We start from the raw sequence: 113,802 nt of genomic DNA, 5'->3' as shown, positions 1-113,802 counted from the left end.
AGCTGAGCATTGCCACCCGTGGCGTGATGCCGAACGCGGCAGCCGAGTCGGCGCTTTGCAGGGCAATCTCCGCCAGCTCCGCGGCACTGGGATGCGGGTTCATCACGCAGTCGCCATAGACCAGCACTTCTTCGGGGAACAGCATGAAAAACACCGAAGACACCAGCGAGCATCCCGGGGCGGTTTTGATCAGTTGCAAGGCCGGGCGGATGGTGTTGGCGGTAGAGTGGATAACACCGGACACCAGCCCGTCGACCTCATCGAGCGCCAGCATCATGGTGCCGATCACCACGGTGTCTTCCAGTTGCTGTTCGGCCATCGGCGCGTTCAGGCTTTTGCTCTTGCGCAGCCGCACCATCGGTTCGACGTAACGCTCACGAATCGAATCCGGGTCGAGGATCTCCAGCCCCGGCGGCAGTTCGATGCCCTGGGCTCGAGCCACTGCCTCGACGTCCGCCGGTTTGGCCAGTAGCACGCAGCGAGCGATGCCTCGGGCCTGGCAAATGGCGGCGGCCTGGACTGTCAGCGGTTCACTGCCCTCAGGCAGCACAATGCGTTTGTCGGCGGCCTGGGCGCGCTGGATCAATTGGTAGCGGAACACGGCCGGCGACAAGCGCATTTCCCGTGGCGTACCGCAACGCTGATGCAGCCATTTGGCATCCAGGTGGCTGGCGACAAAATCGGTGATGATCTCCGCACGTTCGCGGTCGTCGATCGGAATTTCCTTGTTCAAGCCATTGAGCAGGTTGGCGGTGTCGTAAGACCCGGTACTGACCGACAGCACCGGAAGCCCCGCCTGCAAGGCGCCTCGACAAAGGTCCATGATGCGCGGGTCGGGCAGGGTGTCGCTGGTCAGCAGCAGGCCGGCCAACGGTACGCCGTTGAGCGCTGCCAGGCTCACGGCCAGGATGATGTCGTCGCGATCACCCGGGGTCACCACCAGCACGCCGGGCTTGAGCAGCTCCACGGTGTTGCGCATGGTGCGGGCGCAAATAATGATGTTGCTCATGCGCCGGGTTTCGTAATCGCCGGCATTGAGCACCTGCGCGCCCATCAGGTCGGCCACGTCACGGGTGCGTGGGGCGTTGAGTTCGGGGCGGAACGGGATGCAACCCAGCAGGCGGAAATCGCCGCTGCGCAACAGCGGCGAGTGCTCCTTGAGCCGCGCGGAGAAGGCCTCCATGCTTTCCTCGGTATGGACTTTGTTCAGGATCACGCCGAGGACTTTCGGGTCTTTGGGCCCGCCGAACAACTGCGCCTGCAGCTCGACGCGACCGGAAAGCTCGGTCAGCACTTCGTTCTCCGGCGCCGACACCAGGATGACCTCGGCGTCCAGGCTCTTGGCCAGGTGCAGGTTGACCCGCGCGGCATAGCTGGCGTTGCGGGTCGGGACCATACCCTCGACGACCAGCACGTCCTTGCCGATGGCAGCCTGCTGGTAGAGGGTGATGATTTCTTCCAGCAACTCATCGAGCTGGCCGTCGCCCAGCATGCGTTCGACGTGCGCCAGGCCCAGCGGCTGCGGCGGCTTGAGGCCGTGGGTGCGGGCCACCAGTTCGGTGGAGCGTTCCGGTCCGGTATCGCCGGGATGGGGCTGGGCGATAGGTTTGAAAAAACCGACTTTCAGCCCGGCCCGTTCGAGTGTGCGCACCAGCCCGAGGCTGATGGAGGTCAGACCCACACCAAAATCGGTGGGCGCGATAAAAAAAGTTTGCATGCGGATTCTCTAAAGGTGCATGGCAAAGGCGAGGCTATAACTGCCGTCTACCGTCAATTCAGGCGCCAAGGTTATCGCTAACCGGGGCCTGTGCGCACCAGCCGCAGTCAAAGGACTGGCCTATTTTTTCAATACGTTGCGCCGGGTCCAGCACCCAGGCCCGGGACTGCCACGGCGGCAGGTGGCGCAGATGCTGGGTGTGGCCACAGGACAGCTCGGCCACCCAGTGCCCGTCCTCATCCTGATGAAAACCGGTGACCGTCGGTCTGTTCGAACAAGCCCGTTTGTCCGGGTTCCGTTCGCTTTCGGGCAAATCCTTGTTTAGACTTGTCCGTTCTTCATTCTTATGCAAAAGGTCTCGCCCCATGCTGATCGCCGCCAATAAGGCTGTCTCCATCGACTATACCCTGACCAACGACGCTGGTGAGGTCATCGACAGCTCTGCCGGCGGCGCTCCGCTGGTCTACCTGCATGGCGCAGGCAACATCATCCAGGGTCTGGAAAAAGCCCTGGAAGGTAAAACTTCCGGTGACGAGCTGAACGTTACCGTTGAGCCGGAAGATGCTTATGGCGAATACTCCGCCGAGCTGGTCAGCACCCTGAGCCGCAGCATGTTCGAGGGCGTGGATGAGCTGGAAGTAGGCATGCAGTTCCACGCTTCGGCCCCCGATGGCCAGATGCAGATCGTCACCATCCGCGACCTGGAAGGCGATGACGTCACCGTTGACGGCAACCACCCGTTGGCCGGTCAGCGCTTGAACTTCCAGGTCAAGATCGTCGACATTCGTGATGCCAGCCAGGAAGAAATCGCCCATGGTCACGTCCATGGCGAAGGTGGCCATCACCACTGATTTGTGCGCTACGCTCAAGTGAACCGGAAAGGCGCCTTACGGCGCCTTTTTAGTCTGTTGCTGTTAGCATCGTCCATGGCTGTTCGAAAAGATCCGCAAACCTGGAGTTCGTCATGAGTGCTTTCCACGACCTTAAACTTAAAGCCCTGGATGGTCAGGAACTTGATCTGGCGCCGTTCAAGGGGCAAGTCGTGCTGGTGGTCAATGTCGCCTCCAAATGTGGCCTGACACCTCAGTACGCTGCGTTGGAAAACCTCTATCAGCAATACAAGGCCAAGGGGTTCTGTGTGCTGGGCCTGCCTTGCAACCAGTTCGCCGGACAAGAGCCGGGGACGGAACAGGAAATCCAGGATTTCTGCAGCCTCAATTATGGTGTGACGTTCCCGTTGTCCAGCAAACTGGAAGTGAACGGGCACGACCGTCATCAGTTGTACCGTCTGCTGGCAGGCGAGGGGGCCGAGTTTCCGGGGGACATCACCTGGAACTTCGAGAAGTTCCTGCTGGGCAAGGACGGTCGGGTGCTGGCGCGTTTCTCACCGCGCACGGCGCCGGATGATCCGGCCGTGATCCAGGCTATCGAAAAAGCCTTGAGCTGAACCTCTGGAGCAACCATCACCCTGTTGTGTGCGGGCACACTCCTCTCGGCTTCCTTTTGATCCACAATCATTCAAATCAATAGTGCTACCCATTGCTTTCCACGGTCCATATTATCGCTGTCATATTCGACCTGCGACCCTGTTTCCGTGGAGTGTCCCATGCCTGTAAAAGCCTTGTTCAAACCCTTCCATCTCGGTGCGCTGGAGCTGCCGACCCGGGTAGTTATGGCGCCGATGACTCGCTCCTTTTCCCCAGGCGGCGTGCCGAACGCCAAGGTCGTGGAATATTACCGCCGTCGCGCGGCGGCCGGCGTCGGTCTGATCATTACCGAAGGCACGACCGTCGGGCACAAGGCCTCCAACGGTTATCCGAACGTACCGCATTTTTACGGCGAGGCCGCGCTGGCCGGCTGGAAACAAGTGGTTGATGCCGTGCATGCCGAAGGCGGCAAGATCGTTCCGCAGCTCTGGCACGTAGGTAACGTGCGGCGCTTGGGGACCGAGCCGGACGCGAGCGTGCCGGGCTATGGTCCTTCGGAAAAACTCAAGGACGGCCAGGTCGTGGTTCACGGCATGACCCAGGCGGATATCGACGAAGTCATCGCAGCGTTCGCCCAGGCGGCGAAAGACGCCCAGAGCATCGGCATGGACGGCGTGGAGATCCACGGCGCCCATGGTTACCTGGTGGACCAATTCTTCTGGGAGGGCAGCAACCAGCGCACCGACGGTTATGGTGGAAGTCTGGCCAACCGATCGCGCTTCGCCATCGAACTGATCCGCGCCGTGCGTGCTGCGGTAGGTGAAGGGTTCCCGATCATCTTCCGTTTCTCCCAATGGAAGCAGCAGGACTACACCGCGCGTCTGGTGCAAACGCCAGAGGCCTTGGGCGAATTCCTCCAGCCTTTGGCAGAGGCCGGTGTGGATATTTTCCATTGCTCGACACGTCGCTTCTGGGAGCCTGAATTCGAAGGCTCCGAGCTGAATCTGGCGGGCTGGACCCGCAAGCTGACCGGCAAGCCAACCATCACCGTCGGCAGCGTTGGCCTGGATGGCGAGTTCCTGCAGTTTATGGTCAACACCGACAAAGTCGCGCAGCCGGCCAGCCTGGAGAAACTGCTGGAGCGCCTGAACAATGATGAGTTCGACCTGGTGGCGGTGGGGCGAGCCCTGCTGGTAGACCCGGATTGGGCGCAAAAAGTGCGTGAAGGCCGGGAGCAGGAGATCTTGCCGTTCAGCCGTGAGGCGTTGATGACACTGGTTTAAGCGGCGCCTGCCATCGCGAGCAGGCTCGCTCCCACACCGGATTTGGGTTGTTCACCGAACGTGTGATCAACACAACACCCTGTGGGAGCGAGCCTGCTCGCGATGGCGGCCCCAGCATCACTGAAAAAATCAGCGCACCGTCGGCGCAGCCGGCATCACCTGTTCACCGACACAAACCCCGCGCAACTGCGTCTCGAACTGCTCGATCACCGATGGCCAGCCCTGGCGACTGGCATGCTGGCGCGCATTGAGCCGCACACAACGCAAGGTTTCACGCTCCTCCAGCAGCCACCGGGCCGCGTCGCAGAACGCCTCTTCATCCCCCGGCATGGCCAGCACGCCGTTGTGACCGTGACGGATGTGTTGCGCCGCCGCGGCCTGATCATAGGCCACCACACCCAACCCGGACGCCAGCGCCTCCAGCACGACATTGCCGAAGGTTTCGGTCAGGCTCGGAAAGACGAATACATCCCCGGACGCATAGTGGCAGGCCAGCGATTCGCCACGCTGGGCCCCACAAAAGATCGCGTCGGGCAGTTCCTGTTGCAGCGCGGCCCGTTGTGGACCGTCGCCTACTACCACCAGTTTCAGCCGCCGCTCCGGGAAAGCGCTGCACAGTGTGTTGAAACTGCGTTTGAGCAGACCCAGGTTCTTCTCCGACGCCAGACGCCCGACGTGGATCAGCGCAATATCGTCATCGCCCAAGCCCCAGGCCTCACGCAGGGTTGTCGAGCGTTTGATCGGATGGAACAGTTGGCTGTCCACACCGCGGGACAACAGCGCCACGCGCTCGAAATGCCGGCGTTCCAGCTCCATGCGCTGGCTGAGGCTCGGCACCAGGGTCAGGCTGGAGCTGTTGTGGAACCAGCGCAGGTAATGGGTTAGGACACGACTCAACAACCCGAGGCCATACTGCTGGGTGTATTGCTGGAAATTGGTGTGGAAGCCACTGACCACCGAGATGCCCAGGCGCCGGGCCGCCCGCAATGCCGATAAACCCAGCGGCCCTTCCGTGGCGATATACAGCACGTCCGGGCGATGACGTTTCCAGCGCCGCAGCAGCTTGTGCATCGAAGCCTGGCCCCACTGCAAGCCCGGATACCCCGGTAGCGGCCAGCCTCGGCACAGCAACAACTGCTCGTCGCTGGCCTGGCGTTGGTCGCCAGCCTGACGGGGCCGTATCAATTCCACCTGATGCCCGCGAGCGCGCAAGCCGTCGCACAGACGGCCCAGGGTATTGGCCACGCCATTGATTTCCGGCGGGAAGGTTTCGGTGATGAGGGTGATATGCAGGTGTGTGCTCATGACCCCAGTGTCGACCGGGGCCATTTCGCCATTGTGACGCTTGAATGATGGATTTGTGACGGGTCAGCCTTGGCGGGCCAACGCGGTCTCGGCGCCTTGCTCGCGCACCCAGAACAAGGTCGCGCCGGCTACCGCTGCCGGCATCATCAGGATGTTGACCACCGGGATCAGCAGCACCAGGTACACGCTGCCGCCAAAACCCAGGCTCTGCCAGCGTTTTTCCCGCAGCCAGGCGAGCATTTCGTTCCAGCCCAGCTTGTGGTTGTCCGCCGGGTAGTCGATGTACTGGATCGCCATCATCCACACCCCGAACAGCAGCCATAACGGCGCGGCGACGATATTGATCACCGGAATGAAGGACAGCACCAGCAGGCCCAGGGCGCGGGGCAGGAAGTAGCCGAGCTTGCGTGCCTCCCGGGCCAAGGTGCGAGGGATCATGGCGATCAACTCGCCCCAGCTGAAGGCCGGGAAGTCGTCGGTGCCACGGATCACCACTTCGACTTTCTCCGCGAGAAAACCGTTGAACGGCGCGGCGATGACATTGGCGAGCATAGTGAAGGTGAAAAACACCATCAGCACCACAAGCACCACGAACAGCGGCCACAGGACATAGTTGAGAAAGCTCAGCCAATCCGGTAACGACGGCATCAGCGTGTCGACCCATAGGCTGAACTGATGGCCGGCCAGGTAGATCAATCCGACGAACAGCACCAGGTTGATCACCAATGGCAACAGCACAAACAAGCGCAGACCCGGGCTTAAGACCAGTTTGAGTCCTTCTCGCAAATATTGCGGGCCGGACAGGACGGGGGCGGGCATAAGAGGCTCCGAGCGAAGATGAACGCGCCGACCATACCGGCTTTGCCGGGCTCGGGAAAGCATCGACATGGCGTGTAACAACGTTTGCCGAGTTTATTGAACTGACGGATCTGGATAGAGCTCACCTATGAGCTGGATTGTTAAACCGTATTTCCTTAATCTTCGCTCCCTCGATACGCTGCACCCATTCTTTTCAGGACTGTCGAACCCAAGCCTTCCCCAAGTGCGTCAACAGTCCCTTTTATTCGCGCCGCTCACCCGGCGTTCCGGCCCGCGAGGGCCGGTCAACAGGAGCAGGTCATGTCTGAAGTGCGTCATTCGCGAGTGATTATTCTCGGTTCCGGCCCTGCCGGTTACAGCGCTGCGGTGTATGCCGCCCGTGCCAACCTCAAGCCGTTGCTGATTACCGGCATGCAAGCCGGCGGTCAATTGACCACCACCACCGAAGTCGACAACTGGCCGGGCGACGTCCACGGTCTGACCGGCCCGGTGTTGATGGAGCGTATGAAAGAGCACGCCGAGCGCTTCGAGACCGAGATTGTTTTCGACCACATCAATGCCGTGGACTTCGCCGCCAAGCCGTACACCCTGACCGGTGACAGCGCGACCTACACCTGTGATGCCCTGATCATTGCAACCGGTGCCAGCGCTCGTTACCTGGGCCTGCCATCGGAAGAAGCCTTCATGGGCAAAGGCGTTTCCGCCTGTGCCACTTGCGACGGCTTCTTCTACCGCAACAAGCCCGTGGCTGTGGTGGGTGGCGGTAACACCGCCGTCGAGGAAGCCCTGTACCTGGCCAACATCGCCAGCACGGTCACCCTGATCCACCGTCGCGAAACCTTCCGCGCCGAGAAGATCCTGATCGACAAGCTCAATGCCCGTGTGGCTGAAGGCAAGATCATCCTCAAGCTCAACGCCACCCTGGATGAAGTGCTGGGCGACAACATGGGCGTGACCGGTGCCCGGCTGAAGAACAACGACGGCAGCTTTGACGAGATCAAAGTCGACGGTGTGTTCATCGCCATCGGCCACACTCCGAACACCTCGTTGTTCGAAGGCCAACTGGAACTCAAGGACGGCTACCTGGTGGTCAAGGGCGGCCGCGACGGCAACGCCACTGCCACCAGCGTCGAAGGTATCTTCGCGGCCGGCGACGTGGCGGACCACGTCTACCGTCAGGCGATTACCTCGGCGGGTGCCGGTTGCATGGCAGCCCTGGACACCGAGCGTTACCTGGATGGTCTGCAGAACGCTTCGTTCTGATTCAACAGGTACAAAAAAACCGGCTTCGGCCGGTTTTTTTATGCGCGGGATTTTTCTGTTCAGTGGACAAGATGTTTTGTTCACCACAACCCCCCTGTGGGAGCGAGCCTGCTCGCGATGGCGCCGGGTCAGCTTGCATCAGTGTTGGATGTGCCACCGAATCGCGAGCAGGCTCGCTCCCACAGTTTTTTGTGTGGTCAGGGGAATCTGTATTTCAAGACAGCTTCGCCAAGCACGTCTCCAGAATATCCAACCCTTCCTCCAACACCGCCGCCTCGGTCGTCAACGGCGCCAGCAGCCGAATGATGTGCCGCGATTTACCGCTGGGCATCAGCAACAAACCAGACTCGCGCGCCAAGGCCAGCAATTGCGTCAATTGTGCCGAAGCCGGGCTGCCGTCGGCATGGGCCAGTTCGATGCCGCGCATTGCCCCGACGCCAGTCAGGCGGCCCAGGTAAGGGGACAGCCCGCGACTGCGCCATGACGCGTAGCGGCTGACTATCGCCTCTTCCTGTTGCGTGCCCCAGGCTTGCAGGTTTGCGTCGGTCATTTCCTCCAGGGTTGCCAATGCGGCGGCGCAGGCGATGGGATTGCCTGAGTAAGTGCCGCCCAAGCCACCTTTGGGCAGATTGTCCAGCAGCGCCTTGCGCCCCACCACGGCGCCCAGGGGGACGCCGCCGGCAATGCTTTTACCCAGCAGGATCAGGTCCGGCTCGATGCCCAGTCGCGAGAACGCAAAGCGCTGGCCGGTGCGACCGAAGCCGGACTGGATTTCATCGATGATCAGCACGATGCCTTTCTCGTCGCAGAACTGCCGCAGGGCCTGGGCAAAGGCAATATCCATCGGCAGGAAACCGGCTTCGCCCTGCACCGGTTCGACGATGAAACACGCCACGTCATTTACGTCGATCTCGACGCTGAACAACCGCTCCATGGCCTTCAACGCTTCTTCGCAGGTGACGCCGTTGTCCTTGCTGGGGTAGGGCAGGTGATAGACCGGTCCGGGTAGTACGCCGACTTTCTGTTTGTAGGGCGCGACCTTGCCGTTGAGATTGAGAGTGGCCAGGGTTCTGCCGTGGAAGCCGCCATCAAAGGCGATGACGGCCGTGCGCCCCGTGGCGCCGCGCACGATCTTCAAGGCGTTTTCCGCGGCTTCGGCGCCGCTGTTGGTGAGCATGCCGCTGACCGGGTAATCCACCGGGATAAATGCTGCCAGACGCTCCATCAATTCGATGTAGGGTGCGTGCGGGGCGGCGTTGAAGGCGTAGTGCGTCAGCCGGGTTGCCTGTTCGCGGATGGCTTCGACGACACGGGGATGGCAGTGGCCAAGGTTCAACACGCCGATGCCGCCCACGAAATCGATGTAGCGTTTGCCGTCGGTGTCCCAGACCTCGGCATTTTTGCCGTGGCTGAGGCTGACAGGGTGCACGGTGGAAATCGATTGGCTGATGGTTTCACTGCTCATGGATGACGGCTCGGAGGAAGGAAAGATTCCCTTTATCTAAGCCGCGAGCAGAGGTGGCCGGCAAACGAAATAAAGTTGCCGGGTCAATCTTAAAAGTCGGGATGTGAGATCAGTGAGTCTGGCGAGAACTGTTTCTGTGGCGAGGGAGCTTGCTCCCGCTGGACTGCGCAGCAGTCCCAAATCAGCACGCCTGGTGCATCAGTTCACATGCCGGGGCCGTCTGGGGGCTACTTCGCAGCCCAGCGGGAGCAAGCTCCCTCGCCACAGAAAAGCGGACCTCGGCACAGAGGGGAGGCGCGTTGGGTCAGCGCCGCCGCAACGGCTGAGTCTCGAACTTCACACCCGCCAAGCCATGGGCCATCAGCGCCCGGATATTGCCGTGGTCGCTGCCCTCAGGCGTGGCCAGTACCGACCGGTAATGTTCGCCGAACGCCAGCAGCGCTTCTTGATCGCTCAAGCCTTCGAGCAGCGCCAGGCCCAGGGTCTTGCAGGAACCTTCGTTCTGCCCGGCGGCGTTGTCGACGTCACCGTTTTTAAAAGGCTGAGGCTGGTAGTCGTAGCCATTGGCGATAAACGCCAGGGTGTCGGCAAAAATGTGTTCGCCGCTCTTGAGGCTGGCGCGCAGGGTGTTCAGGTCAGGCATCGGGTTTTCCTTTGGCGAACGCCGCTTGCTGTTCGGCGCTGGCTTCTTGCTGGTATTGGGCTTTCCACTCGGCGTAGGGCATGCCGTAAACCACTTCGCGGGCGTCATCGAGGCTGACCTCGATCTGGCGTTCATCGGCAGCTGCCTTGTACCACTTGGACAGGCAGTTACGGCAGAAGCCGGCGAGGTTCATCAGGTCGATATTCTGCACATCCTTGCGGCTGTCCAGGTGGGCAACCAGCCGACGGAAAGCGGCGGCTTCAAGTTCGAGGCGTTGTTGGTCGTTCATGGTGGTCTCTGCGAGACAGCTTCAAGTGGCAAGCTTCAAGCTGCAAGTGGGTTTGCGGTCATCAGGCTTGAAGCTTACAGCTTGTAGCTTTTAGCGGCTACGAAGTAGCCCGGCTGGCGGCGAGCGTAATCGATACCGACTCGGCAAATCGCAAGGCGTGGGGCTTGTCGACTTCGACTTCGGCATACAGCACCGATTCGTTGGCCATGACCAGATCGAGCAGTTCCTGGGTCAGGCGTTCGAGCAGGGCGAAACGGTTGCCTTCCACGTGGGCGATGATCGCCTTGGTGATGGTGCGGTAGTTCAGAGCGTGGTCGATGTCGTTGTCGCGCACCGCATCCTGGGCCGCGTAGAGGATGGTCAGGTTGATCAACACATCCTGTTTGTTGAGGATTTCGTCCTCGTTGATGCCAATGAACGTGCGCAAGCGCAAGTCCTTGACCTTGATGCGCGCCATGGCGGGTTGAAGTTGTGGCATTTACTTGCTCCGTCGAATCAATTGCAGGAACTCCTGGCGGGTGGTGCTGGATTCGCGAAAGACGCCGAGCATCACCGAGGTGTTCATGGTCGAGTTCTGTTTTTCGACACCGCGCATCATCATGCACATGTGCTGGGCTTCGATCACCACGGCAACGCCGGCGGCCTGGGTGACCTGCTGCACCGCGTCGGCAATTTGCCGGGTGAGGTTTTCCTGGATTTGCAGGCGGCGGGCGAACATGTCCACCAGCCGGGCGATCTTCGACAGCCCCAGGACCTTGCCCGTAGGAATATAAGCCACATGAGCCTTGCCAATGAAGGGCAGCAGATGATGTTCGCACAGGGAATAGAGTTCGATGTCGGCGACGATCACCATTTCATCGCTGTCGGAGGCGAACAGGGCGCCGTTGACGATCTGTTCGACGCTTTGTTCATAGCCGTGACAAAGGTACTGCATGGCCTTGGCCGCGCGCACCGGAGTATCCAACAGGCCTTCGCGTTCCGGGTCTTCACCCAGGCCGATGAGGATCTCGCGATAGTTCTGGGGCGATAGCGCCATGGTGCATCCTCGAAGCAAGGCTATTTGACGTGCCGGCCGCCGTTGACGGTCAGGGTCGTGCCGGTGACGTAGGGGTTGTCCAGCAGATAACGCAGGCTCTGATAGATCACTTCGCTGCCGGGCTCGATGCCCAGCGCGGACTTGGCCAGGGCCTTGGCACGGTAGGCCGCGTCGTCTTCGGGATTGAACAGTAGCAGGGCCGGGGCAATTGCGTTGACCTTGATGTGTGGCGCGTATTTCGCCGCGAACGACAGGGTCAGGCTTTCGAGCCCGGCCTTGGTGGCGCAATAGGCGATATGCCGGCTGCTGCCCTTGCGCGTGACGTCATCGCTGATGTGCACGATATCCGCCGGGGTTGAGCGTTGCAGCAGCTCGGCACACTGCAGGTTGATCAGGTAGGGGGCGAGCATGTGCACGGCGAACATGGCGTTGAACGCAGCGGCTTCGTGGCCGGGCGTCTCGGTCAGCCATGCCGAGGCGTTGTGGACAATGGCGCGCAATCGGTCGGTGTGCTGCTTGAGCTGATCAATGAAGGCCGAAATCCCGGTTTCATTGGAAAAGTCAGCGAACAGCACGATCGCCCCCAGATCCCGCAACGCCTGCACGCCCGGGCGCTCGGTGCGGAAAGTGGCGATTACCGGATGACCGTCTTCGAGCAATCGACGGGCGCAGTGCAAACCGACGCGCTGGGCTGCGCCAGTGATCAGGATCGGAGCGGTGGCGCTGGACATAGGAAGGCTCGTTTCACGGCAATCGCAAAACTATAACAGCGACGCAAGGTGGCGACGACTCTGTGGGAGCAAGCCCGCTCCCACAGTGACCCTTGTTGAACGCGAACGCTGCGGCCGACGAGAACGGCCCGGCATCACTGATTCTGCGTAGCCGGCTTGGCTGGCAGTGCTTTGGGCGCTGCACCGTTCAACCAACCCGCCAGCAGGTGAGTCGACATCGGAATAAACAGATAGACCATCAATGGCGTCAGAATGAGTGTGCTGATCAGCACGCGGCTCATCATTCCCAGCTCACTGAGCAATGGCCCCAGCAGAAAGTTGAACAGAAGCGACACCGGAAAGAACGCGAGCCAGATGGCCACGGCCTGTTTCCAGCGTGGTGGCCGTTGATCGCCGGCGCCAAACCAACCGTCTATACCGCGCACCCTGTGTTCCGAAGGGTGGGCAAACAGCTCGCTGCCTCGCGCCAGCCACGCCGTGCGCGAGGCCGAGTGCTCCCAGGCATGCAGGGTCTGCTCGTCGGCAAAGCGGAAAATAATCTGGAATTCATCGCTCTGAGGCGGTGGCGCGAGTACACCGGAACCCAGGTAGCCGGGAAAGTCGGTGGCCAATTGTTCGCCTTCGCGCAACCAGACGATCAGGTCCTGATAGCGCCCATTGGCGACACGACGGGCAACCATCAAGGTGACGGGTGAGGTAGACATTATGTATCTCCGTAAAACAGGTGCGGTACTCCGGGTAGGAGATTCGCGGGAACGCCCCAGGGTGGTGGGGCGCGTCCGTTCGCCAAAAAGCACGCAAGGTTTATTCCTTCTTGAGTGAAAAGCAACAAAATCGCGCATCAGTGGCGTTTGTTCTTGTCATCCTATGACTCAGAGGGAGTACACTGGGATCCAATTTGCCAGCCGGAATTGTCTGCCAAAATGAGCGTAATCACTGAGGATAACTTCGTTTTCCAGGCAACCACTGCCTTGAGGCAGGAGGAACTGTTCCCCATCCGCGAAGTAGCGCGGTTGACCGGCGTGAACCCCGTGACCTTGCGCGCGTGGGAGCGTCGCTACGGTCTGATTCAGCCCACGCGCACCGAAAGCGGGCATCGCTTGTACTCCGTCGGCGATATCGAAAAGGTGCGCAGCATCCTCGCCTGGATTGAGCGCGGGGTGGCCGTGAGCAAAGTGGGAAAGATCCTGACCAAGACCGAATCGGTGCAACCGGTTTCCGCGCTTATTTCCTCGGATCTGGTGAGAGCCGATTATGCCCAGTGGCAACAACAGGTGGCTGGGGCGGTTGGCAACTTCGACGACATAGAGCTGGACCGTCTCTACGGGCAGATATTTTCCACCTACGCCGTGCCGATCGTATTTCAGGACATCCTGATGCCGGTCTGGCGGCAGTTGCAGCAACGCCAGCAGGAGTTCGGACAAACCAGCGAATGGGTGTTTTTCGATGGGTTCCTGCGCTCACGCATTATCCAGCGACTCCTCCTCAAGCGCGAAGCCCAGTCGCGACGGGTGTTGGTCGTGGGCATTGTCGGTCAATGTCGAGAGCTGGAGTTGCTGGTCACGGCGCTGTTCGTCTCCAAGGCGGAAGTCGGCGTCAGGGTGTTGACCATTGGGCTGCCATTCGACGAACTGACCCTGGTGTGCCAAAAGGTCCAGCCGTTGGCGTTGGTGCTGGTTTCCAACCATGCACCGCCTGCCGAGTTACCTAAGCGCCTGAACAAGTTGGCGATGGGCCTGGACTGCCCGCTGATGCTGGCCGGTGATGCGTCCGATCTGCTTCAGGACAGCCTCGCCGGGTCGTCGATCGGTTGCCTGGGCAGTGAAGGGACCTTGATACATCAGCGGTTGCGACAGCTATTGGCGGGAAATCTGGATACCTGATAACCGGCAGGTCAAGCCGTGCACTAGATGTGCATGGCCGGATGGGTCAGACGGTGTTGCTGAAGGATGTATTGGCGCAGGCGCTCGGTCTCATCCTCGTCATTCTGGCTCAGGTGGTAGGCGTACAGGCCCTGATCGGTTTCCCGTTCCAGTGTGCCGCGCAAGGAAATCCTTTCATAACCTGATGGGCTGAACCACAAGGCAAATTGCTTTGGCGGCTTGGTCCGACTGCGGTTTTGCAACAGGATTCCTTTGCAGGACACCTCATGGGCCCAGAGCGGCCCGGGCAGGCCTTTGGCATTTTCCAGCGCCACCGGCTCGTCAAGCGTGAGGCGCCATGGCCGAATTTTTGGCCCATCTTCGTAGATGCTGGGCACACCCAGACGCAGGTGCATTGCGTGGAATTCGTCTTCCACCAGGTGCAACGGAAAAGTCATTTGCTGGTTTTCGAAGTTGGCTTGCAGCGTCACCTGTTCGTTGGCCGCCAGACGCGTCAGCAAGTCACGAATCTGCGACCCGCCGTTTACCAGCAAGCTCGACGTTACATCCCGCTCGTTGAGTTGCGGGTTGTGCTGCATGGTCCGGATGAAATCCAATTCATCCTGCGTCAGTAGGGCGTCGCGCTGCATGATGTGCTCGAAAAGAGGATTTACACTTTCACTGGTGATTGTAGTGACTGACCGCTAATTCGCCGGTTTGTTTGCGCCGTTCGTCGCTTCGAGTCGGGCAATGGTTGCTCGTGCTTCGGCCAGCTCCTTTTCCAGCTGGGCGACGCGTTGCTGAGCCTTGACCTGAGCGGTCACGTCTTTTTGCACGCCCACGAAATAAGTGCGTCCGTCAGCCTCGTTTTTCACCGTCGACAGAGACAACTCATTCCAGAAAGGGCTGCCGTCCTTGCGGTAGTTGCGCAGAATCTCCCGGCAGGCACCGTTCTGCTTGAGGGCCGTGCGAATCTGCTCCAGGGCCGGCTGGTCGCGATCACCTGACTGCAGGAATCGGCAATCCTGATAAAGAATCTCTTCACTGCTGTAGCCGGTCAGCCGTTCGAAAGCCGGGTTTACATAGATCAGGATATTGTCTTCATCGCCTTCTTTTTCAGCGATGACAATGCCGTCGTTCGAGGCGTTGATGACCAGTTGCATCAGTTGAGCATTAATCATGGGCGACATCCCTTGAACATCCCTGTGTGCGCTGCATTTTAGAAGAACCTACCGCGATGTCTACTGGCCATTATTGGATGTTGAGAGTCAATCGCAGCGTTGCGTCTGAGCCTGCTACTATCGCCGCTCTTTTTATTCAGGTTCAGGATCAGATTGATGAAAGTCGCCATCCTTTCGGGTTCCGTCTACGGGACCGCCGAAGAAGTCGCTCGGCACGCCGCCAAACTGCTCGGTGAAGCGGGTTTTGAAACGCTGCACAACCCGCGCGCAAGCCTTGCGGACATTCAGGCGTTTGGCCCGGCGGCCTTGCTGGCCGTGACTTCCACGACGGGCATGGGAGAGTTGCCGGACAACTTGATGCCCTTATATTCGACGATTCGCGACCAATTGCCAGCCTTTTTTCGTGACCTGCCGGGTGCCGTGATAGGCCTGGGCGACGCCAGTTATGGCGATACCTTCTGCGGCGGTGGCGAGCAGATGCGCGAGTTGTTCGCCGAGCTGGGCGTGCGCGAGGTATTGCCCATGTTGCGTCTGGATGCCAGCGAAAGCGTCACCCCGGAAACCGATGCCGAACCTTGGCTGGAGGCGTTGATCGACGCGCTGCGTCGCTAACGTAATGTGAGGTGAACGGCCACCCCCGGATGACTCGCTCGGCCAGTAAGCTGGCTGCCAATGCAACTACCGACCTCGCGGGAGCTGACTAGACTGGTTAGCTTGTTCATGACTGTTTCAGAACAAGCACCTATAACTAGAAAGCAGAGGTCAGAGCCGTGAGCGTAGCGCCCGTCCCATCGACACTCAGCATCAAGGATCAGGTCAGTGCCGCCGAATGGCAAACTCGCGTCGATCTGGCCGCCTGTTACCGGCTAGTCGCCCTGTATGGCTGGGATGACCTGATTTTCACGCATATATCCGCCAAGGTGCCCGGGACCGATGATTTTTTGATCAACCCGTTCGGGTTGATGTTTCATGAGGTCACCGCCTCGAGCCTGGTCAAGGTCGATCAGGCCGGCAACAAGCTGATGGACAGCCCCTACGAGATCAATCCGGCCGGTTATACCATCCACAGTGCGGTGCATGAGGTGCGGCACGATGTGGTGTGTGTGCTGCATACCCACACGGCGGCCGGCGTTGCTGTGTCGGCACAGAAGCAGGGTGTGTTGCCTATCAGCCAGCAATCGTTGTTCGTATTGTCGAGTCTGGCGTATCACGCCTATGAAGGCGTGGCCCTCAATCACGAAGAGAAGGCCCGCCTGCAGGCGGATCTGGGCGCCAATAATTTCCTGATGCTGCACAATCACGGTCTGCTGACCTGCGGCGGCACCATTGCCGACACCTTCCTGATGATGTTCACCTTCCAGCGAGCCTGTGACATCCAGGTCCTGGCGCTCAACGGTGGGGCTGAACTGATCGCCATCGAGCCGCAGATACTGGCCGGCGCCCGGGCGATGATTGCCGGGGTGACCAAAAGCGCCCAAGGCATGGGAGGCGCGCTGGCATGGCCGGCGTTGCTGCGCAAGCTGGATCAACAAGATTCGGGTTATAGATGCTGATGCCTCTGGTCCAGATTCCCCTGCGTATTTGGCGCCAGCGCGGCCAGACATTGATGTTCCGTGGCCACGCTATCCGGTATTGGGTGGCGGGGCACGGCGAGCCGTTGTTGCTGATCCATGGTTTCCCCACCGCCAGTTGGGACTGGCATTACCTGTGGCAGCCGCTGGCACAGCGTTATCGGGTGATCGCCTGCGACATGCTCGGTTTTGGCGACTCGGCCAAGCCGACGGATCATGCCTACAGCCTGTTGGAGCAGGCTGACCTGCAGCAGGCTTTGCTGGCACATTTGAATGTGAAGCAAGCCGTGCATGTACTGGCCCATGATTATGGTGACAGCGTGGCCCAGGAACTGATCGCCCGTCACTACGAGGCGCGCACCGAACTCGCCAGTTGTGTCTTTCTCAACGGCGGTCTGTTTCCCGAAACCCATCGTCCGGTGCTGATGCAAAAACTGTTGCTCAGCCCCTTGGGCTGGCTACTGGGCCGAGCTTTTTCCCGAGAAGGCCTGGTCAAGAGTTTTCGCCAGATATTCGGCCCCAGGACTGGCCCGACCGAAAGCGAGCTGGACGATTACTGGAGCCTGGTCGAAACCCATAACGGACCGCGGATCATGCACAAACTCATTGCCTACATTCCCGAACGGCGTGTGCAGCGTGACCGCTGGGTGCAGGCCATGCAGCGCGGCGAGGTGGCGCTGCGGGTGATCGACGGCGCGGTCGATCCGATTTCCGGTGAACACATGGTGGCGCGCTACGAGGCGCTGATCCCCAACCCTGACACCGTACTGCTGCCCGACATCGGCCACTACCCGCACACCGAAGCCCCGGTGCAGGTACTCAAGCATTACCTGGAGTTTCGCGAAAACATGGCCGCACCGGTCAGGCAGGTGGTCTGCTCATAACTGTTGAAGGTTGGAGCACTATCGCGAGCAGGCTCGCTCCCACGGAGAGGCGAGTCTACGCAGGCCTGTGTGGGAGCGAGCCTGCTCGCGATGGCAGCGACTCGGTCCCGCCTCTGGTGAGGGTCACGGAGCCCACAGCAGATCCGGCTCGTATCATCCCCTCACCTTATTGGCCACCATTCACTTGCAACCCTGTTGATTGTGACCAACCGCCCTGTGCCCGACACTCGGGGCATTGTCCTATTGCCTGCTGGAGTTCTGCCCATGAGTGAATCTGTGCGCTTCGAAGATAAAGTCGTGATCGTCACGGGAGCTGGCGGTGGCCTGGGGCGAGCCCATGCCCTGTTGTTCGCCAGGCAGGGGGCCAAAGTGCTGGTCAACGACCTCGGCGGCTCTGCCCAGGGAGAAGGGGCCAACGCCTCGGCGGCGGATCGGGTGGTCGCTGAAATTCGCCAAGCCGGCGGCATTGCCGAAGCGAACCACGACTCCGTCACCGATGGCGACAAGCTTGTTCAAAACGCGCTCGACGTGTTTGGCCGGGTCGATGTAGTGGTCAACAACGCCGGGATCCTGCGGGACAAGACCTTCCACAAAATGGAGGACGCCGACTGGGACCTGGTCTACCGCGTCCATGTCGAGGGCGCCTACAAAGTCACCCGCGCCGCCTGGCCACACCTGCGTGAGCAGAATTACGGGCGGGTGATCTTTACGGCCTCCACGTCCGGCATCTACGGCAACTTCGGTCAATCCAACTACGGCATGGCCAAGCTCGGCCTTTATGGCCTGACGCGCACTCTGGCCATCGAAGGTCGCAAGAACAATATTCTGGTCAATGCCATCGCGCCCACCGGTGGCACCCGCATGACCGAAGGCCTGATCCCGCCGCAGGTGTTCGAACAGCTCAAGCCTGAACTCGTCAGCCCGTTGGTGGTGTACCTGGCCAGCGAGACCTGCCAGGAAACCTCCGGGTTGTTCGAAGTGGGCGGCGGCTGGATGGGCAAGGTGCGTTGGGAGCGCAGCCTGGGTGCCGGCTTCGATCCAAACAAAGGTTTCTCGCCCGAAGACGTCGCGGCCCACTGGCAGCAAATCTGTGATTTCGAGGGTGCGGTACACCCCAATGACAACCTTGAAGCGTTGAAGGAAATGATGGCGAACTTGCAGCGCTACACCGTTTGACCTTGCGGCCTCGACCCGTTGCCGTCACGCGCGGCAACGGTGGTCAGGGGACGTATTTCTTCACCAGCGCCGCCAGATTCGCGGCAGTCTCGATGTCCATCACACCGTCGTATTTCGCTGGACGAAAGTGCAGCTGAAAGGCTCGCACCAAACGCTGAAAACCCGCACTTGTGGCGGCTGCCGACGTGTCATACCCATATTTGCGGAACAAGCCGAGCAGTTGCTCGCGAGTCGGCAGGCCGTTGCATTGGTAGGCGCGGGTGTAAGCTTTCTGCGTGGGTTCATCGAACCATGCGCCGATGCCCTTCAGATACAGCGTATGCCAAGGGAACATCGGGCCGGGATCGCTTTTCCTGCCAGCAGCAATATCCGAGTGTCCCACCACATTGACCGGGCTGATGTCCGGATAGCGCTTGAGGATGTTCAACGCCAGGTATTCGATCGCCTCGACTTGCTGAGGTTGATAAGGCGGGAAAGTGAATTGCCCGTGGTTATCGGTGGCCAGGTTGACGATTTCAACACCGATCGAGGTGTCGTTCAGATTCGTGCGACCGCCCCAACTGCTCACCCCCGCGTGCCAGGCTCGTTGGTTCTCGTCGACCAGATTGAAAATCTGCGGTTCCTGGAAACCTGCTTTCAAGTAACTCGGGTCGCTGAAGTCCGGGATGAGGTAGTGGGCGCTGACAGAGGAACCGGTCAGTGCGTTGATGGAGGATGAAAAGTTCGCGGCGGTGTAATGAAAGACTAGAAAACGAATTCTGTTGTTGAAGCCTTTTACCGAGCGATAGCTGTTGTAGTTGATAAGTGTCATAAAAACTCACTGAGGTTTAAAGTCAAAACAGAATGCTGTGACTGACATTCAGCCTAACAGTGAGTTTTTGATGGGGCCGTAGTGGGATTCTTGCTTTGTTGTAGGAACAGGCGTTTGGATGTCCGGGAATTGATCGTTAATGGGAGTAGGGTTTGTTCGCTATTTCTTATGGCGGGCTCTGGCAGTATTGTAGGAATCGAGAAGCTTTAGTTGAGGGTGAGCCTAAATATTAAAAAGTAGCAGTTTAAGTGTGGCGCTGTTTTCGCTGATTAAATGATTCTTCCCGTCTATCTCGCGCAACTCAACATCCAGGCAAAGCGCTCGGCGGACCACTCCTTGCGGTCTGACACTTGGCCATCGCCCAGTTCGATCACCCGCATTACACCGTCTGACCTGAGCGCTATGTCGATCGAGAAAAAAGGACTGTCGATCAGCTGTGCGCATTCGGTCACTAATTCGGGCACTTCATCGGTGGCGCCATAAGCCTGGCCGTGGAGCACAAAGTAGCGACGCTCGGTTTCTTCGAGGTATTCCTCTCGTCGTCTGACACATATACCGCCTTCAATCTGCCCGCGATACTGACGCATGGCCCCAACCAGCGGCGCTATGTCTTCGGGAGTGTCCACCAGGCTGCCTCCACTGGTGTTAAGTGACTTTACGTAGTCCTTGATGAAGTAGCCCGGCCATTGCAACCCTTGGAGGGCCTGATTGAAGTTTGCATCACTGGCCAGTACCACGGTTTCGCTCGTACAGGCAGCCAGCAACGGATACCACTGCGGCAAGTGATGACAATTTTGGTATTGCGTGGCGTTGGTCACCTCAATGGCACCTTTGTCGCGCATGTGCATAGCCAACGCAGCATAAGCATCAGGCGTCAGCATCCACCCCCGGTACAAAATGCAGTCGCCGGGCGTGAGGGGTACAGAAGTCTTGAAAGTCCCTGCTTCGAAATCTTCAAAAGAGAACAGCGCGGTCTGTAGTCCGGTGGTCACTACTGCGTCGTACTCTTCCATGTACTGTTCATCGGGGCGTTTTTTATCAAACGGATCGCTAGGGTAGAGAAGATACATATCGCTTTCTCGATTTACTCAGTGTCGCGTTTTCGGTGGTTTTTGATGTGTCGCTTAGACATCATTGCGTTGATGTTATTGATGTTGTAAATCTCACTGCCCAGGTTTATGTATTGTTTGTGGTGTGTTGATTTTCTTTTCGATACGTGCATTTCAAATGTCCCTGCCAGTACTCACTGTTTTCAGCCGTGCATGTTCATTTATTCGTCACCATCAAGGCGGCGAAAAAGACTATAAGTTCGATTGCATTGGCTGGGCAGGTGAGAGATTCCGACCATGTTGTAGGAATCGAGAAGTTTCACGCAGGAAATCAACCCACATAAAAAAAGGCCGCTGCAAAAAGCAGCGGCCTGAAAATGACGTTGCAAAGGAGCAGAAAACCAACGTCAGTGAACACGGGAGGTGATGGACCGATGCGCCAATCCATCCGAATGACGGTGCGCCGGTCGCGAGGGACGCGATGGCGGCTTGTGCCTGCAGGCCCGTTGCCCTGAAAGCCCGGCCAGCATAGGGATTGGCCATCGTCGGAAACAGCCCGGATCCGGACATGCACCGTTGCAGGGCGCGCAACAGTTAACAGGCCCGATGAATATGCGCGGCGCTGATGACCCATCATCCAGTGCGTCCATGCGCGGCGCAAAGCCCCGTATTCCATGACCTGTAATCCTTTCGGGGTACAGCGCGAATACCTCCTTGGTGCGCTTATCGCCCATGTCGTGCGGCAGTAGGGTGAAGGCTCTGTCACTCACCGGGGAAGACGCATGACAACAATAACAATGCGCGCCATCTTCAAACCGCAGGCGCTGGCCGTCGCGGTGGCCTTGGGTTGCTCTGCCCAGGCGCAGGCCGTTTCATTCAATATTGGCGAGATCGAGGGGCAGTTCGACTCCTCGTTGTCCGTGGGCGCGAGCTGGGGCATGCGCGACGCCGACCGGGACTTGGTTGGCAGCGTCAACGGCGGTACGGGGCAGTCATCCACCGGTGACGATGGGCGGCTGAACTTCAAGAAGGGCGAGACCTTTTCCAAGATATTCAAAGGCCTGCACGATCTAGAACTCAAGTACGGTGATACTGGCGTGTTCGTGCGCGGTAAGTATTGGTATGACTTCGAACTCAAGGACGAAAGCCGCCCGTTCAAGGACATCAGCGACAGCAACCGCAAGGAAGGCTCCAAGTCGTCAGGGGCGCAGCTTCTCGATGCGTTTGTCTATCACAATTACTCCATCGCCGACTTGCCGGGTACGGTGCGTGCGGGCAAGCAGGTGGTCAGTTGGGGTGAAAGTACCTTCATCGGCAACTCCATCAACAGCATCAACCCGGTGGACGTCTCCGCGTTCCGCCGGCCGGGTGCCGAGATCAAGGAAGGCCTGATCCCGGTGAACATGCTGTTCGCCTCCCAGGGCTTGACCGACAAGCTCACCATCGAAGGTTTCTACCAACTGGAATGGGATCAGACGGTCGTCGATAACTGCGGCACTTTCTTTGGCAACGACGTGGTAGCCGATGGCTGCACCAGCGGCTACACCGTGGGCAGCCCGGCGATTGCGCCATTCGTACCATTGACTCAGGCCTTTGGCCAAGGCATCCAGGTGAATGACGAAGGCGTTGTCATTGCTCGCAGCGGTGACCGTGACGCCCGTGATTCCGGCCAGTGGGGCACGGCGTTGCGCTGGCTCGGTGACGACACCGAGTACGGCCTGTACTTCATGAACTACCACAGCCGCACGCCAACCGTGGGCACCACCACCGCCGGCCTGTCTACATTGTCGGCATTGCCGGGAATGGTCGCGATTGCAGAAGGGCTTGCCCCTGGCAGCGGTTCGGGGCTGGCGCAAAGCGTGATGCTGGGGCGCGGTCAGTATTACCTTGAATACCCCGAGGACATCCGTCTGTACGGTGCCAGCTTCGCCACCACGCTGCCTACCGGCACCGCGTGGACCGGGGAAATCAGCTACCGCCCCAACGCACCTGTGCAGCTCAACACCAACGATCTGACCCTGGCCTTGCTCAACCCGATCGCAGGCGGTGCAGCTTCGCCCATCGCGACCTCGCCCGGGGCCGATAACACCGGTTATCGTCGTAAGGAATTGACCCAGATCCAGAGCACCCTGACGCACTTCTTCGACCAGGTGCTGGGCGCTGATCGCCTGACCGTGGTGGGCGAGGCGGCGGTGGTGCACGTCGGTGGCCTGGAATCCAAGGACAAGCTGCGTTATGGCCGTGACTCGGTCTACGGCCAGTACGGGTTTGGCGGTGACACCGACGGCTTCGTCACCTCGACCTCGTGGGGCTATCGCGCCCGGGCAATTCTTGACTACTCCAACGTCGTTGCCGGTATCAACTTCAAGCCCAACGTCTCCTGGTCCCATGACGTAGCCGGCTACGGTCCCAACGGCTTGTTCAACGAAGGCGCCAAGGCCATCAGCCTGGGTGTCGATGCCGACTACCGCAACACCTATACCGCCAGCCTGAGTTACACCGACTTTTTCGGCGGCGACTACAACGTCCTCGAAGACCGCGACTTCCTCGCGTTGAGCTTTGGCGTGAACTTCTGATCTGGCTGACAAGGAAAAACCAATGCGCAAGATGATTCTGCAATGCGGCGCCCTGGCCCTGAGCCTGCTGGCCGCGAACGTGATGGCGGCAGTTTCGCCGGATGAAGCAAACAAATTGGGCACCAGCCTTACGCCGCTGGGCGCGGAAAAGGCAGGCAATGCCGATGGTTCGATTCCGGCCTGGACCGGCGGCATCGCCAAAAACGCCGGGGCGGTGGACAGCAAAGGCTTTCTGGCCGATCCCTTTGCCGGGGAAAAACCGCTGTTCACCATCACCGCCGAGACCGTGGACAAGTACAAGGACAAGCTTTCCGAAGGCCAGATAGCGATGTTCAAGCGCTATCCGCAAACCTACAAGATTCCGGTCTATCCGACCCATCGCAGCGTCTCGCTACCGCCCGAGATCTACGAGTCGGCCAAGCGCAGCGCCCTCAACGTCACCACCATCAATGACGGCAACGGCCTGGCCAACTTCACCGGTAACCGTTACTACGCATTCCCGATCCCCAAGAACGGCGTGGAAGTGCTGTGGAACCACGTCACCCGCTATCACGGCGGCAACGTGCGGCGCATCATCACCCAGGCCACCCCACAAACCAACGGCAGCTTCACCCCGATCCGCTTTGAAGAAGAGATCGCCGTGCCGTTTCTGATCAAAGACGCCGATCCGGAAAAGGCCAGCAATGTGCTGACCTATTTCAAACAGTCGGTCACCGCGCCGGCACGTCTGGCCGGTAACGTGCTGCTGGTGCATGAAACGCTTGACCAGGTGAAGGAGCCGCGCCTGGCCTGGATCTACAACGCCGGCCAGCGCCGTGTGCGTCGCGCCCCGCAAGTGGCCTACGACGGCCCGGGCACCGCCGCTGACGGGTTGCGTACCTCCGATAACTTCGACCTGTTCTCCGGCGCGCCGGACCGCTACGACTGGAAGTTGGTGGGGAAGAAGGAAATGTACATCCCCTACAACAGCTACAAACTGGATTCCCCCAGCCTCAAGTATGACGACGTGATCAAGGCCGGCCACATCAATCAGGATCTGACCCGCTATGAACTGCATCGGGTCTGGGAAGTGGTCGGTACGGTCAAGCCAAACGAACGTCACATCTACGCCAAGCGCCACATGTATTTCGATGAGGACAGCTGGCAGGCGGCACTGGTGGATCACTACGACGGTCGCGGTCAACTGTGGCGGGTGGCCGAAGGTCATGCCCAGTTCTACTACGCCAATCAGAACCCGGGCTACACCCTTGAGGCGCTCTACGACATCATCGCCGGCCGCTACATCGCGCTGGGGATGAAGAACGAAGAGAAGCGCAGCTACGAGTACGGTTTCGAAGCCAGGGCTGCGGACTTCACGCCAGCGGCGCTGCGCTCGACGGGGGTTCGTTAAGACCTGGCGGTTTGAAGCTGACTGTGGCTGCCGTTAGATAATCGTGAGGACCGGCAATCGATTTGCCGGTCTTTTTTTATGGGCGCCAATCAGCGCGCTGAATACTTCTCCAAAGGTGAGCGCCACAGGACTAGGGTGATGAAACAATAATAAACTGGACTTCGCACATGACCGCCATGACCCCGTGTCCGGACCGTCCTGGATTGCTGCCCCGCCTGTCTTCGACCCATGTGCCGCGCAGGTCCTTGAGCGAGCCCTTGTTGGCCTCCGAGGCGCGGGTAAAACTGCTTTGCGCACCGGCGGGCAGTGGCAAGAGTGCGTTGTTCGCTGAGTGTTTCCTGCAGGCCCCCGCCGCTTGCCGGTTGCATTGGCTGCCGCTTGGGGGCGCAACGTTGGACGCGGCGCAAATGTGCGAGCGGCTGGCGCAGACCCTCGGGCTGCCGTTGCTGGATGAAGGGGGGCTGCTGGCTCACCTGGCGGGCTTGCAAGCACCGACCTGGCTGTTCCTGGATGATTACTGTCGGGTACCCAACCCCGAGCTGGATCAGTTTCTCGATCGTCTGTTGAGCATCAGCAGTCCGGCGCTTCACCTTTGGTTGAATGGTCGCCGTCGTCCTCACTGTAACTGGCCGCGCCTGCTACTTGATGACGAACTGCATGAATTCGATGCCCAGGCGCTGGTCTTCACCCATGACGATGTCCAGCAGTTGCTCAAACATTTGCCCGGTCCCCAGGGCGCTCGCACCGCGCGCGAGGTGATACAGCGCAGTGGCGGTTGGTGCGCCGGGGTGCGCATCGCCCTGCTTGAACGTTGTGAATGGGCGCGCAGCCACGCGTCGCCGGGGCGGCCCGGGACCCTGCATGACTACCTTGAATATGAGCTGTTCAGTACGCTGACCCCGGACCTGGCGCAGGCCTGGCGAGTGCTGGCGCATCTGCCGCGCTTCAATGCCCGGCTCTGCGAGCATCTGTTTGGTGACACGGTGGGCGCCGAATGCCTGCCCTTGTTGTTGGACCTGGGCTGTTTTATCGAACCGTGGGAGCAGTCTTCGGACTGGTTGCAGATTTTCCCGGCGCTGGCCCGACTGGTGCGGGACGAGCCCTGGCCGCAGGGACGCTCCTGGCATCGCCGGGCTTGCCAGTGGTTTGCCGCCGAGCAGGATTGGCAAATGGCATTCGAGCAGGCCATGCAAGCGCAAGAGTTCGAGGCTGCCGTCAGTTTCCTGCAGCATCTGAATTTTGAACACGTACTGCAGCGCAGCAACGTGACGCTGTTGCTGAAGCTGCATGATCAACAAGGTGAAGCGCTGACACTCGGTACACCGCAATCGGTGGGGTTGGTCACGGCTGCGTTGCTATTCGCCGGACGCTTCGATCAGGCATCGGTGTGCATCGACCAACTGGCCAGGTTCATGCCGCAACCTTCGGCCTGCCTGCAGCGGCAACTGCTGGCCCGGTGGCAGGTTCTGCTGGGCTGGCTGCTGCACCTTTCGGGGGATGGCGAGCAGTCCCGCGAGCACTTGCTCCAGGCCCAGGCGAGCCTCGACCCAGAGGCCTGGGCCTTGCGCCTGTTGTGCCAGTTGGGGCTGACACAGCAGGCACTGCTCAAGGGGGAACTGGCCACTGCGCAATGGATCAACCGCCAGGCCCTGTGCCTGGCGCGCGCCCAAGGCTCACTGGTCTTCGAGGGCTTGCTGGAACTGGATCACGCCCAAGTCCTGGAGCAACGCGGCGCTCCTCACCGGGCCGATCATCTGTTGAGCGCAGTTCAGGGGTTGCTCGATAAGCCTGGCCAGGACTTTTCTGCCTTGCTGGGACGTATTGCCTTGCGCCGTGGCCGTCTGGCTTTGCGCATGGGGTTGGCCGAGCAGGCTGCCGAGCAGTTCCAGGCGGGCCTGGAAACGGGCCTGCATTGCCAGGACAAACAAGTGCTTTATGGTTTTCTCGGCAAGGCCACCCTGGCGGCCAATGGTGGCGACTATGGCGAGGCTTTCCTGCAACTGCGCGATGCCGAGCGGATCATGCAACAGCGGCACATCCCCGACACGGTGTACCGTGGCGTGCTGTTGCAAACCAGTTGCCAGTTCTGGCTGCAACAGGGACGCCCGGAACTGGCTCACGAGGCCCTGACCCGGGTCTTGCGTCACTTTCACGGGCCGCAGGCCAAGCATGCCCCACCTGCGACCCTGGAGTTGATTCCGCGACTTGAGTACCTGTTGGTACTGACCGAGGTTTATCTGCATCGGGCGCAAGACCCGCAAGCGCAACTCAAGGCAATGATCGACCGGGCACAGCACTGTGAAATGCATGGCCTGGAGACCGAACTGTATCTGGCGCTGGCTGAAGTCGTCTGGCTGTCCGCTGATCGTTCCCAGGCACGATCGCTCGTGCAAGAGGGCCTCAAGCGAGTTGCCTGTTGGCGCGCCCAGCAAGCCTTGTGCGAGTTACGCGCGCCAGCCCGATCTGTTGGGCTGGGCGCAATCGGCTGAGCACATTGAGCAGCCGGCGGTGGCAGTCGAAGACACGTTGTTGAGTCATCGGGAGTTGGAAGTGCTGGAGCTCATTGCGCAGGGCTATTCAAATCAGCAGATTGCCGAACGTTTGTTCATATCCTTGCACACGGTAAAAACCCAATTCGCGGCGGATACACAGCAAGTTAGGCGTTCAGCGGCGCACGCAGGCGGTCGCCAAGGCCAAAGTCATGGGCGTGATGAGATAAAGAATTCCCAAGGGCAAGACGATTAGCTGCCGCCGCTACGTATCACCGCTCACATCAATGGTGTGATCAGGATTGGCCCGTTGGCTGATCCGATCCTGCGCCTGCCTCATACCCCATCCGCCAGCTCACGGCCCGGGTCGCCGCCAGCAGTCGTTGTGCCGCCGGGCCGTTTTCGTCGGCATGGAACAGGGAAGTCGGGCCGACAATGGTCATCACCGCCGTCACTTGGCCGACAGCATTGAATACCGGGGCTGACAGGGCATCCACGCCGGGCATCAGCAAGCCATGCACATGGTGCAGGCCGCGACTGCGTATTTGCTGGCACAGGGTGGCATAGGCCTGGTCGTCGGCCAGGGCGTGGGCGGTGGAAGCGCTCACTTCCTGTTCGCGCAAGCCGATCGTTTCGCGCGTCGGCAGGTAGGCGCTGAACACCAGCCCCGTGGACGAGCTGAGCAGCGGCAATACCGATCCCAATTGCGTCACCACCGTCACTGCCCGTATGGCGGGTTCGATCCGAACGACGGTGGCGCCGTGATTGCCCCACACCGCCAGGAAACAGGTTTCGTTCAAGTCATCGCGCAGTTCGGCCAAGGGCAGGGCGGCCACTTGCAACACGTCCATGCCGTTCAACGCCGCCAGGCCCACGCGCAAGGCTTCGCGCCCGAGGCCGTAGTGGTTGGTGGACGTGTTCTGTTCAGCGAAACCGCTGGCGATCAAGGCCTGCAGGTATCGATGAACCTTGCTCGCCGGCATTTGCACGTGTTCGGCCAGACGCGACAGCGACGTGGAGGGCGACAGTTCGGCCAGGGCCTTGAGGATGTCGGTGCCGACTTCGGCCGAGCGGACTTTCTGTTTACCGTTGCTGAGCGGGGTTTCCATGGAGGCGCTGAGTCCAGAGGCGAATGGGCGTCTTTATAGCTTGACGGTCGCCGTCGAGCAAATTACGTTATGCGTAATTGAATTACGATAAAAATAACCTGTGCGCCTGACGTTCTTCGTGGAACGACGAGGTCGTACCCAGTCCTGTGTTCAGGAGGCTCCATGACCCTCGATTCCACAGTGTCGGACCTGGCCTATCAGTCAGGCTTTGGCAATGAATTTGCCAGCGAGGCGCTGCCCGGCGCCTTGCCCGTTGGCCAGAACTCCCCGCAAAAAGCCCCTTACGGTCTCTATGCCGAATTATTCTCCGGCACTGCCTTCACCATGGTTCGCAGCGAAGCGCGGCGGACCTGGATGTATCGCATCCGGCCGTCGGCCAATCATCCGGCCTTCGTCAAGCTTGAACATCAGATAGCGGGCGGTCCTCTGGGTGAGGTCACGCCCAATCGCCTGCGTTGGAACCCGTTGGATATTCCTGCCGAGCCAACCGATTTCATCGATGGGCTGGTGCGCATGGCGGCCAATGCCGGCTCGGACAAACCGGCCGGTATCAGCCTCTACCATTACCGCGCCAACCGTTCCATGGAACGGGTGTTCTTCAACGCTGACGGGGAATGGCTGATCGTGCCGCAGCTGGGACGGCTGCGGATCGCCACCGAGCTGGGCGTGCTGGAACTGGCGCCGCTGGAAATTGCCGTGATCCCCCGGGGCCTGAAATTTCGCGTCGAGCTGCTTGATCCACAAGCCCGCGGCTATATCGCCGAAAACCATGGCGCGCCGTTGCGCCTGCCGGACCTTGGGCCGATCGGCAGCAACGGCCTGGCCAACCCGCGGGATTTCCTGGCGCCGGTCGCTCATTACGAAAACCTCGCCCGACCGACTGCGCTGGTGCAGAAATTCCTCGGTGAGTTGTGGGGTTGCGAGCTGGATCATTCGCCCTTCGATGTGGTGGCCTGGCATGGCAACAACGTGCCTTACAAATATGACCTGCGCCGTTTCAACACCATCGGTACGGTCAGCTTCGACCACCCGGACCCGTCGATCTTCACCGTATTGACCTCACCCACCAGCGTCCACGGCCTGGCCAATCTCGATTTCGTGATCTTCCCGCCGCGCTGGATGGTCGCGGAAAACACCTTCCGTCCGCCGTGGTTCCATCGCAACCTGATGAATGAATTCATGGGCCTGATCCAGGGCGCCTACGATGCCAAGGCCGAAGGTTTCCTGCCCGGCGGCGCCTCCTTGCACAGTTGCATGAGTGCCCATGGCCCGGACGGCGAGACCTGCACCAAGGCGATCAACGCCGAGCTGACGCCTGCGAAAATCGACAACACCATGGCCTTCATGTTCGAAACCAGCCAGGTCCTGCGCCCGAGCCGTTTCGCCCTGGACTGCCCACAATTGCAAACTGACTACGACGCCTGCTGGGCCTCGCTGCCGGTCACGTTCGACCCGACCCGGAGATAACCCATGACTCAACTTTCCCCTGCCCGTAGCTGGGTCGCCTCCGCCAATGGCCATGCCGACTTCCCGCTGCAGAACCTGCCGCTGGGCATCTTCAGTATCGATGACGGCGCTCCCCGTAGCGGCGTGGCGATTGGTGAGCAGATTTTCGATTTGCAGGCCGCGTTGCAGGCGGGCTTGTTTGACGGCGCGGCGCGCGAAGCCGTCGAAGCCATGAAGGACGGCCAGTTGAATGCATTCTTCGACCTCGGCCGCAGCGCTCGGGTGGCCCTGCGTGAACGCTTGCTGGAGCTGCTGCGCGAAGACAGCTCGCTGCGGGGCAAGATCGAAGCCCAGGGCGCGAAACTGCTGGTCCGCGCAGCCGACTGCCAGATGCATTTGCCGGCCAGGATCAATGACTACACCGACTTCTACGTCGGTATCGAACACGCGCAAAACGTCGGCAAGTTGTTCCGTCCCGACAATCCGCTGTTGCCCAACTACAAGTACGTCCCCATCGGTTATCACGGTCGCGCCTCGACCATTCGCCCGTCCGGTACCGACGTGCGTCGCCCCAAGGGTCAGACCCTGCCCGCCGGCCAGACCGAGCCGATCTTCGGCCCGTGCGCGCGACTGGACTATGAGCTGGAACTGGGCATCTGGATCGGCCAGGGCAACGCCTTGGGCGAACCCATCGCCATCGGTGATGCTGCCGAGCACATTGGCGGTTTCTGCCTGCTCAACGACTGGTCGGCCCGGGATATCCAGGCCTGGGAATACCAGCCGCTGGGGCCCTTTCTGTCCAAAAGCTTCCTGACCAGTATCTCGCCATGGGTGGTGACGGCCGAAGCCCTCGAACCGTTCCGTCGCCCACAACCGGCGCGTCCGGCAGGCGATCCGCAGCCGTTGCCATATCTGCTGGACAAGCGTGACCAGGCCGGTGGGGCCTTCGACATTGAACTGGAAGTCCTGCTGCTGACCGAAGCCATGCGCGAGCAGAACCTGCCGGCCCATCGCCTGACGTTGAGCAACACCCAGTACATGTACTGGACCGTAGCGCAGATGGTCGCCCACCACAGCGTCAATGGTTGCCAGTTGCAGGCCGGTGACCTGTTCGGTTCGGGCACCTTGTCGGGGCCTGAGAGCGGTCAGTTCGGCAGCCTGCTGGAGATTACCGAGGGCGGTAAAAAGCCAATCGAGCTGGCCTCTGGCGAAGTGCGCAAATTCCTTGAGGACGGTGACGAGATCATCCTGCGTGCCCGTTGCAGCCGCGAAGGTGTTGCGTCCATCGGCTTTGGCGAATGCCGGGGCAAGATCCTGCCGGCGCGGTGAGGGACAGGGCATGGAACTCTACACCTACTACCGCTCCACTTCGTCCTACCGGGTGCGCATTGCCCTGGCGCTCAAGGGCCTGGATTACCAGGCCTTGCCGGTCAACCTGATCGCTGCGCCTGGGGGCGAACATCGTCAGCCGGCCTATCTGGCGATCAACCCTCAGGGCCGGGTTCCGGCGCTGCGTACCGACGAAGGCGCGTTGCTGGTGCAGTCACCCGCCATCATCGAGTACTTGGAGGAGCGTTATCCACAGGTGCCGTTGCTCAGCGCCGACCTGACGGTTCGGGCTCATGAGCGAGGCGTCGCGGCATTGATCGGTTGCGATATTCATCCGCTGCACAACGTCAGCGTACTCAACCAGCTGCGGCAGTGGGGCCACGATGAAACGCAGGTGGCGCAGTGGATCGGGCATTGGATCAGCCAGGGACTGGCGGCGGTGGAACAGTTGATTGGGGATAATGGCTACTGCTTCGGTGCAGCACCCGGGGTCGCGGACGTGTATCTGATCCCGCAGGTGTACGCGGCAGAACGGTTCAATGTCTCCCTGGAGGCGTATCCACGGATCCGTCGCGTTGCGGCGTTGGCGGCTGCGCATCCAGCGTTTCAACAGGCGCATCCGGCAAATCAGCCTGATACACCTTGAGCCCCCTGTGGGAGCGAACCTGTTCGCGATGGCGGTGGTTGAGCTTACAAACATGTTGTCTGACACACCGCTATCGCGAGCAGGCTCGCTCCCACCGAAGGAGAGGGGGCGAGCCGTTGGGTTACCACCTCGTCATCCGCGATCTACACCCGCTCAATGCACAATTGAATTGGGCGGCAGATGCCCCAGCCGTTCCGTCAGCCGGATTCGCTGGATCGGGTCTTCGCTGAGCATCAGCGCGTGCTCCAAGTCGAATCGTTCGGCGTTGGGACAGTCGAGCCGTTGGTACAGGCTGGCGCGGGCCAGGTAATCGGCGGCGCTGGCGTTGCCCAGTTCAAGCACCCGTTCGGCGTCGATCAGTGCAGCAATGTAGTCGTCGTTGGTCAGATGCAATTGGCGAAGATTGCGCGACAGGCGCTGGAGCATCTGCATGGGCTCGGCACTGACCAGGTGCTCGGCTTTGAGGGGCATGTTGGCGCCGTATTGGCGTTGCAGCAGTTCCCGACAGTCGTTGGGGTACAACCGGCGTCCGCCACACGGGTCGAGCAGATGATCGGCACCGGGGACCCGCAACAGGAAGTGACCGGGGAAATTGACACCGACCATCGGAATCTCCAGGCCACGAGCCAGCTCCAGGGCGATCAGGCCGAGGGCCAGGGGCTGTCCACGTTTACGCGTCAGCACCTTGTCGAGCAACGCGGCCCGTGGGCGCAGGGGCGTGAAATCGTCCTGGGCGAATCCAAGGTCATTGAGGCGGCGCAGCAAGGGTTGGCCCAGTTCGCTGACGGGCAGCATCGGCAGGTCATGGCTGACACGCTGTTGCAGATCCTTGAAATCGTTCAGCAACGCCGGTACGTCCACTTCGCGATCATGTTCGGCAGCAATCCACAACGCTGCTTCGAACAGCGCCGGTGGGGAGCGGTGCAGGCAATCAAAAAAGGCTTGGCGCGGTGTCATCACAGTCTCCGGGCTATGCCTCGTTTTTAGCTCTGCTGCGGGCTTTCGTCCAGTCTCGTCCGGGGAAGGAATCAGGTTATGCCCAAAAGACTGGCCGTCCGGTCGACTTATTCCGGCGCGCTCCAGCAAATTTTGAGCGCACGCCTATACTGGCGGAACAAACAAAAGTGATTCGGGAGCCTGTCGATGTTTGCTCTCATGCAAAGCTCCCGCCTTGAATCGCTGCACCTGAGCGTAGACCCGGCCACCGGGTTGAAGGCGGTGATTGCCATTCATTGCAGCCGTCCTGGGCCTGCTCTGGGTGGATGTCGTTATCTGTCCTACCCCGACGATGAAAGTGCCGTGGTCGACGCCGTGCGCCTGGCCCAAGGCATGAGCTACAAGGCCGCACTGGCCGGCTTGCCGGTGGGCGGCGGCGTGGCCGTGATCATGCGTCCGGCCCATGTCGAAAGTCGGGCTGCGTTGTTTGAGGCATTTGGGCGCTGCATCGAGCAATTGGATGGCCGCTATATCACCGCCATCGACAGCGGCACCTCGGTGGCGGACATGGATTGCATCGCCCAACAGACCCGTCATGTGACCAGCACCACGGCTTCGGGAGACCCAGCGCCTCACGCGGCGATGGGGGTATTCGCCGGCATCCGTGCCACGGCCATGGCCCGCCTGGGCAGCGACAACCTGGAAAGCCTGCGGGTAGCGATCCAGGGCCTGGGCAATGTCGGTTTCGCCCTGGCCGAACAGTTGCACGCCGCAGGCGCCGAACTGTTGGTCAGCGACATTGACCCTGGCAAGGTTCAACTGGCGATGGAGCAACTGGGCGCGCATCCGATCGCCAACGATGCACTGCTTAGTACCCCGTGCGACATCCTCGCCCCCTGTGGCCTGGGCGGGGTGCTCAATAGCCAAAGCGTGGCGCAACTGCGTTGCTCGGCGGTTGCCGGGTCGGCCCATAACCAGTTGAGCAACCTGCAGGTGGCCGATCAGTTGGAACGGCGTGGGATCCTCTATGCGCCGGATTATGTGATCAACTCCGGTGGCCTGATCTATGTCGCCTTGAAGCATCGCGGCGAAGAGCTGTCGACGATCACCGCGCATTTGTCGAAGATCGGCGCCCGGCTTACGGAAGTCTTTGCCCACGCCCAGGCAGAAAAACGCTCACCGGCCAGGGTGGCCGATGAATTGGCAGAGCGTTTGTTGTACCGATAAAAAAGATCGCAGCTTTCGGCAGCTCCTTGGTGGATTCCATGGAGCTGCCGAAGGCTGCGATCTTTTCAAGGCTTATTCAGCAGGGGCATTGAGCAGTTCGGACAAGGCGTCCGGTTGACTCTTGAACGCCTTGGCGAACACATCGCGATTTTTCGCCATGTAGATGCCGGCTTCCTCAACCTGTTTCTCGCTCAGCGAGGGAACGGCTTTTTGCAATACTTCGGCCAGCAATTCGGCGAGTTCCAGCATTTTGTCATGACGGTCAGCTTCGGCTTTATCCATGAACAAGCGCTCCAGATCTCGGCTGCTGCGGTATACCACTTCGACGGCCATTCACCACCTCACATGCCTTCACATTGGTTATCTTTGTGACTACTGTATTTATATACAGCCAAAAGGATAAGCGAATCCCTTCCCTTTGGATAGTGGCTTTTTAATGTAGACGTATTTGCACATTTGTCGCGAGCGCTGGTGTGGGAGCCAGCCTGCTCACGACAGGGCGGCATCAACATCGTAAAAGTGTCGGGTTGCGGCCCATCGCCATCTCACCCTCAGCCGCTGGCCTTTTTTCTGCATGCAGAACAACCGTCACGTCCAACCCGCATCATCCGGTCGAGTCGACCTAAGGAAACTACATCGTGAAAATCAACTGGGCCGAGAACCTGCGCCAGAACGTACATCAGTTGGCCGAATCCCTGGGCAATCTGTTCGTCGAGACGTTCCATTACCTGGCACTGTTTGCCATCGGAGCGGTGACCGCCTGGGCGGCGGTGATGGAGTTTTTGCAGATGCTCGAGCAGGGGCACATCAAGATCGATGACATCCTGCTGCTGTTCATCTATCTGGAATTGGGAGCGATGGTCGGGATCTACTTCAAGACCAACCACATGCCGGTGCGGTTCCTGATCTACGTGGCGATCACGGCGCTGACGCGCTTGTTGATTTCCAACGTCTCCCACCACAGTCCGCCTGACCTGGGCATCATCTACTTGTGCGGCGGCATCTTGCTGCTGGCGTTCGCGATCCTGGTGGTGCGTTACGCTTCCTCACAGTTCCCTTCGGTGAAAATCGAGCACCCGCACCGCAAGGTTGGCGCGGGTTCCAGCGAGCACGCCGAAGTGGAGAAGGGCGAGATCTAGAAACCGGCGGGGGCGGATGTCGCGCCCTGCGTCTGCGGTGGTGGCAGCTTGACGTTGTCACCGCCGGTCATGGCTTCGAGGATCGCCACAGCGCTGTGGCCCTGCTCGATGGCGATGCCGAACTGGATGCTCTGGACCAGGCGCCGCAGGCGTTCCGGGTCATTGCGTTGCTGGGCGCTGATCATGCGCTTGGCGACGATGCGCCCGGCCTTGGAGAGGGTTAGCATGATGCTGCCGTCCAGGCCCTGGATGCTCAGATTGATTTGATACTGCGGCGCAAAAGCGTCGGTAATGAGCTGAAAAGGGTTGTCCATGATGCGTCACCGCCTGATTGAACGTGCAGTTGTTGACCGGCCGTGATCGGGATTAGTTCGCGATACCGGACCACCGGCCATTCCATGATCGTGCTTCATCCAGAGCCAGGCAGAGGTTGGATCGGAAGATCCCAACCTGCGACCGCTCCAGCAGAGAGGTAGCAAGGGGCATGCCGGAAAAACTGTCGGACAATGATCACGGCGCATAGGCGCTGAAGGCCTTGGCATGCGGCCTGGGAGGCTGCCCGTTTCTGTGCAGGAATGGGCGAATGGTCGCTGACGGTGCAGGGTGAGCGCAGAATTTTCGTGGGGTAAGCAAGGCGAGGCAACTCCCGACATTAACAGCGCTTTTGTCCGTTGTCCGGCTTTATTTGCGTATGAATATTTATCTTTTCGAAGGGGTTGAATTGTTCTGCCGCCAGCCCGACTCTGTATTCAAGGGGTCGTCGCGCTACCGTCGATTGGCCCCTGGCGAGCTAGCCGAAATAAGGGATGAACTATGCAAATCCAAGTCAACAGCGATAACCATATTCAAAGCAGCATCCGACTGGAGGAGTGGGTACGTACTACCATCGAAAGCACGCTCGAACGTTATGAAGAAGACCTGACACGGGTCGAGGTCCATTTGCGGGACGAGAACGGCGACAAGCCCGGTCCCCATGACTTGCGTTGTCAGCTGGAAGCACGGCCAAAGGGTCTGCAACCGGTCTCGGTGACACACAAGGCCGATACGCTGGAACTGGCCATCGAAGGGGCGGCCACCAAGCTTGAACATGCCCTGGAGCATCTGTTCGGCAAACTGCGCGTCAAACGCGCCACCGCTGAGAAACCGACCGAGTCGGTGGCCTTGGCCGATGCGATGCTGGAAGAAGAATTCCTGGAGAACGAACGGGCTGCACTCAACGGCTGAGCCCGATCATTTAAAATTACCCACCGAACAGACGGGCCTGCAATCGCAGGCCCGTCTTGTTTCAGCGATCCATCGCAGCCCCTAATCAGAACGCCACGGACGTCTGCACATACAGCGTGCGCGGTTCCCCTACGTATTTGCCCCGGTTGTTATCGTCGAACGAGCGGGTGAAATACTGGGTATTGAAGATGTTCTTCACACCCACCGCCACGTTCAGGTCCGACAGTTGCGGGCCGAAATCATAGGCGGCGCGGCTGCTGAACAGCATATAGCCAGGGATATTGCCGGTACTGCCGTCGGCGCTTTCGGCGCGGGTATTGGCGTTGTCGGCAAACTGCGCGCTCTGATAGGTGCTGTCCAGGTTCAATTTCCACGGCCCGTCCGTGTAACCCACGCCGAGTGTGCCTTTGTGCTTGGAAGAAAATGGCACGCGGTTGCCTTTGTTCGGTCCGTCTTCCCGAATGGTGGCATCGACGAAGGCATACGTGGCATATACGTCAAAACCGGCCAGCGCCGGACTCAGGCCGTCGAGGGCGTAGTTGATGCTGGTTTCGATGCCCTGGTGGCGGGTTTCGCCACGGGCAATCACCGAATCGTTGGTTTGGTTGCTTTCGTATTGGTTGTCGAAGTTGATCAGGAACGCACCGATCTCCGCCCGCAGGTTGCCATTGTCATAGCGGGTTCCAAGTTCCCAGGTGCGGGCTTTCTCCGGTTTCACTTCACCGCTGCTCACACGGTTGGGCATCTGGCTGTACTGCACACTGCCGAATGAACCTTCGGTATTGGCATACAGATTCCATTCATCGGTCAGGTGGTACAGCACATTCAGCGCTGGCAGGGCGGTGTTGTAGTCGCCCTTGTATTTCACGTTGGTCAGATTGTTTGTCTGCTGCGATTCGATCATTTCGTAACGAATACCGGGCGTGATCGTCCATTTGCCAATATCGATCCGATCATCGATGAAAATTGCATTGGCTTCGGTTCCACCCCGTGTATCGCGGTCGTTTCGGCTGGAGGTTGTCGGCAATTCGTTGCTGGCGATCGGCGTGCGATAGCGCAGTTCATGGCCGGCCTCGTTGATGTAGCGATAGCCGACGCCGACTTCGTGGCTGGTCGGCCCGAGGTCGAAACCTTGGGCAAAACGGGTTTCCAGGCCGCGTACCCAATATTCACGAGGCGACAGGGACAGGAAGGTGCCCTGGTCCAGGTAGCCGCTGCGCAAAGTCTTGGTGAAAAACGTGCTGGCGGTAAATTCGCGTCGATCCTGCTGGTAGCGGTAGCCGAAGTTGACCAGGGTGCGACGGCCCCAGAAGCGGTCATTCTGACGGGTGGACTGATACGGGTTGGCGTCGTAGTCGGCCGCATTCAGGCCGCCGGGCATGTCGGCCTCGCCTTCGTAGTATTGGGCCATGGCATTAAAACTGTTGGCCTCGTCCAGTTGGTAGTTGCCCTTGAGGATCAAGTCGTCGATTTGTGTGTCGCTGTGTTCGCGCCAGTCGCCGCCGCGAGTGCCGGAGTACAACAGGGCACCGCCAAGACCGTTGTCGGCGGTGCCGCCGGCCAGCAGGTTGGCGGATGTCTTGAAGCCGTCGTGGCTGGAAGACGGGCTGGTCTCGGTCTGGAAGCCGCCCTTTACCGTCGGCGCCTCGGGAATCGCCCGCGTCACGAAGTTGACCACGCCACCGACGTTTTGCGGACCGTAGCGCACCGCGCCGCCTCCGCGCACGACATCCACCGCGTCCATGTTGCCCATGCTGACCGGCGCGAACGATAGCTGCGGTTGGCCGTAGGGTGCGAAAGGCACCGGGATGCCGTCCATCAGCACCGTGGAACGTGAGGCCAGGCGAGGATTGAGCCCGCGGATACCAAAGTTCAGCGCCATGTCATGGCTGCCGGTGCCGTTGTTTTCCGGTGCGTTGACGCCAGGAATGCGATTGAGCACATCCCGGGCCTGGGTCGCGCCCTGGCGTTCAAACGCCTCACGACGGATGACGTCTCGGGCACCGGCGTGTTCGAAGACATTGGTCGGCGCGGCATCGCCGAGCCAGTCACCGACCACGGTGGTGGTGCCGATGTCCAGCGCGGTGCTGGCGGCCGGTTGCAGGCTGAAGGCGTTGTCTGCCTCAGGGCGGGCTTGCAGGCCTGTGCCTTCGAGCAGCGCGCTCAGCCCTTGCTCTGGGCTGTAGCTGCCTTCCAGGCCCCGACTCTGCAGGCCTGCGGTCGTCTGTGAGCTGAAGGAAATCAACACCCCAGCCTCGCGTCCGAATTGATTGAGGGCATTTTCCAGTGACGACGGCGCGATGTGATAGGGCTTGGCATCTGCAGCCTGTACGCAAGGCAGTACGACGAAACTCAAGCTGGCCCCCAGGAGCAATTGACGCACGGTACGGGCGAGCGGGGTGAGACGGGTGGGTTGTTGCGGCATGGATGAGAATCCCGAGAAGGTTGTATCGAAGTGCTTTCCTTCTCTGTCACCCCAGGTGTGGAAAACGGCTCACTGGTGCATCACTTTTTTTCAGCTGGGGTGGCCGTGGTTCAGGCTCGAGCTTCGACCGAGATCCAATAGCGGGTGAAACGACGCACTTTTACCGGCAGGCTGACTTCCAGCAGATCGAGGATTCGCTCGCTGTCGTCCAGCGGATAGGTTCCGGAGATCAGAAGGTTGGCGACCGCCTCGTCGCAGTGCAATTGGCCACGTCGGTAGCGGCCTAGCTCGTCGAGAAAGTCTGCCAGGCGCATGTGCGCCGCTACCAGCATGCCCTCTGTCCAGGCGCCGCTGTTGGCATCCAGGGCCGTGGCGGGCCCGGCGCCGTTGATGCCAAGGCTCAGTTGCCGTGACGTCGCCAGCAACAACGCCGGGCCGTGTCGGCTACGAATGTCCACCTGGCCTTCAAACACCGCCACCTGGGTGTGGTCCGGATACTCGCGTACGTTGAACCGGGCGTTGCGGCTTTCCAGCAGGCCATGGGCGGTCAGCACTTGCAGGGGCCTTGGGTCGCGGGCAGCGGTCAATAACAGTTCCCCCTCCAGCAGGTGGATCAAGCGGCGTTGAGCGTCGAAGCGAACGTCTACCGCACTGCCGCTGTTGAGCTGCAACTGGCTGCCGTCATCCAGCGTCAGACGACGCCGTTCGCCTACCGGGCTGCGAAAATCGGCCATCAATGGGGGTAGCAGTTGGCGTTCACGCAGGCTCCAGGTCAACGCTGAACCGGCCCCAAGCACCAACAACATTTTGAGCGCTCGACGCCGCGCAGCGGACTTCGGTGCATTGAGGGCCGCATGGGCCAACGGAGAGGGCACGCTGCGCAGCCGCTGATTGACCCGCTGGATATGCTCCCAGGCGCGGCGATGTTCGTTGTGAGCATTGAGCCATTGCTCCCAGGCTTTCTGCCGGCGAGTATCGAGTGGGCCTTGCTGCATTTCCAAAAGCCAGTGCACGGCCTGTTCGGCCACTTTCGCACTGACATCTGGTGCGCTGTTCATCGCTGGGGTCATAAGGCGAAGTAGCAGCGCATCGCTGCCTTGTTCAAATGACGCTTGACCGTCGCCAATGAAATTCCCAGTTCACGGGCTATTTCGTTGTAGGTCAGGCCATCGACCTGGGCCAGCAGAAACGCCTGCTTGACCGCTCGCGGCAAACCATCGAGCAGTTGGTCCAGTTCCATCAGGCTTTGCAGGATGATTGCCCGTTCTTCCTCCGACGGCACCACCTGCTCCGGCAGTTGGGCGAGGGTATCGAGGTAGGCGCGCTCAAGGTCCTGGCGTCGGTAGTGGTTGAACAGTACGCGCTTGGCAATGGTCGTAAGAAACGCCCGGGGTTCCAGGACAGGCTGCGGGTCGCGCGCAGTCAGTACGCGCATGAACGTGTCCTGGGCCAGGTCGGCGGCACTGTCGGGGCAGCCGAGTTTTCTTCGCAACCAGCCGTTAAGCCAAATGTGATGGGCGTTGTAGAGCACTTCGACGGTGTGTGCAGGCGGCAACGAGGAGCATCCCGACAGCGATGAGCTGTGCTAGAGAACAAGAATTGTTCGCATTGTAGGGGCGCGGCGGTGGCTACGGCAATCGGGATCAGTACCTGCTTGTTTCATTTGACCGGGGCACGCTGATGCCTAGCGCAAAAACGCCTGTCGATACTCGCCGGGTGTCGCGCCGAGGGCCTGCCGGAAACGATTCGTAAAATGGCTGGCGCTGGCGAACCCGCAGGCCAACGCGACCTCACCCAGCGGTTTTGACGTGCTGCGCAGCCAGTGCCGCGCGTGGGCCAGACGTCGTGCCAGTACGTATTGATGGGGCGGCAGGCCGAAGCTTTCGCGGAACATCCGGGCAAAGTGATATTCGGACAGCGCACACAGCGCCGCCAGTTGGCCGAGGCTGATGGCGTCGGCCAGATGGCTGTCGATGTAGTCCACCAGCATTCGCCGCTGGTGAGCGGCCAGCCCGCCCTTGAGGCGAAGCCCCTGGCGCTGGCCGACCTGGCTCAATAGCAGATGGTTGAGCAAGTCATGGGCCAGGCTGGTGGTCAGAAGGCGTTCACCGGGCTCATCCCAGTTCAGGGCGATCAACTGGCGAAAGCGCTGTGCCTGTTGCGGGTCGTCGAGAAAGGTGGCTTCGCGCAGTTGCACTTGCCGCGGCTCGCGATCCAGTAGCGTGACGCAACCGATGGCGAATTGCTCAGGGCTGAAGTACAGGTGCGCGAGGCGAATGTCGCCATTGATGACCCAGGCCGATTCATGCCCGGCCGGAAGGACGCAGAGTTTGCCGGGTGCCCCGGTGGTGTCGGGGCGTTCGCGGCGAAACGTGCCGGTACCACCGGCGATGTAGCACGACAGCGTGTGGTGAGTCGGCGCCTCGTAGTCTTGGGCGTCGTGATGGTTGCTCCACAAAGCGGCCGCCATGCCGTCTCCAAGCTCGGCACTGTGCTCAAGGCGAGCATTGGGCGAACTGTTGAGGGCTTGAAAGACTTGCAGGGTTTGCAGTGTGGGCATGATCGGGTCTCTCCAACGCCTTGCATCCTACTCCGTCGGTCGGCTCATGCCAGCCTGCAAAGCGACAAAACCGCAAGTTTACGCAAGCGCCCGGTGGCGGGCGGCGCAACACTGGCGGTCATTGTCAGGAGTTGCCGTTATGAACCTCTCGTTGTATCTACTTACCGTGCTCATCTGGGGCACCACCTGGATTGCGCTGAAATTGCAGTTGGGCGTGGTCGCCATCCCCGTGTCGATTGTCTATCGCTTCGGCCTGGCGGCGCTGATTCTGTTTGTGATGCTCTTGCTCAGCCGACGTCTGCAAGCCATGAACCGGCGCGGTCATTTGATTTGCGTGGCCCAGGGCCTGTGCCTGTTTTGCATCAACTTCATGTGTTTCCTCACTGCCAGCCAATGGATTCCCAGCGGGTTGGTCGCGGTGGTGTTCTCTACCGCCACGCTCTGGAATGCCCTCAATGCCCGCGTGTTCTTCGGCCAAAGGATCGCCCGCAACGTCTTGCTGGGCGGCGCCTTGGGCTTGCTGGGGCTGGCGCTGCTGTTCTGGCCGGAGCTGGCGGGTCATAGCGCAAGCCCGCAAACGCTGCTCGGGTTGGCCTTGGCGCTGCTGGGAACCTTGTGCTTTTCGGCGGGTAACATGCTCTCGAGCTTGCAACAGAAGGCCGGTCTCAAACCGTTGACCACCAACGCCTGGGGTATGGCTTATGGTGCGGCGATGCTGGCGGTGTGGTGCCTCTTCAAAGGCATTCCGTTCGATATGGAATGGAACGCGCGCTATGTCGGCTCGCTGTTGTACCTGGTGATCCCAGGTTCAGTGATCGGCTTCACCGCCTACCTGACGCTGGTGGGGCGCATGGGGCCGGAGCGGGCGGCGTATTGCACGGTGCTGTTTCCGGTGGTGGCGTTGAACGTCTCGGCGTTGGTCGAGGGCTACCAATGGACGGCGCCGGCACTGCTCGGGCTGGTGCTGGTGATGTTGGGGAACGTGCTGGTGTTTCGCAAACCCCGGCCCGTGGCGACGCAAGCCGCCCTGGGCGCACGCTGAGCCAGGGGATGGCAGGCCCGGCCCCGGCGCCTGCCCGATGGTTTACTTCCAGACTTGCGGGTTGACCAGGTTCTTCGGTCGCTCGCCCAGCAAAGCGCTGCGCAAGTTTTCCACGGCAAGATCGGCCATGGCTTCACGGGTTTCGTGGGTGGCCGAGCCGATATGGGGCAGGGTTACGGCGTTTTTCAGCTGGAACAGCGGCGATTCGGCCAACGGTTCTTTCTCGTAAACGTCCAGCCCGGCGCCGCGGATGCGGTTGTTCTGCAAGGCTTCGATCAGCGCCGGTTCATCCACCACCGGGCCGCGGGAAATATTGACCAGAATGGCACTCGGTTTCATCAGGGCCAGTTCACGCTGGCCAATCAGGTGGCGGGTCTTCTCACTCAATGGCACCACGAGGCAAACAAAGTCTGCTTCGGCGAGCAACTGATCCAGCTCGCGAAATTGTGCGCCCAACTGATCTTCCAGTTCGGTCTTGCGGCTGTTGCCGCTGTAGAGAATCGGCATGTTGAACCCCAGCCGGCCACGCCGGGCAATGGCGGCGCCGATGTTGCCCATGCCGACAATCCCCAGGGTCTTGCCGTGCACGTCAGTGCCGAACAGCTGCGGGCCGACCGTCGCCTGCCATTGGCCGGCCTTGGTCCAGGCGTCCAGTTCAGCGACGCGCCGGGCGCTGCTCATCAGCAGGGCGAAGGCCAGGTCAGCGGTGCTTTCGGTGAGCACGTCAGGGGTGTTGGTGAGCATGATTCCACGCTCATTGAAGTAGGCCAGGTCATAGTTGTCGTAACCCACTGACACGCTGGACACCACTTGCAGATTCGCGGCGCTCTGCAGTTGTTCGCGGCCGAGCTTGCGTCCGACACCGATCAGGCCATGCACGTGGGGCAAGGCTTCGTTGAACTGTGCATTGATGTCGCCGTTCGACGGATTGGGCACGATCACGTCGAAATCCTGTTGCAGTCGTTCGACCATCTTGGGTGTGACACGGCTGAAGGCAAGTACGGTTTTTTTCATCGCAGAAGGCTCATCAGGCAAGGAATACCAAGCACGCTAACATTCTGGATGTGGGTTAGGCGAGAGGGGAGCGTCGATTGAGGCGAGTCAGTGGCAGGAATGGAGTACTTATGGGCAGTACCTATGGGGGAGCATCTATGTTGGATGTGGGAGCGAGCCTGCTCTCGATGACGGCGGCACATCCACCATCACTGCAAACTGATCCACCGCTATCGCGAGCAGGCTCGCTCCCACAAGGGATTTCTATTTCATCCCTGGGGTGTTTACGCCGCCCGCAGCGAAATAAACGCGTAGTTGACCGGTGCCTCAGTGGCAACCCGTGCTCCACTGGCCAGGACCTGGCAGGCCACGTCATCACCGGACAAATGGAACTGCCATTCACTGGCCGCTTGCTCCAGTGGCTGCAAACGGACCTGATCAATGACTGCGGCGAATGCGCTCATGTCCGGCAGGTACGCGGTAAACCCGTCGCCCTTCAGCGCGGTGGTGAGGATGCCCAGCGAAGCGCAGATGCGCTCCTTGATCCGGATTTCCTCGCGATCGGCCTGACGTGAGCGTTCGATCAACTGCGCCAGTTCCCTGTCGACCAGTTCACCGCCGAGTATCAGTTGCGGTCCGGTCTCCCACGACTCTGGCGGGCATTCCTTTACGGCAATGTTGAGCGGGATGTGCGGGTTGATTTCCATCGGATAGATACGGCACACCAATGGGCGGCGCTCGTAGATGCGGCACAGGTTTTCTTCGTCAAGATTGCGGCAGCGCCCGGCGTTATAGGCGGCGAAGGTGATTGCCACCAAGGCCTCGGTGGTGCCGCTGTGGACCCGCGCCGAACGGCGCTCAGCGTGTTCGCGTTGCGCCGCCGGCAGGCCGAGGCCGTTGGGCAGGAAGGCTTCCACCAGGACAATCACCTGGCCGCCGTCGTCAGCCCACATCCGGGCCTCGTCGAGGGTCAGGGGGACATGGTGATCGGTGCAGCATTTGCCACAGCCTACGCAGGAAAACGTTGTGTTCATTGAGCGCCCGGTCAAAAGCTGGAAGGCGGCGACAGAAAAACGCCGCGATTAACCGATGCGAAGCAAGTTGTGCGCCATCACCGGCTGTTGTCGGCGGGGCGGATGGAGTCCCACTCGGTCACGTAGGCGGTCTTGGATTTCTTGCGGTAAAGGCACAGCTCGGTGCCCGTCGCGCCTTTCATGTGTTTCTGCGGATACTGGCCTTGCAGCAACAGCACGGTATAACCCACCCGGTCATCGAACTGCGCGGCAGTGCCCACAGGCTCGGCGTTCTTCAAGCCGCTGGCCTTGATGCAACTGGCAAGCACGGTTTTGTCATGGGTGGCCCAGGCCTCTGGGCTGGAGGCGTGGGCCTGGGCGGCGAGGGCCGTGAAGCCCAAAAACATGAGTGCGTGGATTTTCATCAGCAAGATCCTTGTTCTGGGAAGCCAGGACAGGAGTATGCCTGAGGTGCCGGGATGATCATTCCCCTATACGCATGGGAATGATCATCAGGCATGACTCAGTGGCCTTGCTCGGCAACCGCCTTGGCGGCCGTGATCAGGCACTTGGTCAGCTCCGGTGAGGAGAACTTGGTCAGCACGCCATTGGCCCCGGATAGCCGAGCCTTCTCGCTGTTCATGGCGCTGTCCAGCGAGGTGTGCAGCAACACATAGAGGTGGGCGAAGTCCGGCGTTTCCCGCAGGGTCCGGGTAAGGGCGTAGCCGTCCATCTCCGACATTTCGATGTCGGAAACGATCAGGTTGATCTGCTGTGCAGTGCCTTGCAGGTCCAGCAGGCATTCGATGGCTTCCTTGGCGCTGCGAGCGGTGTGGCATTGCAGCCCGAGGTTGCGCAAGGTGTGTACCGATTGTTGCAACGCCACCTGACTGTCATCGACCACCAGGATCCGCGCGTTGCCCAGGACTTCGGCGTCTTCCATGCTCAGCTCGGTGGGCGCCGTTTCAATCTGCGCCGGGGCGATACCGTGGATGACTTTTTCGATGTCCAGCACCTGCACCAGCGTGCCATCCACCGACGTCACGCCAGTGATGAAGGCGCGTACGCCGCCTGAGCCGAAAGGCGGGGGTTTGATGTCGGTGGTCAGGCAATGCACGATCTTGCTCACCGCCTGCACATGCAGACCCTGTTTGGATCGACTCACATCGGTGACGATCAGGCAGCCGCCATCCGGATCTTCCAGAGGGCGTTCGCCGATGGCGCGGCTCAGGTCGATCACCGACAACGAGGCCCCGCGCAGGGTGGCGATGCCTTTGACGTGCGGGTGCGACTCCGGCAGTTTGGTCAACGGCGGGCAGGGAATGATTTCGCTGACTTTGAGCAGGTTGATTGCCATCAGCTTGCCGCTGCGCAAGGTAAACAGCAGAAGCGAAAGTGAGTCTGCGCGGGCTTTGTTGGAAGACATAAAAACCTTCTGTGGAAAAAGGTGGGGCGAGCGTGAAGAACGCCAAAACAGCTTTTGATATTGGGTTATCGACCCGATGGGGGCTGGCTTTAGGGCGAAACCCACAGACAATCGATTTCAGCTCAGTGGCCTGGGAATGCATACGCTATGGTCAGGCGATAAATGCCCTCGCCGCATGGGGCGTCGGTGGTACAGAAGGTTTATTTGAGTCCCAACCGCTTGGCCATCCGCCCCAGGTTTGCCCGATCCAGACCCAGTTCCCGAGCGGCGCTGGCCCAGTTGTGCTGATGCCGTTCCAGGCAGGCGATGATCAGCTTGCGTTGAAAATCGTCCATGGCTTCACGCAAGTCCCCCGTGACCCCCTCCAGGGCAGGTGCGGGGCTGGCGGATGAAGGTGGCGGGTGTTCTTCCGGGCTGCGGGGCAAGTCCAGGTCCTGGGCGCTGAGGCTGAGGATCTTTGGCCGCACCGGACACCGGCCCAAGGCTTTTAAGGCGCTTCGGCCGATCAGGTGCTCCAGTTCACGTACGTTCCCCGGCCAGTCATACGCCAGCAATGCGGCCTGGGCGTCACTGGTCAGGCGCAGGCTGCCCAGGCCCATGCGCGAACGGTTCTGCTCCAGGAAAAACCCGCTGAGCAGCAGCACATCGCGCCCACGATCCCGTAGTGCCGGCACCAGCAACGGGTACACGCTCAGGCGATGATAGAAGTCGGCTCGATATCGCCCGTTGCGCACTTCTTCAGCCAGATCGCGATTGGTGGCCGCAATCAGGCGTACATCGACCCGATGTTCCTTGTCCGAGCCCAGCCGTTGCAACTGGCCGCTCTGCAGCACTCGCAGCAGCTTGGCCTGCACGGTCAAGGACAACTCGCCCACTTCATCGAGGAACAACGTGCCGCCATCGGCCAGTTCGAATTTGCCGCGCCGGTCGTTCGTGGCCCCTGTGAAGGCGCCGCGTACATGGCCGAAGAGTTCGCTTTCCACCAGGGTATCCGGCAGTGCGGCGCAATTTAGGCTGATAAGCGGCTGCTCGGCGCGCTTGGAGGCCGCGTGTATGGCTTGGGCGACCAGCTCCTTGCCAACCCCGGTTTCGCCAGTGATCAGCACCGTCAGGTCGCTGCCCCCCACCAGGTTGATTTCTTCCACTAATCGCTTGTGGGCCTTGCTCTGGCCGACCATGTCGCGAGGTAGCTGGCCGCTGGCCTGGCGGTAGACCTCGGCGCGGTGATGTTCGTCTTCGGCTTTCAAGGCCAGCCGATCGATGCGTTCGGCTGCGCTGACCGTGGCGGCGGCCAGGCTGGCAAAGGCCTGCAAGGCGCTCAGGTCGATGGGCTCGAAGCGTTCGGGGTTCAGCGCGTCGAGGGTCAGCAGGCCCCACGGTTGCTCGTCGACGAACAGTGGGCAGCCCATGCAGTCGTGGACCTCCAAGTGCTCCTCCAGACCTTCGACCAATCCGTCGTACGGGTCGGGCAGGTCACTGTCGGCGGCAAAGCGAGTGGGCTGCGGGCTGGCCAGCAGTGCCTGGAAGCGGGGGTGTTCGCTAATCCGGAAGCGTCTGCCCAGGGTATCGGTACTCAAGCCATCCACCGCCAGCGGCACCAGACAGTCTCCGTCCAGGCGCAACAGCGCGGCGGCGTCGCAGGGCAACAGGGCTCGCAGCGCGCCAAGCAGGCGACGATAGCGCTCGCCTTCCGGCAACTCGCGGGAGAGGTCGGCCACCAGCGGAAGCAGCGAGGTCAGCAGGGAGGTTGCGGTCATAATGACTCCATGTGGTCCTTAAGACTATAAGGCGTGTCGTGTCTTTATGACTATAAAATTCATAAGATATTGAAAAATATGAATAATTTTTATGGCATGAAACCTGATAGGCATAGGTATCAGTTTTTCGTAATACGCCAGGAGTCACCTTATGCTCAGCCGAGAAGAACGCGCCATCATCCGCTCCACCGTGCCCTTGCTTGAAAGCGGTGGTGAAGCGCTCATTACTCACTTTTATCGCATGATGCTGTCCGAATACCCGCAAGTGCGCCCGTTGTTCAACCAGGCTCACCAGGCCAGCGGTGATCAGCCCCGTGCCCTGGCCAACGGCGTATTGATGTATGCCCGGCACATTGACCAGCTCGATCAGTTGGGCGACCTAGTGGCCAGAATCGTCAACAAGCACGTCGCCCTGCAAATCCTGCCGGAACATTACCCCATTGTGGGGGCCTGCCTGTTGCGGGCGATCGCCGAGGTGCTGGGTGAAGAGATCGCCACGCCGCAAGTGATTGCCGCGTGGGGCGCTGCCTATAACCAGTTGGCCGATATCCTGATCGGTGCCGAAACCGGCATGTACGAGCAGAAAGCCGCAGCGCCGGGCGGCTGGCGGGGCGAGCGTGAGTTCATCCTGGCAGCCAGGGTGCAGGAGAGCTCGGAAATCACTTCGTTCTACTTCGAGCCGGCGGACAAGGGCGCGATCCTGGTGGCCGAACCAGGCCAGTACATCGGCATGAAACTGGTGTTGGATGGCGAGGAGGTGCGCCGCAATTATTCGCTGTCGGCCCTGGCGGACAACGGTCAGTATCGCATCAGCGTCAAGCGCGAGCCGGGCGGGCGCGTGTCCAACTATCTGCACCATCATTTCCCGATTGGCAGCAGCATCCAGTTGTTTCCACCGTCAGGGGACTTCTTCCTGACCCAGAGCGATAAACCGCTGGTGTTGATCAGCGGCGGCGTCGGCATCACCCCGACCCTGGCGATGTTGCAGGCGGCGCTGCAAACCGAGCGGCCGGTGCATTTTATCCACTGCGCACGTAACGGCGGCGTGCATGCCTTCCGTGACTGGATCGATGACCTGGCCCAGCGGCATCCACAACTCAAGCGCTTCTATTGCTACGACGAAGATGACGGCTTGAGCCCGGCGGCTGACAAGGTCGGCTTGTTGAGCCAGGAACAACTGGCGCAATGGTTGCCGCAGCAGCGTGACCTGGATGCCTACTTCCTTGGGCCCAAGGGCTTCATGGCCGCCGTCAAGCGCCACCTCAAGGCACTGGGCGTGCCGGACGGGCAAAGCCGCTACGAATTCTTCGGCCCGGCGGCGGCGCTGGAGTAACGGCGGGGCGAGCCGGGGTGATCCGGTTCGTCTGCATCGCGAGCAGGCTCGCTCCCACAATGGATTTGCGGCGGGCACGATTGGGTGATCAACGCAAAGACAACTGTGGGAGCGAGCCTGCTCGCGATAGCGGCGCCATGTTCACCCCATCCCGCCTGACTTCTCCAAGCAAAATTAATCCGTACTTAACCTCCCTCCTGTTTATTCCCCTCAATGTGGGCGGCAGCCGCTCGTTCTCTGTCATGGTCAGCGTGTAGACTTTGGCCATCCGACAGTGCGCCGGGTTTCTCCAGGCTGCGCGTCGATCCAATGCATACAAAGGGAAACGCAATGAATGAGCAAATGCTGCGCTTAGGCCGTGAACGGCGCTATCTGGTGCTGTTGGGGCTGATCTGTCTGGCGCTGATCGGCGGTGCGCTGTACATGCAGGTGGCGCTCGGTGAGGCGCCGTGCCCGCTGTGCATCCTGCAGCGGTATGCATTGTTACTGATCGCCATTTTTGCCTTCATTGGTGCGGCCATGCGTACCCGTCGCAGCCTGACGGTTTTCGAAGGCCTGGTGGTGCTCAGCGCCCTGGCAGGCGCGGCGGTAGCGGGGCATCACGTGTACACCCAGTTCTTCCCGGCGGTCAGCTGTGGCGTCGACGTGCTGCAACCGATTGTCGATGACCTCCCGCTGGCGAAGATCTTCCCGTTGGGCTTCCAGGTCGACGGCTTTTGCTCCACCCCGTATCCGCCGATCCTGGGCTTGTCCCTGGCACAATGGGCACTGGTGGCGTTCGTCCTCACGGCGATCCTGGTGCCGTTGCTGGTGTCGCGCAATCGCAAACAACTGCCCTAGAGTGCTTCAATCAAACGCCCCGGTTTCCAATGGGAAGCCGGGGCGTTTTGCGTTTCAGTCTTACTGCGTGCCAGCCTTGATCCGAGACAATAATGAGCCGCGACAGCGTGCGACACGTTGTCACACACTTGCTGTCATCCGGCCACTTGCTGCGCGAATAAGCACCTCGTTCTGCAATGAAAAATCAGCCGTTGCAGGCTTCATCCGGCTGACTGCCTCCCCCCCTAGCAGGCATTTCTAACAATCGGGCGTCTTGCCGCTCAGCCCCCGAATGACGGGGGCTCTACGGGCATAAAAACCCTCTTTAATCAACGCAAGCTGTCTAAATCGGGCGTAGTAGACCTACGTTTTCTGGGGTTCTTGTTGAGAATGAATTTCGATAAGATGCCGGCTTGTTTCGAATTCTGCGAAAGATTGTTGCTCGATTTGATGAAAATTATTTCAGGATAAGACATGGTCTCCGGCGTCTCAGCTCACTACAATCGCCCGCACCGAATTTCCGACCCGGCTCAGGCTTGAGCCCGTGAGGTGGTCGAAGGGCTCAAAGCCCCATGCGACCCCAGGTGTCGGTGCCTTCCAACTACCCGCACCAAATGGAATTGGGCTGTAACAAGGCCTTTGACCTACGAATTCGAATAAGAACTCACTGCTGGCCCGGGATGTGTCGAACAGCGTCTGACGCTGCGACGGTCAGCCCTTATTCAATCCAAGAAAAATGCCAACCCTTGGCAGGGTGAAGTGTTGGCGATCAAAACCCAACTGCATTGCGCAAGCTGCTTTAGAGGTCGTGAGATGAGTAAAAACAGGTACCCCCGATTACTAGGCTTGTTGCCTTTGCTCGGCACGTTGTTGCTGGGAGGCTGCAACATGACCTTGCTCGATCCCAAGGGTCAGGTCGGCCTGGATGAACGTAATCTGATCATCACCGCTACGCTGTTGATGTTGCTGGTCGTCGTGCCGGTTATCGTCATGACCTTCCTGTTCGCCTGGAAATACCGCGCGTCCAACACCAGTGCCACGTACACGCCCAAGTGGTCGCACTCGACCAAAATCGAAGTGGCGGTGTGGACTATTCCGGTACTGATCATCATTGCCCTGGGTTACATCACCTACAAGTCCACCCATGCCCTTGACCCGTATCGTCCGCTGGACTCCGACGTCAAGCCGATCACCATTGAAGTGGTCTCGATGGACTGGAAGTGGCTGTTCATCTATCCGGAACAAGGCATCGCCACGGTCAACAAGATCGTGTTCCCGGCCCACACGCCGATCAATTTCAAAGTCACCTCCGACACCGTGATGAACTCGTTCTTCATCCCGGGCCTGGGCGGCCAGATCTACGCGATGGCGGGCATGCAGACCAAGTTGCACCTGATCGCCAACCAGAACGCCGAACTCGACGGTATCTCCGCCAACTACAGCGGCGCGGGTTTCACCGGCATGAAGTTCAAAGCAATCGCCACGACCCAGGAAGAATTCGACGCCTGGGTCAACGATGTGAAGAAGGCACCTAAACAGCTTGAAAAAGCTGAATACGAAGCCCTTTCCAAACCGAGCCAGAACAACCCAGTCGAGCTCTACTCTTCGGTCACGCCGAACCTGTTCCAGACCATCATCGACAAGTATGAAGGGATGAACCCGGGCAAGCCGATGCACCACGAGAAGAACGAAAAGGAAGTGGCCCACAACATGGAAGGGATGGACATGAGTTCGCATTCAGCTGCCGGGGCAGAGGAGTAAACGATGTTTGGTAAATTAAGTTGGGAAGCGATCCCGTTCCACGAGCCGATTGTCATGGTGACCCTCGCCATCATCGCGCTCGGTGGTCTGGCGTTGTTCGCGGGGATTACCTACTTCAAGAAGTGGACCTACCTGTGGACCGAGTGGCTGACGTCGGTCGACCACAAGAAAATCGGCGTGATGTACATCATCGTCGCCATGATCATGCTGCTGCGCGGTTTTGCCGACGCCATCATGATGCGTACCCAGTTGGCCATGGCCACCGAGGGTTCGCCTGGCTACCTGCCGCCTGAACACTATGACCAGATCTTCACCGCCCACGGCGTGATCATGATCATCTTCATGGCGATGCCATTCTTCACCGGCCTGATGAACCTTGCAGTGCCGCTGCAGATCGGCGCGCGTGACGTGGCCTATCCGTTCCTGAACTCCTTGAGCTTCTGGCTGCTGGTTTCCGGTGTGGTACTGATCAACCTGTCCCTGGGCGTTGGCGAGTTTGCCAAGACCGGTTGGGTTGCCTATCCACCGTTGTCGGGACTGCAATACAGTCCGGGCGTGGGGATGGATTACTACATCTGGGCGCTACAGCTATCGGGACTTGGGACAACGCTAACGGGGGTCAACTTCCTGGCCACCGTGCTGAAGATGCGTACCCCGGGCATGAAGCTGATGGACATGCCGATCTTCACCTGGACCTGCACCTGGGCCAACGTCCTGATCGTCGCTTCGTTCCCGATCCTGACCGCTACCCTCGCTTTGCTGACGCTTGACCGCTACATGGATTTCCACATTTTCACCAATGAACTGGGTGGAAATCCGATGATGTACGTCAACCTGTTCTGGGCCTGGGGTCACCCCGAGGTGTACATCCTGATTCTGCCGGCGTTCGGGATTTTCTCCGAAGTCATCTCGACGTTCTCCGGCAAGAAGCTGTTCGGCCACCACTCGATGATCTACGCCAGCGGCGCGATCTCGGTGCTGGGTTTCATGGTCTGGCTGCACCACTTCTTCACCATGGGTTCGGGTGCCAGCGTCAACGCCTTCTTCGGTCTGGCGACGATGCTGATTTCGATCCCGACGGGTGTGAAGCTGTTCAACTGGCTGTTCACCATCTACCAGGGCCGTCTGCGTTTCACCAGCCACGTGCTGTGGACCCTGGGCTTCATGGTGACCTTCGCCATCGGCGGCATGACCGGCGTACTGCTGGCCATCCCGGGTGCGGACTTCGTGCTGCACAACAGCCTGTTCGTGATCGCGCATTTCCATAACGTGATCATCGGCGGCGCTGTATTCGGCTACATCGCCGGCTTCGCCTTCTACTTCCCGAAAGCGTTCGGCTTCAAGCTGCACGAGGGCTGGGGCAAGGCTGCATTCTGGTTCTGGATCTCGGGCTTCTTCGTCGCGTTCATGCCGCTCTATGCACTGGGCTTCATGGGCATGACCCGTCGTCTGAACGCCACCACCAACCCTGAGTGGGTGCCGTACCTGTACGTCGCCATGTTCGGCGCGGTGATGATCGCCGTGGGTATCGCCTGCCAGCTGATCCAGTTGTACGTCAGCGTGCGTGACCGCAAGAAGCCAGAGAACATGTGCGAGCACGGTGACCCGTGGAATGCCCATACCCTGGAATGGTCGACCTCGTCGCCTCCACCGTTCTACAACTTTGCCGTGCTGCCACAAGCCGACGTCATCGACCCGTTCACCGAAGCCAAGGAAAACGGTACCGCGTACCAGACTCCGGCCAAGTACGCGCCGATCCACATGCCCAACAACACCGCGACCGGTGTGGTCATGGGTGCGCTGTTGACCGTGTTCGGTTTCGCGATGATCTGGCACATCTGGTGGCTGGCCATCGCCAGTCTGGTCGGCACCGTGGTGTATTTCACCATTCATGCCGCCCGTGACGATCAGGGCTACATGGTGCCGGTGGATGTCATCGAGCGCATCGAAGCCGAGCAGCACAAACGTCTGGTCGCGGCAGGGAAAGTCCCAGCCACCGCCACCCGTGTTGAAACCTCGTTGGAACAGGCTTAAACCATGTCGAACTTAGTGACCAATGTTGGACACGCCCATGGTCATGACCATGGGCACGATGACCATCACCACGACTCGGGCGAGATGACCGTATTCGGTTTCTGGCTCTACCTGATGACCGACTGCATTCTGTTTGCGTCGATCTTCGCGGTGTACGCGGTGCTGGTTAACAACGTCGCCGGTGGCCCGTCGGGCCACGACATCTTCGAGCTGCCGTATGTGCTGGGCGAGACCGCACTGCTGTTGTTCAGCTCGATCACCTACGGCTTCGCCATGCTGGCGTTGTTCAAGGGCAAGAAAACCCAGGTACTGGGCTGGCTGGCGATGACCTTCCTGCTGGGCGCCGGCTTTATCGCCATGGAGATCAACGAGTTCCACATCCTGATCGCCGAAGGCTACGGCCCTAGCCGCAGCGGCTTCCTGTCCGGGTTCTTCACCCTGGTCGGCACCCACGGTCTGCACGTGACCAGCGGCCTGATCTGGATGGCGATCATGATGTACCAGGTCCACAAAAACGGCCTGACCGCCACCAACAAGACGCGCCTGAGCTGCCTGAGCCTGTTCTGGCACTTCCTGGACGTGGTGTGGATCTGCGTATTCACCGTTGTTTATCTGATGGGGACCCTGTAAATGGCTAACGCACATTCCCACGATGGCCACGACGCCGGCCACGGCAGCGTCAAGTCCTACGCCATCGGTTTCATTCTGTCGGTGATCCTGACGGTTATTCCGTTTGGCCTGGTGATGTACCCGACGCTGCCGAAAAGCCTGACCCTGTGGATCATCCTGATCTTCGCCGTGGTCCAGGTACTGGTGCACCTGGTGTACTTCCTGCATCTGGACCGCTCCGCTGCCCAGCGTAACAACGTGGTCGCGTTTGTCTTTGCCGCGATCGTCATTGTCCTGCTGGTCGGCCTGTCGTTGTGGATCATGTTCAGCATCCACACCAACATGATGGCGCACTGAGGAAAGTCCGGATGTCCTTAAAGCACTTTATCCAAATCACCAAGCCGGGGATCATTTTCGGTAACGTGCTTTCTGTGGCAGGCGGGTTTTTCCTGGCCTCGAAAGGGCATGTCGATCTGGCCATCTTTCTGGCGGCGATGATCGGCACTTCCCTGGTGGTGGCGTCCGGTTGTGTATTCAACAACTGCATCGACCGCGACATCGACATCAAGATGGAGCGCACCAAGAACCGCGCCCTGGTCCAGGGCCTGATCCCGGTGCAACTGGCCCTGGCGTTCGCCACGGTGCTGGGTGTCGCCGGTGTGGCGCTGCTGTACTGGGTGGCCAACCCGTTGGCGGCGCTGTTCGCGGTGATCGGGTTTGTCATCTATGTCGGTTTCTACAGCCTGTACCTCAAGCGCAAGTCGGTCCACGGCACGCTGGTGGGCAGTCTGTCGGGGGCGATGCCGCCAGTGATCGGTTACGTGGCGGTGAGCAACAGCTTCGACATGGCGGCGCTGACGCTACTGGTGATGTTCAGCCTGTGGCAGATGCCGCATTCCTATGCCATTGCGATCTTCCGCTTCAACGATTACCTGGCCGCCTCGATTCCGGTGCTGCCGGTCAAGCGCGGCATCCAGGTGGCCAAGAAGCACATCCTGCTCTACATCCTGGCCTTCCTCGTGGCGACCTTGATGCTGACCTTCAGCGGCTACGCCGGCATGAGCTACCTCGCCGTCGCCGCCGCCATGGGCATGTACTGGTTGTACATGGCCTGGACCGGCTACAAGGCGGTGGATGACACGGTCTGGGCACGCAAGCTGTTCGTGTTCTCGATCTTCACCATCACCGCCCTGAGCGTCATGATGTCCCTGGACTTCAAAGTGCCGAGTGAGTTGTTGCTGACTTACGCGCCTTAAGCTTCAGACGCCACACAAAAAGCCCCGCCTTCGAGAGAAGTGCGGGGCTTTTTTGTGGGTGTTGCTTCGAACTGTCGACATTCCTGTGGGAGCGAGCTTGCTCGCGAAAGCGGTGGGTCAGCTGAGGTGATGTTGACTGACAGGGCGCATTCGCGAGCAGGCTCGCTCCCACAGGTGCTATGGCGAGCACATAATCTGCGAACGCCGCTGATCCATTGTGGGAGCGAGCCTGCTCGCGATGACGCCGGCCCATTCAACATCGATGCAAGCTGAACCACCGCTTTCGCGAGCAGGCTCGCTCCCACAGGTTCTGGCGGCGGGCTGACAACCGCCGAACAAGAAGGCTTATTGCTGGGCGATGCTGTAGCCGTCGAACGCTTTGTGCTGTTGCAGGGCGGTGACGATGCTTTTGCGGGTGACCGGTTGTTCGGTGCCGTCGTTGTCCAGGAAGATGTCGTTTTCCAGCTCGGCCTGGTCGCCTTCGCCGACGAAACTGAAGCCCAGGAATTCGAAGGCCTCGCGGTCGACGTTTGGCTTGGAGCGTGGGGTGCGCAAGGGCAGGGTGACGCTGATGCCGTCCTTGCTGATGACAAACACTTCGGCCTCTTTCTTGGGCCGCGAGGCTTTGCCTTTGCTGCCACTCGGATTGCTGATGGCCTGGTGGGTCTGGTTCAGCACTTTCAGGGCCAGGCCATAAACCAGTTCCTGGAAGGTCGGGTCGTCCTTGTAGCTGGACAGGATACGGCTGATGGGGAAGCGGCTGCTCAGGTCTTCCAGTGCCGCGAAATCGGCGGCTTCGGCGTCCTTGAGCTGCTTGAGCTGGCCCATCAGTTCGTAGGCCTTGTCATCGTCGAACGCGTCATGGGCCTGGCGGATGGCGTTGCGCAGCTCGCGAATCTGATCGCTTTCGCGGTTCGACTGGAACGCATCGAGAACCATCTCACTGATGCTTTTGGCCTGAGGCAGATGCTGTGAAAGATTGATGGAGTTTTCGTATTCCGCTTTGGACGACAGGGTGACTACGGATTCAGCGGTATTGGAATCGGACATTGAAATTTCACTACTTCTGTTAGCTGGATGAGGCGAGAAAGGCGTTGAGCTTTTTTCCGGTCGCCTAATCTATTGGACCCGGGCGGCGTTGTCACGGTTGAACCGGTGGCAGGTCGGCATTTGTTGTTCAGGTACGCATCATTGGCAGATCACATTCTTGCCGGCCACCTTGGAGCGATACAGCGCCTGGTCCGCCCGGTCCAGCAGCATCGTGTGCTGCTCATCCCCACGCCGCTGTACCACGCCAAAACTCATGGTGACCTGGAAATCGCCCACCGGCAGCAGATCGGACAGGCTACGGCGAATGGTTTCAGCCATCAGGCAGGCGTCGGCCAGGGAGGTATTGGGCAAAATCATGATGAATTCATCACCCCCCCAACGTGCGAGCAAGTCGCCGTCGCGTTCGCAGCGTTTAACGGCTTGCACCACTTGTACCAGCGCTGCGTCGCCGAAAGCATGACCGTAACGATCATTGATGTCCTTGAAGTCATCGACGTCCATGGCGATCAGTGACAACGGCTCGCGAAAACGCTGGGCACGCTCGCAGGCCAGCGGCAGGGCCTGTTCGAGACGATAGCGGTTGGCAACCCGCGTCAGGGCGTCGGTTTCGGCAAGCCTGCGGTTTTCGTCGAGCTGGATCTGCAACTGATGGTTGACCCGGGACAGTTCCAGGGTGCGCTCCTGGATAACGGCTTCCAGCGATTTGTTGCGCCGTTCCAGTTGTTCGAACAGACGCTTCTTGTCGTCAATGCTGCGATGGGCGCCGATCATCCGCGCCACCGTGCCGTCGGGGTTACGGGCGATCACATAGCCACGGTCCTCGATCCACATCCAGGAGCCGTCGCGCGTGCGACAGCGGTATTCGGCCTGGTAGTGATGGGAGCGTTGTTGCAGGTGGTCGTCGAACAAAGCCATCACCTGCGGGTAATCATCGGGATGGATCACGCTTTCCCATGTCAGCACGGTGTTATCGAGTGAGTGAGGCGGATACCCCAGCATCGTGTACCAGCCAGGGTTGCGGTAGACGAAACCGGTGTTGGCGTTCCAGTCCCAGATGCCATCGCTGACCAGCTCAAGGATGGTGTGCAGCACACCTTCGTCCAGACCGGACAGGTCGAGGCGCAGCATATCGATGTTCGAGGCGTCGCCCATCGTCGTTTCCTCAATCAGCCTTGATATCAAAATGCTCGTCCAAGGAAGAAGAGTAGCTGATGGGGCGGGGGGGCACTAGCGGGGTTCGCTCTGTTGGGGCGCTGACGAGGGCCGGGGGTGGACGGTCTGTGTGGGACTCAAGCGCTGGGGGGAAGATCGCAGCCTCGTTGCACGCGTCAGCTCCTACTTTGTCATTCGGGTTGGGTTTGGGGTTTGCCCCATTGCTGCATCGCAAATTCGACAAAGCTGCGCAGTTTGGGCAGCCGATAGCGATCCTGGGCATACATCAGGCTCATTGGCCGGTGGGGAAGTTGATAGTCCTGCAGCAGCGCGACCAGATGGCCTTCCTCCAGGTCTTGCGCCACCAGTGCATCGGGCAGCATCACCACGCCCATGCCGGCCAGGGCCGCGCGATGCAGTCCTGAGGAGCTGTTGATCAGCATCGGCCCAGTCACCGGTACTTTGATTTCACCTTCCGGCCCGTTGATGGGCCAGTGATCCTGGGCGAAGCGCCACTCGTCGCCGGCGGAATAGGCGAAGGACAGGCAGTCGTGCTGCTCCAGGTCAGCGGGTTTTTGCGGTGTGCCGCGGCGCGCCAGGTAGGCCCTGGATGCGCAGATGGTCAGGGTGTAGTCCATCAACGGTCGGGCGATCAGCTTAGGGTCGGTGGGGCCGAGACGGATGGCGACGTCGAAACCATGATCCAGCAGGTCCAGGCGTTGGTTGGTCAGCACCACGTCGAGTTTAAGCTGGGGATGGAGCCGGCTGAATTCGGCCAGCGCCGGGGCAAGGCGCTCGGTGCCAAAGGTCAGTGGCGCGGTGATGCGCAAGGTGCCGGTGGGCTCGCCTTGCGTCTGCTCGGCCAGTCGTTCGGAGTCGGCCACCAGCCCGAGTACTTCCAGGCAGCGCTGGTAATAGGAAGAGCCGAATTCCGTCAGGCGCTGGCGCCGCGTCGTACGGTTGATCAGGCGCACGCCAAGACGTTCTTCCAGTGCGCGAAGGTGATTACCCACCATGGTGGTGGACATTTCGCACGCCTGGGCCGCCGCTGTCAGGCTCCCGGTTTCCACCACTTTGACGTAAACCGTCATTGCCTGAAAAAGATCCATTATCAAGCCTGGCTTTAAAATGATTGAAGGAATGTAGCGTTTATCCAGCAAGAGTGGCTAACCATACTGGAAAAAACCACCTGATGGAGCTTGAAGCCATGACCGCCGCCTGCCTGATGACCACCTACCAACCCCTGGCGCTGAATTTTACCCATGGGTTGGGTACGCGCCTGTGGGATCAGGACGGTCGCGAGTACCTGGATGCGGTGGCGGGCGTGGCTGTGACCAACGTCGGCCATTCCCACCCTCGACTGGTGGAGGCTATCAGCGAGCAGGCTGGCCTGCTGCTGCACACCTCCAACCTGTACGGCATCGACTGGCAGCAACGGTTGGCGAAAAAACTCACTCAGCTCTCAGCCATGGATCGGGTGTTTTTTAACAACTCTGGTGCCGAGGCCAACGAAACCGCACTGAAACTGGCGCGCCTTTATGGCTGGCACAAAGGTATCGAGCAGCCACTGGTGGTGGTCATGGAGAATGCGTTTCACGGACGCACATTGGGCACCTTGTCCGCCAGTGATGGCCCGGCGGTGCGCTTGGGCTTCAATCGGTTGCCGGGGGATTTCATCAAGGTGCCATTCGGTGATCTGGCGGCGCTGGAAAATATTCAGCAGGTTCATGGCGAGCGCATCGTTGCGGTACTGGTGGAACCGATCCAGGGCGAAAGCGGTGTGCAACTGGCGCCGCCGGGCTATCTCAAGGCCTTGCGTCAACTGTGCACCCGGCGCGCCTGGTTGCTGATGCTCGACGAGATCCAGACCGGTATCGGCCGCACCGGCCAATGGTTTGCCTTCCAGCACGAAGGCATCGTGCCGGACGTCATGACCCTGGCCAAGGGCTTGGGCAATGGCGTGCCCATCGGCGCCTGCGTGGCCCGGGGCAAGGCGGCCGAACTGTTTACCCCTGGCAGCCACGGCAGCACCTTCGGCGGTAATCCGCTGGCCTGCCGGGTGGGCTGCACGGTGCTGGACATCATCCAGGAGCAAGGTTTGCTGGACAACGCCAGGCATCAGGGTGAACAGTTGCTCAACCGGCTGACGGCCGAACTGGCGGACAACCCGAACGTGCTGGCGATTCGCGGCCAGGGCTTGATGATCGGCGTCGAACTCAAGCAACCGGTCCGCGACCTGAGCCTTTGTGCCGCACGTGACCACGCTCTGCTGATCAATGTCACTCGCGGCAAGACCATCCGCCTGCTGCCCCCGTTGACCATTGATGGGCGGGAAGTGGAGATGATCGTCAGGGGGGTGAGCCGGTGCCTGGCGCAGGATTAAGGCAAGTGCGACACGGCTGGACGGAATTTTTGCCAATTGCCGTGTTCCAACGCCAGCCAGAGTCGATACTGGCACTTCAGAATTAAAATACCAGGAGCACCTTCATGTTCACCTCGCGTCGCTTGATTGTTGTCGCAACCGCTGTGGCCCTGCTGTCCGGCTGCGCGTCGCCTAATCCTTATGACAACCAGGGGCAGGCCTCCACAGAGTCCTCCGGCATGAGCAAGACTGCCAAGTACGGCGGCCTCGGTGCCCTGGCCGGTGCGTTGGCCGGTGCGGCCATCGGTCACGATAACCGTGGCAAGGGTGCATTGATCGGCGCTGCGGTCGTGGGGGCTTCCGCGGCCGGCTACGGTTACTACGCCGACCAGCAGGAAAAGAAACTGCGTGCCAGCATGGCCAATACCGGCGTTGAAGTGCAGCGCCAGGGCGACCAGATCAAACTGATCATGCCGGGCAACATCACCTTCGCCACCGACTCGGCGAACATCGCATCCAGTTTCTACCAGCCGCTGAACAACCTGGCCAACTCCCTCAAGGAGTTCAACCAGAACCAGATCGAAATCGTGGGTTATACCGACAGCACCGGCAGCCGCCAGCACAACATGGATCTGTCGCAACGTCGTGCACAGAGCGTGGCGACCTACCTGACGTCCCAAGGTGTCAGTGGCGCCAACCTGACGGCCCGCGGTGCCGGCCCGGACAATCCGGTGGCCAGCAACGCCGACGTCAATGGCCGCGCGCAAAACCGCCGTGTCGAAGTCAACCTCAAGGCCATTCCGGGCCAGCAATACCAGACAGCGCCGCAGCAGGGGCAGACTTACCAGCAATACCCATAACCGCTGGGCGGTAAATGAAAGGGGGCCCCTGAAAACAGGGGCCCCCTTTTTTGCGGCTAGCGTTTGGACCTTTGTGGCGAGGGAGCAAGCTCCCTCGCCACAACAGTGTTCACTTTAGTAGATAGGTTCAGTTAGCCTCTTTCACCGCACTCAAGAACGCGCACGTGCGCTCCTGCTGCGGGTTTTCGAAGATCTGCGCCGGAGTGCCCTGTTCGTGGATCTGCCCTTTGTAGAAGAAGCACACCCGGTCGGCGAATTCCCGGGCGAAGCCCATCTGGTGGGTCACCATCAGCATGGTCAGGTTGTGCTCGGCCCCCAGTTTGCGGATCACATTCAGCACTTCGCCACACAGTTCCGGATCGAGTGCCGAGGTCACTTCGTCAAACAGCATCACCTTGGGTCGCATCGCCAGCGCCCGGGCAATCGCCACCCGTTGTTGCTGGCCGCCGGACAACTGCGAAGGGTAATGGTCGAGCTTGCTGCCCAGTCCTACCAGCTCCAGTAAATCGGCGGCGCGCTCCCGGGCTTCCTTCGGATTCATGCCCAGCACCTGCACCGGCGCCTCGATCACGTTTTGCAGCGCGGTCATGTGGGGAAACAGATTGAAGCTCTGGAACACCATGCCGATCTTGCCGCGCACACGGCGGATGTGCCGGTCGTTGGCCGGCACCAGCACGCCGTTGCGGTTGGGCATGTGGGTCAGGGAGTCATCTTCGATGCGGATCTGGCCCTGGTCGATGCCTTCCAGGGTCATCAACACCCGCAACAATGTGGACTTGCCCGAGCCGCTGGGGCCGATGATCGCGACTTTTTCACCGGGCGCGACATCCAGGTTCAGATGGTCGAGCACCGTAAAGCTGCCATAGCTTTTGGTCACGTCCTGGAAACTCACGATCGGCCGGGACGGTGTCTGATCTTGCATGGCCGGGGCCTCCTGCTGCGACGCCAGCGTGCTGCGCCGGGACAAATCGGTGGGCGAGGACAGGGGTAAAGTCATTAGCGTAGCTCCATGCGCGTTTCAAGGCGCCGTACCAGATAGGCCAAGGCGAGGCTCAGGGCGAGGAAGAATAGGCCGACCATGGTGATCGGCTCCAGGTAACGGAAATGCTCGGAGCCGATGTTCTTGGCCTGCTGCATGATTTCCACCACGGTGATCGCCGACAGCACCGGCGTGTCCTTGAGCATCGCCACCAGGTAATTGCCCAGCGGCGGTATGATCGGCCGCAGCGCCTGGGGCAGGATGATGTTGCGGTAAGCGTTGTACGGAGCGATGTTCAGTGCCGTCACCGCTTCCCACTGCGCCCGCGGCACCGCGTCGAGGCCGCTGCGATAGACCTCGGCGATGTAGCAGGCGTAGTGCAGGCCGATACCCAGGATCCCCACTTGCATGGCCGTCAGGCTCAAGCCGTAGTTAGGCAGCACGTAATAGAGGAAATACACCTGGATCAGCAGCGGCGTACTGCGGATGAACTCGATCACGGCGGTGGCCGGCCATGACAGCCAGACTTTTCGGCTGCGCCGACCAATTGCCAGGAACAGCCCCAGGACAATCGCGATCAGAAAGCCGATCAGGGTGATGCCCACCGTATTGAGCGAGGCGCGCAGCAAGTCCGGCAGGATCTGTGCGGCGTAGGACCAGTCGAACAAGGTCATGACAGACCTCCACGCATCCGGCCCCGGCTCAGTCGTCGCTCGACATGGCGCATACCCAGGTTAATGGCCTGGGCGAGGATGAAATACATCACCAGCGCCAGGCTGAAGATTTCCAGGGTCTGGAAGGTTGCCTGATCCAGCTGCCGCGCGCGGAAGCTCAGGTCGGACAACGTGATCAACGACACCAGTGACGTGTTCTTGAGCAATTCGATCAGCAGGTTGGTGCCCGGTGGGATCGCCGCCAGCAGGGCCTGGGGCAGGATGATCCGCTTGAAGCGCTTGAAGCCGCTGAAATTCAGCGCCGTGCACGCTTCGTATTGCCCCTTGGCCACCGAGCTGATGGCGCCGCGCATGACTTCGGCACCATAAGCGCCGATGTGCAGGCCCAGGCCGACAATCGCCACAGCATAGGGGCTCAACTCAACGTTGAACGGCGGCAGTGGCAGCACGAAGAACAACCAGAACAACTGCACCAGCAGCGACGTGCCACGAAACACTTCGATGTAGGTGATGGAAAACCAGCGCAGCGCTCGCCACGGTGACAGTCGCCCCAAGGCCGCCAGGACCGCGGCGACGATCGCCAGCAGCGAGCCGAGAAAGGTCACCTGAAGCGTGACCCAGGCCCCTTGAATTAATAACGGAAGTAATTCGCCCATGGTTCAACCCGATATCCGATGAAGCAGGGAACAGGCATCACGCACTGCGCGTCATGCCCGTTTCGGCTATGGCTGAGCGCAGAGCTCGGCCGCGGTTTTGCTGGTCACGTTGGACTTGTCGAAACCGAACGGCGCAACGGCCTTGAGGTGTTCTTCAGAGCCTAGCCATTTCTTCAGCTCGGCATTGACCGCATCGCGCAGGTCTTTGTCTTCGGGGCGGAAGGCGAGGGCGCCGTAGCCGATGTGCGACGGGTCGTCCTTGAACTCGGTCATCGCCTCAACCTTGTCACCGCCCTTGCTGGCCAGGCCCTTCATGGTCAGTTGCGTGCCGACGGCAGCGTCCGCCCGACCGGCGCGCACCGCTTGCAACTGCGCGGTGGTGTCGGGGACCTGAAGGATCTGCTCATCCTTGACCCCGGAATCCCGGGCGTACGCCAGGTTCACCGTACCGGCCATGATTGCCAGCTTCACGTCAGGTTGTTTGGCGATGTCTTCATAGCTGTGCAGTTGCTTGGGATTGCCCTTGGCCACGAGCAGGGCATCGGGCAACTGGTATTGCGGATCGGTGAACAATACCTGCTTGCAGCGCGCCGGCGTGATGTACATCCCGGCGGCAATCACATCGAATCGGCCGGCGCGCAGGCCGGGAATCAGCGAGCCCCATTCGGTGAGCACGCCGTTGACCTGCTTGATGCCCATCTTGGCGAAGATGATCTTGGCGATTTCCGGTGATTCACCGGTAACGGTGCCGTCGGTTTCGGTAAAGGCGAACGGCGTTTCGTTGGCGTAGCCGATCCGGATGCTGCTGTTGCTTTTTACGGTATCGAGGGTGGCGGCGTGAACGCTGCCAGCCAGGCCAAGTACGGCACAAGTCATTAAGAGCCGACGCAGGGGCGCGCATGTGGCGGGAAGGAAATTGCTCATCGGTAAAATCTCCTGTTTCTTGTGGATCCGTCGTTTGACGGCTCTGTGGTAGGAGGCAGTGTTACAAGAGCAAAGCGTACAGCGGCTGATCCGGCCTTGGCCTGGAATCGGGAGCGGCGCCGGTACAGGTCGATCCGGCTTTTTTGTCGGGGTGGTGAACCCGCCTGGATGACAACCTTGGACCGAGCATACAAAAGCCCCGGCACCGATTGTATTGCACTAGGACAATTGCTTTGTCGCCGTTGCCGCGGGATGCTGTGCGCACCAGAACACACGCGGGTTGCAGCGTCATGGAAAAGTGGAAATCAGCCTTGGACGCGGCCCGTAGCGGTGAGTCCAAATACAAGATTCTGGTACAGGCCATTGCTGACGATATCGAGCAGGGCGCCCTGGCCAATGACCAACGCCTGCCGCCGCAACGGCAAGTGGCCGACGCCATGGGCATCAGCGTGCAGACCGTTACTAATGCCTACAAGGAGCTGGAGCGCCAGGGGCTGGTGCGCTGTGAAGTGGGGCGCGGCAGCTTCGTTTCGCGACGTATGAGTGATCGGGTCGCGACCTACATCCTCGACAGCCCCGAGCGCGCGCTGGTGGACTTTTCCATCACGCGAATCATGCACACCCGCGAGCACGACCAGTTCTGGCGCGACACCTGCCTTCAATTGAGTACCGAAGAAGACCAGCCGTGGATTCATGCTTTTCGGCCGATCGCAGGTTTTGAATCCCATCGCGAAGCGGCCGCCCAATGGATCGGCCGCCAGAGGTTGAAGGTTGATCGCAACGACATATTGATCACCAACGGCGCAGCCCATGGGATCTTCCTTGCTCTTGCTTCCCTGGCCGGCCCCGATGATGTGGTGCTCTGCGAAGGGGTGACCGACCACGGGGTGATCGGCAATTCCCAGGTGCTGGGTTTCACCCTCAAGGGCCTGGAGATGGATCGCTATGGCATCGACCCTGAACACTTCGAGGACATGTGCAGCAACGAGCGCATCACCGCGCTGGTGTGCACGCCGAACCTGAACAACCCCACCACCAGCCTGATGCCCGACACCCGCCGGCGGGAAATCGCCGAGATTGCCCGGCGCTTTGGTGTGCACATCATCGAAGATGACGTATACGGTCCGCTGCTGGACGAGCGCCGTGCGCCGCCCATCAGCCACTACCTGCCGGAGCTGTCGTTCTATTGCACCAGCATGACCAAGTCGGTGCTCACGGGGCTGCGCATCGGTTATCTGGTGGTGCCCAAGCGCCTGGCGCTACGCACCGAGAGCATCCTGCGGGTCAACAGCTGGATGGCCACGCCGATGGTCTCGGAGATCGCCGCCCGCTGGATTCGCGATGGCCGCGCCGAGTCGCTGGTGCAGCTGCAACGACGGCTGTTGGCCGGGCGCCAGGCGATGGTGACCGAGTACATGGGCGAGCATCTGCTGGGCCAGCATCCTCACGCCTTGAATGCCTGGATAGGCATCCCACCCCGGTGGGAGGTGGACAGCCTGGTGCGGGCGCTGCGGCACAAACACATCGCCGTAACCTCTCCCGACCCGTTCACCGTGCGCGGCACCCCCAAACCTCGTGCGGTGCGAGTATGCGTAGGCGCCGAATGCAGCGATGAGGAAATGCGCCATGCGCTGATCGGCATGCGCGAGATGTTTGACCAGTATCCGCAGGTGCATGATTTTTAACTGTGGGAGCGAGCCTGCTCGCGATAGCGGCGTAACAGCCAACAGAAACTGTGGCTGTACTGTCCCCATCGCGAGCAGGCTCGCTCCCACAGGGGATTTGTAGTGGTCGAGGATTTGGGGCCGGACAATCATTGATTAAATTGCCCTAGTACATTCATCACCACAATCCAGCCCTCTTAGACTGCGCCCAACACATCAGCTCGGGACGCGGTCATGGCAGTGTTGCAGCTACAGGATGTCTACCTCGCTCGCCAGCGCATCGAATCGCTGGTGCGGCGTACGCCCATGGAGCATTCCCCCAGCCTGTCACGGCTGATGGGGGTGGCGGTGTACCTCAAGCTTGAATCCCTGCAAATCACCGGCAGCTTCAAATTGCGTGGTGCGAGCAATGCCGTGGCCCAGCTCAGCCCCGAGCAAAAGGCCCTCGGCGTGGTCACCGCTTCGACCGGCAATCATGGTCGGGCGCTGGCCCATGCCGCTTCGCAACAAGGCGTCAAGGCGATTGTCTGCCTGTCGAACCTGGTGCCGGCTAACAAGGTCCAGGCGATCCGCGACCTCGGCGCCCAGGTGTGCATCGTCGGTCAGTCCCAGGACGATGCCCAGCGCGAAGCCGAACGCATCGCCAGAGAGCAGGGTGCGACCTTTCTGCCGCCCTTCGACCATTCGGCGATCATCGCCGGCCAGGGCACCCTCGGCCTGGAGATCCTCGAACAACAGCCGGACGTGGCCCAGGTGCTGGTGCCGTTGTCCGGTGGCGGCCTGTTCGCCGGCGTGGCGCTGGCGCTCAAAAGTGCGAATCCGGCGATTCAGGTGCATGGCATCAGCATGGCCCGAGGTGCCGCCATGGGCGCCAGCCTCGCCGCCGGGCATCCGGTGGAAGTCGAGGAGTTGCCCACTCTGGCGGACTCCCTCGGCGGCGGCATCGGCCTGGACAACCGCTACACCTTCGACATGACCCGGCAACTGAGCGATGACCTGCACCTGCTTTCAGAAGCTTCCATCGCCAATGCTTTGCGCCACGCCTATCACGAGGAACGCCTGGTGCTTGAGGGCGCTGCCGTGGTGGGTATTGCCGCTTTGCTCGACGGCCTGATCGAACCGCGTGGCCCCATTGTGCTGGTGATCAGCGGGCGCAACGTCGACACCGAACAACATGCCCGCGTGATCGCCGGGGCCCCTCAATAACCTTCAGCCGCAACGGAGCCAGCCATGAGTGAAGTCACCCTATTGAGCGAAGCGGATCTGCGCAGTTGCGTGGCCCTCGACTTGCCCAGCATCGACGCCATCGAGCAGGCCTTTGTGCTGCTGGCAACGGCAGCCGTGGCGATGCCGCCGATCCTGCGGCTGGACATCCCCGAACATAACGGTGAGGTGGATGTGAAGACCGCTTACCTGCCGGGTCTGGAGCGGTTTGCGATCAAAGTCAGCCCAGGCTTTTTCGATAACCCGAAACTCGGCCTGCCCAGCCTCAACGGCATGATGATGCTGTTGTCGGCGCGCACCGGTTTGCTCGAGGCGCTGTTACTCGACAACGGCTACCTCACTGCCGTGCGCACGGCCGCGGCCGGGGCGGTGGCGGCGCGCTGCCTGTCCCGCCCGCAGAGCCGCAGTGTCGCGTTGATCGGCGCTGGCGAGCAGGCCGCGTTGCAGCTTCAGGCGCTGCGTCTGGTGCGGCCCATCGAGGAGGTGCGGGTCTGGGCTCGCGATGCACAAAAGGCCCAGGCCTTCAGTGCCGAACTGGCACGTGAGACGGGGCTTTCGGTGACACCGTGCGCAACGCTCGACGCCGCGCTGGAAGGTGTGGACATCGCCATTACCTGCACACCCAGTCGTGAGCCGCTGATCGAGTCCCGGCATCTGCATCCCGGCCTGCATATCACGGCGATGGGCTCGGACGCGGAGCACAAGAACGAGATTTGTCCGCAAGCCCTGGCGGCAGTCGACTGCTACGTCGCTGATCGCCTGAGCCAGACCCGCGTGCTCGGCGAATTGCATCACGCCCTGGCGGCCGGTGTCGTCGGCGATGAGTCGGCGTTGCTGGAGCTGGGCCAGGTACTGGCGGGGCAGCGGGCCGGGCGGACCGATGAGGCGCAAGTCACCTTGTGCGACCTCACCGGCACCGGCGCCCAGGACACCGCCATCGCCAACCTGGCTTTCGAGCGGGCGCGGGCGGCAGGCAAGGGTTTCCCATTCGGTCGTTGACCGATCTTTTATTCGTGCGTCATTGATCAGAGGGCAGGTGGATGTCAGAGATAGTCGTCAATCTTCCGTTCCAGCGGGAGGAATACGCCCAGCGCCTGGCGAAGGTCCGTGTGGCCATGCAGGTCCAGGGCCTGGAGCTGTTGCTGGTCACCGATCCGTCGAACATGGCCTGGCTCACCGGCTACGACGGTTGGTCGTTCTACGTACACCAGTGCGTGCTGCTGGCGCTGGACGGCGAGCCCGTGTGGTTCGGTCGCGGCCAGGATGCCAACGGTGCCAAACGCACGGTGTTCATGCAGGCCGAGAATATCGTCGGCTACCCGGACATCTACGTGCAGTCGCGCGAACGCCATCCCATGGACTACCTGTCCCGGGAAGTGATCAGCGCTCGTGGCTGGGGCGCGCTGACCATCGGCGTGGAGATGGACAACTACTACTTCAGCGCCGCCGCATACCTGTCGCTGCAAAAACATTTGCCGCAGGCCAAACTGGTGGACGCGGTGGGCCTGGTGAACTGGCAGCGGGCGGTCAAGTCCCCCCAGGAAATCGCCTACATGCGCATCGCCGCGCGCATCGTCGAGAACATGCACGCTCGGATTCTGGAGCGGATCGAGCCGGGTATGCGCAAGAACGAACTGGTGGCCGAGATCTACAGCAGCGGCATCCTTGGGGCCGATGGTCATGGCGGCGATTACCCGGCCATCGTGCCCTTGCTGCCCACTGGTGCCGACGCCAGCGCGCCGCACCTGACCTGGGACGACTCGCCGTTCGAGAAGGGCGCCGGGACTTTTTTCGAGATTGCCGGTTGCTACAAGCGTTACCACTGCCCGCTGTCACGCACCATCTACCTGGGCAAGCCGCCGCAGCATTTTCTCGACGGCGAAAAAGCCGTGGTCGAGGGCATCGCCGCCGGCCTGGACGCGGCCAAGCCGGGCAACACCACGGGCGACATCGCCGTGGCGTTTTTCAAAGTGCTGGAGAAGTTCGGCATCCACAAGGACAGCCGTTGCGGCTACCCGATCGGTATCAGTTACCCACCGGATTGGGGCGAGCGCACCATGAGCCTGCGCCCCGGCGACACCAGCGTGTTGCAGCCGGGCATGACGTTCCACTTCATGCCCGGATTGTGGATGGACGATTGGGGCCTGGAAATCACTGAAAGCATCCTGATCACCGAAACCGGCGTCGAGACGCTGTGCAACGTGCCTCGTCAATTGTTCGTGAAGGATTGAGCCATGACTGACTTGCCTGCCAATCCCATCAGCGCCACGGTCGATTTCACCCGCGAGGGCGTACAGCACGGTTTCCTCAAACTGCCGTACTCGCGAGACGATTCGGCCTGGGGCGCGGTGATGATTCCCATCACCGTGATCCAGCGCGGCAGCGGCCCGACGGCGTTGCTCAGTGGTGGCAACCACGGCGATGAGTACGAAGGCCCGGTAGCCCTGAGCAAGCTGGCACAACGGTTGACCGCGCAAGAGGTGAGCGGAAGGGTGATTATCGTGCCGTTCATGAACACCCCGGCGTTCCATGCCGCACGCCGGACTTCGCCCATCGACAAGGGCAATCTCAACCGCAGTTTTCCCGGCAAGCCGGACGGTACCGTCACTGAGAAAATCGCCGATTACTTCAACCGTACATTGCTGCCTTTGGCCGACATCGTCCTGGACATCCACTCCGGTGGCCGGACCCTGGACTTCCTGCCGTTCGCCGCCTGCCACGTGTTGCCGGACAAGCAGCAACAGGCCCGTTGCGAGGCGGGGATGCTGGCGTTCAATGCGCCGTATTGCATGCGCATGCTGGAACTGGACGCCGGGGCGATGTACGACACTGCCGCCGAATCCCAGGGCAAGGTGTTTGTCACCACCGAACTGGGCGGTGGCGGCTCATCGACGGCCCGCAGCGTGGCGATTGCCGAGCGCGGTGTACGCAATCTGCTGATCCACGCCGGCATCCTGCGCGGCGAAATCGAGCTACAGCCGTCGATGGTGCTCGACATGCCCGATGCCAGTTGCTTCATCGCCAGCGAACACGACGGCCTGCTGGAAATGTGCCGCGACCTGGGAGAACACGTGACCCTGGGCGAGGTGGTGGCGCGTATCTACGACGCCACTCGCAGCGGCGTCGCCCCCATCGAATACCGCGCCGCCCGCAGCGGACTGCTGGCGGCCCGGCACTTTCCGGGGCTGGTGCAGTGTGGCGATACCTTGGCAGTGATTGCGGATGTGTTGGCGTGAGTCGGGTTGGGCACTGAACTTGTGGCGAGGGGATTTATCCCCGCTGGGTTGCGCAGCGACCCTACAACCTGACACTTCGGTATGGCAGACAGATTGAGTCAGTAACTTGGGGGCTGCTTCGCAACCCAGCGGGGATAAATCCCCTCGCCACAATTGATGTATGCCTTGAGTTTTTAATCACCGGGAGCCCGGCCCATGCACAAACTCGACCGCTATGACCTCAAGATCCTGCAGATCCTCGCGGAGGATGGACGGATCACCAAGTCGAGTCTGGCCGAGGCGATCAACCTTTCGGTGACGCCGGCCTGGGAGCGGGTGCGCAAGCTGGAAATGGCAGGGCTGATCACCGGCTATCGGGCGCAGATCGACTGGGGCGCGGTGTTCAAGCGTCAACAGGTGCTAGTGGAAATCACCCTGGCCCGACACACCGCCCAGGACATGCGTCGCTTCGAGCAGCGCATGGCCACCGCCCCGCAAGTCGCGTTCTGTTACGCCACCGGTGGCGGGGTGGATTACCTGGCGATGATCCAGTCTCCGGATATCGATCACTACCAGCGCTTTGTCGATCAACTGCTGCTCGAAGACCTCGGCATCGAGCGCTATTTCACCTACATCGTCACCAAAACCATCAAGACCGGCGGCGCCTTGCCGGCGGAGTTGGCACCGTTAACCTGAGCACCGCAGAAATCACTTTTACAGCCCCTTGTTTCAGAAAAAACCAAGCAATGACCTACGGCAAACACCCGATTATCCAAGTGCCGCTGCCCTAGCATGGTTTCACGCACACGGTCTGGAGTGAACGTCATGACTTATCAACATCCGCTGCTGTTCAAAGCGCTTTGCTACATCGACGGCCAGTGGGTCCACAGCGACAGCGGCCAGAGCATTGCCGTGCACAATCCCGCCACCCGCACGGTGATCGGCCATGTGCCGATGCTCGATCAGCCGCAGATTGTCGCGGCGGTGGACGCGGCCCAGCAAGCATTCCCCGCGTGGCGTGAACAGAGCCTGGATGCCCGGGGCGAGATTCTACGACGCTGGGCGGCGTTGATCGTCGAACACAGTGAAGACCTGGCGCGCATCCTCAGCCTGGAGCAGGGCAAATCCCTGGCCGAATCCCGCGGCGAAATCGCCTATGCCGCAAGCTTCATTCCCTGGTTCGCCGAAGAAGCTCGGCGCTTGTACGGGCAGAATATCCCCAGCCACATTCCCAACGCCCACCTGGGCACCCTCAAGGAACCGGTGGGCGTCTGCGCGCTGCTCACGCCGTGGAATTTTCCGTCGGCGATGATCACCCGCAAGGCCGCCGCTGCCCTGGCTGCCGGTTGCACCGTGGTCATCAAACCGGCCCACGAAACGCCGTACTCGGCTTTGGCCTTGGCGCAATTGGCCGAGGAGGCGGGTTTTCCTGCCGGGGTCTTCAACGTGGTGTTGGGTGAGCCGCAGGTGACCATGGAAACCCTGGTCAAGGATCGCCGTGTCCGCTCAGTGAGTTTCACCGGCTCGACTCGGGTCGGCAAACTGGTGCTGCAAGCCGCCGCCCATGATGTGAAGAAAGTCGCCCTGGAGTTGGGCGGCAACGCGCCTTTCATTGTCTGCGCCGATGCTGACCTGGCGCTGGCGGTAAAAGTCGCCGTGGAGGCGAAGTTCCAGACCTCGGGCCAGGATTGCTGCGCGGCGAACCGGATCATGGTCCAGCGCCCGGTTTATCAGGCGTTCCTCAGCCGTTTCGCCGCGGCGGTTCGGGCGTTGCGGGTCGGCCCGGCCATGGTCGATCAGCAGGAGCAGGATGTGGATATTGGCCCGTTGATGCACCAGGCTGCATTCGACGTAACTGCCGACCGGGTCGCCGATGCGCTGGCCCTTGGCGCCCAGCGCCTGGTCGGTGGCGAGGCCCATGCCTTGGGCGGGTTGTTCTACCAGCCAACGGTGCTGGCTGATGTCACGCCGCAGATGCGCATCTACCGCGAAGAAAATTTCGCGCCCATCGCCGGGGTGATGCCGTTCGACACCCTGGATGAAGCCATCGAAATGGCCAACGACACCGAATACGGTCTGGCAGCCTATATTTGCTCCAACCGCCTGGACCTCATTTACCCACTGATTCGCCGTCTCGACCACGCCATGGTCGCGGTCAACGGCGTCAAGTTCACCGGCCATCCGATCCCCTTCGGTGGCATGAAAGCCTCGGGCCTTGGTCGCGAGGGTGGCAGCGAGGGCTTCGAGCCCTTCGTCGAAACCAAATACTTTTGCCTGCACCATCAAGGCCAGTTCCCAGGAGAATCCGCATGAGCCAGGAATTCAACACGCTGTTCGAACAAGACCGTGCGCATTTCATGCACCCCTCGACCCACGCCCACGACCACGCCAGCGGTGCGCTCAAGGGCCGGATCATCAAGAGCGCAGCGGGCATCCGCATTCGCGACCATGAAGGCCGTGACTTCATCGACGCCTTTGCCGGCCTCTACTGCGTGAACATCGGCTACGGCCGCACCGAAGTGGCCGATGCCATCTACAAGCAGGCCAAGGAACTGGCCTACTACCACACCTACGTCGGCCACTCGAGCGAGGCGATCATCGAACTGTCCAGTCGCATCATGGACTGGGCACCGGAAGGGATGAAAAAGGTCTACTACGGCCTGTCCGGTTCCGATGCCAACGAAACCCAGGTCAAACTGGTGCGTTACTACAACAACGTGCTGGGCCGGCCGCAGAAGAAGAAAATCATCTCTCGCGATCGTGGCTACCATGGTTCGGGCATCATGACCGGCAGCCTGACTGGGCTGGCGACCTTCTACCAGCATTTCGACCTGCCGGTGGAAGGGGTCAAGCACACCGTGTGCCCCCATTGGTATCGCAAGGCCCCGGCGAGCATGGACGAAGGCACGTTCGTACGCTACTGCGCCGATGAGCTGGAAAAAATGATCCTGGCTGAAGGGCCGGACACCGTGGCGGCGTTCATTGGTGAGCCTTTGATGGGCACGGGCGGGATCATTGTTCCGCCGGCCGGTTATTGGGACGCGATCCAGGCGGTGCTGAAAAAGTATGACGTGTTGCTGATTGCCGATGAAGTGGTCTGCGCCTTCGGTCGCCTGGGCTCGAAGATGGGCAGCCAGCGCTACGGCATGAAGCCGGACCTGATAACCACCGCCAAAGGCCTGACCAGCGCGTATGCACCGTTGTCGGCGGTGATCATCGGGGAAAAGGTCTGGAGTGTGATTGAAAAAGCCTCCCAGACCGAAGGCGCCATGGGGCACGGCTGGACCTATTCAGGGCATCCGATCTGCGCGGCGGCGGCACTGGCCAACCTCGACATTCTCGAGCGGGAAAACCTCACCGCCAACGCCGAGGATGTCGGCGGCTACCTGAACCGCCGGCTGCGTGAGAGCCTCGAAGGCCATCCGCTGGTGGGTGAAGTGCGCGGTGATGGCATGCTTGCGGCGGTGGAGTTCATGGCTGATCGCGAGCAGCGCAGCGCTTTTGATCCGGCGCTGAAAGTCGGCCCCAGGGTCTCGGCCGCTTGCCTGGAACGCGGCATGATCGCCCGCGCCATGCCCCACGGCGACATCCTGGGCTTCGCCCCGCCGCTGATCCTGACCCGCGAAGAGGCGGACCTGATCGTCGACATCACCAAAGGGGCTATCGATCAGGTGGCGGGTGAAGTGTTGGGGTGAGGGCAGGGTGGCGCAGAACCTGTGACACCAGCTCCCACAGGAGATGGGTGCGGGCACAGACTTTGTGAACACCCCAATCAAAACTGTGGGAGCGAGCCTGCTCGCGAAAGCGGTGTGTCTGAAACGGTGATGCTGGATGTGCCGCCGACATCGCGAGCAGGCTCGCTCCCACAAGGCGTCGGAGTCAAAAAAAGCCCGCCCGATCATGCGATCGGGCGGGCTTTTGGGTGTCGCTTGGAGATTACTTCTTCAAACCGTAATGCTCATCGAGCATGCCGGGTGAATTGGGGGCCTTGGGGGCGTAGTCCCGGGGCGGTTCCTGGACCTCTTTTGGCGGGGTCAGGCGTTCCCGTGGCGTCTGCGCCGCATCAGCGTGCAGGGCGGCCAGCAGGCGTTGGCGAGTCTGCTCGTCGAGGGCCAGGCGATTGGCACCCTCGGACAAATGATCCTGGACGTCCTGGTAGCTCTGAGTGAGTTTTTTCACCAGAGAAGCGGTGCTGTTGAAGTGAGTGACCACTTCATTCTGATAACTGTCGAAACGTTCCTGAATGTCGTCCAGCTGACGTTGCGTGCTGTTAGGCACCGCATTGGGCAGCAGTCGGGCAAGCAGGAATCCAATGGCGACACCGGCAACCAGGGCAAGAGTCGGCAACAGCCAAACTAAGAGCGAGTGTTCCACGAGTCCTTCCTCTATAAACGGCTTTGCTTTACGTTAACGGCTCGGACCTGCGCTGTATACCGCGAAGAACATCGCAATCATGCCAGGCACAGACTTTTAGCTAGACGAGTCGACCCTATTCGGGGTCACGGAGTTCTTTCCCTTGCTTATGCGCGAAACCCCTGTAGTCATTGATGGCCCCGTGGGCCAACTGGAAGCCTTGTACCTGGACAGCGAAGCGCCCCGTGGCCTGGCGCTGATCTGCCACCCCAACCCGGTGCAGGGCGGGACCATGCTCAACAAAGTCGTCTCGACCTTGCAACGCACTGCCCGTGATGCTGGCCTGGTTACGTTGCGTTTCAATTATCGCGGGGTCGGCGCCAGTGCCGGCAGCCATGACATGGGCACCGGCGAAGTCGACGACGCCCAGGCTGCAGCCGATTGGTTGCGGGAAAAATACCCGCAACTGCCGCTCACCCTGTTCGGTTTCTCGTTTGGCGGCTTCGTTGCCGCAAGCCTTGGCGGACGTCTGGAAGCCCAGGGCCAGCCACCCAAGCACCTGTTCATGGTGGCCCCGGCGGTGATGCGCCTGGACGCGCAATCGCCCTTGCCGATGAGCGGCGAGTTGACCGTGATCCAGCCGGAAACCGACGAAGTGGTCGACCCCCAGCTGGTTTACCAATGGTCGGACGCGCTCCAGCGCCCCCATGAGCTGCTGAAAGTGGCAGAATGCGGGCACTTTTTCCATGGCAAGCTGACCGATCTCAAGGATCTGCTCCTGCCGCGCCTCTCGAATTGACAGCAGTCTGACAAGCGATAACCCATGACGACTCGTACCCGCATCCTGACCGGCATCACCACCACCGGCACCCCGCACCTGGGCAACTACGCCGGCGCTATCCGTCCGGCGATCCTCGCCAGCCGCGACAGCAACGCCGATTCGTTCTATTTCCTGGCCGACTACCACGCCTTGATCAAATGCGATGACCCGTTGCGCATCCAGCGCTCGCGCCTGGAAATCGCAGCGACCTGGCTTGCCGGTGGCCTGGACGTGGACCGCGTGACCTTCTATCGCCAGTCCGACATTCCCGAAATTCCGGAACTGACCTGGCTGCTGACCTGCGTCGCCGCCAAGGGGCTGCTCAATCGCGCCCACGCCTACAAGGCGTCGGTGGACAAAAACGTCGAGGCCGGCGAAGACCCGGACGCCGGCATCACCATGGGGCTGTACAGCTACCCGGTGCTGATGGCCGCGGACATCCTGATGTTCAACGCCCACAAGGTGCCGGTCGGTCGCGACCAGATCCAGCACGTGGAAATGGCCCGCGACATCGGCCAGCGCTTCAACCATCTGTTCGGCCAGGGCAAGGAGTTTTTCACCATGCCCGAGGCGCTGATCGAGGAGAGCGTCGCCACCCTGCCGGGCCTTGATGGCCGCAAGATGTCCAAGAGCTACGACAACACCATCCCGTTGTTCAGCAGCGCCAAGGACATGAAGGACGCGATCTCGCGGATCGTCACCGACTCCCGCGCACCGGGCGAAGCCAAGGATCCGGACAACTCCCACCTGTTCACCTTGTTCCAGGCCTTCGCCACGTCAGCGCAGTCCGACGAGTTCCGCAGCGAACTGCTGCAGGGCCTGGGTTGGGGCGAAGCCAAGAACCGCCTGTTCCAATTGCTCGACAGTGAACTGGGCGAGTCCCGCGAACGTTATCACCAGTTGATCGAACGCCCGGCGGACCTTGAAGACATCCTGCAACTGGGCGCGAAAAAAGCCCGGGCCGTGGCCACACCGTTCCTCAACGAACTGCGCGAAGCCGTCGGCCTGCGTTCGTTTGTCAGCCAGGTTCAGGTGGCGACCAGCACGAAAAAGAAAGTGGCCAAAGCCGCACGTTTTGTGAGCTTTCGCGAGGACGACGGCAGTTTCCGCTTCCGTCTGCTGGCCGCCGATGGCGAGCAATTGGTGTTGTCGCGCAATTTTGCCGATGGCAAGACCGCGGGCCAGGTCACCAAGCAACTGCAAGCCGGCCAGCCACTGGACGTGCGCAGCGACGAGCTGAGCTTCAGTGTCTGGCTTGACGGCGCCTGTGTGGCCGACAGTCCGGCCTTTGCGGACAGCGCCGCTCGGGATGCTGCCATCGAGGCTTTGCGCGTGGCCCTGACGCCAGTTCAGGACTGAACCGGGGCTATTCCGACCATCGGCTCGAATAAGGGCCGATTGCCATTCCCGCGGGCCGTCGCTACAGTGACGGCCCGTTTTTGTTGCCTTGCTAACGAATATGACGCCCCTAGAACGATATCAAGCTGATCTGAAACGCCCGGAGTTCTTCCACGACGCAGCCCAGGAAACGGCAGTGCGGCATTTGCAGCGCCTGTACGACGATCTGGTCGCCGCGTCGAACAACAAGCCGGGCTTGTTGGGCAAACTGTTCGGCAAGAAGGATCAGGTCCCGGTCAAGGGCCTGTATTTCTGGGGCGGTGTCGGCCGTGGTAAAACCTACCTGGTCGACACCTTCTTCGAGGCGTTGCCGTTCAAGGAGAAGACACGGACGCACTTCCACCGCTTCATGAAGCGTGTGCATGAAGAAATGAAGACGCTGGGCGGCGAGAAGAACCCGCTGACCATCATCGCCAAGCGGTTCTCCGACGAGACCCGGGTGATCTGCTTCGATGAGTTTTTCGTTTCCGACATCACCGACGCCATGATTCTCGGCACCTTGATGGAGGAGTTGTTCAAGAACGGCGTGACTTTGGTCGCCACCTCGAACATCGTGCCGGACGGCCTTTACAAGGACGGCCTGCAACGCGCGCGCTTCCTGCCGGCCATTGCGCTGATCAAGGAACACACCGACATCGTCAACGTCGACAGCGGTGTGGATTATCGCCTGCGTCACCTGGAGCAGGCGGAGCTGTTTCACTTCCCCCTGGACGCCGCAGCTGAAGAAAGCCTGCGCAAGAGCTTCCGGGCCCTGACGCCGGAATGCACCCAGGCGGTCGAAAATGATGTGTTGGTCATCGAGAATCGCCAGATCCGCGCCGTGCGGACCTGCGATGACGTGGCCTGGTTCGACTTTCGTGAACTGTGCGATGGCCCTCGTAGCCAGAACGACTACATCGAGCTGGGCAAGATCTTCCACGCGGTACTGCTCAGCAACGTGGAGCAAATGAGCGTCACCACCGACGACATTGCCCGCCGGTTCATCAACATGGTCGACGAGTTCTACGACCGTAACGTGAAGCTGATCATTTCGGCCGAAGTCGAACTCAAGGATCTCTACACCGGCGGTCGCCTGACCTTTGAGTTCCAGCGAACCTTGAGTCGGTTGCTGGAAATGCAATCACACGAATTCCTGGCGCGGGCGCATAAGCCGTAATCCGGTTCGGATAAAAAAGGCCTGCAATTGCAGGCCTTTTTTGTGCGTGCGAGATCAACGGCGCACCGCATAACGTTGTGGGAGCGAGCCTGCTCGCGATAGCGGTGTATCAGTCAACATCAATGCTGGCTGCCACACCGCTATCGCGAGCAGGCTCGCTCCCACATTGGACTGTATTCAACCCTTGATTCACGCCGCCTGCTGAAATTGCTGTCGATACTGGTTCGGCGATAACTCGGTATGTTGGCGGAACAGCCGTGCGAAGAAGCTTGCATCGTCGTAGCCGACTTCATAGCTGATGGTCTTGATGCTTTTGCGGCTGCCGGACAACAAGCCCTTGGCGGTTTCTATACGCAGCCGTTGCAGGTAATGCAGCGGTTTGTCCCCCGTGGCGGTCTGGAAGCGGCGCATGAAGTTGCGGATGCTCATACCGTGCTCCCGAGCGACGTCCTCAAAGCGGAACTTGTCGGCGAAGTGTTCTTCGAGCCAGTGCTGGATCTGCAGGATGATCACATCCTGATGCAGTTTCTGGCCCCCGAAACCGATTCTTCCCGGTGAGTAGCTGCGCTGCACTTCATAGAGAATGTCTCGTGCCACGGCCTGGGCCACGTTGGCGCCGCAGAACCGTTCGATGAGGTAGATATAGAGGTCGCAGGCCGAGGTCGTGCCGCCGGCGCAGAACAGGTTGTCGGCGTCGGTCAGGTGCTTGTCCTGGTTCAGGTGGACCTGGGGGAAGCGCTCCTTGAAGGCGTTGAAGAACCGCCAGTACGTGGTGGCTTCCTTGCCATCGAGCAGCCCGGCCTCGGCCAGCCAGAACACCCCGGTCGCCTCGCCGCAGAGCACTGCGCCACGGGCATGCTGTTCCCGCAGCCAGGGCAGGACCTGCGGGTAACGTTGGCAGAGGGTGCCGAAATCATCCCAAAAAGCCGGGAGGATGATCACATCGGTATTTTCCAGGCCGCCGTCCACCGGCATGATCACGTCGCTGAAGCTGTTCACCGGTTTGCCGTCGGGACTGACCAGCCGGGTTTCGAACGCCGGTGTCAGGCCGTGGCCCAGTTGTTTGCCGTAGCGCAGGCTGGCCAGGTGGAAAAAATCCTTGGCTTGCATGAGGGTGGAAGCGAAAACCCGGTCGATAGCCAGGATGCTGACGCGCCGCAAAGGCGTGGAGACGTGTTTGGACATAATTGATCTTTATTTTTATAGGGGAAAGTGGTCACCAGACGGCTGGATCGTCTTATTTTTTGTCGGATGTGTCCAGTGTCCTGTCATCCCCCGCAGGCTTAGGCTCTGTTGGATAACCCCATCGAACAATAATGCAAAGGTGTCCCATGATCCCCAGAACCCTGTTCAGTTCCGAACACGAACTGTTTCGCGACAGCGTACGAACCTTCCTCGAAAAAGAAGCGGTGCCGTACCACAGCCAGTGGGAAAAGCAGGGGCATGTGGATCGTCAGCTGTGGAACAAGGCGGGGGAGGCGGGGATGTTGTGCTCGCATCTGCCAGAGGCTTATGGCGGGCTGGATGCCGATTTTCTCTACAGCACCGTGGTGATTGAAGAAATTGGAAGGCTGGGGCTGACGGGCATCGGCTTCTCGCTGCACTCCGACATCGTTGCGCCCTACATCCTGCACTACGGCAGTGAAGCGCTGAAACACAAGTACCTGCCCAAACTGGTGTCTGGTGAGATGGTCACGGCCATCGCTATGACCGAGCCGGGCGCCGGTTCCGACCTGCAAGGCGTGAAGACCACGGCGGTGCTGGAGGGTGATGAGTACATCATCAACGGCTCGAAGACCTTTATCACCAACGGCTTTCTGGCCGATCTGGTGATTGTGGTTGCCAAGACCGATCCGAAAGCAGGCGCCAAGGGCACCAGTCTGTTCCTGGTGGAGGCGGGTACGCCTGGCTTCGAAAAAGGCAAGCGTCTGGAGAAGGTCGGGATGAAGGCTCAGGACACTTCGGAACTGTTCTTCCAGGATGTTCGCGTACCCAGGGAAAACCTGCTGGGGCAGGCCGGGATGGGCTTTGCCTACCTGATGCAGGAACTGCCCCAGGAGCGCCTGACGGTGGCTATTGGCGGCCTGGCGTCGGCCGAAGCGGCGCTGCAATGGACGCTGGACTACACCCGCGAGCGCAAGGCTTTTGGTAAATCCATCGCGGACTTCCAGAACACCCGGTTCAAACTGGCGGAAATGGCGACCGAGATCCAGATCGGTCGGGTTTTCGTCGACCGCTGCCTGGAACTGCATCTGCAAGGCAAGCTCGACGTGCCGACGGCGGCGATGGCCAAGTACTGGGGCACCGACCTGCAGTGCAAGGTGCTCGACGAATGCGTGCAGCTGCATGGCGGCTACGGGTTCATGTGGGAATACCCGGTCGCCCGGGCGTGGGCCGACGCGCGGGTGCAGCGCATCTATGCCGGGACCAATGAAATCATGAAGGAAATTATTGCGCGGTCGCTTTGATGTCGTAGTGACTGTTAGACCGCTATCGCGAGCAGGCTCGCTCCCACATGGGCTCTGTGTCGATCACAATGTTGTGGTCAGACATAAATCCAATGTGGGAGCGAGCCTGCTCGCGATGGGGGCTATGAACTGATCAAGGCGCCGGGTTCGGCTGATCCTTGTGAATCGCCTCGATCCCCGCCAGCACTTCATCGGACAGCTTCAGGTCGAAGCTGGCGATGTTGCTGTCCAGTTGCTCCAGCGTGGTGGCGCCAATGATGTTGCTGGTCACGAATGGTTGTCGGGTAACGAAGGCCAGGGCCATCTGTGCCGGGTCCAGGCCGTGTTCCCGCGCCAGGGCCACATAACGACTGCATGCGGCTTCCGATTGTGGATTGAAATAGCGCATGAAGCGGCTGTAGAGCGTCAGGCGGCCCTTGGCTGGCCGTGCGCCGCCTTCATACTTGCCCGACAGGAAACCGAACGCTAATGGCGAGTAAGCCAGCAGGCCACACTGTTCGCGGATGGCGATTTCCGAAAGCCCGATCTCGAAACTGCGGTTGAGCAGGTTGTAGGGGTTCTGGATCGACACTGCCCGCGGCCAGCCACGGGCTTCGGCCAGGGCGAGGAACTTCATGGTGCCCCACGGCGTTTCGTTGGACAGGCCGATGTGGCGGATCTTGCCGGCCCGGACCTGCTCGTCCAGGGCCTCGAGGGTTTCCTCCAGCGGGGTGAAATCTTCGTCGGCCTTGTGCTGGTAGCCCAACTGGCCGAAGAAATTGGTGCTGCGTTCCGGCCAGTGCAGTTGGTAGAGATCGATCCAGTCGGTCTGCAGGCGCTTGAGGCTGGCGTCCACCGCTTCGACGATATGGCGGCGGTTGTGCTTGAGGTTTTTGTCGCGGATGTAGTCGATGGTGTTGCCGGGGCCCGCGATCTTGCTCGCCAGGATCCAGTCGGCACGGTCGCCGCGGCTCTTGAAATAATTGCCGATGTAGCGCTCGGTGGTGGCGTAGGTCTCGGCCTTCGGCGGTACCGGATACATCTCGGCGGTGTCGATGAAATTGATCCCGGCACCCTTGGCGCGTTCGATCTGGGCGAAGGCCTCGGCCTCGCTGTTCTGCTCACCCCAGGTCATGGTTCCGAGGCACAGGGCGCTCACGTTTAGATCGGTACGGCCTAGCTGGCGATAATCCATCGGGAACTCCTTGGGCAAAACAATCATAAAAGCAGGTTGAATTATTTTTCGCAATCTGCATAATTGCGCACCTCTTTCTGCAGTGGAAGTGATGCGCCGCCGCCGAAGAATCTTGCCGTTGAACGGACGCGCCGACCCGAGCCCCCGAAAGCGTCTGTATCCGGCTGCCTTTGACTTGTCAAAGTACGCACTATTCAGTAAGATCCGCCGTCTAATTTACAGGGCGGCCCCTGAGGCTATAAAGAATGAAAACTTTTACTGCTAAACCGGAAACAGTAAAGCGCGACTGGTTTGTCGTCGACGCTGCTGGTCAGACCCTGGGTCGTCTGGCCACCGAAATCGCGAGCCGTCTGCGTGGCAAGCACAAGCCTGAGTACACCCCTCACGTCGACACCGGTGACTACATCGTCGTCATCAACGCTGAGCAAGTACGTGTTACTGGCGCTAAAACCACTGACAAAATGTACTACTCCCACTCCGGTTTTCCTGGCGGCATCAAGTCGATCAACTTCGAAAAGCTGATCGCCAAAGCCCCTGAGCGCGTGATCGAGACCGCGGTTAAAGGCATGCTGCCTAAAAACCCACTGGGTCGCGACATGTATCGTAAGCTGAAGGTTTATGCGGGCGCTGCTCACCCTCATACTGCTCAGCAGCCCCAAGAACTGAAGTTTTAACGGAATAGTTCATTATGTCGGCGACTCAAAATTACGGCACTGGCCGTCGCAAGACTGCAACCGCACGCGTTTTCCTGCGTCCGGGCACTGGTAACATCTCCATCAACAACCGCTCCCTGGATAACTTCTTCGGCCGCGAAACTGCCCGCATGGTAGTTCGTCAGCCGCTGGAACTGACCGAGACCGTCGAAAAATTCGACATCTACGTCACTGTTATCGGTGGTGGTGTAAGTGGTCAGGCTGGCGCAATCCGCCACGGCATCACTCGCGCACTGATGGATTACGACGAAACTCTGCGCGGTGCACTGCGCAAAGCCGGCTTCGTAACTCGCGATGCTCGTGAAGTTGAACGTAAGAAAGTCGGTCTGCGTAAAGCGCGTAAGCGTCCGCAGTACTCGAAGCGTTAATTTCGCTTTCGCGTTCAAAAGGCGCCCAGTTCCTCACGGAGCTGGGCGTTTTTTTATGCGCGAAAGATTTATGCTGTGACAACTTGCCACATCCGTGAAGCCCCTATACTACAAGGCTTGGCGGTTGGGTCGCTTGGTAATTACCTTGTCAGAACTGGGGCTTTTCATTACCATTCGGCAAAATTTTTATAAGTTCAGATTTTTACTTAGTAGACGCCTGATTTAACAGGCCACAAAGCTGATGGGAGAGGACTGAATGAGCAATGACGGCGTGAATGCAGGCCGGCGTCGCTTCCTGGTAGCAGCCACATCCGTGGTGGGTGCTGCAGGAGCGGTGGGGGCTGCGGTCCCGTTCGTGGGGTCATGGTTTCCCAGTGCCAAGGCGAAAGCCGCAGGTGCACCGGTGAAAGTGGATGTCAGCAAGATCGAGCCAGGCCAGCAGATGATTGCTGAGTGGCGCGGTCAGCCGGTGTTCATCGTCCGCCGTACAGAGGAAATCCTGGGGAATCTGAAAAAGATCGAGGGCCAGTTGTCTGACCCTACCTCCAAGAACTCGACGCAACCGACCTATGTCGATCCGGAGACACGCTCGATCAAGCCGCAAGTCCTGCTGCTGATCGGGATTTGTACGCACCTGGGTTGCTCGCCAACGTTCCGTCCTGAGGTAGCCCCTGCCGACTTGGGCAAGGACTGGGTCGGTGGTTATTTCTGCCCTTGCCACGGCTCCCATTACGACCTGGCGGGTCGCGTCTACAAATCGCAGCCTGCACCTCTGAACCTGCCAGTTCCCCCGCATTCCTATGAGACCGACGACATCATTGTCGTTGGCGTCGATACGGAGACAGCGTGATGAGCAAATTCATGGATTGGGTTGATGCGCGCTTTCCCGCGACCAAAATGTGGGAAGACCATCTCAGCAAGTATTACGCTCCGAAAAACTTCAACTTCTTCTACTTCTTTGGCTCCTTGGCATTGCTCGTTCTGGTCAACCAGATCGTCACCGGTGTCTGGCTGACCATGAGTTACACCCCTTCGGCGGAAGAAGCGTTTGCCTCCGTCGAATACATCATGCGTGACGTCGAGTACGGCTCGATCCTGCGTCTGCTGCACTCCACCGGCGCTTCGGCGTTCTTCATCGTGGTTTACCTGCATATGTTCCGTGGTCTGCTCTACGGTTCGTATCAGAAGCCTCGTGAGCTGGTGTGGGTCTTCGGCATGCTGATCTACCTGGCGCTCATGGCGGAAGCCTTCATGGGCTATCTGCTGCCGTGGGGCCAGATGTCCTACTGGGGCGCCCAGGTGATCATCTCGCTGTTCGGTGCAATCCCGGTCATCGGTGATGACCTGACCCAGTGGATTCGCGGTGACTACCTGATCTCGGGCATTACCCTGAACCGCTTCTTCGCCTTGCATGTGGTGGCCCTGCCGATCGTGATCCTCGGTCTGGTGGTGCTGCACATCCTGGCGCTGCACGAAGTCGGCTCGAACAACCCCGATGGCGTGGACATCAAGAAGTACAAGGACGAAAACGGTGTACCGCTGGACGGCATCGCCTTCCACCCGTACTACACCGTCAAAGATATCGTCGGCGTGGTAGTGTTCCTGTTCATCTTCTGCTCCATCGTGTTCTTCTTCCCAGAGATGGGTGGTTACTTCCTCGAGAAGCCTAACTTCGAGCAGGCGAACGCCTTCAAGACCCCTGAGCACATTGCTCCGGTCTGGTACTTCACGCCGTTCTACGCGATTTTGCGGGCGGTTCCGGACAAGCTGCTGGGCGTCATCGCCATGGGTGCAGCGATCGCCGTGCTGTTCGTCCTGCCGTGGCTGGACCGCAGTCCGGTCAAGTCGATGCGCTACAAAGGCTGGCTGAGCAAAATCTGGCTCTGGGTGTTCTGCATCTCGTTCGTGATCCTGGGTGTGCTGGGCGTACTCGCTCCAACGCCGGGCCGGACGCTGCTGTCGCAGGTCTGCACCTTCCTGTACTTCGCCTACTTCATTCTGATGCCGTTCTACACCAGGCTCGAGAAGACCAAACCGGTTCCGGAAAGGGTGACTGGCTGATGAAAAAGCTATTTTCTGTACTGATTCTTGCTGCTATGCCTGTACTGTCCTTTGCGTCCGCATCCGGTGGTCCTGAGCTGGAAAAAGTCGACATCGACGTTTCCGACAAAGCTGCCATGCAGGATGGCGCGCGTACGTTCGCCAACTACTGCATGGGCTGCCACAGCGCCAAGTTCCAGCGTTACGAGCGCGTAGCTGATGACCTGGGCATTCCCCATGAGTTGATGCTCGAGAAGCTGGTGTTCACCGGTGCCAAGCTGGGCGATCACATGAACATCGGTATGCAGCCGGCAGACGCCAAGACCTGGTTCGGGGCTGCACCGCCCGACCTGACCCTGGTGGCACGCGTGCGTGGCACCGACTGGCTCTACGGTTACCTGCGTTCGTTCTATGAGGATCCCGCGCGTCCTTGGGGCGTGAACAACAAGGTCTTCCCGAACGTCGGCATGCCAAACGTTCTGGTCGGCCTGCAGGGTCGTCAGGTGGTAGGCTGCAAACAGGTTCAAATCGTCGAGGACGGCAAGAAGCAGTACGATCCGCTGACCGGCACCGCTTTGACTCACGAAGCCTGCGATCAGCTGACCGTGTTGCCGAACACCGGCAGCCTGACTGAAGAGCAGTTCGACGAGAAGGTCAAGAATCTGGTGACCTTCCTGGCCTACTCGGCCAACCCGGTGAAGCTGGAGCATCAGCGCATCGGTACTTATGTGTTGCTGTATTTGGCGTTCTTCTTCGTATTCGCTTACCTGCTCAAGCGCGAATACTGGAAAGACGTGCATTGATAAAGCTGTAAACCGTTGCTGTTAATCGTGCGCGCCCAAGGGCGTCTCTGGATGTAACGAACCTGGTCCGCCAGGTGTTACGGGAGGCGCCCTTTGGGCGCGCTCGTTTTTCCGTTTTTCGATAATTTCAACAAGCGAGGAGGATCGCCATGGGCGTGACCAATCGGTTGGCCTGTTACTCCGACCCCGCCGACCACTACTCCCACCGGGTACGCATCGTACTGGCAGAGAAGGGTGTCAGCGCCGAGATCATTTACGTCGAAGCGGGCCGTCAGCCGCCGAAGCTGATCGAGGTGAACCCTTACGGCAGCCTGCCCACGCTGGTCGATCGTGACCTGGCATTGTGGGAGTCGACAGTGGTGATGGAATACCTGGATGAGCGTTATCCGCATCCGCCTTTACTGCCGGTATATCCTGTTGCGCGGGCCAACAGCCGTTTGCTGATTCATCGCATCCAGCGTGACTGGTGCGGGTTGGTGGACCTGATCCTGGATTCACGAACCAAAGAACCTGCGCGGGTCGTGGCGCGCAAAGAATTGCGTGAAAGCCTGACTGGCGTATCGCCGCTGTTCATCGACAAGCCATTCTTCCTCAGTGAGGAACAAAGCCTGGTGGATTGCTGCCTATTGCCAATACTCTGGCGTTTGCCGATTCTGGGTATTGAACTGCCGCGGCCTGCCAAGCCGTTGCTTGATTATATGGAGCGCCAATTTGCGCGTGAGGCATTCCAGGCGAGTCTGTCTGGTGTCGAACGTGACATGCGCTAAGGCTTAGGGAGCCGCTATGAACTCCAGTCGACCTTATCTGGTCCGCGCGCTCTATGAGTGGATTGTGGACAACGATTGCACCCCGCACATGCTGGTCAACGCCGAGTATCCATCGGTGCAGGTGCCGCAGGGTTTTGCCAGCGATGGGCAAATTGTCTTGAACGTATCACCGGCCGCCGTGCGTCACCTGCACATGGACAATGATGCGGTCAGTTTCGAGGGACGCTTCGGGGGTGTGCCACACACCCTGTACGTGCCTATCGCCTCGATCCTGGGGATTTATGCCCGGGAGAATGGTCAGGGTATGGTGTTCGAGCTGGAATCGCCGTTGGATGGCGAAGAAGAGTTCGAGGCTGATGATGACCTGCCGCCACCGGATGACGAGCCGCCGCGTCCTAGCGGGCGGCCTAGTTTGAAAGTGGTGAAATAGCTGGCAGATATGTGCCACAAGGCCATGTAGCCACAGGTTGTGTGAAGGCCTGGCAAGTTGGTTTAGAGAATGCCTGTGTCGCGAGATGCGGGCATTTTTTTTGTGTCGTTGGTGGGTGTGTATATCCGTTTCTGCGGTAACGGCTACTTATGGTTCCGCTCTTACAGCGGCTCACTTTTGAGAAGCGCAAAAGTAAGCAAACGCTTCTGCCCCACCACTCGGTGCCTCGCCTAGGCTCGGCATGCCCGAACGAAGGCATTGCTCCGTGGGCCCGCCACGAAGGGCCATCCATGGCCCAGCGCGGCTATCCCGGCATCCATGCCGGGATGCCCACTGCGCAATACCTGCGTTCGGCCAGCGTGGTTTAACGGGGCGTCGAGATCAAGATCAAAAGCAGAGCAAGAGCAAGAGCAAGAGCAAGAGCAAGAGCAAGAGCAAGAGCAAGAGCAAGAGCAAGAGCAAGAGCAAGAGCAAGAGCAAGAGCAAGAGCGGGGTAGATGCCAGTATCTATTTAGCTGAACTACCGCTATCGCGAGCAGGCTCGCTCCCACATTGATTTGTGTGTGCTCACAGTATTTGCAAGCGACACAAAACCTGTGGGAGCGAGCCTGCTCGCGATGACGCCGGTACATCCAAGCATCACTGCAAACTGACCCTCCACTTTCGCGAGCAAGCTCGCTCCCACAGGGGAAACCCGTTCGCTCCAGAACAGGCCGGCTGTCAGGCCGCCTCGTTTTTGATTTTGATCTGGGGCGCCCCGTTAACCACGCTGGCCGAACGCAGGTATTGCGTAGTGGGCACCTCGGCATGGATGCCGAGGTAGCCGCGCTGGGCCATGGATGGCCCTTCGCGGCGGGCCCACGGAGCAATGCCGGAGTGAGGGCATGCCGAGCCTAGGCGAGGCACCGAGTGGTGGGGCAAAGCGCTTTTGGTTACTTTTGGCGCTCTTCCAAAAGTGACCCGCTGTAAGAGCGGAACCATAAGCAGCCGTTACCGCAGCAACGGATATACACACCAATCACCCCCCCCCCCCCAAAAAAAAATGAAGCCAAAAAAAAACGGCGCTTTCCGTCTCGGAAGAAGCGCCGTTTTTCTTGAGCACCTGAAGTTCAGTATCAGTCAATGTACTCAAACAACTTGACGATCTTCTGCACCCCGGAAACCCCTTGCACCAGATTGGTCGCCTGCGCAGCCTCCTGCTTGGTCAGCAGCCCCAGCAGATAGACGATGCCATTCTCAGTCACGACCTTGATGCGCGAGCCGGGAATGCTGGCGTCGGTGAGCATCTGCGTCTTGATCTTGGTAGTCAGCCAGGCATCGTTCTGACGCGCCAGCAACGAGGAAGGTGGCAGGACCTGCAGTTCGTTGTGCACGGTCTTGACCCGCTGCACGGCACTTGCAGCCTGTTCGGCCTTGGCCTTGAGGTCCGCGCGTGGGGTCTGGCCTGCCAGCAGCACGACACCGTTGAAGCTGGTGACGACGATGTGCGAGTTGTTGTCCAGGTCCGGGTCGGCCTTGGCGATGTTCACGCCTGCCTTGGTTTCGATCAACGAATCGTCGATCTTGCTGCCGAAGGTGCGGGTGCCGCGGTCGTCTTCAATCGGCTTTTCCCGGCTGGCGTTAACCACCGATGTGCAGCCGCTGATGCCGAGGCACAGGGTCAGGGCCAGAAGGCCTAGGCGATTAGGGGTCATTCTTCACTCCCGAACAGTTGGCTGTCGATCAAGTCGCAAAGACAATGAATCGCCAGCAGGTGGACTTCCTGAATGCGTGCAGTGACATTGGCCGGTACGCGAATCTCGACGTCCTCAGGCAACAGCAGTGACGCCATGCCGCCGCCATCGCGACCGGTCAATGCTACGACAATCATTTCGCGATCATGTGCGGCCTGGATCGCCTGAATAATATTGGCCGAGTTGCCGCTGGTGGAGATCGCCAGCAACACATCGCCGGGCTGGCCCAAGGCGCGGATCTGTTTGGAGAACACTTCGTTGTAGCTGTAGTCATTGGCGATCGAGGTGATCGTCGAGCTGTCGGTGGTCAATGCAATGGCCGGCAGGCTGGGGCGCTCGCGCTCGAAGCGGTTGAGCAGCTCCGATGAGAAATGCTGGGCGTCGCCGGCAGAACCGCCATTGCCGCACGAAAGCATTTTGCCTTCGTTGAGCAGGGCGTTGACCATCACTTGGCTGGCTTGCTCGATGTGCGGTGCAAGTACGTCCATCGCCTGTTGCTTGGTGTCGATACTGGCCTGAAAAAGCTGGCGAATTCGCGATTGCATGTCCATCTGTGTGACCTTAAGTAGCGCGGCTTATCGGCACAAGCATGTGCGGCGCGCAAAGCAAAGAGCAAAAATTGGGTGAAGGTGTCCGGCTCGGCTCGTCATGGGTGTTGACGTTCAACTGTCGAAGGCATTCTGCAACCAGTTCAACTGATCGGCGTTGCTGTCGATGGCAACCACGTCGAAGCGGCAGGGATGATCGGCCCAGCGAGACTCGATTTGCAGGAAATACTGCGCGGCGAAAACCAGCTTCTGGCGCTTGCGTGCATCGATGCTGTCGAGCGCGCCACCCCATTGAGTATTTTTTCTGTAGCGGACTTCGACGAATACTACTGTATCGCCGTCAAGCATGACCAGATCAAGCTCGCCACGTTTACACAGCCAGTTCTTCGCCAGCAGCCGCAGACCTTGTTGCTGAAGATGCGCGAGAGCCTGGCTCTCGGCATCCCGTCCGCTTTGCTGGCGAGATCGGTCAGGCATCAGCGCTGAGTGTCTGGCAGGCGCTGCACCTGACCGTTGACGAATTCGGCCCACGGCAGTTGACGTTGCACGCGCTGGGACTGCGACACTGCCAGGCTGCCCGACAACCCCTCGATGCGGGTGTCCGGTAATGTCTTTAGCTGACCCAGGCGCGGAGCCAGACGATAAGCATCCGCTCCCATCGCGTACAACCGACCCAGGCTACCGCCGGCCTGGGGCCACTGGGCGGTGACCTGCTTGCGCAGCGGGTCGTTGGCATCGAGCAGCCACGGGGTTTCGCAGAAGCGCACGCCGCTCATGTCGTTGTACTGATTCTGGTCGCCACTGGCGCTGAACACATGCGAGGTGGCGTACACAGGTACGTCGCCGGCGTACTGGAAGTTCAGGGTCGGCTTGATCTGCTGGGCCTGTTGCGGGGTCGAGGCCAGGAACAGGAATTCGATGTCCTGGCGACGGGACGGCTGGGCCGCGACGGCGGTGTCGACTGTGCTTTGCAGGCGCTTGGCGCGACCTTCGCTCTGGCGCAGATGGAACATGTCGGCAATCTGCTGGGCCAGTTGTACGGGTTGATCGATACGTTCGACAGCGATGATGGTGCCGCCATTGGCCTGCCAGTCCTCGCTGAAGGCTTTGAGGACGCGATCGCCCCATTCACCTTTTGGCACCATGACGGCGGCACGATGCAGGCCGTCAGTACGGGCGCGACGCGATACTTCGCGGGCTTCGTCTTCCGCGGCCAGGCCAAACTGGAACAGCTGGGCCGGGCCTTGCTCGCCTTCGCTGTAATTGAGCGCGAGGGTCGTGATCGGCAGTTGCGGGCGGGTGCTGAGCTGCTTGACCAAAGGTTTTTCCAGCGGGCCGACCACCAGTTGCACGCCGTCGGCCTGCGCCTTGCGATAGAAGTCATCCAGGGAGGTCAGGCGCGAGCTGTCATAAAACTGAATGCTCGGCGGGTTCTGCCCGGCTTGTTGGGCCTGATAGTGGGCAGCCATGAAACCTTCGCGCAGAGCTCTGGCGACCGAGGACAGCGGGCCATCCTGGGGCAGCAGCAAGGCGATCTTGCTCAGGGGCTGGCTCGCCAGTTCCTTGAGCTTGACCAGCGGCGTCGGCAGCTGGAGCGCGGCCGGGTGCTTGGGGTTCTGCTCGCGCCAGCTGTCGATAGCCGCCTGTTGCTGTTCCAGCGTACCGGCAGTTTTTACAACCTGGGCCAAACTCAGCCAGCCACCCAGGTCGTCGGTGGTGGTCGGTTGCAGTTGATCGGTGGGCAGCGAGGCGATCAACGACCAGATCGCCTCGTGGTTTTTCGCCGCCGCTTCGTTTTCAAGCAGGGGCGCAATGAAGATCCGTTCCTTGGCGGCGGCCAGGGTCTGGCCATCGGCCTCGAGGGCGCGGGCGTGGACGGTGCCGGTACGGACCTGCTGTTCCACCGGTAGCTCGCCCAGGTGCTGCAGGCTCGGGTGGCTCAGGGCGCTCAGCGCTGCTTTGGGTTGATTGCGCGTCATTGCCAGTTCGGCCGCCAGAGTGCTGGCGAAAATCTGCTGGCCGGGCTTGAGTTGCTCCATCGGCACCTGTTGCAGGATCTGCGCGGACTGGCCGGCATTGCCCTGGCGGTAGGCCAGGTCTGCTGCACTCAGGCGCAACAGGGCGGCTTTTTCCGGGGTTTTGCTTTGAGTGGCCTGTTCGAGCAACTGCTCGATACTGGCATCCGGGGTCCGTGGAAGTTCGCCAAGGCTGGAGGAGGGCGAGCTGGCGCAGGCCGCCAGAAGGGCAGCGAGGCAGAGGGCGGAGAGCAGCCGCAGGCAAGCGATCATGTAAATGTTCCTGATACGAGATCAAATTAGCGTCGAATTGTACCCAAGCACTGGCCGGGGCGCGATGTTAGTGGCGTGAATCGATCAATTTAGGTATTTCAAATGTTGCGACGCAACACGGCAGGTCGCCGGACAGCGAGGCGCTGCGGGCAGTCGTGACGCACACTACGCGCTACAATGGCGGTTTTACCGATCATGAGGTGTGCGCTTTGACTGCTCCAGGTGCTTTGAATTCCGCTGCCGGCTCGCTTTATGTGGTGGCGACGCCCATCGGCAACCTGGACGATATCAGTGCCCGGGCGCTGAAAATCCTGCAGGAGGTGGCCCTCATTGCGGCCGAAGATACGCGCCACTCTCAACGCTTGTTGCAACATTTCGGCATTTCAACGCCGTTGGCGGCCTGTCATGAGCACAACGAGCGGGAAGAAGGCAGTCGTTTTATCACTCGTTTGTTGGCGGGCGATAACGTCGCGCTGATTTCCGACGCGGGTACACCGCTGATTTCCGACCCTGGCTATCACCTGGTGCGCCAGGCTCGGGCGGCCGGTATCAACGTAGTGCCGGTGCCGGGGGCGTGCGCCTTGATCGCAGCCCTTTCGGCGGCGGGCCTGCCGTCGGACCGTTTCATTTTCGAAGGTTTTCTGCCAGCCAAGGCGGTGGGGCGACGGGCGCGCCTGGAGTCTATAAAGGAGGAGCCGCGTACGTTGATCTTTTATGAGGCGCCGCACCGCATCCTTGAATGCCTGCAGGACATGGAGCTGGTGTTTGGTCCGGAGCGCCCGGCGCTGCTCGCCAGGGAGCTGACCAAAACCTTCGAAACCCTCAAGGGGTTGCCGCTGGCGCAGTTGCGCGCCTTCGTCGAAGGCGATAGCAACCAGCAGCGCGGTGAATGCGTCGTGCTGGTGGCGGGCTGGACGGCGCCGGGCAATGAAGAGACCGTCAGCAGTGAAGCGATGCGCATCTTGGACCTGCTGCTTGAGGAAATGCCCCTCAAGCGCGCCGCCGCTCTCGCGGCGCAGATTACCGGCGAGCGTAAGAACGTCCTGTATCAGGTCGCGCTGGAAAAACAGAAGGGCCAGTGAAACCGGGGCGCGGGGCTGGCCAAGGGCTTTTAGCGCTTGTTCTTCGGCCGCTCTGCCGTTAACCTTCGCGGCGGAGAGTCGATCGGACAGTCGCTGCCCTCTATGAAAATTAGGGGGGGGAGGAAAGTCCGGGCTCCATAGGGCGAAGTGCCAGGTAATGCCTGGGAGGCGTGAGCCTACGGAAAGTGCCACAGAAAATAACCGCCTAAGCGTTTCGGCGCCGGTAAGGGTGAAAAGGTGCGGTAAGAGCGCACCGCACGGCTGGCAACAGTTCGTGGCTAGGTAAACCCCACTTGGAGCAAGACCAAATAGGGTCCCAAGGCGTGGCCCGCGCTGGGACCGGGTAGGTTGCTAAAGATGTCCAGTGATGGCCATCGTAGACGAATGACTGTTCAAGACAGAACCCGGCTTACAGATCGACTCTCCACCTTTTCCCCTCCTGCCAGAATCGCTGGCAGACGCAATTGCTAAGACCAAAAAAATCTTACTCTTAACAAATCACTTTAACTTCTGAGCGCAGCTTCCTGTGTTCGCTGAAGTTGTGGCGAAAAATCCTACGTCAGATTCCCATCGCCCCTCCAGATACGCTCCTAAATCTCCGATCTATAAGGCTTTTCCTTCACTCCGCGCCTTGACGGTGCGGTGGGCGCATTCCTATAGTGTGCGCAAGTGGCGGAAAGTGGCATGAAGTGGGTTTTTTGAGCGTAAAACGCAAAATTTTTGGAGAAACGCTGACGTGTTTCGCGGAGCTAACGCTATCAGTCTCGATGCAAAGGGCCGTCTCGCCATGCCGAGCCGGTACCGTGACGAGCTCGTTTCGCGTAGTTCCGGGCAGTTAATCGTCACGATCGACGCCGTTGACCCATGTTTGTGTGTTTACCCTCTTGATGAGTGGGAAATCATCGAAACCAAACTGCGCGCACTGCCTTCACTGCGTGAAGAAAACCGCCGCCTGCAACGCTTGCTGATCGGTAACGCCGTCGACCTCGAACTCGATGGCAGCGGTCGTTTCCTGGTTCCGCCGCGCCTGCGCGAATACGCCAAGCTGGACAAGCGCGCGATGCTGGTGGGCCAACTGAACAAGTTCCAACTATGGGACGAAGATGCCTGGAATGCGGTCTCTGCCGCTGACCTTGCTGCTATTCAACAACCGGGCGCCATGCCTGATGAACTGCGTGATTTGATCCTGTGACTATTGATAGCGGCTTTAACCACATCACCGTACTGCTTGACGAAGCCGTCGAGGCTCTCGCCGTACGTCCTGATGGCTGCTATCTGGATGGCACGTTCGGGCGCGGCGGGCATAGCCGGCTGATCCTCAGCAAGCTCGGTCCGGACGGTCGGCTGCTGGGGTTCGACAAGGACCCTCAAGCGATTGCCACCGGGCAAGCGCTAGCGGCCGAAGACGGCCGCTTTGTCGTTGTGCAGCGCAGCTTTGCGGAGCTGGGATCGGAAGTCGCCCAGCGTGGCCTGGCCGGCAAGGTCAGTGGCGTCCTGCTTGACCTGGGCGTGTCTTCGCCGCAGTTGGACGACCCTGAGCGCGGCTTCAGTTTTCTCAATGATGGCCCGCTGGACATGCGCATGGATCCGTCCCGCGGAATCAGCGCCGCCGAATTCGTCAATACCGCTGCGGTGGAAGAAATCGCCCGTGTTTTCAAGGAATACGGCGAAGAACGTTTTTCCGGTCGCATGGCCCGTGCCGTGGTTGAGCGTCGCGATATCAAACCGTTCGAGCGCACCGGCGACCTGGCCGAAGTGCTGAAAGTCGCCAACCCGGCATGGGAGAAGGGCAAGAACCCGGCTACCCGGGCTTTCCAGGGTTTGCGCATCCACGTCAATAATGAACTGGGTGATCTGGAGGCCGGCCTTGAGGCGGCACTTGAAGCACTTGAGGTCGGCGGGCGACTGGTGGTGATCAGCTTCCATTCCCTGGAAGACCGTATCGTCAAACTGTTCATGCGCAAGCTCACCAAGGGTGAGGCCGATAACCTGCCGCGCAACCTGCCGGTGCGTTTCGAAGCCTTCGTGCCGAAAATCAAGATTCATGGCAAGGCGCAGTTCGCCTCCGAGGCTGAACTCAAGGCCAACCCCGCGTGCCCGTAGCGCCGTCATGCGTGTTGCGGAGAAGTTGCGGTGAGCAAGCTCTTCGCCAAGCCCCTGCCTGGCGGCAGCTTTTTCATGCTGCTGTTGTTTATCGGCGTGCTCGTGTCGGCCATCGCCGTGTCCTACAGCGCGCACTGGAACCGGCAGTTGCTCAACACCCTTTACAGCGAACTGAGCGTGCGCGACAAGGCCCAGGCCGAGTGGGGCCGGTTGATCCTGGAGCAGAGAGCACCTGGACCGCCCATAGCCGCATCGAAGTACTGGCGACCGAACAGCTGAAAATGCGCATTCCCGGGGCTGCCGAAGTGCAGATGGTGGCGCCATGATGAAGCTCGAAGGGGCACTCTTTCCGTGGCGCTTCCGCCTGGTCCTGGGCCTGCTCGGGATCATGGTGGCGGCCATCGTCTGGCGGATCATCGATCTGCAAGTGGTCGACCGTGACTTCCTCAAAGAGCAGGGTGATGCCCGTAGCATGCGGCACATCCCGATCCCGGCTCACCGTGGCCTGATCACCGACCGCAATGGCGAACCGTTGGCTGTGAGCACCCCGGTGACTACCCTGTGGGCAAACGCCAAGGAAATGCAGCAGGCCAAGGAAAAGTGGCCGGCCCTGGCCGTCGCCCTTGGCCAGGACCCCAAGGCCCTGGCCGAACGCCTTGAAGCCCAGGCCAGCAAAGAATTCATCTATCTGGTGCGCGGGTTGACGCCCGAGCAAGGCCAGAGGGTGCTCGACCTGAAAGTGCCGGGCGTCTACGGCATCGAAGAGTTCCGGCGTTTCTACCCGGCCGGTGAAGTGACCGCCCACATGGTCGGCTTTACGGACATCGACGACCGGGGGCGAGAAGGGGTCGAGTTGGCCTACGACGAATGGCTCGCCGGGGTTCCCGGCAAGCGTCAGGTCATCAAGGATCGGCGTGGCAGGCTGATCAAGGATGTCCAGGTCACCAAAAACGCCAAGGCCGGCAAGCCCTTGGCGTTGTCCATTGATCTGCGCCTGCAATATCTGGCCAACCGTGAGCTGCGCAATGCCATCGTCGAGAACGGTGCCAAGGCCGGCAGCCTGGTGATTCTCGACGTGAAGACCGGCGAGATCCTGGCCATGGTCAACCAGCCCACCTATAACCCGAACAATCGCCGCAACCTGCAACCGGCGATGATGCGCAACCGCGCGATGATCGACGTGTTCGAACCGGGCTCGACCATGAAAGCCGTTTCCATGGCGGCGGCTCTGGAAACCGGGCGCTGGAAGCCGGGGGATACGGTCGAGGTGTATCCAGGCACTTTGCAGATCGGCAAGTACACCATTCGGGACGTCTCCAAGACCGAAGGTCCGGTGCTTGACCTGACCGGCATCCTGATCAACTCCAGTAACGTGGGCATGAGCAAGATCGCCTTCGATATCGGTGGGGAAACGATTTACCGTCTTGCCCAGAAAATCGGTCTTGGCCAGGGCACTGGCCTGGGCTTTCCTGGCGAGCGGGTCGGCAATCTGCCGAACTACCGTGAGTGGCGCAAGGCCGAAACGGCCACGTTGTCATACGGCTACGGTGTTTCCGTGACCGCGATCCAGTTGGCCCACGCGTTTTCGGTGCTGGCCAACAACGGCCGCATGACACCGCTGTCATTGATCAAAACCGACAAGGCCCCGGAGGCTACTCAGGTCATTCCGGAGGACGTCGCCAAGACCATGCAAAGCATGCTGCAACAGGTGATCGAAGCGCCGCGTGGGGTGTACCGCGCCCAGGTGCCGGCCTATCACGTGGGCGGCAAGTCGGGTACGGCCCGCAAAACCTCCGCGGGCGTGAAGGGCTATGCCGAGAATTCCTACCGTTCGCTGTTCGCCGGTTTCGGCCCGATGAGCGACCCGCGCTACGCCGTCGTGGTGGTCATCGACGAACCGAGCAAGGCCGGCTACTTCGGGGGGCTGGTTTCGGCACCGGTGTTCAGCAAAGTGATGTCCGGCACCCTGCGCCTGATGAATATCACCCCGGATAACCTGCCGCCGACCCAGCAAGCCAATACCGCGCCGGTCGTACCCTTGAAAGCCGAAGGAGGGCGTGGCTGATGTCCCTGAGCCTGAACAAGATTTTTGCCCATGCGGGCCACGATCTGCTGATTCGCGAATTGGCCCTGGACAGCCGCCACGTGCGTGCCGGGGATCTGTTCCTGGCCGTACCGGGTGCCCGGTTCGACGGTCGCGCCCACATCGCCGACGCCTTGAAGCGCGGCGCGGCTGCCGTGGCTTATGAAGTCGACGGCGCGACCGTGCTACCGATCACTGATGTGCCGCTGATTCCGGTCAAGGGCCTGGCGGCCCAGTTGTCGGACATTGCCGGGCGTTTTTACGGCGACCCGAGTCGTCACTTGAACCTGATTGGCGTGACCGGCACCAACGGCAAGACCAGCGTTTCCCAACTGGTGGCCCAGGCCCTGGATCTGCTGGGTCAGCATTGCGGCATCGTCGGGACCTTGGGTAACGGATTCCACGGCGCGCTGGAGAGTGGCCTGCACACCACGCCGAACCCGATCGCCGTGCAAGCAACCCTGGCCGACCTGAAAAAGGCCGGAGCCAAGGCTGTTGCGATGGAAGTCTCTTCCCATGGCCTGGATCAGGGGCGCGTGACGGCCTTGGCGTTCGACGTCGCGGTATTGACCAACCTGTCGCGCGATCACCTGGATTACCACGGCACCATGCAGGCTTACGGCGAAGCAAAAGCCAGGTTGTTTGCCTGGAATGACTTGAAGTGTCGGGTCCTCAACCTTGACGACGCGTTCGGCCGGCAATTGGCCGCCGATAAGCGCGAGTCCCGGTTGATCACCTACAGCCTGGAAGATGCCAGCGCCTACCTTTATGTACGCCAGGCGCAATTCGATGACGAAGGCGTGCGCGCGACCTTGGTTACACCTCAAGGCGAACACCACCTGCGCAGCACCTTGTTGGGGCGTTTCAACCTGAGCAATGTGTTGGCCGCCGTGGGTGCCTTGCTTGGCCTGGACTACGCCCTGGATGAAATCCTCAAGGTCCTGCCCAAACTCGAAGGGCCGGCCGGACGTATGCAACGGCTGGGCGGCGGAACGCAACCGTTGGTGGTGGTCGATTACGCCCATACCCCGGATGCGTTGGAAAAAGTCCTGATGGCCCTGCGGCCACACGCCAAGGGCAAGTTGCTGTGCCTGTTCGGCTGCGGCGGTGATCGTGACCGTGGCAAGCGTGCGCTGATGGCCGAAGTGGTGGAGCGCTTGGCCGACGGTGTAGTGGTCACCGACGACAATCCGCGCACCGAAGACCCGTCGCAGATTTTCGACGACATCCGCGCCGGCTTCTCGGCGGTGGATAACGTCACCTTCGTGGCCGGTCGCGGCCAGGCCATTGCCCAGTTGATCGCCGGTGCGTCGGCGGACGACGTCATTGTCCTGGCCGGTAAAGGCCATGAGGACTATCAGGAAATCAACGGCGAACGTCACGCATTTTCCGATTTGGTGGAAGCCGATCATGCCCTGACCGCGTGGGAGGTGGCCCATGCTTAAGGCTTTGAAGCTCAGCGAGCTGACGAATGTCCTGCAGGCGCGGCTGATCGCGGCTGACGCCAGTTTCGATGGGGTGAGCATCGACAGCCGGGCGATTGCCCCGGGGCAATTGTTCGTTGCCCTGGCCGGGCCGCGTTTTGACGGCCACGATTACCTGAACGACGTGGCCGCCAAAGGTGCGGTCGCGGCGCTGGTCGAGCGGGAAGTGACCAACAGCACGCTGGCGCAATTGCAGGTAAACGACACTCGCCAGGCCCTGGGCCAGCTCGGTGCATTGAACCGCGCCGCATACCGCAACCCGGTCGCGGCCATCACCGGCTCCAGTGGCAAGACCACGGTCAAGGAAATGCTCGCGAGCATTCTGCGTACCCGCGGTCCGGTGTTGGCGACCCGTGGCAACCTCAATAATGACCTGGGTGTACCCCTGACATTGCTGGAGCTGGCACCGCAACACAGTGCCGCGGTCATTGAGCTCGGTGCCTCGCGGCTCGGTGAGATCGCCTACACCGTGGGCATGACCAAACCTCACGTGGCCGTGATCAACAACGCCGGGACCGCCCACGTCGGTGAGTTCGGTGGTCCGGACAAAATCGTTGAGGCCAAGGGCGAGATTCTCGAGGGGCTGGATGCCGATGGCGTCGCCGTGCTGAATCTTGACGACAAGGCCTTCGAAATCTGGAAGACCCGGGCGGCTGGGCGCAAGGTCCTGACATTTGCCTTGAGCAATCTGGCGGCGAATTTTTACGCCAGCGACCTGGACCGCGATGCTCGCGGCTGCCCGGCCTTTAACCTGCACAGCCCCGACGGTGCAGAGCGGGTCCAGTTGAACCTGCTTGGCACCCATAACGTCGCCAACGCCCTGGCCGCTGCGGCCGCGGCCCATGCTTTGGGCGTGTCATTGCCGGGCATCGTGGCCGGCTTGAACGCGGTGCAACCGGTCAAGGGGCGTTCCGTTGCGCAATTGGCCAGCAACGGCATGCGCGTGATCGACGACACCTACAACGCCAACCCGACGTCCATGTGCGCCGCGGTCGATATCCTCGCCGGTTTCCCCGGCCGTACCGTGCTGGTGCTGGGAGATATCGGCGAGTTGGGCGAATGGGCGCAACAGGGGCATCACGATGTCGGCGCCTACGCGCGCGGCAAGGTCGATGCACTGTATGCCGTCGGCCCGATGATGGCCCATGCGGTGGCCGCGTTTGGCGAGCACGCACAGCATTTCAGCACTCAGGCCGAGTTGATTCAGGCCCTGAGCGCCGAGCAGGACCCGAACACCACCTTATTGATCAAGGGCTCACGCAGTGCCGCGATGGAAAACATCGTCGCGGCGCTGTGCGGTTCCCGTATGGAGAAACATTAATGCTGCTGCTGCTAGCGGAGTACCTGCAACAGTTCCACAAAGGCTTCGCGGTCTTCCAGTACCTGACCCTGCGCGGGATCCTGGGTGTGCTGACCGCGTTGTCGTTGTCGCTGTTCCTGGGCCCGTGGATGATCCGCACCTTGCAGAACCTGCAAATCGGTCAGTCGGTCCGCAATGACGGCCCGCAATCGCACCTGTCCAAATCCGGTACTCCAACCATGGGCGGCGCGCTGATCCTGTCGTCCATTGGCATCAGTACCGTGCTCTGGGCCGACCTGGCGAACCGGTATGTGTGGGTGGTATTGCTGGTGACCCTGTTGTTCGGCGCCATCGGCTGGGTCGACGACTACCGCAAGGTCATCGAGAAGAACTCCCGGGGGCTGCCGAGCCGCTGGAAGTATTTCTGGCAGTCGGTATTCGGCCTCGGCGCGGCGATCTTCCTTTATATGACCGCAGCCTCCCCGGTGGAAACCACCCTGATTCTGCCGATGCTCAAGGATTACAGTATCCCGCTGGGGGCAGGCTTCATCGTGCTGACCTACCTGGTGATCGTCGGCTCGAGCAACGCGGTCAACCTGACTGATGGCCTCGATGGCCTGGCGATCATGCCGACCGTGATGGTGGGCGGCGCGCTGGGGATCTTCTGCTACCTGTCGGGTAACGTGAAATTCGCTGAATACCTGCTGATCCCTTATGTGCCGGGGGCGGGCGAGCTGATCGTGTTCTGCGGTGCGCTGATCGGTGCCGGCCTGGGTTTCCTGTGGTTCAACACCTACCCGGCGCAGGTCTTCATGGGCGATGTCGGCGCGCTGGCGCTGGGCGCGGCCCTGGGCACCATCGCCGTCATCGTTCGCCAGGAAATCGTCCTGTTCATCATGGGCGGTGTGTTCGTGATGGAGACGCTGTCAGTCGTCATTCAGGTTGCTTCCTTTAAATTGACCGGCCGCCGGGTATTTCGCATGGCGCCGATCCACCACCACTTTGAACTCAAGGGCTGGCCCGAGCCGCGTGTGATTGTCCGTTTCTGGATCATCACCGTGATTCTGGTCCTGGTCGGCCTTGCCACCCTGAAGCTGAGGTAGAACGAGTGTCCCTGATCGCTTCTGACCACTTCCGCATCGTTGTCGGCCTCGGCAAGAGCGGCATGTCCCTGGTTCGCTTCCTGGCGAACCGGGGCGTGTCGTTTGCCGTGGCCGATACGCGGGAAAATCCACCTGAGCTGGCCACGCTGCGTCGTGACTACCCGCAGGTGGACGTGCGTTGTGGCGAGCTGGATGTCGAGTTCCTGTGCCGCGCCGACGAGCTCTACGTGAGCCCCGGCCTTGCGCTGGCAACCCCGGCCTTGCAGGCCGCCGCCGCCCGTGGCGTGAAGTTGTCCGGTGACATCGAGCTGTTCGCCCGTCACGCCAAGGCGCCGATCATCGCCATCAGCGGCTCCAACGCAAAAAGCACCGTCACCACCCTGGTGGGTGAAATGGCTGCGGCGGCCGGTAAGCGGGTTGCCGTGGGTGGCAACCTGGGAACCCCGGCGCTGGATCTGCTCAGTGATGACGTCGAGCTGTACGTGATGGAGTTGTCGAGCTTCCAGCTTGAAACCACCGACCACTTGGGCGCCGAAGTGGCGACCGTGCTCAACATCAGCGAAGACCACATGGACCGCTATAGCGGTCTGCCGGCTTATCACCTGGCCAAGCACCGGATTTTCCGGGGGGCTCGGCAGGTAGTGTTCAACCGTCAGGACGCCCTGACTCGTCCGTTGCTGGGCGAGGGCATGCCATGCTGGTCCTTCGGCCTCGGTGTGCCGGATTTCAAAGGCTTCGGGTTGCGCGAAGAGAATGGCGAGAAATACCTGGCCTTCGAATTCCAGAATCTGATGCCGGTGCGCGAACTGAAGATTCGCGGTGCCCACAACCAGGCCAATGCCCTGGCGGCGCTGGCCCTGGGACATGCGGTCGGTCTGCCGTTCGACGCCATGCTGTCGGCCCTGCGCACGTTTGCCGGGCTCGAGCACCGCTGCCAGTGGGTTCGCGATCTTGACGGGGTGGCCTGGTACAACGATTCCAAGGCCACCAACGTGGGTGCCGCGCTGGCTGCCATTGAGGGCCTGGGCGCGGACATCCAAGGCAAGCTCGTGCTGATTGCCGGCGGCGATGGCAAGGGTGCCGACTTCAAGGACCTGTGCGATCCGGTTGCGGTCAACTGCCGGGCCGTGGTGCTGATGGGGCGTGACCGCGAATTGATCGCCCAGGCCCTCGGCGACGGCGTGCCGCTGGTTCGCGTCGCTTCGCTGGACGAAGCGGTGCAGCAATGCCGCGCCCTCGCACAGTCGGGCGATGCCGTGCTGTTGTCGCCGGCCTGCGCCAGTTTCGACATGTTCAAGAATTACGAAGAGCGCGGGCAGTTGTTCGCCCGGGCCGTGGAGGACTTGGCATGAACCTGATGAACATCATCAAGCCATACCCGTCTCCGCTGATCACCGGGCGCGGCATCGACCTGGATTTCCCGATGCTCGTCGGTTGCCTGGCGCTGCTGGGCCTGGGCCTGGTGATGATCACTTCCGCATCGTCGGAAGTGGCTGCCGTGCAATCGGGCAACACCCTTTATCACATGATTCGTCACCTGATTTACCTGGTGATCGGTTTGGTCGCGTGCATTGTCACCATGATGGTGCCGATCGCCACCTGGCAACGCCTGGGTTGGATGATGTTGCTCGGTGCCTTTGGTCTGTTGGTGATGGTGCTGTTGCCGGGCATCGGTCGCGAGGTCAACGGCTCGATGCGCTGGATCGGCTTCAGCTTCTTCAACGTACAGCCTTCGGAAATCGCCAAGGTCTTCGTGGTGATCTACCTCGCCGGGTATCTGGTGCGTCGTCAGAAAGAAGTGCGCGAGAGCTGGATGGGTTTTTTCAAGCCGTTCATTGTGTTGCTGCCGATGGCCGGCCTGCTGCTGATGGAGCCGGATTTCGGCGCCACGGTGGTGATGATGGGGGCCGCAGCGGCGATGTTGTTCCTCGGCGGTGTCGGGCTGTTTCGCTTCACTCTGATGGTGGCGCTGGCGGTCGGCGCGGTGACGGTGCTGGTGCAGGCGCAACCTTACCGGATGGCGCGTCTGATCACGTTTACCGACCCGTGGGCCGACCAGTTCGGTTCCGGTTATCAATTGACCCAGGCCCTGATCGCCTTCGGTCGCGGCGAATGGCTGGGCGTAGGCCTGGGCAACAGCGTGCAGAAGCAGTTCTATCTGCCCGAAGCCCATACCGACTTCGTGTTCTCGGTATTGGCCGAAGAACTGGGCGTGGTCGGTTCGCTGCTCACCGTCGGGTTGTTCGTCTTTGTCTGTGTGCGCGGCATGTACATCGGTTTGTGGGCCGAGCGGGCCAAGCAGTATTTCGCCGCGTACGTGGCGTATGGCTTGTCGTTCCTGTGGATCGGTCAGTTCCTGATCAACATCGGCGTGAACGTCGGCCTGTTGCCAACCAAAGGCCTGACGCTGCCGTTCCTCAGTTACGGCGGCAGTTCCCTGGTGATTTGCTGTGCCTGTCTGGGCTTGTTGTTGCGCATCGAATGGGAGAGTCGAACCCACCTGGGCAGCGAAGAGATGGAATTCCAGGAGAGCGACTTCGCCGAGGAGCCGACTCATGGGCGCTAACGTGCTGATCATGGCCGGCGGAACCGGGGGGCATGTGTTCCCGGCGCTGGCCTGTGCCCGGGAGTTCCAGGCGCGCGGTTACACCGTGCACTGGCTGGGCACGCCACGGGGCATCGAAAACGAGCTGGTGCCCGCCGCCGGCCTGGAACTGCATCGGATCAGCGCCAGCGGCCTGCGGGGCAAAGGCAAGTTGTCGCTGCTCAAGGCGCCGCTGATGCTGCTCAAGTCGATCTGGCAGGCCCGGGCGATCATTCGTCGGTTGCGGCCGGTATGCGTGGTGGGCTTTGGTGGTTATGTGACCGGTCCTGGCGGTGTTGCGGCAAAACTGGCCGGTGTGCCGGTTATCGTTCACGAGCAGAACGCCGTGGCCGGTACCGCCAATCGGTTACTGGTGCCGTTGGCCGCTCGAGTCTGTGAAGCCTTTCCCGACACCTTTACCCTGTCGGGCAGCCGTCGTACCACCGGTAACCCGGTGCGTACCGAGCTGTTCCTCGATACACCGCGCCCGGCCCTGGCCGGACGCAAGGCGCGTTTGCTGATCCTGGGCGGAAGCCTGGGGGCGGAGCCGTTGAACAAATTGCTGCCCGAAGCCTTGTCGCAGGTCGCTCCCGAACTGCGGCCCGAGGTGTTTCACCAGGCCGGCAAAAACCACGATGAAATCACCGCCGAGCGTTATCGCGCCGCAGGCGTCGAGGCGCAAGTGCAGCCTTTCATCAAAGACATGGCCCAAGCCTATGGCTGGGCCGACCTGGTGGTCTGCCGCGCAGGCGCGTTGACCATCAGCGAACTGGCCGCCGCCGGTCTGCCCTCGATGCTGGTGCCTTTGCCCCACGCCATCGACGACCACCAGACCCGCAACGCCGATTATTTGGCCCGTGAAGGCGCTGCCTTCCTGATGCCGCAAAGAACGACTGGTGCCGCGGATCTTGCCGCGCGCCTGACAGAGGTTTTGATGCAACCGCAAACAATCGAAGACATGGCCCGCGCCGCCCGTCGCCTGGCCAAACCCGACGCCACGGTTCAAGTGGTCGATACCTGCCTGGAGGTGGCCCATGGTTGAGAATCGCAAAGCCATGCCGCAACCGGAAATGCGCCGTATCCGCCGTATCCATTTCGTCGGTATCGGCGGGGTGGGCATGTGCGGGATCGCCGAAGTGTTGCTGAACCTGGGCTATGAGGTTTCCGGTTCCGACCTGAAAGCCTCGCCGGTTACCGAGCGCCTGGAATCCTTTGGCGCGCAGATTTTCATCGGCCACCGTGCCGAGAACGCCGCCAACGCTGATGTGCTGGTGGTCTCCAGCGCCGTGAACACCTCCAACCCGGAAGTCGCCACCGCCCTGGAACGGCGCATTCCCGTGGTGCCGCGTGCCGAGATGCTGGCCGAACTGATGCGTTATCGCCACGGCATCGCCGTTGCCGGTACCCATGGCAAGACCACCACCACCAGCCTGATCGCCTCGGTGTTCGCTGCCGGTGGCCTGGACCCGACTTTCGTGATCGGCGGTCGTCTGAATGCCGCGGGCACCAATGCCCAGCTGGGCACCAGCCGTTACCTGATCGCCGAAGCCGACGAAAGCGATGCGAGCTTCTTGCACCTGCAGCCGCTGGTGGCCGTGGTCACCAACATCGACGCCGACCACATGGCGACCTACGACGGTGACTTCAACAAACTGAAGAAAACCTTCGTCGAGTTCCTCCACAACCTGCCGTTCTACGGTTTGGCAGTGGTGTGCCTGGACGATCCGGTGGTGCGCGAGATCCTGCCGCTGATCAAGCGCCCGACCGTGACCTACGGTTTTGGCGAAGAAGTCGACGTGCGCGCCATCAACGTGCGCCAGCAGGGCATGCAGACGTTCTTCACGGTGCTGCGCCCTGACCGCGAGCCGCTGGATGTGTCGGTGAACATGCCGGGCAACCACAACGTGCTCAATGCCCTGGCCACCATTTGCATCGCCACCGACGAAGGTGTCAGTGACGAAGCCATTGTCCAGGGCCTGTCCGGGTTCCAGGGCGTGGGACGACGTTTCCAGGTCTACGGCGAACTGCCGGTGGACGGCGGCAACGTGATGCTGGTGGACGATTACGGCCACCACCCGACCGAAGTCGCGGCGGTGATCAAGGCCGTGCGCGGTGGCTGGCCGGAGCGTCGCCTGGTGATGGTCTACCAGCCGCACCGCTACAGCCGTACCCGCGACCTGTACGACGATTTCGTCCAGGTTTTGGCCGACGCCAATGTGCTGCTGCTGATGGAAGTCTATCCGGCCGGCGAGGAGCCGATCCCGGGTGCCGACAGCCGTCAGCTGTGCCACAGCATTCGCCAACGCGGTCAGTTGGACCCGATCTACATCGAGCGCGGCGTGGACCTCGCACCGCTGGTCAAACCGCTGCTGCGCGCTGGCGACATCCTGCTGTGCCAAGGCGCCGGTGACATCGGTGGCCTGGCCCCGAAACTGTTGAAAAGTCCGTTATTCGCCGGGGCAATCGTGGCATCCAGCGAGGGGAAACTGAAATGACTGCTGCCTACGCCAACCTGGTTTCGACCCTGGACCCGAAAGCCTTCGGCCGCGTCGCCGTGCTGTTCGGCGGCAAGAGCGCCGAGCGCGAAGTGTCCCTCAAGTCTGGCAACGCCGTGCTGCAAGCCCTGCAAAGCGCCGGTGTCGACGCGTTCGGCATCGACGTAGGCGACGACTTTTTGCAGCGCCTGCTGAACGAAAAAATCGACCGCGCGTTCATCATTCTCCATGGCCGCGGCGGCGAAGACGGCAGCATGCAGGGCCTGCTCGAATGCCTGGGTATTCCCTACACCGGCAGCGGCATCCTGGCGTCTGCCTTGGCCATGGACAAACTGCGCACCAAGCAGGTCTGGCACAGTCTCGGCATTCCCACGCCCCGTCACGCCGTGCTGGCATCCGAGGCCGATTGTATTTCGGCGGCCACGGAACTGGGCTTCCCTTTGATCGTCAAACCGGCCCATGAAGGTTCAAGTATCGGCATGGCGAAAGTGACTTCGCTGCCTGAGTTGACCGCGGCATGGAAAGACGCCAGTTCCTACGATTCGCAAGTGTTGGTCGAGCAGTGGATCACCGGTCCCGAGTTCACCATCGCCACCCTGCGTGACCAGGTGTTGCCCCCGATTGCCCTGGGCACGCCGCACACGTTCTACGACTACGACGCCAAGTACGTGGCCAATGACACCCAGTACCGCATTCCATGCGGGCTGGACAGCGCCAAGGAAAAACAACTGATGGACCTCACGGCCAAGGCCTGTGAGGCGCTGGGTATTGCCGGTTGGGGCCGGGCGGACGTGATGCAGGACGCCGACGGGCAGTTCTGGTTCCTGGAAGTCAACACCGCCCCAGGCATGACCGATCACAGCCTGGTACCGATGGCGGCCCGTGCCGCCGGCCTGGATTTCCAGCAATTGGTGCTGTCGATCCTGGCCGCCAGTGTCGGCTCTCAAGAGCCAAGAGGTTAAGCATGCAAGGCGCATCGCTTCGTCATCAGCCATCCGCACCCGGTCGCAAGCCGGTGCCGCGGGGTGCCAGCCGAATGGTGGCCAAAGAGCCGATGTCGGCGCGCCTGCCGAAAGCCAACTTCGGTTTTCTCAAGAGCCTGTTCTGGCCGGTGTTGTTGGTGGCGTTGGGGTTCGGTACGTACGAAGGGGCTCAGCGGTTGCTGCCCTATGCGGATCGGCCGATCGCCCGGATCAATGTGCAGGGCGACCTGAGCTACATCAGTCAGCAAGCCGTGCAGCAGCGGATCGCCCCATTCGTGGCGTCGAGCTTCTTCACCATCGACCTGGCGGGCATGCGCAAGGAACTGGAGCAGATGCCCTGGATCGCCCATGCCGAAGTACGGCGGGTATGGCCTGACCAGGTATCGATCCGCCTGGAAGAACAACTGCCCGTGGCCCGCTGGGGCGACGAGTCGCTGTTGAACAACCAGGGCCAGGCGTTCACGCCACGGGAACTGGCCAACTACGAACATTTGCCACAACTGTTCGGTCCTCAGCGGGCCCAGCAGAAAGTAATGCAGCAGTACCAGGTGTTGAGTCAGATGTTGCGGCCGCTGGGCTTCTCCATCGCGCGCCTGGAGTTGCGTGAGCGCGGCAGCTGGTTCCTGACCACTGGCGCGGGCAGCTCGGGGCCGGGCATCGAGCTGCTGCTCGGGCGCGGCAATCAGGTGGAAAAGATGCGCCGCTTCATTGCCATCTATGACAAGACGCTCAAAGACCAGATTACGAACATCGCGCGCATCGATCTGCGCTACGCCAACGGCCTGGCTGTTGGCTGGCGGGAACCTGTAGCGCCCACGACGGCTGAACCCGCCGTCGCGAAGAATTAAGAAGAGGCAGGACCCATGGCAAACGTGCAAAGCGGAAAAATGATCGTCGGTCTGGATATCGGCACTTCCAAGGTGGTTGCGCTGGTAGGCGAGGTCGCGGACGACGGCACGCTGGTCATCGTCGGGATCGGTACCCACCCGTCCCGTGGCTTGAAAAAAGGCGTGGTGGTGAACATCGAGTCCACCGTGCAATCGATCCAGCGCGCCATTGAAGAAGCGCAGCTGATGGCCGGTTGCCGGATCCACTCAGCGTTCGTCGGTGTGGCAGGTAATCACATCCGCAGCCTGAACTCCCACGGCATCGTGGCGATTCGTGACCGTGAAGTCAGCTCCGCTGACCTTGAGCGCGTGCTCGACGCGGCGCAGGCCGTGGCGATCCCGGCCGACCAGCGTGTGCTGCACACCCTGCCGCAGGATTATGTGATCGATAACCAGGAAGGCGTGCGGGAGCCCCTGGGCATGTCCGGCGTGCGCCTGGAAGCCAAGGTCCACGTGGTGACCTGTGCCGTGAACGCCGCGCAGAACATCGAGAAATGCGTGCGCCGTTGCGGCCTGGAAATCGACGACATCATCCTCGAGCAACTGGCCTCGGCCTACTCGGTACTGACTGACGACGAGAAGGAACTGGGCGTGTGCCTGGTGGACATCGGCGGCGGCACCACCGACATCGCGATCTTCACCGAAGGCGCGATCCGCCACACGGCAGTGATCCCGATTGCCGGTGATCAGGTCACCAACGACATCGCCATGGCCTTGCGCACTCCGACCCAGTACGCCGAAGAAATCAAGATCCGCTACGCCTGCGCCCTGGCGAAACTGGCCGGTGCCGGTGAAACCATCAAAGTGCCAAGCGTTGGCGAACGTCCTCCGCGCGAGTTGTCCCGCCAGGCGTTGGCCGAAGTGGTCGAGCCGCGTTACGACGAGCTGTTCACGCTGATCCAGGCTGAGCTGCGTCGCAGTGGCTACGAAGACCTGATCCCGGCCGGCATCGTGCTGACCGGCGGTACGTCGAAGATGGAAGGCGCGGTCGAACTGGCCGAAGAGATTTTCCACATGCCGGTGCGCCTGGGCGTGCCCCATGGCGTCAAGGGCCTGGATGACGTGGTCCGCAACCCGATTTACTCCACCGGCGTGGGCCTGTTGATGTACGGCCTGCAGAAGCAGTCCGACGGGGTTTCGTTCTCGGGCATCGGCAGCCGCGACAGCTACAACAGCGACGAGCCGAAGGCGCCGCTTTTCGAGCGGCTCCAGGCTTGGGTGAAGGGCAATTTTTAGCAACAGGTTTAAAGCTTCAAGCGACGAGCCTCTGGCTTGGCACTGGAAGATGCAACAAACGCAGTAGGCGAAAAAACTAGAGAATGAAAGGAGAGGGAAAATGTTCGAACTCGTAGACAACATCCCCGCTAGCCCGGTTATCAAGGTAATCGGTGTCGGCGGTGGCGGCGGCAACGCTGTCAACCACATGGTCAAGAGCAACATCGAAGGCGTCGAATTCATTTGCGCCAACACTGATGCTCAAGCGCTGAAAAACATCGGCGCGCGAACCATCCTTCAACTGGGTACCGGCGTGACCAAGGGCCTGGGTGCCGGCGCCAATCCCGAGGTTGGCCGTCAGGCTGCCCTGGAAGACCGCGAGCGCATCGCTGAAGTCCTGGCTGGCACCAACATGGTGTTCATCACCACTGGCATGGGCGGCGGTACCGGTACCGGTGCGGCGCCGATCATCGCCGAAGTAGCCAAGGAAATGGGCATCCTCACCGTTGCGGTGGTGACCCGTCCGTTCCCGTTCGAAGGCCGCAAGCGCATGCAGATTGCCGATGAGGGCATCCGCGCGCTGAGCGAAAGCGTCGACTCGTTGATCACCATTCCCAACGAGAAGCTGCTGACCATCCTGGGTAAGGACGCAAGCCTGCTGTCGGCTTTCGCCAAGGCCGATGACGTACTGGCCGGTGCCGTTCGCGGTATCTCCGACATCATCAAGCGTCCAGGCATGATCAACGTCGACTTCGCCGACGTACGCACCGTGATGTCCGAAATGGGCATGGCGATGATGGGCACTGGCTGCGCCAGCGGTCCGAACCGTGCTCGCGAAGCCACCGAAGCGGCTATCCGCAACCCGTTGCTCGAAGACGTCAACCTGCAGGGCGCCCGTGGCATCCTGGTGAACATCACCGCCGGTCCGGACCTGTCCCTAGGCGAGTACTCCGACGTGGGTAGCATCATCGAAGCGTTCGCTTCCGACCACGCCATGGTCAAGGTCGGCACCGTGATCGATCCTGACATGCGTGACGAGCTGCACGTGACCGTGGTTGCCACTGGCCTGGGCGCGAAAATCGAGAAACCGATGAAGGTGATCGATAACACCGTTCAGACCTCCCTGGCATCGCAGCCGCAGCAACAAGCAGCCGCTCGTCAGGAACAACCCGCGGTGAACTACCGTGACCTGGACCGTCCGACCGTCATGCGCAACCAGGCTCAGGCCGGTGCTGCGACTGCCGCGAAGATGAATCCGCAAGACGATCTGGATTACCTGGACATCCCGGCATTCCTGCGTCGTCAGGCCGATTGATGAAATGTATCAGGGGGATACGGGTGATTGGTGTTCAGCAAAGGTCTGGTCTGCTATTATCGCCAGCCTTTGTTGATACCAGTTCGCAATTTGCGCTGAAGCGGCCCATGCCATGATTAAACAACGCACCCTGAAGAATATTATCCGTGCCACAGGTGTCGGCTTGCACTCCGGTGAGAAGGTCTACCTGACCCTCAAGCCCGCGCCTGTCGATACTGGCATCGTGTTTTGTCGTGCCGACCTCGACCCTGTGGTGCAGATCCCTGCTCGCGCGGAAAACGTTGGTGAAACCACTATGTCGACCACACTGGTCAACGGTGACACCAAAGTGGATACGGTGGAGCATTTGCTCTCGGCCATGGCTGGCCTGGGCATCGATAACGCCTACGTCGAGCTCTCCGCGTCCGAAGTCCCGATCATGGATGGCAGTGCCGGACCCTTCGTATTCCTGATTCAATCGGCTGGCCTGGAAGAGCAGGACGCAGCCAAGAAGTTCATCCGTATCCTGCGGGAAGTGACAGTGGAAGACGGCGACAAACGCGCCACTTTCGTGCCTTTCGAAGGTTTCAAGGTGAGCTTCGAGATCGATTTCGATCACCCGGTTTTCCGTGACCGCACCCAGAGTGCAAGCGTGGACTTTTCCAGCACTTCGTTCGTAAAAGAAGTCAGCCGCGCCCGTACCTTTGGTTTCATGAGTGATATCGAGTACCTGCGCAAGCACAACCTCGCACTCGGCGGCAGTGTTGAAAACGCGATCGTGGTCGATTCCGATGGTGTGTTGAACGAAGACGGCCTTCGTTATGAAGACGAGTTCGTCAAGCACAAGATTCTTGATGCAATCGGCGACCTCTACCTGCTGGGCAATAGCCTGATTGGTGAGTTCAAAGGCTTCAAGTCCGGCCACGCGCTGAACAACCAGCTGCTGCGCAAGTTGATTGAGCAGAAAGATGCTTGGGAAGTCGTGACGTTCGAAGACGCCAGCACCGCACCAATCTCTTACATGCGCCCTGTAGCGGCCGTGTAAGCATAAAAACCTCTCTAGTTTTTAAAGGCTGCCTTCGGGTGGCCTTTTTTTATGGCTGCTTTCTGGGACGTTTGTGGCAATAGGGGTAATGCTGTTTTTTGAGTTGAGTTGAGTTGGGGTACATATCCGTTTCTGCGGTAATGGCCACTGGCGGTTCCGCCCTTACGGCGGGTCACTTTCGAAAAGCGCGAAAGTAACCAAAGCGCTCATGCCCCACCACTAGGTGCCTCGCTTAGGCTCGGCATGCCCTCACTCCGGCATTGCTCCGTGGGCCCGCCGCGAAGGACCATCCATGGTCCAGCGCGGCTATCCCGGCATCCATGCCGGGATGCCCACTCCACAATGCCTGCGTTCGGCCAGCGTGGTTAACGGGGCGCCGAGATCAACGTCCACCGCGAGGCGGCCTGACAGCCGGCCTGGTTCTTTCGGTCGTACACCTGTCAGATCTGTGGGAGCAAAGCTTGCTCGCGAAGGCGGCCTGACAGCCGGCCTATTTCTTGTGGTAGTACTCCGATCCAATTGTGGGAGCGAGCCTGCTCGCGAAGAGGCCGGCACATTCAACATCCTCATTGACTGAACCACCGTCATCGTGAGCAGGCTCGCTCCCACAGGATGAACGCGGTCATCAAAAAACAGGTCGGCTGTCAGGCCGCCTCGCGGAGGACGTTGATCTCGGCGCCCCGTTACCGCAGCAATGGATACACACCTACCCAAATCGGTCGAATAGCCACATGGAAGGGGCCATTACATCGCACAAACCACACGATTGCGCCCACTGGCCTTGGCCTGGTATAGCGCCTTGTCAGCAGCGAACATGAGCTGCTCGAGTTCGCCATAAGGTCCTTGGGCCCAGGTGGCAATGCCAATGCTGACGGTCATGGGGGCTGCGCCGGTAATGAAGGGGGGCAACTGTTCCACCGCTTCGCGAATGTTCTGGGCCATGGTAAAGGCTCCGGCGGTGGTGGTTTCCGGCAGTACCACCGCGAACTCCTCACCGCCGTAGCGCGCTGCCAGGTCGGCCGGTCGGCGGACATGCCTACCGATCAGATGCGCCAGGGTGCGCAAGGCCTCATCACCACTTGGGTGGCCGTGGCGATCGTTGAATGCCTTGAAGTGATCGGCATCGATCATCATGACTGACAGCGGTTGGCCCGAACGCTGGGCCCGCAGCCATTCCTGTTGTAGCGTTTCGTCCAGAGTCCGGCGGTTGGCCAGGCCCGTCAGCGAGTCGATGGACGCCAGTTGCGCCAGTTCCCGTTCAGCATGGTGGCGCCGCCTAAGTTCATGACGCAGCAGCCAGGTGAGCCAGAGCAAACCGATGCACAATGCCCCCGTAGCACCGCTGACCAGCAGCGCCGTGCGTTTCCAGGAGGCGAAGACTTCATCGGAGGAGAGCGCTACCACCACGATCAAAGGCAGGTCGCCCACTTGGGAGAAGGTGTACAGGCGCGGCTTCTGGTCCTGACCGGATACGCTGGTGAAGCTGCCGTTGCCTTCGCGCAGGATGCGCATGAAGTTCGGGCGGTTGCTGAAATCCTTGCCAATCAGGTCCTCGGCCAGGGGCGGCTCCTGGGCCAACAGAAAGCCTTCGCTGCTCACCAGATTGACTGTGCCGCCATGACCGATGTTCAGGCTCTTGAACAATTGGTTGAAATAGTTCAAGCGCATCGCGGCTTCCGCCACGCCCAGGAACTCCCCTTGTTCGTCGTTTAGTCTGTAGCTGAAACTGATACGCCAGTCCTGCGCGGCACTTCTGGAGCGAAACGGGCGACTGATCATCATGCCCGGGCTTGGGTTATGGACATGGGACTGGAAGTATTCCCGGTCGGCGTAGTTGCCCTTTCGTGGCTCGATCGAGGCGGAGTCGGCGACTACATTGCCGCGCTTGTCGAGCAGCAGGATGTCGCCTTTATAGGGGGCGGCGGTGGCACGGTCGAAGAGGGCCAAGTGGCGAATCGTCGGCGAAACGTCTTTCAGGTCGTTGCGTTGGGCGGCGGCGACCAAACCTTGTAGCGACAGATCGTAGAGCTCCACGTTGCGCAGCACGTCGGCATCAATCAGTTGCACGATATTGGTCGCCGAACGTGTCGCGGCCTGTTGGGCAGCGGCGTATTCGCGGATCAGCAGGAAGGTCACGATGCTCAGGATGGCAATGACAACCAACGAACTGGCCAGTACGAGTACCCGTTCCGAGCGTATCGAAAACGGGGTATTGCCGGGTGTCGCACTGCTCGCGCTCATGGTTCCGATGTCTGCATTTGTCATGTGGCTGGGATCCGTCCCAAAGGGTTGCATAACCGGCAATGCACCAGATGCTGGCCTTTTGCTGATTGTGCTTGGATCGGTGAGAGCGGGCAATCAGTGTTCGCGCAATAACGCGTGAGCGCTGCCGAAGGCGGAGATCTTTTTACTTTGCTTGATATGGCTTTCATCCAGCATTCAATCGCCTGGAATTCATCCCAATACGATCTAAACAGCGTGGGGTGTCAGGCCGGCAAGCGGATCCCGAAGGTATTCACGCCCCGGTCACTGCGCACGAAGACATCCCCGCCGTGCATCAGCGCAATCGCCTTGACGATGGCCAGCCCCAACCCGTGGTTGGCGCCACTGTTGCTGCGGGAGGCATCTACCCGGTAGAACCGTTCGAACAGGCGTGGCAGGTGTTCATCGGCAATCGGTTCGCCGGGGTTGGTGACGGCGAGGGTGATCTGGTCGCCCAGGGCCTCGATGCGCACATTGATCACTTGCCCCGGGGCGGTGTGTCGCACCGCGTTGCTCAGCAGGTTGATCAGTGCGCGGCGCAGGTGGGCGATCTCGATGTTGGCCTGGGCGTCACCGCTGACCCTGACCTGGACCTGGGCGTCTTCAAGGATGAAGTCCAGGTAGTCGAGGGTGGTCGCCACTTCGCCGGCCAGGGAGGTGCTGGTGAGTTTGGTGGCTTTGTTGCCCTGGTCGGCGCTGGCGAGGAACAGCATGTCGTTGATGATCGAGCGCAGTCGCTCCAGCTCTTCGAGATTCGATTGCAGCACCTCGAAGTAATGTTCGGCCGAGCGCCCACGGGTCAGCGCCACCTGGGTCTGGCCGATCAGGTTGGTCAGGGGCGAGCGCAGTTCATGGGCGACGTCGGCGTTGAACGACTCCAGTCGCGAGTACGCCTGTTCGACCCGGTCGAGGGTGGCGTTGAAGGAACTGACGAATTGACTGAGCTCCGGCGCCAACGGTGACATCTGCAAGCGCCCGGACAAGCGCGGTGGTGTCAGGCGTCTGGCCTCAT

The 113,802-nt window shown here is 60.5% G+C and carries 106 protein-coding genes, 1 other RNA gene and 3 pseudogenes (2 of these 110 only partly in view); 65 read left to right on the top strand and 45 right to left on the bottom strand.

Features of this window, described 5'->3' with window-relative positions:
- Together pta and PSH91_RS22375 are read right to left on the bottom strand one after the other, a co-directional pair.
- Positions 1–1,717, bottom strand: the 5' portion of a protein-coding gene (gene pta, locus PSH91_RS22380) for a phosphate acetyltransferase (protein ID WP_047228647.1). The gene continues 383 nt to the left of window position 1, outside the view; the window shows 1,717 of its 2,100 coding nt (coding positions 1–1,717); the start codon lies at positions 1,715–1,717; the stop codon falls past the left edge of the window.
- A 58-nt stretch (positions 1,718–1,775) separates the two neighbouring features.
- Positions 1,776–2,114, bottom strand: coding sequence for a DUF3565 domain-containing protein (locus tag PSH91_RS22375; protein WP_076383569.1), 339 nt, complete (start codon positions 2,112–2,114; stop codon positions 1,776–1,778).
- Here PSH91_RS22375 and PSH91_RS22370 point away from each other — a divergent pair.
- From PSH91_RS22370 to PSH91_RS22360, 3 genes are all read left to right on the top strand, one after another.
- Positions 2,083–2,568, top strand: coding sequence for a peptidylprolyl isomerase (locus tag PSH91_RS22370; RefSeq protein WP_047228645.1), 486 nt, complete (start codon positions 2,083–2,085; stop codon positions 2,566–2,568). The genes PSH91_RS22375 and PSH91_RS22370 overlap by 32 nt on opposite strands.
- A 113-nt stretch (positions 2,569–2,681) precedes the next feature.
- A complete protein-coding gene (locus PSH91_RS22365) occupies positions 2,682–3,164 on the top strand; it encodes a glutathione peroxidase (RefSeq protein WP_047228644.1) in 483 nt (160 codons plus the stop codon).
- A gap of 159 nt (positions 3,165–3,323) precedes the next feature.
- Entirely contained in the window at positions 3,324–4,427 is a 1,104-nt protein-coding gene (locus PSH91_RS22360; RefSeq protein WP_305466784.1) for an NADH:flavin oxidoreductase, read from the top strand.
- Between the two features lie 129 nt (positions 4,428–4,556).
- On the opposite strand, the gene PSH91_RS22355 is transcribed toward PSH91_RS22360, so the two are convergent.
- Positions 4,557–5,756: a glycosyltransferase family 1 protein gene (locus PSH91_RS22355; RefSeq protein ID WP_173406567.1), complete on the bottom strand. Its 1,200-nt coding sequence runs from the start codon at positions 5,754–5,756 to the stop codon at positions 4,557–4,559.
- 39 nt (positions 5,757–5,795) lie between these two features.
- Entirely contained in the window at positions 5,796–6,551 is a 756-nt protein-coding gene (gene cysZ / locus PSH91_RS22350; RefSeq protein ID WP_047228641.1) for a sulfate transporter CysZ, read from the bottom strand.
- A 300-nt stretch (positions 6,552–6,851) separates the two neighbouring features.
- Here cysZ and trxB point away from each other — a divergent pair, with 300 nt between their 5' ends.
- Positions 6,852–7,814 (top strand): thioredoxin-disulfide reductase, encoded by a 963-nt coding sequence (gene trxB / locus PSH91_RS22345; RefSeq protein WP_047228640.1) that lies wholly within the window; start codon positions 6,852–6,854, stop codon positions 7,812–7,814.
- Positions 7,815–8,028: 214 nt separating this feature from the next.
- On the opposite strand, the gene PSH91_RS22340 is transcribed toward trxB, so the two are convergent.
- The 7 genes from PSH91_RS22340 to PSH91_RS22310 form a co-directional block, all read right to left on the bottom strand.
- On the bottom strand, positions 8,029–9,279 hold the full coding sequence (locus PSH91_RS22340) for an aspartate aminotransferase family protein (RefSeq protein WP_160893398.1): 1,251 nt from the start codon (positions 9,277–9,279) through the stop codon (positions 8,029–8,031).
- A 304-nt stretch (positions 9,280–9,583) separates the two neighbouring features.
- Positions 9,584–9,922 carry a HopJ type III effector protein gene (locus PSH91_RS22335; RefSeq protein WP_076383572.1) on the bottom strand — a complete coding sequence of 113 codons (339 nt, stop codon included), beginning with the start codon at positions 9,920–9,922 and terminating at the stop codon, positions 9,584–9,586.
- The gene (locus tag PSH91_RS22330; protein WP_076383573.1) at positions 9,915–10,211 is read right to left on the bottom strand and encodes a DUF1244 domain-containing protein; all 297 of its coding nucleotides are present in this window, start codon (positions 10,209–10,211) and stop codon (positions 9,915–9,917) included. Before PSH91_RS22330 ends, PSH91_RS22335 begins: the two co-directional genes overlap by 8 nt.
- 97 nt (positions 10,212–10,308) lie before the next feature.
- A complete protein-coding gene (gene folX, locus PSH91_RS22325) occupies positions 10,309–10,689 on the bottom strand; it encodes a dihydroneopterin triphosphate 2'-epimerase (protein WP_047228636.1) in 381 nt (126 codons plus the stop codon).
- Positions 10,690–11,247 (bottom strand): GTP cyclohydrolase I FolE, encoded by a 558-nt coding sequence (gene folE, locus PSH91_RS22320; RefSeq protein ID WP_047228635.1) that lies wholly within the window; start codon positions 11,245–11,247, stop codon positions 10,690–10,692.
- A gap of 20 nt (positions 11,248–11,267) precedes the next feature.
- Positions 11,268–11,978 carry a dihydromonapterin reductase gene (gene folM / locus PSH91_RS22315; protein ID WP_305466783.1) on the bottom strand — a complete coding sequence of 237 codons (711 nt, stop codon included), beginning with the start codon at positions 11,976–11,978 and terminating at the stop codon, positions 11,268–11,270.
- Positions 11,979–12,112: 134 nt separating this feature from the next.
- Positions 12,113–12,682 (bottom strand): antibiotic biosynthesis monooxygenase, encoded by a 570-nt coding sequence (locus PSH91_RS22310; RefSeq protein ID WP_047228633.1) that lies wholly within the window; start codon positions 12,680–12,682, stop codon positions 12,113–12,115.
- 219 nt (positions 12,683–12,901) lie between these two features.
- Between PSH91_RS22310 and PSH91_RS22305 the strand changes: the two genes are divergently transcribed.
- A complete protein-coding gene (locus tag PSH91_RS22305) occupies positions 12,902–13,861 on the top strand; it encodes a MerR family transcriptional regulator (protein ID WP_305466781.1) in 960 nt (319 codons plus the stop codon).
- A 23-nt stretch (positions 13,862–13,884) separates the two neighbouring features.
- Here PSH91_RS22305 and PSH91_RS22300 read toward each other — a convergent pair whose 3' ends face one another.
- The gene (locus tag PSH91_RS22300) at positions 13,885–14,490 is read right to left on the bottom strand and encodes a hypothetical protein (protein WP_047228631.1); all 606 of its coding nucleotides are present in this window, start codon (positions 14,488–14,490) and stop codon (positions 13,885–13,887) included.
- Between the two features lie 54 nt (positions 14,491–14,544).
- Positions 14,545–15,021, bottom strand: coding sequence for a PAS domain-containing protein (locus PSH91_RS22295; protein ID WP_047228630.1), 477 nt, complete (start codon positions 15,019–15,021; stop codon positions 14,545–14,547).
- 156 nt (positions 15,022–15,177) lie between these two features.
- Between PSH91_RS22295 and PSH91_RS22290 the strand changes: the two genes are divergently transcribed.
- The 4 genes from PSH91_RS22290 (at position 15,178) to PSH91_RS22275 (ending at position 18,652) form a co-directional block, all read left to right on the top strand.
- Positions 15,178–15,633 (top strand): flavodoxin, encoded by a 456-nt coding sequence (locus tag PSH91_RS22290; protein WP_076383576.1) that lies wholly within the window; start codon positions 15,178–15,180, stop codon positions 15,631–15,633.
- Between the two features lie 158 nt (positions 15,634–15,791).
- On the top strand, positions 15,792–16,574 hold the full coding sequence (locus PSH91_RS22285; protein ID WP_047228628.1) for a class II aldolase/adducin family protein: 783 nt from the start codon (positions 15,792–15,794) through the stop codon (positions 16,572–16,574).
- Entirely contained in the window at positions 16,574–17,476 is a 903-nt protein-coding gene (locus tag PSH91_RS22280; protein ID WP_305468585.1) for an alpha/beta fold hydrolase, read from the top strand. Before PSH91_RS22285 ends, PSH91_RS22280 begins: the two co-directional genes overlap by 1 nt.
- Positions 17,477–17,740: 264 nt before the next feature.
- Positions 17,741–18,652: an SDR family oxidoreductase gene (locus PSH91_RS22275; RefSeq protein WP_076383577.1), complete on the top strand. Its 912-nt coding sequence runs from the start codon at positions 17,741–17,743 to the stop codon at positions 18,650–18,652.
- Positions 18,653–18,695: 43 nt separating this feature from the next.
- Here the strand turns inward: PSH91_RS22275 and PSH91_RS22270 are convergent, their stop codons facing one another.
- From PSH91_RS22270 to PSH91_RS26840, 3 genes are all read right to left on the bottom strand, one after another.
- Entirely contained in the window at positions 18,696–19,463 is a 768-nt protein-coding gene (locus tag PSH91_RS22270) for an N-acetylmuramoyl-L-alanine amidase (RefSeq protein ID WP_047228626.1), read from the bottom strand.
- Positions 19,464–19,750: 287 nt separating this feature from the next.
- Positions 19,751–20,533, bottom strand: a complete 783-nt coding sequence (locus tag PSH91_RS22265; RefSeq protein ID WP_305466780.1) for an ATP-grasp domain-containing protein — start codon at positions 20,531–20,533, stop codon at positions 19,751–19,753.
- Positions 20,534–20,547: 14 nt separating this feature from the next.
- Positions 20,548–20,685: a hypothetical protein gene (locus PSH91_RS26840; protein WP_370695170.1), complete on the bottom strand. Its 138-nt coding sequence runs from the start codon at positions 20,683–20,685 to the stop codon at positions 20,548–20,550.
- Positions 20,686–21,294: 609 nt separating this feature from the next.
- On the opposite strand from PSH91_RS26840, the gene PSH91_RS22260 reads away from it, so the two are divergent.
- From PSH91_RS22260 to PSH91_RS22250, 3 genes and pseudogenes are all read left to right on the top strand, one after another.
- Positions 21,295–23,088, top strand: a complete 1,794-nt coding sequence (locus PSH91_RS22260) for a DUF1302 domain-containing protein (protein ID WP_076383579.1) — start codon at positions 21,295–21,297, stop codon at positions 23,086–23,088.
- Between the two features lie 22 nt (positions 23,089–23,110).
- Entirely contained in the window at positions 23,111–24,478 is a 1,368-nt protein-coding gene (locus PSH91_RS22255; protein ID WP_076383580.1) for a DUF1329 domain-containing protein, read from the top strand.
- 167 nt (positions 24,479–24,645) lie between these two features.
- Positions 24,646–27,197: pseudogene (locus PSH91_RS22250) on the top strand (LuxR C-terminal-related transcriptional regulator).
- Between the two features lie 66 nt (positions 27,198–27,263).
- Here the strand turns inward: PSH91_RS22250 and PSH91_RS22245 are convergent.
- Positions 27,264–28,076 (bottom strand): IclR family transcriptional regulator, encoded by an 813-nt coding sequence (locus PSH91_RS22245; RefSeq protein WP_047228622.1) that lies wholly within the window; start codon positions 28,074–28,076, stop codon positions 27,264–27,266.
- Between the two features lie 162 nt (positions 28,077–28,238).
- Here PSH91_RS22245 and hmgA point away from each other — a divergent pair, with 162 nt between their 5' ends.
- The 3 genes from hmgA to maiA are packed head-to-tail and all read left to right on the top strand — an operon-like array spanning position 28,239 to position 31,497.
- Positions 28,239–29,543, top strand: a complete 1,305-nt coding sequence (hmgA, locus tag PSH91_RS22240) for a homogentisate 1,2-dioxygenase (protein ID WP_305466779.1) — start codon at positions 28,239–28,241, stop codon at positions 29,541–29,543.
- Positions 29,544–29,546: 3 nt separating this feature from the next.
- The gene (gene fahA, locus PSH91_RS22235; RefSeq protein WP_305466778.1) at positions 29,547–30,851 is read left to right on the top strand and encodes a fumarylacetoacetase; all 1,305 of its coding nucleotides are present in this window, start codon (positions 29,547–29,549) and stop codon (positions 30,849–30,851) included.
- 10 nt (positions 30,852–30,861) lie between these two features.
- Positions 30,862–31,497: a maleylacetoacetate isomerase gene (maiA, locus tag PSH91_RS22230; RefSeq protein ID WP_305466777.1), complete on the top strand. Its 636-nt coding sequence runs from the start codon at positions 30,862–30,864 to the stop codon at positions 31,495–31,497.
- Between the two features lie 153 nt (positions 31,498–31,650).
- Here the strand turns inward: maiA and PSH91_RS22225 are convergent, their stop codons facing one another.
- Positions 31,651–32,454 carry a SirB1 family protein gene (locus PSH91_RS22225; RefSeq protein WP_076383584.1) on the bottom strand — a complete coding sequence of 268 codons (804 nt, stop codon included), beginning with the start codon at positions 32,452–32,454 and terminating at the stop codon, positions 31,651–31,653.
- Positions 32,455–32,640: 186 nt separating this feature from the next.
- Here PSH91_RS22225 and PSH91_RS22220 point away from each other — a divergent pair, with 186 nt between their 5' ends.
- Positions 32,641–33,660 carry a Glu/Leu/Phe/Val dehydrogenase dimerization domain-containing protein gene (locus PSH91_RS22220; protein WP_047228617.1) on the top strand — a complete coding sequence of 340 codons (1,020 nt, stop codon included), beginning with the start codon at positions 32,641–32,643 and terminating at the stop codon, positions 33,658–33,660.
- 72 nt (positions 33,661–33,732) lie between these two features.
- Here the strand turns inward: PSH91_RS22220 and PSH91_RS22215 are convergent, their stop codons facing one another.
- Positions 33,733–33,993 (bottom strand): YebG family protein, encoded by a 261-nt coding sequence (locus tag PSH91_RS22215; protein WP_047228616.1) that lies wholly within the window; start codon positions 33,991–33,993, stop codon positions 33,733–33,735.
- A 305-nt stretch (positions 33,994–34,298) separates the two neighbouring features.
- On the opposite strand from PSH91_RS22215, the gene PSH91_RS22210 reads away from it, so the two are divergent.
- Positions 34,299–34,799: a phosphate-starvation-inducible protein PsiE gene (locus tag PSH91_RS22210; protein ID WP_076383585.1), complete on the top strand. Its 501-nt coding sequence runs from the start codon at positions 34,299–34,301 to the stop codon at positions 34,797–34,799.
- On the opposite strand, the gene PSH91_RS22205 is transcribed toward PSH91_RS22210, so the two are convergent.
- Positions 34,796–35,113 (bottom strand): DUF3509 domain-containing protein, encoded by a 318-nt coding sequence (locus PSH91_RS22205; protein ID WP_047228614.1) that lies wholly within the window; start codon positions 35,111–35,113, stop codon positions 34,796–34,798. The genes PSH91_RS22210 and PSH91_RS22205 overlap by 4 nt on opposite strands.
- 499 nt (positions 35,114–35,612) lie before the next feature.
- Between PSH91_RS22205 and PSH91_RS22200 the strand changes: the two genes are divergently transcribed.
- Positions 35,613–36,023 (top strand): HPF/RaiA family ribosome-associated protein, encoded by a 411-nt coding sequence (locus PSH91_RS22200; protein ID WP_047228613.1) that lies wholly within the window; start codon positions 35,613–35,615, stop codon positions 36,021–36,023.
- Between the two features lie 85 nt (positions 36,024–36,108).
- On the opposite strand, the gene fecA is transcribed toward PSH91_RS22200, so the two are convergent.
- From fecA to PSH91_RS22180, 4 genes are all read right to left on the bottom strand, one after another.
- Positions 36,109–38,448: a TonB-dependent Fe(3+) dicitrate receptor FecA gene (gene fecA / locus PSH91_RS22195; RefSeq protein ID WP_047228612.1), complete on the bottom strand. Its 2,340-nt coding sequence runs from the start codon at positions 38,446–38,448 to the stop codon at positions 36,109–36,111.
- Positions 38,449–38,558: 110 nt separating this feature from the next.
- Positions 38,559–39,506 (bottom strand): FecR domain-containing protein, encoded by a 948-nt coding sequence (locus PSH91_RS22190; RefSeq protein WP_172833786.1) that lies wholly within the window; start codon positions 39,504–39,506, stop codon positions 38,559–38,561.
- A gap of 8 nt (positions 39,507–39,514) precedes the next feature.
- Positions 39,515–40,003 carry a sigma-70 family RNA polymerase sigma factor gene (locus tag PSH91_RS22185; RefSeq protein WP_160893384.1) on the bottom strand — a complete coding sequence of 163 codons (489 nt, stop codon included), beginning with the start codon at positions 40,001–40,003 and terminating at the stop codon, positions 39,515–39,517.
- Positions 40,004–40,132: 129 nt separating this feature from the next.
- A complete protein-coding gene (locus PSH91_RS22180; protein WP_160893382.1) occupies positions 40,133–41,008 on the bottom strand; it encodes a helix-turn-helix domain-containing protein in 876 nt (291 codons plus the stop codon).
- A gap of 139 nt (positions 41,009–41,147) precedes the next feature.
- Here PSH91_RS22180 and PSH91_RS22175 point away from each other — a divergent pair, with 139 nt between their 5' ends.
- On the top strand, positions 41,148–42,050 hold the full coding sequence (locus PSH91_RS22175; protein WP_107321893.1) for a DMT family transporter: 903 nt from the start codon (positions 41,148–41,150) through the stop codon (positions 42,048–42,050).
- Positions 42,051–42,092: 42 nt separating this feature from the next.
- Here PSH91_RS22175 and PSH91_RS22170 read toward each other — a convergent pair whose 3' ends face one another.
- From PSH91_RS22170 to norR, 5 genes are all read right to left on the bottom strand, one after another.
- Entirely contained in the window at positions 42,093–43,064 is a 972-nt protein-coding gene (locus tag PSH91_RS22170) for a D-glycerate dehydrogenase (RefSeq protein ID WP_047228607.1), read from the bottom strand.
- A 263-nt stretch (positions 43,065–43,327) separates the two neighbouring features.
- A complete protein-coding gene (locus PSH91_RS22165) occupies positions 43,328–44,077 on the bottom strand; it encodes a YkgJ family cysteine cluster protein (protein WP_107321895.1) in 750 nt (249 codons plus the stop codon).
- A gap of 77 nt (positions 44,078–44,154) precedes the next feature.
- Positions 44,155–44,481: a hypothetical protein gene (locus PSH91_RS22160; RefSeq protein WP_305466776.1), complete on the bottom strand. Its 327-nt coding sequence runs from the start codon at positions 44,479–44,481 to the stop codon at positions 44,155–44,157.
- Between the two features lie 98 nt (positions 44,482–44,579).
- The gene (locus PSH91_RS22155) at positions 44,580–45,482 is read right to left on the bottom strand and encodes a chemotaxis protein CheV (RefSeq protein ID WP_047228604.1); all 903 of its coding nucleotides are present in this window, start codon (positions 45,480–45,482) and stop codon (positions 44,580–44,582) included.
- Between the two features lie 200 nt (positions 45,483–45,682).
- Positions 45,683–47,239: a nitric oxide reductase transcriptional regulator NorR gene (gene norR, locus PSH91_RS22150; RefSeq protein WP_305466775.1), complete on the bottom strand. Its 1,557-nt coding sequence runs from the start codon at positions 47,237–47,239 to the stop codon at positions 45,683–45,685.
- Between the two features lie 151 nt (positions 47,240–47,390).
- Between norR and hmpA the strand changes: the two genes are divergently transcribed.
- The 7 genes from hmpA (at position 47,391) to cyoE (ending at position 55,051) form a co-directional block, all read left to right on the top strand.
- Positions 47,391–48,572, top strand: coding sequence for an NO-inducible flavohemoprotein (gene hmpA / locus PSH91_RS22145; protein ID WP_107321898.1), 1,182 nt, complete (start codon positions 47,391–47,393; stop codon positions 48,570–48,572).
- 330 nt (positions 48,573–48,902) lie between these two features.
- On the top strand, positions 48,903–49,412 hold the full coding sequence (locus tag PSH91_RS22140) for a disulfide bond formation protein B (protein ID WP_047228601.1): 510 nt from the start codon (positions 48,903–48,905) through the stop codon (positions 49,410–49,412).
- A 792-nt stretch (positions 49,413–50,204) separates the two neighbouring features.
- Positions 50,205–51,152 carry a ubiquinol oxidase subunit II gene (gene cyoA, locus PSH91_RS22135; protein ID WP_047228600.1) on the top strand — a complete coding sequence of 316 codons (948 nt, stop codon included), beginning with the start codon at positions 50,205–50,207 and terminating at the stop codon, positions 51,150–51,152.
- A gap of 3 nt (positions 51,153–51,155) precedes the next feature.
- On the top strand, positions 51,156–53,186 hold the full coding sequence (gene cyoB / locus PSH91_RS22130) for a cytochrome o ubiquinol oxidase subunit I (RefSeq protein WP_107321899.1): 2,031 nt from the start codon (positions 51,156–51,158) through the stop codon (positions 53,184–53,186).
- A gap of 3 nt (positions 53,187–53,189) precedes the next feature.
- Positions 53,190–53,816 carry a cytochrome o ubiquinol oxidase subunit III gene (locus PSH91_RS22125; RefSeq protein ID WP_047228598.1) on the top strand — a complete coding sequence of 209 codons (627 nt, stop codon included), beginning with the start codon at positions 53,190–53,192 and terminating at the stop codon, positions 53,814–53,816.
- Positions 53,817–54,152, top strand: a complete 336-nt coding sequence (gene cyoD, locus PSH91_RS22120; RefSeq protein WP_025211927.1) for a cytochrome o ubiquinol oxidase subunit IV — start codon at positions 53,817–53,819, stop codon at positions 54,150–54,152.
- Positions 54,153–54,163: 11 nt separating this feature from the next.
- Complete coding sequence (gene cyoE / locus PSH91_RS22115; protein ID WP_047228597.1) at positions 54,164–55,051, top strand: heme o synthase; 888 nt, start codon at positions 54,164–54,166, stop codon at positions 55,049–55,051.
- A 345-nt stretch (positions 55,052–55,396) separates the two neighbouring features.
- On the opposite strand, the gene PSH91_RS22110 is transcribed toward cyoE, so the two are convergent.
- The 3 genes from PSH91_RS22110 to PSH91_RS22100 all read right to left on the bottom strand — a co-directional run bounded on the left by PSH91_RS22110 (position 55,397) and on the right by PSH91_RS22100 (position 58,362).
- Positions 55,397–56,101 (bottom strand): hypothetical protein, encoded by a 705-nt coding sequence (locus tag PSH91_RS22110; RefSeq protein ID WP_047228596.1) that lies wholly within the window; start codon positions 56,099–56,101, stop codon positions 55,397–55,399.
- Between the two features lie 138 nt (positions 56,102–56,239).
- Positions 56,240–57,253 (bottom strand): diguanylate cyclase, encoded by a 1,014-nt coding sequence (locus tag PSH91_RS22105; protein ID WP_047228595.1) that lies wholly within the window; start codon positions 57,251–57,253, stop codon positions 56,240–56,242.
- Between the two features lie 191 nt (positions 57,254–57,444).
- On the bottom strand, positions 57,445–58,362 hold the full coding sequence (locus PSH91_RS22100) for a LysR family transcriptional regulator (protein ID WP_047228594.1): 918 nt from the start codon (positions 58,360–58,362) through the stop codon (positions 57,445–57,447).
- 98 nt (positions 58,363–58,460) lie between these two features.
- Here PSH91_RS22100 and PSH91_RS22095 point away from each other — a divergent pair, with 98 nt between their 5' ends.
- Together PSH91_RS22095 and PSH91_RS22090 are read left to right on the top strand one after the other, a co-directional pair.
- A complete protein-coding gene (locus tag PSH91_RS22095; RefSeq protein ID WP_076386553.1) occupies positions 58,461–59,636 on the top strand; it encodes an aspartate aminotransferase family protein in 1,176 nt (391 codons plus the stop codon).
- A 104-nt stretch (positions 59,637–59,740) separates the two neighbouring features.
- A complete protein-coding gene (locus PSH91_RS22090) occupies positions 59,741–60,475 on the top strand; it encodes an OmpA family protein (protein ID WP_076383595.1) in 735 nt (244 codons plus the stop codon).
- 127 nt (positions 60,476–60,602) lie between these two features.
- Here the strand turns inward: PSH91_RS22090 and ehuA are convergent, their stop codons facing one another.
- The 4 genes from ehuA to ehuB all read right to left on the bottom strand — a co-directional run bounded on the left by ehuA (position 60,603) and on the right by ehuB (position 63,708).
- The gene (gene ehuA / locus PSH91_RS22085; RefSeq protein WP_370695169.1) at positions 60,603–61,472 is read right to left on the bottom strand and encodes an ectoine/hydroxyectoine ABC transporter ATP-binding protein EhuA; all 870 of its coding nucleotides are present in this window, start codon (positions 61,470–61,472) and stop codon (positions 60,603–60,605) included.
- On the bottom strand, positions 61,472–62,128 hold the full coding sequence (gene ehuD, locus PSH91_RS22080) for an ectoine/hydroxyectoine ABC transporter permease subunit EhuD (protein WP_047228592.1): 657 nt from the start codon (positions 62,126–62,128) through the stop codon (positions 61,472–61,474). Before ehuD ends, ehuA begins: the two co-directional genes overlap by 1 nt.
- Positions 62,125–62,784: an ectoine/hydroxyectoine ABC transporter permease subunit EhuC gene (gene ehuC, locus PSH91_RS22075; protein WP_047228591.1), complete on the bottom strand. Its 660-nt coding sequence runs from the start codon at positions 62,782–62,784 to the stop codon at positions 62,125–62,127. The genes ehuD and ehuC overlap by 4 nt, the downstream gene beginning before the upstream one ends.
- A 66-nt stretch (positions 62,785–62,850) precedes the next feature.
- Positions 62,851–63,708 (bottom strand): ectoine/hydroxyectoine ABC transporter substrate-binding protein EhuB, encoded by an 858-nt coding sequence (gene ehuB / locus PSH91_RS22070; protein ID WP_047228590.1) that lies wholly within the window; start codon positions 63,706–63,708, stop codon positions 62,851–62,853.
- 290 nt (positions 63,709–63,998) lie between these two features.
- Between ehuB and PSH91_RS22065 the strand changes: the two genes are divergently transcribed.
- From PSH91_RS22065 to PSH91_RS22030, 8 genes are all read left to right on the top strand, one after another.
- Positions 63,999–65,393 carry a PLP-dependent aminotransferase family protein gene (locus PSH91_RS22065; RefSeq protein ID WP_047228589.1) on the top strand — a complete coding sequence of 465 codons (1,395 nt, stop codon included), beginning with the start codon at positions 63,999–64,001 and terminating at the stop codon, positions 65,391–65,393.
- 213 nt (positions 65,394–65,606) lie between these two features.
- On the top strand, positions 65,607–66,578 hold the full coding sequence (eutB, locus tag PSH91_RS22060; protein WP_160893368.1) for a hydroxyectoine utilization dehydratase EutB: 972 nt from the start codon (positions 65,607–65,609) through the stop codon (positions 66,576–66,578).
- A gap of 24 nt (positions 66,579–66,602) precedes the next feature.
- Positions 66,603–67,595, top strand: a complete 993-nt coding sequence (locus tag PSH91_RS22055; protein WP_076383598.1) for a cyclodeaminase — start codon at positions 66,603–66,605, stop codon at positions 67,593–67,595.
- Positions 67,596–67,636: 41 nt separating this feature from the next.
- Positions 67,637–68,827 (top strand): ectoine hydrolase DoeA, encoded by a 1,191-nt coding sequence (gene doeA / locus PSH91_RS22050; protein ID WP_281459855.1) that lies wholly within the window; start codon positions 67,637–67,639, stop codon positions 68,825–68,827.
- A 3-nt stretch (positions 68,828–68,830) separates the two neighbouring features.
- Positions 68,831–69,832, top strand: a complete 1,002-nt coding sequence (gene doeB / locus PSH91_RS22045) for a N(2)-acetyl-L-2,4-diaminobutanoate deacetylase DoeB (protein WP_305466771.1) — start codon at positions 68,831–68,833, stop codon at positions 69,830–69,832.
- Positions 69,833–70,027: 195 nt separating this feature from the next.
- Positions 70,028–70,507, top strand: a complete 480-nt coding sequence (locus PSH91_RS22040) for an Lrp/AsnC family transcriptional regulator (protein ID WP_047228584.1) — start codon at positions 70,028–70,030, stop codon at positions 70,505–70,507.
- 129 nt (positions 70,508–70,636) lie between these two features.
- Positions 70,637–72,124 (top strand): NAD-dependent succinate-semialdehyde dehydrogenase, encoded by a 1,488-nt coding sequence (locus PSH91_RS22035; protein WP_305466769.1) that lies wholly within the window; start codon positions 70,637–70,639, stop codon positions 72,122–72,124.
- On the top strand, positions 72,121–73,506 hold the full coding sequence (locus tag PSH91_RS22030) for an aspartate aminotransferase family protein (RefSeq protein ID WP_305466767.1): 1,386 nt from the start codon (positions 72,121–72,123) through the stop codon (positions 73,504–73,506). Before PSH91_RS22035 ends, PSH91_RS22030 begins: the two co-directional genes overlap by 4 nt.
- A 241-nt stretch (positions 73,507–73,747) precedes the next feature.
- Here PSH91_RS22030 and PSH91_RS22025 read toward each other — a convergent pair whose 3' ends face one another.
- Positions 73,748–74,185, bottom strand: coding sequence for a YhcB family protein (locus PSH91_RS22025; protein WP_047228581.1), 438 nt, complete (start codon positions 74,183–74,185; stop codon positions 73,748–73,750).
- Between the two features lie 148 nt (positions 74,186–74,333).
- Here PSH91_RS22025 and PSH91_RS22020 point away from each other — a divergent pair, with 148 nt between their 5' ends.
- The 3 genes from PSH91_RS22020 to zapE all read left to right on the top strand — a co-directional run bounded on the left by PSH91_RS22020 (position 74,334) and on the right by zapE (position 77,538).
- A complete protein-coding gene (locus PSH91_RS22020; RefSeq protein WP_047228580.1) occupies positions 74,334–74,963 on the top strand; it encodes an alpha/beta hydrolase in 630 nt (209 codons plus the stop codon).
- Between the two features lie 24 nt (positions 74,964–74,987).
- Complete coding sequence (locus PSH91_RS22015) at positions 74,988–76,343, top strand: tryptophan--tRNA ligase (protein ID WP_076383602.1); 1,356 nt, start codon at positions 74,988–74,990, stop codon at positions 76,341–76,343.
- Positions 76,344–76,443: 100 nt separating this feature from the next.
- Positions 76,444–77,538 (top strand): cell division protein ZapE, encoded by a 1,095-nt coding sequence (gene zapE / locus PSH91_RS22010; protein WP_047228578.1) that lies wholly within the window; start codon positions 76,444–76,446, stop codon positions 77,536–77,538.
- Positions 77,539–77,727: 189 nt separating this feature from the next.
- Here the strand turns inward: zapE and PSH91_RS22005 are convergent, their stop codons facing one another.
- A complete protein-coding gene (locus PSH91_RS22005) occupies positions 77,728–78,624 on the bottom strand; it encodes a GlxA family transcriptional regulator (RefSeq protein ID WP_172833813.1) in 897 nt (298 codons plus the stop codon).
- A gap of 245 nt (positions 78,625–78,869) precedes the next feature.
- Between PSH91_RS22005 and PSH91_RS22000 the strand changes: the two genes are divergently transcribed.
- Positions 78,870–80,006 (top strand): acyl-CoA dehydrogenase family protein, encoded by a 1,137-nt coding sequence (locus PSH91_RS22000; RefSeq protein ID WP_281459858.1) that lies wholly within the window; start codon positions 78,870–78,872, stop codon positions 80,004–80,006.
- A 133-nt stretch (positions 80,007–80,139) separates the two neighbouring features.
- Here PSH91_RS22000 and PSH91_RS21995 read toward each other — a convergent pair whose 3' ends face one another.
- Positions 80,140–81,180, bottom strand: coding sequence for an NADP(H)-dependent aldo-keto reductase (locus PSH91_RS21995; protein ID WP_047228575.1), 1,041 nt, complete (start codon positions 81,178–81,180; stop codon positions 80,140–80,142).
- Between the two features lie 245 nt (positions 81,181–81,425).
- Here PSH91_RS21995 and rplM point away from each other — a divergent pair, with 245 nt between their 5' ends.
- The 7 genes from rplM (at position 81,426) to PSH91_RS21960 (ending at position 86,301) form a co-directional block, all read left to right on the top strand.
- A complete protein-coding gene (gene rplM / locus PSH91_RS21990; RefSeq protein WP_003205365.1) occupies positions 81,426–81,854 on the top strand; it encodes a 50S ribosomal protein L13 in 429 nt (142 codons plus the stop codon).
- A 14-nt stretch (positions 81,855–81,868) separates the two neighbouring features.
- Entirely contained in the window at positions 81,869–82,261 is a 393-nt protein-coding gene (rpsI, locus tag PSH91_RS21985) for a 30S ribosomal protein S9 (RefSeq protein ID WP_003205364.1), read from the top strand.
- Positions 82,262–82,517: 256 nt separating this feature from the next.
- A complete protein-coding gene (gene petA, locus PSH91_RS21980; protein ID WP_047228574.1) occupies positions 82,518–83,111 on the top strand; it encodes a ubiquinol-cytochrome c reductase iron-sulfur subunit in 594 nt (197 codons plus the stop codon).
- Positions 83,111–84,322, top strand: a complete 1,212-nt coding sequence (locus tag PSH91_RS21975; protein ID WP_047228573.1) for a cytochrome bc complex cytochrome b subunit — start codon at positions 83,111–83,113, stop codon at positions 84,320–84,322. The genes petA and PSH91_RS21975 overlap by 1 nt, the downstream gene beginning before the upstream one ends.
- Positions 84,322–85,104: a cytochrome c1 gene (locus PSH91_RS21970; protein WP_047228572.1), complete on the top strand. Its 783-nt coding sequence runs from the start codon at positions 84,322–84,324 to the stop codon at positions 85,102–85,104. Before PSH91_RS21975 ends, PSH91_RS21970 begins: the two co-directional genes overlap by 1 nt.
- Before the next feature lie 149 nt (positions 85,105–85,253).
- Positions 85,254–85,871 carry a glutathione S-transferase N-terminal domain-containing protein gene (locus tag PSH91_RS21965; protein ID WP_047228571.1) on the top strand — a complete coding sequence of 206 codons (618 nt, stop codon included), beginning with the start codon at positions 85,254–85,256 and terminating at the stop codon, positions 85,869–85,871.
- 16 nt (positions 85,872–85,887) lie between these two features.
- Entirely contained in the window at positions 85,888–86,301 is a 414-nt protein-coding gene (locus PSH91_RS21960; RefSeq protein WP_305466763.1) for a ClpXP protease specificity-enhancing factor, read from the top strand.
- 1,115 nt (positions 86,302–87,416) lie between these two features.
- Here the strand turns inward: PSH91_RS21960 and PSH91_RS21955 are convergent.
- From PSH91_RS21955 to PSH91_RS21940, 4 genes are all read right to left on the bottom strand, one after another.
- A complete protein-coding gene (locus PSH91_RS21955) occupies positions 87,417–87,995 on the bottom strand; it encodes a BON domain-containing protein (protein ID WP_047228807.1) in 579 nt (192 codons plus the stop codon).
- Positions 87,992–88,585 (bottom strand): phosphoheptose isomerase, encoded by a 594-nt coding sequence (locus PSH91_RS21950; protein WP_007928463.1) that lies wholly within the window; start codon positions 88,583–88,585, stop codon positions 87,992–87,994. The genes PSH91_RS21955 and PSH91_RS21950 overlap by 4 nt, the downstream gene beginning before the upstream one ends.
- A 111-nt stretch (positions 88,586–88,696) precedes the next feature.
- Positions 88,697–89,059 carry a YraN family protein gene (locus PSH91_RS21945; RefSeq protein ID WP_047228808.1) on the bottom strand — a complete coding sequence of 121 codons (363 nt, stop codon included), beginning with the start codon at positions 89,057–89,059 and terminating at the stop codon, positions 88,697–88,699.
- The gene (locus PSH91_RS21940) at positions 89,059–90,870 is read right to left on the bottom strand and encodes a penicillin-binding protein activator (protein WP_047228809.1); all 1,812 of its coding nucleotides are present in this window, start codon (positions 90,868–90,870) and stop codon (positions 89,059–89,061) included. The genes PSH91_RS21945 and PSH91_RS21940 overlap by 1 nt, the downstream gene beginning before the upstream one ends.
- Positions 90,871–91,079: 209 nt before the next feature.
- On the opposite strand from PSH91_RS21940, the gene rsmI reads away from it, so the two are divergent.
- The 18 genes and pseudogenes from rsmI to lpxC all read left to right on the top strand — a co-directional run bounded on the left by rsmI (position 91,080) and on the right by lpxC (position 110,528).
- Entirely contained in the window at positions 91,080–91,952 is an 873-nt protein-coding gene (gene rsmI, locus PSH91_RS21935; RefSeq protein WP_305466761.1) for a 16S rRNA (cytidine(1402)-2'-O)-methyltransferase, read from the top strand.
- Positions 91,953–92,026: 74 nt separating this feature from the next.
- Positions 92,027–92,380, top strand: an RNA gene (rnpB, locus tag PSH91_RS21930) — RNase P RNA component class A.
- A gap of 308 nt (positions 92,381–92,688) precedes the next feature.
- Positions 92,689–93,144 carry a division/cell wall cluster transcriptional repressor MraZ gene (mraZ, locus tag PSH91_RS21925; RefSeq protein WP_003205355.1) on the top strand — a complete coding sequence of 152 codons (456 nt, stop codon included), beginning with the start codon at positions 92,689–92,691 and terminating at the stop codon, positions 93,142–93,144.
- Positions 93,141–94,089 (top strand): annotated as a pseudogene (gene rsmH / locus PSH91_RS21920) (16S rRNA (cytosine(1402)-N(4))-methyltransferase RsmH). The gene mraZ and the pseudogene rsmH overlap by 4 nt, the downstream one beginning before the upstream one ends.
- Positions 94,086–94,381 (top strand): annotated as a pseudogene (gene ftsL / locus PSH91_RS21915) (cell division protein FtsL). Before rsmH ends, ftsL begins: the two co-directional pseudogenes overlap by 4 nt.
- Positions 94,381–96,120 (top strand): penicillin-binding protein 2, encoded by a 1,740-nt coding sequence (locus tag PSH91_RS21910; RefSeq protein WP_305468583.1) that lies wholly within the window; start codon positions 94,381–94,383, stop codon positions 96,118–96,120. The pseudogene ftsL and the gene PSH91_RS21910 overlap by 1 nt, the downstream one beginning before the upstream one ends.
- Positions 96,120–97,583: a UDP-N-acetylmuramoyl-L-alanyl-D-glutamate--2,6-diaminopimelate ligase gene (locus PSH91_RS21905; protein WP_047228814.1), complete on the top strand. Its 1,464-nt coding sequence runs from the start codon at positions 96,120–96,122 to the stop codon at positions 97,581–97,583. Before PSH91_RS21910 ends, PSH91_RS21905 begins: the two co-directional genes overlap by 1 nt.
- Complete coding sequence (gene murF / locus PSH91_RS21900; protein WP_076383609.1) at positions 97,576–98,943, top strand: UDP-N-acetylmuramoyl-tripeptide--D-alanyl-D-alanine ligase; 1,368 nt, start codon at positions 97,576–97,578, stop codon at positions 98,941–98,943. Before PSH91_RS21905 ends, murF begins: the two co-directional genes overlap by 8 nt.
- Positions 98,943–100,025 (top strand): phospho-N-acetylmuramoyl-pentapeptide-transferase, encoded by a 1,083-nt coding sequence (mraY, locus tag PSH91_RS21895; protein WP_047228816.1) that lies wholly within the window; start codon positions 98,943–98,945, stop codon positions 100,023–100,025. The genes murF and mraY overlap by 1 nt, the downstream gene beginning before the upstream one ends.
- A gap of 5 nt (positions 100,026–100,030) precedes the next feature.
- A complete protein-coding gene (gene murD / locus PSH91_RS21890) occupies positions 100,031–101,377 on the top strand; it encodes a UDP-N-acetylmuramoyl-L-alanine--D-glutamate ligase (RefSeq protein ID WP_305466760.1) in 1,347 nt (448 codons plus the stop codon).
- Entirely contained in the window at positions 101,374–102,591 is a 1,218-nt protein-coding gene (gene ftsW / locus PSH91_RS21885; protein ID WP_047228818.1) for a putative lipid II flippase FtsW, read from the top strand. The genes murD and ftsW overlap by 4 nt, the downstream gene beginning before the upstream one ends.
- The gene (gene murG, locus PSH91_RS21880; RefSeq protein ID WP_047228819.1) at positions 102,581–103,651 is read left to right on the top strand and encodes an undecaprenyldiphospho-muramoylpentapeptide beta-N-acetylglucosaminyltransferase; all 1,071 of its coding nucleotides are present in this window, start codon (positions 102,581–102,583) and stop codon (positions 103,649–103,651) included. Before ftsW ends, murG begins: the two co-directional genes overlap by 11 nt.
- Entirely contained in the window at positions 103,644–105,104 is a 1,461-nt protein-coding gene (gene murC, locus PSH91_RS21875) for a UDP-N-acetylmuramate--L-alanine ligase (RefSeq protein WP_047228820.1), read from the top strand. The genes murG and murC overlap by 8 nt, the downstream gene beginning before the upstream one ends.
- Positions 105,101–106,066 (top strand): D-alanine--D-alanine ligase, encoded by a 966-nt coding sequence (locus PSH91_RS21870; protein WP_076383613.1) that lies wholly within the window; start codon positions 105,101–105,103, stop codon positions 106,064–106,066. The genes murC and PSH91_RS21870 overlap by 4 nt, the downstream gene beginning before the upstream one ends.
- 2 nt (positions 106,067–106,068) lie before the next feature.
- The gene (locus PSH91_RS21865; protein WP_047228822.1) at positions 106,069–106,935 is read left to right on the top strand and encodes a cell division protein FtsQ/DivIB; all 867 of its coding nucleotides are present in this window, start codon (positions 106,069–106,071) and stop codon (positions 106,933–106,935) included.
- Positions 106,936–106,950: 15 nt separating this feature from the next.
- Positions 106,951–108,210, top strand: a complete 1,260-nt coding sequence (gene ftsA / locus PSH91_RS21860; RefSeq protein ID WP_076383614.1) for a cell division protein FtsA — start codon at positions 106,951–106,953, stop codon at positions 108,208–108,210.
- 100 nt (positions 108,211–108,310) lie between these two features.
- Positions 108,311–109,504: a cell division protein FtsZ gene (gene ftsZ, locus PSH91_RS21855; RefSeq protein ID WP_047228824.1), complete on the top strand. Its 1,194-nt coding sequence runs from the start codon at positions 108,311–108,313 to the stop codon at positions 109,502–109,504.
- Positions 109,505–109,616: 112 nt separating this feature from the next.
- The gene (lpxC, locus tag PSH91_RS21850; protein ID WP_030139673.1) at positions 109,617–110,528 is read left to right on the top strand and encodes a UDP-3-O-acyl-N-acetylglucosamine deacetylase; all 912 of its coding nucleotides are present in this window, start codon (positions 109,617–109,619) and stop codon (positions 110,526–110,528) included.
- Between the two features lie 744 nt (positions 110,529–111,272).
- Here the strand turns inward: lpxC and PSH91_RS21845 are convergent.
- Both PSH91_RS21845 and PSH91_RS21840 read right to left on the bottom strand, forming a co-directional pair.
- The gene (locus tag PSH91_RS21845; protein ID WP_173407514.1) at positions 111,273–112,769 is read right to left on the bottom strand and encodes a sensor domain-containing diguanylate cyclase; all 1,497 of its coding nucleotides are present in this window, start codon (positions 112,767–112,769) and stop codon (positions 111,273–111,275) included.
- A 245-nt stretch (positions 112,770–113,014) separates the two neighbouring features.
- Positions 113,015–113,802: the 3' portion of a heavy metal sensor histidine kinase gene (locus PSH91_RS21840; protein ID WP_047228908.1), read on the bottom strand. Its footprint extends 541 nt past the window's final position; only the last 788 of its 1,329 coding nucleotides appear in the window; its start codon lies beyond the right edge, outside the window — the gene reads right to left on this strand; the stop codon is at positions 113,015–113,017.

The organism is Pseudomonas sp. FP1154 (assembly GCF_030687245.1).
GTDB lineage: Bacteria > Pseudomonadota > Gammaproteobacteria > Pseudomonadales > Pseudomonadaceae > Aquipseudomonas > Aquipseudomonas rhizophila.
Note: the sequence above shows the minus strand (reverse complement) of the source record. Positions and strands in the feature narration are given on the sequence as shown.

Coding starts and splice junctions, on each gene's coding strand:
- PSH91_RS22215 (WP_047228616.1), bottom strand. CDS start 33,993: ATGGCCGTCGAAGTGGTATACCGCAGCAGCCGAGATCTGGAGCGCTTG.
- lpxC (WP_030139673.1), top strand. CDS start 109,617: ATGATTAAACAACGCACCCTGAAGAATATTATCCGTGCCACAGGTGTC.
- murG (WP_047228819.1), top strand. CDS start 102,581: ATGGGCGCTAACGTGCTGATCATGGCCGGCGGAACCGGGGGGCATGTG.
- ftsA (WP_076383614.1), top strand. CDS start 106,951: ATGGCAAACGTGCAAAGCGGAAAAATGATCGTCGGTCTGGATATCGGC.
- PSH91_RS22095 (WP_076386553.1), top strand. CDS start 58,461: ATGACCGCCGCCTGCCTGATGACCACCTACCAACCCCTGGCGCTGAAT.
- PSH91_RS21945 (WP_047228808.1), bottom strand. CDS start 89,059: ATGCCTGACCGATCTCGCCAGCAAAGCGGACGGGATGCCGAGAGCCAG.
- rplM (WP_003205365.1), top strand. CDS start 81,426: ATGAAAACTTTTACTGCTAAACCGGAAACAGTAAAGCGCGACTGGTTT.
- PSH91_RS22275 (WP_076383577.1), top strand. CDS start 17,741: ATGAGTGAATCTGTGCGCTTCGAAGATAAAGTCGTGATCGTCACGGGA.
- PSH91_RS22375 (WP_076383569.1), bottom strand. CDS start 2,114: ATGGAGACAGCCTTATTGGCGGCGATCAGCATGGGGCGAGACCTTTTG.
- PSH91_RS21910 (WP_305468583.1), top strand. CDS start 94,381: ATGAAGCTCGAAGGGGCACTCTTTCCGTGGCGCTTCCGCCTGGTCCTG.
- murF (WP_076383609.1), top strand. CDS start 97,576: ATGCTTAAGGCTTTGAAGCTCAGCGAGCTGACGAATGTCCTGCAGGCG.
- PSH91_RS22055 (WP_076383598.1), top strand. CDS start 66,603: ATGAGTGAAGTCACCCTATTGAGCGAAGCGGATCTGCGCAGTTGCGTG.
- folE (WP_047228635.1), bottom strand. CDS start 11,247: ATGGCGCTATCGCCCCAGAACTATCGCGAGATCCTCATCGGCCTGGGT.
- murC (WP_047228820.1), top strand. CDS start 103,644: ATGGTTGAGAATCGCAAAGCCATGCCGCAACCGGAAATGCGCCGTATC.
- PSH91_RS21975 (WP_047228573.1), top strand. CDS start 83,111: ATGAGCAAATTCATGGATTGGGTTGATGCGCGCTTTCCCGCGACCAAA.
- PSH91_RS22160 (WP_305466776.1), bottom strand. CDS start 44,481: ATGAAAATCCACGCACTCATGTTTTTGGGCTTCACGGCCCTCGCCGCC.
- PSH91_RS22000 (WP_281459858.1), top strand. CDS start 78,870: ATGATCCCCAGAACCCTGTTCAGTTCCGAACACGAACTGTTTCGCGAC.
- PSH91_RS22220 (WP_047228617.1), top strand. CDS start 32,641: ATGTTTGCTCTCATGCAAAGCTCCCGCCTTGAATCGCTGCACCTGAGC.
- PSH91_RS22155 (WP_047228604.1), bottom strand. CDS start 45,482: ATGTCTTCCAACAAAGCCCGCGCAGACTCACTTTCGCTTCTGCTGTTT.
- zapE (WP_047228578.1), top strand. CDS start 76,444: ATGACGCCCCTAGAACGATATCAAGCTGATCTGAAACGCCCGGAGTTC.
- PSH91_RS22270 (WP_047228626.1), bottom strand. CDS start 19,463: ATGACACTTATCAACTACAACAGCTATCGCTCGGTAAAAGGCTTCAAC.
- PSH91_RS21870 (WP_076383613.1), top strand. CDS start 105,101: ATGACTGCTGCCTACGCCAACCTGGTTTCGACCCTGGACCCGAAAGCC.
- PSH91_RS21865 (WP_047228822.1), top strand. CDS start 106,069: ATGCAAGGCGCATCGCTTCGTCATCAGCCATCCGCACCCGGTCGCAAG.
- PSH91_RS22125 (WP_047228598.1), top strand. CDS start 53,190: ATGTCGAACTTAGTGACCAATGTTGGACACGCCCATGGTCATGACCAT.
- PSH91_RS22200 (WP_047228613.1), top strand. CDS start 35,613: ATGCAAATCCAAGTCAACAGCGATAACCATATTCAAAGCAGCATCCGA.
- PSH91_RS22360 (WP_305466784.1), top strand. CDS start 3,324: ATGCCTGTAAAAGCCTTGTTCAAACCCTTCCATCTCGGTGCGCTGGAG.
- norR (WP_305466775.1), bottom strand. CDS start 47,239: ATGACCGCAACCTCCCTGCTGACCTCGCTGCTTCCGCTGGTGGCCGAC.
- cyoD (WP_025211927.1), top strand. CDS start 53,817: ATGGCTAACGCACATTCCCACGATGGCCACGACGCCGGCCACGGCAGC.
- PSH91_RS22020 (WP_047228580.1), top strand. CDS start 74,334: ATGCGCGAAACCCCTGTAGTCATTGATGGCCCCGTGGGCCAACTGGAA.
- PSH91_RS22355 (WP_173406567.1), bottom strand. CDS start 5,756: ATGGCCCCGGTCGACACTGGGGTCATGAGCACACACCTGCATATCACC.
- ehuD (WP_047228592.1), bottom strand. CDS start 62,128: ATGACCTTGTTCGACTGGTCCTACGCCGCACAGATCCTGCCGGACTTG.
- PSH91_RS22190 (WP_172833786.1), bottom strand. CDS start 39,506: ATGAACAGCGCACCAGATGTCAGTGCGAAAGTGGCCGAACAGGCCGTG.
- trxB (WP_047228640.1), top strand. CDS start 6,852: ATGTCTGAAGTGCGTCATTCGCGAGTGATTATTCTCGGTTCCGGCCCT.
- PSH91_RS22110 (WP_047228596.1), bottom strand. CDS start 56,101: ATGTCCGATTCCAATACCGCTGAATCCGTAGTCACCCTGTCGTCCAAA.
- petA (WP_047228574.1), top strand. CDS start 82,518: ATGAGCAATGACGGCGTGAATGCAGGCCGGCGTCGCTTCCTGGTAGCA.
- mraY (WP_047228816.1), top strand. CDS start 98,943: ATGCTGCTGCTGCTAGCGGAGTACCTGCAACAGTTCCACAAAGGCTTC.
- PSH91_RS22065 (WP_047228589.1), top strand. CDS start 63,999: ATGGAAAAGTGGAAATCAGCCTTGGACGCGGCCCGTAGCGGTGAGTCC.
- PSH91_RS22035 (WP_305466769.1), top strand. CDS start 70,637: ATGACTTATCAACATCCGCTGCTGTTCAAAGCGCTTTGCTACATCGAC.
- PSH91_RS22290 (WP_076383576.1), top strand. CDS start 15,178: ATGAAAGTCGCCATCCTTTCGGGTTCCGTCTACGGGACCGCCGAAGAA.
- PSH91_RS22365 (WP_047228644.1), top strand. CDS start 2,682: ATGAGTGCTTTCCACGACCTTAAACTTAAAGCCCTGGATGGTCAGGAA.
- PSH91_RS22245 (WP_047228622.1), bottom strand. CDS start 28,076: ATGGAAACCCCGCTCAGCAACGGTAAACAGAAAGTCCGCTCGGCCGAA.
- ehuB (WP_047228590.1), bottom strand. CDS start 63,708: ATGAGCAATTTCCTTCCCGCCACATGCGCGCCCCTGCGTCGGCTCTTA.
- doeA (WP_281459855.1), top strand. CDS start 67,637: ATGTCAGAGATAGTCGTCAATCTTCCGTTCCAGCGGGAGGAATACGCC.
- folX (WP_047228636.1), bottom strand. CDS start 10,689: ATGCCACAACTTCAACCCGCCATGGCGCGCATCAAGGTCAAGGACTTG.
- PSH91_RS22175 (WP_107321893.1), top strand. CDS start 41,148: ATGAACCTCTCGTTGTATCTACTTACCGTGCTCATCTGGGGCACCACC.
- PSH91_RS22370 (WP_047228645.1), top strand. CDS start 2,083: ATGCTGATCGCCGCCAATAAGGCTGTCTCCATCGACTATACCCTGACC.
- PSH91_RS22305 (WP_305466781.1), top strand. CDS start 12,902: ATGAGCGTAATCACTGAGGATAACTTCGTTTTCCAGGCAACCACTGCC.
- PSH91_RS21970 (WP_047228572.1), top strand. CDS start 84,322: ATGAAAAAGCTATTTTCTGTACTGATTCTTGCTGCTATGCCTGTACTG.
- PSH91_RS22295 (WP_047228630.1), bottom strand. CDS start 15,021: ATGATTAATGCTCAACTGATGCAACTGGTCATCAACGCCTCGAACGAC.
- ftsW (WP_047228818.1), top strand. CDS start 101,374: ATGAACCTGATGAACATCATCAAGCCATACCCGTCTCCGCTGATCACC.
- PSH91_RS22170 (WP_047228607.1), bottom strand. CDS start 43,064: ATGAAAAAAACCGTACTTGCCTTCAGCCGTGTCACACCCAAGATGGTC.
- cyoB (WP_107321899.1), top strand. CDS start 51,156: ATGTTTGGTAAATTAAGTTGGGAAGCGATCCCGTTCCACGAGCCGATT.
- PSH91_RS22340 (WP_160893398.1), bottom strand. CDS start 9,279: ATGAGCAGTGAAACCATCAGCCAATCGATTTCCACCGTGCACCCTGTC.
- ehuA (WP_370695169.1), bottom strand. CDS start 61,472: ATGACTTTACCCCTGTCCTCGCCCACCGATTTGTCCCGGCGCAGCACG.
- hmgA (WP_305466779.1), top strand. CDS start 28,239: ATGACCCTCGATTCCACAGTGTCGGACCTGGCCTATCAGTCAGGCTTT.
- PSH91_RS22030 (WP_305466767.1), top strand. CDS start 72,121: ATGAGCCAGGAATTCAACACGCTGTTCGAACAAGACCGTGCGCATTTC.
- fecA (WP_047228612.1), bottom strand. CDS start 38,448: ATGCCGCAACAACCCACCCGTCTCACCCCGCTCGCCCGTACCGTGCGT.
- PSH91_RS26840 (WP_370695170.1), bottom strand. CDS start 20,685: ATGCACGTATCGAAAAGAAAATCAACACACCACAAACAATACATAAAC.
- cyoA (WP_047228600.1), top strand. CDS start 50,205: ATGAGTAAAAACAGGTACCCCCGATTACTAGGCTTGTTGCCTTTGCTC.
- PSH91_RS21905 (WP_047228814.1), top strand. CDS start 96,120: ATGTCCCTGAGCCTGAACAAGATTTTTGCCCATGCGGGCCACGATCTG.
- PSH91_RS22180 (WP_160893382.1), bottom strand. CDS start 41,008: ATGCCCACACTGCAAACCCTGCAAGTCTTTCAAGCCCTCAACAGTTCG.
- PSH91_RS22015 (WP_076383602.1), top strand. CDS start 74,988: ATGACGACTCGTACCCGCATCCTGACCGGCATCACCACCACCGGCACC.
- PSH91_RS22330 (WP_076383573.1), bottom strand. CDS start 10,211: ATGAACGACCAACAACGCCTCGAACTTGAAGCCGCCGCTTTCCGTCGG.
- PSH91_RS21845 (WP_173407514.1), bottom strand. CDS start 112,769: ATGAGCGCGAGCAGTGCGACACCCGGCAATACCCCGTTTTCGATACGC.
- cyoE (WP_047228597.1), top strand. CDS start 54,164: ATGTCCTTAAAGCACTTTATCCAAATCACCAAGCCGGGGATCATTTTC.
- PSH91_RS21965 (WP_047228571.1), top strand. CDS start 85,254: ATGGGCGTGACCAATCGGTTGGCCTGTTACTCCGACCCCGCCGACCAC.
- PSH91_RS21940 (WP_047228809.1), bottom strand. CDS start 90,870: ATGATCGCTTGCCTGCGGCTGCTCTCCGCCCTCTGCCTCGCTGCCCTT.
- maiA (WP_305466777.1), top strand. CDS start 30,862: ATGGAACTCTACACCTACTACCGCTCCACTTCGTCCTACCGGGTGCGC.
- PSH91_RS22225 (WP_076383584.1), bottom strand. CDS start 32,454: ATGACACCGCGCCAAGCCTTTTTTGATTGCCTGCACCGCTCCCCACCG.
- PSH91_RS22260 (WP_076383579.1), top strand. CDS start 21,295: ATGACAACAATAACAATGCGCGCCATCTTCAAACCGCAGGCGCTGGCC.
- ehuC (WP_047228591.1), bottom strand. CDS start 62,784: ATGGGCGAATTACTTCCGTTATTAATTCAAGGGGCCTGGGTCACGCTT.
- PSH91_RS21950 (WP_007928463.1), bottom strand. CDS start 88,585: ATGGACATGCAATCGCGAATTCGCCAGCTTTTTCAGGCCAGTATCGAC.
- PSH91_RS22140 (WP_047228601.1), top strand. CDS start 48,903: ATGAATGAGCAAATGCTGCGCTTAGGCCGTGAACGGCGCTATCTGGTG.
- PSH91_RS22165 (WP_107321895.1), bottom strand. CDS start 44,077: ATGAACACAACGTTTTCCTGCGTAGGCTGTGGCAAATGCTGCACCGAT.
- ftsZ (WP_047228824.1), top strand. CDS start 108,311: ATGTTCGAACTCGTAGACAACATCCCCGCTAGCCCGGTTATCAAGGTA.
- folM (WP_305466783.1), bottom strand. CDS start 11,978: ATGTCCAGCGCCACCGCTCCGATCCTGATCACTGGCGCAGCCCAGCGC.
- eutB (WP_160893368.1), top strand. CDS start 65,607: ATGGCAGTGTTGCAGCTACAGGATGTCTACCTCGCTCGCCAGCGCATC.
- cysZ (WP_047228641.1), bottom strand. CDS start 6,551: ATGCCCGCCCCCGTCCTGTCCGGCCCGCAATATTTGCGAGAAGGACTC.
- PSH91_RS21960 (WP_305466763.1), top strand. CDS start 85,888: ATGAACTCCAGTCGACCTTATCTGGTCCGCGCGCTCTATGAGTGGATT.
- PSH91_RS22205 (WP_047228614.1), bottom strand. CDS start 35,113: ATGGACAACCCTTTTCAGCTCATTACCGACGCTTTTGCGCCGCAGTAT.
- PSH91_RS22100 (WP_047228594.1), bottom strand. CDS start 58,362: ATGGATCTTTTTCAGGCAATGACGGTTTACGTCAAAGTGGTGGAAACC.
- PSH91_RS22265 (WP_305466780.1), bottom strand. CDS start 20,533: ATGTATCTTCTCTACCCTAGCGATCCGTTTGATAAAAAACGCCCCGAT.
- PSH91_RS22105 (WP_047228595.1), bottom strand. CDS start 57,253: ATGGGCGACGCCTCGAACATCGATATGCTGCGCCTCGACCTGTCCGGT.
- hmpA (WP_107321898.1), top strand. CDS start 47,391: ATGCTCAGCCGAGAAGAACGCGCCATCATCCGCTCCACCGTGCCCTTG.
- PSH91_RS22255 (WP_076383580.1), top strand. CDS start 23,111: ATGCGCAAGATGATTCTGCAATGCGGCGCCCTGGCCCTGAGCCTGCTG.
- PSH91_RS22280 (WP_305468585.1), top strand. CDS start 16,574: ATGCCTCTGGTCCAGATTCCCCTGCGTATTTGGCGCCAGCGCGGCCAG.
- PSH91_RS22335 (WP_076383572.1), bottom strand. CDS start 9,922: ATGCCTGACCTGAACACCCTGCGCGCCAGCCTCAAGAGCGGCGAACAC.
- fahA (WP_305466778.1), top strand. CDS start 29,547: ATGACTCAACTTTCCCCTGCCCGTAGCTGGGTCGCCTCCGCCAATGGC.
- PSH91_RS21955 (WP_047228807.1), bottom strand. CDS start 87,995: ATGACCCCTAATCGCCTAGGCCTTCTGGCCCTGACCCTGTGCCTCGGC.
- PSH91_RS22090 (WP_076383595.1), top strand. CDS start 59,741: ATGTTCACCTCGCGTCGCTTGATTGTTGTCGCAACCGCTGTGGCCCTG.
- PSH91_RS21995 (WP_047228575.1), bottom strand. CDS start 81,180: ATGGATTATCGCCAGCTAGGCCGTACCGATCTAAACGTGAGCGCCCTG.
- doeB (WP_305466771.1), top strand. CDS start 68,831: ATGACTGACTTGCCTGCCAATCCCATCAGCGCCACGGTCGATTTCACC.
- PSH91_RS22300 (WP_047228631.1), bottom strand. CDS start 14,490: ATGCAGCGCGACGCCCTACTGACGCAGGATGAATTGGATTTCATCCGG.
- PSH91_RS22310 (WP_047228633.1), bottom strand. CDS start 12,682: ATGTCTACCTCACCCGTCACCTTGATGGTTGCCCGTCGTGTCGCCAAT.
- PSH91_RS22040 (WP_047228584.1), top strand. CDS start 70,028: ATGCACAAACTCGACCGCTATGACCTCAAGATCCTGCAGATCCTCGCG.
- rpsI (WP_003205364.1), top strand. CDS start 81,869: ATGTCGGCGACTCAAAATTACGGCACTGGCCGTCGCAAGACTGCAACC.